Genomic DNA, 114,810 nt, shown 5'->3' with positions numbered 1-114,810 from the left:
AGACGGACGAGCGCCGCTACCAGAACAACCGCGCCATCGAAGCGACGGGCAATGCCCGCGGCGCCTACATGGAGCGCTTGCGCTACACCATCAAGACCTACAGCAAGAACATCAAGGAACTGGGCGAATTGGCCGGCATCGAAGTCCATGCCGATCCCGTGCGCCTGGAAAACGACGACGTGCAGCTGTCGCAGGCGGGCTTGCACGTGCGCTTCAAGTTCGACGGCAAGGGCGTCATCGGCATGAACGATGGCGAAGCGTCGGGCGGCCAGCAGGTGATGAAGTCCTTGGTGCTGCTGATCGGCTTGCTGAAATCGGAAGACGGTTCCGGCGGCTTCGTCTTCATCGACGAACCGTTTGCCCACCTCGATATCCGCAACATTCAGCTGGTCGGCGAATTCCTGAAAAACACGGAAGCGCAATACCTGATGACGACGCCGTTGACGCACAACACGGATGTCTACGATCCGTCGGAGCTCACTTTGATCACCAGCAAGAAGAAAAAGGATACCCAATGGGCGCAACCGATTTTCGTGCTGCAGCGCCGGGTCGAACCCGTGCCGGGCAAGGTGGCGTGATGGCCGTGCGCAAGCTCATTCTGGCCGCGGCCCTGTCGCTGGCATTGGCCGGCACGGCCGTGGCCAACGATGGCATCGGTTCCGTCAGCGCGGGCGGCATCCTGTTCGGCAAGACGGATGCCGTGGCCATGAAAAAGGAAGTGCTTAGCGTGAGCACGGACTTGATCAAGGTCGAGTACGAATTCCTCAATGAATCGGCCAAGGACGTGGAAGAGACGATCTTCTTCCCGCTGCCCGAATACTCGGCCGGCTACCATGGCTCGCCCACGTATTACGGCCAGCCGCAGCAGTTTACCGTCGATGTGGATGGCAAGCGCAAGGATTACAAAACCACCTTCGTCGCCAAGCTCGATAGCGCCGACGTGACGGCCCGCTTGCGCCAGCTGGGCTTGTCGGACGCACAGATCGCCTATTTCCCGTCGCACACCCCGTTCGACAAGAAGGTGGTGCCGCTGACGGCCGCGCAAAGCAAGATCATGATCCGCGAAGGCTTGCTGGCCCAGCTGTACGACGAGGAATGGGTCCCGGCCTGGACCGTGAAAGTCATCTACCTGTGGCAGCAGAAATTCCCCGCCGGCAAAGTCGTGCGCGTGCGCCATCAATATGCGCCGTTCGTCGCGGCCGGCCCGGGTGCGTCCTACCTGGGTGATGGCAATGAGTTTGAAAAGAAATACTGCGGCGACAAGGCCTTCTACAAGACGTGGAACCGCCTGGCGGCCAAGCAGGGCGAAAGCGGCTTCGTCAATGCCGTGTGGGTATCGTACATTTTGACGACGGGCAACACCTGGAAGAATGGCATCGAAGACTTTACCTTGAACCTGATCAAGGGCAAGCCGGACGAGCTGGTCAGCCTGTGCTTCCCCGGCACGTTCACCAAAATCAATCCCACCACCTTGCAAGTCAAGCTGCGCAACTTCCATCCGAAGCAGGACCTCGATGTGTACTTCGGCAATGTCGAAGGCGCGGGCGACCACGACGGCGTGGCGCCGCAGATCCGGCCATAGGAATGAGCACGCAGGAAGCGCTGGCCGCGCGCCTGCGCGCCATCGCCCGCGCCACGCCGTGGTGCATGCAGGCCCTGCACGCCGTGGCGCAGCTGGGCTTGCCCCACTGCTGCATCGGCGCCGGCGCCGTGCGCAACCTCGTGTGGGACGCCTTGCACGGCTACGCGCAACCGTCGGCATTGAGCGACGTCGACGTGGCGTATTTCGATGCGCACGATGTGCAAGCCCGGCGCGAGGTAGAACTGCGCCAGCGCCTGGAAACGGTGCTGCCCGGCGTGCCGTGGGAAGTGTGCAACCAGGCCAGGGTGCACCTGTGGTTTGAAGACGAGTTCGGCTACGCCGTGCCGCCCTTGCTGTCGCTCGATGACGCCATCGCTTCCTGGCCCGAGTTTGCCACTTCGGTCGGCATCCATCTGCAGCCTGATGGCGGGATCGGCATCATCGCGCCGCATGGCCTCGACGACCTGTTCAACATGGTGGTGCGGCGCAACCCGGCGCGCATCAGCGAAGACGGCTATGCACAGCGCCTGGCCAGCAAAAACTATGCGGCGCGCTGGCCGCGCGTGACCATCATCGCTTGAGAAATGCTGGCGTAAAAGCAATTAAATGCACTGTGGATACAGATTGCCTATAATTGCCAGTTATCCAATAGTGTTTTCCTGATCCCATGCCCCTGTCCATTTCCATGCCGCTGCGCCGCCTCGGCCGTTTGTTCTGCCTTTCTTCCGCCCTCGTGGCGCCCGCCGCCTTCGCCGACAGCTATACCGATTTCCAGCAAGCGAGCGGCCAGCTGGAAGCGCTGATGGCCAAGGCCACGCCGCAAAGCGGCTTGCCGCGCCTGGGCGACCCTGCCGTGGCGCAGCTGTTTGCCCATATCGCCGACGGCCCGCGCCTGTTCCAGGCGCCCGTCGCGGCGCTGCAGGACGTCAACCAGAGCGTGGCCGTATGCGAAAAGGCCATGCGTTTGGGGAAAACATATTATGCGTTTGGCCTCGAACGGCCCTTGCCGCTGTCCGGCGCCGAATTGCAGCAGGCGCGCAGGGAACAAATGACGCAGAACCTGGCCAGTTACGGCGATGAAATGAGCACCTTGTTTGCTTTCAGCATGCATTGCCATGGCCATTTGATTGGGCTGATGGAGCAGGAATTCAGCGCCCAGCCGGCCGATGCGGTGCGCGGGCCCGAGCGTCTGCGCGCACGGGCGTTCAGCAAGAATACGGCCATTGTTTACACTGGCGTATTGCAGTTCATGCAGGTGCCGTTGTGGAACGTGGCGCAAAAGAAAATGATGCTGGAAGCGGCCGCGCAGCACGCCACGGCGAATGCCAATCTGATGGCGCCGCCCTTGCGCGAGCGTTTGCTGACCAGCCTGGCCGATGCGGACAAGGATCTCGATCCCGCCCTGGCACCGGCCTTGGCGACGATACGCCAGGCGCTGTCGGTGACGACGTGTACGGGCCTGTGCCAGTACTACTGACCCGGCTTACTCGGCCGCTTGCAGCGGCTTGTTGCGCTGGCGCCAGCGCACGAGGCCCCACGCATACACGGCGTAGTAGCCGATGACGAGGCCGTAGGCGGCCATGGTCAGCGGGCTCTGGCCGAACGGCGGCGGCGGCACGGGCACGTCCAGGCGCGTGTTCAGGTAGATTTCCATGCCGCGGTACAGCAAGCGGGCGATGAACAGCATCGTGATGGCCAGGCCCAGGTAGCGGTGCTGGGTAAAGAAGAAATCCTTGCCGACCTGTTCGAAGCGCGTCAGTTTCAAGCCCAGCACGCCGAGCCAGCCGCCGGCCAGCGCGCCCGCGCCCAGGCTGGACAGGGGCAACAGCTCGAATTTCGTCGTCGTCGCCAGGAACAGCAGCAGCGCGGGAAAGACGATCGCCACGCTCCAATGGCGCCACAGCTGCGACTTCTGGCGCGCCACCAGTTTTTTCAGGCGCGAATAAATGCGCCAGACCAGCAGCGGGACCAGGAACAGCAGGGCGAGGGTAGTGGTTTCCATGTAGGCATTCGGGTGCGGGGAAAACAGCGATTGTAAGCCAGATGGGGACGGGCGGCGATGCTTGTCAAACGGCAAAAGTTGCTGATTGACATTTACATGGCATGAACGCACTATGCTTTGTCACAATGCGCCGCCATGAGCGGTGCGGTGCGCCCGCTTGTTGTCGCCACCTTCATACACTGGAGTTCCATGTCTACTCGTTTGCCTTTGCTTCCCATCACTGTCGGCCTGATGGCCTCGTCTTCCCTGGCCATGGCGCAAGATGGCGCTTATCAAGCCCCGCCAGCGCCCCTGCAAGCCATCGTCGATGCGCCGCGCGCGCCGACCCTGAGCCTGAGCCCGAAACGCAACCTGGCCGCCGTGCTGCCCACGCCATCCTTGCCCAGCATCAGCGAAGTGGCGCAGCCGGAACTGAAGCTGGCGGGCTTGCGTATCAATCCGCGCACGTATTCGGCCAGCCGTTTCAGTTTCCACACGGGACTGGGTTTGCTCGACATCGATACGCAGAAGGAAATCAAGGTCAGCGGCCTGCCCGCATCGCCCCGCATCGCCGACCTGGCCTGGTCGCCCGACCAGCGCTACCTGGCATTTACGCACATCGCCTTTGCCGATCCCGCCAAGGGCGTGAAGGAGTCGGGCGTGGAATTGTGGCTGCTCGACGTGCAGACGAAAGCGGCGCGCAAGCTGGGCAATCAATCCTTGTCGACCGTGTATGGCCGCGGCTTTTCCTGGATGCCAGACAGCAAGACCTTGCTGGTGCAACTGAAACCGGCCAAGCTGGGCGCGGCGCCCGTGGCGAGCGGCATCCCGACGGGACCGTCCATCCAGGACAGCGTACCAGGTGGCGGCGTCAAGCAATTGCGCACTTATCCCGACCTGCTGAAAAACGAACAGGATGCGCAGCTGTTCGAACACTACATCACCGTGCAGCTGGCCATGCTGGACGTGGCGGGCAAGCAGCGCCTCGTCGGCCAGCCCGGCCAGTTCTCGCGCGTGTCGGCTTCGCCCGATGGCAAGCACCTGCTGACGACGAGCATCGTGCGTCCGTATTCGTATATCGTGCCGGCGCATGACTTTGCCCACAAGATTGATGTGCGCGACCTGAATGGCAAGGTGGTGCATGCGGTGGCGGCCTTGCCGCTGGAGGAAGGCCTGCCGCCAGGCAATGATGCCGTGTCCGCCGGCGTGCGCTCCGTCAGCTGGCGGGTCGATGCGCCAGCGACCCTGGTGTGGGCCGAAGCGCAGGATGGCGGCGACCCGGCCAAGGCGGCGGAGATCCGCGACATCGTCTACACGCAGGCGGCGCCGTTTAGCAGCAAGCCGGCCGTGCTGGCCAAGCTGGGCTCGCGCTATGCGGGCGTGGCCTGGGGCCGCGGCGACCTGGCCCTGCTCAGCGAGGCGTGGTACAAGACGCGCGCCGTCAAGCAGTGGAAGATTGCGCCAGACCAACCTTCCGCGCCGGCCGACCTCGTGTATGCGGGATCGTTCGAAGACCGCTACAACGATCCGGGCCAGCCCGTCATGCGCGCGGACGCGGCCGGCTTGCCGCGTTTGCTCATCGCCTTTGATAATTCCATCCTGCTCGACGGCCAGGGTGCCTCGAAGGAAGGCGACCGTCCCTTCATCGACCGCCTGAACCTGGCGACGAAACAGAAGCAGCGGCTGTTCCAGAGCGCCGCGCCGTATTATGAAAACGTGGTGGCCGTGCTGGACGAGGATGGCAGTCGTTTGCTGTCGACGCGCGAATCGCCGACCGAGCAGCCGAATTATTATGTGCGCAACCTGAAGCAGCAGGGCGCGGCGCAATTGACGGCCCTCACGCATTTCCCCCATCCGCTGCCGCAATTGAAGGACGTGCAGAAAGAGCTGATCCGCTACAAGCGCGCCGATGGCGTGGACTTGACGGCGACATTGATGCTGCCGCCGAACTACGATGCCAAGCGCGACGGTCCGCTGCCGACCCTGATGTGGGCATACCCGCAGGAATTCAAGACGGCCAGCGCCGCCAGCCAGACCAAGGGTTCGCCGTACAAATTCAATGCCGTCAGCTACTGGGGCCCAGCCGCCTTTCTGTCCATGGGCTACGCCGTGCTCGACAATCCATCGTTCCCCATCGTCGGCAACGGCGAGCAGGAACCGAACGACACGTATTTGCCGCAGCTGGTGGCCGACGCCGAGGCGGCCGTCGACGAGGTGGTGCGCCGCGGCGTGTCCGACCGCAACCGCATCGCCATCGGCGGCCATTCGTATGGCGCTTTCATGACGGGCAATTTGCTGGCGCACACGCGGCTGTTCCGCGCCGGCATTGCCCGCAGCGGCGCCTACAACCGCACCCTGACGCCGTTCGGCTTCCAGGCGGAAGAGCGCCCGTTCTGGCAGGCGCCAGCCGTCTACCAGGCCATGTCGCCGTTTAATTACGCGGACAAGATCAAGGATGCGCTGCTGATGATCCATGGCGAGCAGGACAACAACTCGGGCACCTTCCCCATCCAGAGCGAACGCATGTTCCAGGCCGTCAAGGGACTGGGCGGCACGGCGCGCCTGGTGATGCTGCCGAACGAGAGCCACGGCTACCGCGCGCGCGAATCGATCATGCAGATGCTGTATGAAAGCAACAACTGGCTGGAGAAATATGTGAAGAACGCGGCACCGCCGGCCGCCGACGTCAAGCCGGCAGGCAAATAAGGGCAGCGGCGCGCATCTCGTGGTATGGTCTTCCTTTGTCTGCAGGGAGGCCAGCCATGTCAGTCATCCATACCCACCGCGCGCCCGACCCGGCGCCCGTCGATGAACCCATGCCGGCGCCGGAGCCGCAAGAAGCGCCCGGGCGCCAGCCGGGGCCCGTGCACCCGGTGCCGCAGGATGATCCCGTGCCGCACCCGCACCCCAGTTAATCTCGTCAAGAAAGGCTGTTTTAGATGGCAATTGTCAAGGAAGTCTACACACGCAAAGTCAGCGGAGAATCGTTCGACTATGAACTCGATTACACCCAGGGCGCGGACGTGGCCTGGATTGCGCGCGTGTACCACGACGGCGTGCTGAAAGGCTCGCCGCACGGCGCGCTGACGGCCAACGTGCTGTCCGGCCCCGCGCTGGAACAATACCTGCGCGCCTACGTCGAAGGCATGATCGAGCGGGGGCTCGACGTGGCCGAGTAAGCTGTTTGCGTCAGAGCAAAGAAAAGGGCGCCGAGGCGCCCTTTGTTGTTTCTGGTGGTGGTGTCGGATTACGCCCTGGCGGGCTAATCCGACCTACGCGCATGCACATGGAGCGTAGGTCGGATTAGCGGGGCAACGCCACGCGTAATCCGACAATATTGTTGGCTGCCAATCTAATCAAACGCCCACGTGTACAGCACGTCCAAGGCATTGTTCGTCCCCGTCTGGAACTGCAAGGTGATGCGGCGGTTCAGCTTATAACGCAGCTTGACCAGGCTCGTCGCCGTGCTCGTGCCTTGCTCGAACGTCAGGTAGGCGCGCGAGGACAGGCGCTTGCCGACGGTGACGACCGTGCTTTCCAGCCCTTGCGCCTGCGACAGGCCCACTTCGTCGAGGCCCAGCGAATTGGCCAGCTTGCCTTGCAAGCCGCCGCCGGAACCGCCGAAGAGGGCGCCTGCGGCCGTCGTCAACAAGGCCATTTCATCGCCGGCCGCCGTTTCCGCGCCGTGACCCAGGATCAGCCAGGCCAGCTTGTCGCTGTCCGACACGCTTGGCGTGGACACCAGCTTGGCCGTCGGCGCCTGCGCCGTGCCGCGCACTTCCACGCCTGCTTCCACGTTCGTTTCCGACAAGGCTTCGCCCTCGGGACGCTTGCGCACGGCCAGGATATTCAGCGACGGGTTGTCATAGGCGCCCGTAAAGGCGATCAAACCCCGTTCGATGGACAGCTTTTGTCCATAAGCCGCGTACTGGCCGCTGGTGACCTTGATGCTGCCCGTCACGCGCGGCGCGGCGCGGTTGATGACCCTGGCGCGCACATTGCCCGCCAGGTCCGCGTCGATGCCCATGCCGCGCAGGTGGAAGGCGTTGCCCAGGTCGAACTCGAGGTCGATATTCAGGGGCAGCGACGGCGCTTCCTTGCCGCCCTTGACTTCCTTGCCCAGCACCACCACGTCGCTGCTTTGCGTCGGCGTGTCTTGCGGCGCCAGTTCGATCAGCGCGCGGTTGGCCTTGAACTTGCCCTCGAAGCTGAAACGTTTGTCGTTGCGCACGAGGGTGCTGTTGCCCGACAGGATCAAGGTACGGTCGGGGCGCGACAGCGCCTGCAGGCGGTCGGCCATCAACTTCAGTTCCAGGCTTGCTTCGCCATTCGCAAAGCGTACCCAGCCATCTGCCTGCACCTTGCCATCGCCGCCGTCAAAGCTCAGGCGCTGCAATTGCAATTGATCGCCCGCCAGCTTGGCTTGCAGTACGCCATTACGCAATTTCAAGCCCTGGTCCGCCCAGTTCACCAGCAGTTTGCTGCCATTGATATCGCCATTCAATTGCGGCGCGCCGATGGTGCCGCTGCCGGACAGGGCCACCTTCAAGGCGCCGCCCAGTTCCAGGCCTGGCTGGCCCGTCAGCGGCGCCAGCCAGGCTAGTGTATCGATGCTGGTGGTGCCCGTCAGCGAGAGGGCGCTGTCGTTGCTGATGCGCCCGCCCAACATTTGCACGGTGGCGTTGATGTCGCTCTGGCCCGCGCGCGCGCCATCGAGTTTCACGGCCAGCCGCAGTTGCTGGTTGGCCACGTCGATGCGCGCATCGAGGGTGCGCAAGCCCAGCGCCAGCGGCTGTTCCACGCCCACCGTCACGTCGCCTTTTTCGCGGTAGATGTGCAGCATGCCGGCCAAAGATGGATCTTTCTGCTTGGCCGTCGGCACCTGCATGTCGAGCGACCATTGCGCGCCCAGGGTCAGGTCGCTGCGCGCATTGGCTTGCAGCGCTGGAATCACTTGCGCCAGATAGGTCAGCGCCACGCCGGCCGCCTGGCCGGAACTGGTCCAGCGGGGGCCGTTCTTGACGAGGTTTTGCATGGTGATGCTGCCTGCCGGCAATTTGATGACGGTGTTGCCCACGCTGATCAGTTCCGGCTGGCCCAGGCCCGCCACGCCGCTGTTGGCAGGACCGGCCACTTTCACGGGCACGGGCGCTTGCAGCACGAGCGCATAGCGGCCCTTGTTTTGCAGGCTGTCGATCGTGCCCGTCCAGCTGGCGCCGCTCTGGCTGCCGCGGATTTGCACGGTGGCGTCGAAGTCGTCGTTGCGCGCCGCAAGGCTCACCGTATGGCTGCCGCGCGTGCCCGTCGTGCCCAGGCGGGCGCTGGCCAGCTTGAAGGTGGGCGTGCTGTAGCCCGTGATGTCCAGGCTGCTGACCATGGGGTCGAGCGCGCCCTGACCGGCGCCCACGCTGGCGCTGCCTTTCACGGTTTTCAATTGCTGGTCGCCAAAGAAGGTCAGGTCATGGCCATCGAGCGTCAGCTGCGCGGCGGGTGCGTCCATCTTGCCCGAGACGGAGCCGGCCGCATGCAGCACGCCGGCAAAACGGGGGCCCAGGGTCGACAGTTGCGGCGCATCGAGTTTCCACGTCAGCTGGTCCGTGGCGCCGCCCAGCGCACCCTTGGCCAGCAGGCTGTTCGGACCCAGGCGCAATTCCGTATCCACGCTGTCGATGCGTTTCGCATTGGCCGACAGCTTGGCATAGCCGGCCAGCGGGGCGTTTTGCAGGGTCGATTCGCGCAGGGCCAGGTTGAGGGCCACTTGCCAGTCGCTCGTCAGGCGGCCGCTGCCGGTGAAGTCCGCGTTGACGTTGCCGTTGGGCAGAGCCGCGCCGAACGCGGCAGGATTGATCTTTTGCAGCGAACCCGCCACTTTCAGTTCCGCCTGCTGCTTGGCTCCCGTCAAGCCCACTTCGCCGCTGGCGTGGATGGCGCTGTCCGGTGCGGGGCGCTTGCCGCTGGTCAGACCCAGTCCTTTTGCATCGGCAACAAAGCTCGTGCGCGGCTGCTGCATCGTGCCGTGCACCACGCCGCTGGCCAGTACCGTGCCCAGCAAGTCGCTCTGCAGGGCTGAAAGCTGGCGCGCATCGACGTTCCAGTTCAGCTTTTCACCGGCGCCGCCGAAGTTGCCCTTGGCCGTCACGTTGTTCTTGCCCAGCGCCAATTGCACGTCGATGCCGCTGAAGTGGGCCGCGTCGGCCGTCAGCTTGCCCTTGCCGGACAACGGCTGGTCAAGCAGCTTGCTGGGGCGCACGGTGAAGTCCGCATTCGCCAGCCATTGCGGTGCCACGTGGCCATTCGCGCGCACGTCGAGGTTCAGGTCGGCCACGGGGAAGGCGCCGAAGTCGGCGGGATTGAGACGGCTGGTGCTGGCCACGGCCTTGAATGGCTGCTCGTCCTTCAGGCTGATCTGGCCCGTCGCGTTGACGCTGCTTTTGCCTGCTTGCAAGGTCGCCTTGCGCAATTGCACGAGCGAGTCGGCCAGGGTGGCTTCCACGTCCAGGCGCAGCTTGGCTTCACCGAGCTTGGCGCGCAGGGTTTGCGTCTTGCCGTCGCTGTCGAGCACGATATCGCCGACGATCTTGGTGCTGTTGATGCTGCTGTACATGTGCTGCAAGTCGATCTTGTCCGTGTGCAAGGTTAGCTGCGCATTGCCGATGGGCGCGTCGGCCGCGTCGCGGTTGAGCTTGCCGCTGCCCGTGAATTTGCCTGCGTTGCCGAAGTCGATGATGGCCGACTCCAAAGTCGTGGCCGTCAGAGTGCCGCCCAGGCGCGCCTCGAACTGGCGCAGCGGCAGCTTTTGCTGGTCGATGGGACCCGGTGTGGCGTGGTTGAGGATGGCCAGCTTGCCCGACACGGTTTGCGCGTTGGGCCGCGTGTCGATGGCGGCGTCGAGTTCCAGGCTCAGGTCCGCCTGCGGCAAGGTGGCGTCGAACTTGCCCGGATTGATGTTGCGCCCTTTGATGCTGGCCGAGCGCAGGATGATGACGGGATCGAATGGCGCCAGCGCCAGCTGGGCGTCGGCCGTGGCCGCGCCCGCGCTGCCCTTGGCCGTCACGTTCAGCACGTTCAAGTCGCCGCCCAGCTGCAGCGCCAGGGCGGCCGGTTTTTCGCCGGCGGCGGGGTTGAGCTGCGTCAAGCCGGCCTTGCCTGACAGTTTGAATGGCTGCGTGGCTGCAATTGTTGCGCTGGCCGTGGCCTGGCCGAACGGCGTCAGGGCCGAGGCGTCTTCCAGCTGCCATTGCGACTTGTCGCCTGACAGGGTGAAATGGATTTTTTCAAACACCGTGTTGCCGCCCGCGCTGACCAGGGTCACCTTGTCCAGGCGCGCGTCGGCAATGCCGATCTTGAACGGCGCAGCCAGGCTGGTGGGCATGGTCGACGGTTCTTCGGACGGCGCCGTGCTTTCCACGGACAGGCTGGCCACGTGCAGTTCGCTGATGGCAATGCCTTCCGAGAAGAACTGGAACGGCGACCAGTTGATGTCGATATTGTCGGCCGTGATGTGCTGCGTCTTGCTGCGGTAGCTGACGTGGCCCAGGTGCATGCGGTTGTACAGCGAGCCGGACACGCCCGACACTTCGATCTCGCCGCCGCTGGCGCTGGCCACTTTTTGCACCAGCATCTGCAAGGTCGATTCGCGGCCCAGGAACCAGAAGGCGCCGCCCAGCAGCACGGCCATGGTGGCGACGGCGATCAATACATAGCGCACCCAGCGGCGCGGTTTTTTTGCCGGCGGTGGCGGCGCGGCGTCGTGGGACTCGGTAGTAATATCGGACATTAGAAAGTGAATCCCAGAGAGAAGTGCAAACGGTACGCGTGGACGGCGTGGCCATACGCCACGTCGACATTGATGGGGCCGACGGGGCTCTTGTAGCGCCCGCCCAGGCCGTAGCCCGATTTCGGCGTCATGGCCGCCTTCACGGTATCGGCCGCATTGCCGGCGTCATAGAAGGCGGCAATCGCCCACTTCGGCTTGAACCAGTACTGGTATTCGGCGCTGCCGGTGAGCATGTAGCGCCCGCCGACGGTGGCGTCGCCTTCCTTCACGCCCAGTTCCTGGTAGGCATAGCCGCGCACCGACTGGTCGCCGCCCGCGCGGAACAGGTAAACGGCCGGCACGCCGCGTTTTTCCTTGGAACCTAGCGCGCCCATTTCGCCGCGCACGATCAGCTCGCCCTTTTCACCGAGCGGACGGTAATACACGGCCTTGCCGGCCACGCGCACGAAGCGCTCGTCCGTCAGCACGGGCAGCAGGGCGCCGCCCACCTGGGCGTTGATGACATAGCCCTTGGTGGGGAACAGCAGGCTGTCGAGGCTGCGCTTGGTGATGGCGTAGGTCAGGGGCAAGCTCTTGCTGCGCGTCTGTTCCAGGCCCACGACGGTCTTGTCTTCGCTGAGGAACTCGAACGTCAGGCTGCGCTCGAGGTTGGTGCCGCCCCAGTTACGCTTGGCCGAGATGGTGGTGACGGCCGTGATTTCGTTGGAAATGTCGCTGCGCTCGAACGAGGCGCCAGCGCTGTCGTTGTAGCCGCGCTCGGTCGTTGGAAAGTAAAAATTGGCGTGCGCCGCCTGTTTCTTTGTTTCCATGGTGATCGCGCTCTTGAAGCGCGTGCCCCACACGTTCAGGTTGTCATAGTTGAGCTGGGCGCGATTGCCCGTATTCGTACTGAAACCGAGACCGGCGCTGACGTTCTGCTGCTTGTTTTCCGTCACGCGCACGACCAGCGGCAGCAGCGGCGCGGGGCCGCGGTTGGCCGGCTTGGCGTCGGGCGCGGCGCCGGCGGCATCGGCTTGCTGGCTTTCCTGGCCCGCTTCGATCTGCTCGCTGAGGATGCTGCTCATGTCGGCGCTCACTTCCACGCTGGCAAAGTAACCGGTGTCCTGCAGGCGCGCCTGGAACGATTGCAGCGCCGATTCGCTGTAGTACTCGCCCGGGCGTATCTTGTCGAGGTTGCGGATGATGCTGGCGTCGTAGCGTTTCAAGCCTTCGATGCGCAGCTCGCCAAAGCGCAGCTCGGGGCCGCTGTCGAGCACGACCAGCAAGGAGACCATGTGCGTTTCCGGATCGACCACGGCTTGCGTGTCGACCAGCTGGGCGCGCGGGTAGCGCGTCTGCACCACTTCGCGCAGCAGCGCGCGCTTGGCCGCTTCCCAGTCGGACTGGCGAAACACGCTGCCCGTCTTCAGGGCCCAGCTGCGCTTCAGCGCTTCCGTATCGTAGGGCTCGCTGGCGGCCAGCGGCGGCGTGGGGTCGAAGCCGCGCAATTCCAGCTCGACCTTGTCGATGGTCGCGGGCTGGCCCGGGTCGACGTCGACGATGACGACGGGTTTGGCGCCCGTCGTATCGACGCGCACCGTGACGACGGGCGTGTAGTAGCCGGCCGTGGCGATGAGGTTTTTGGCTTCTTCGGGCGTAGCGCGCACGAGGCGCAGCAATTGCTCGCGGTCCATGCGCGGGTTGCCGCGGAAGCGTTCTAGGTCCAGGTTTTTTTCGAGCAACTCGTCGAGGTCGCCGGGCGCGTTCACCTTGACCTCGTACTGCAGCGGGGCCGGCGCCGCTTCCGTGGCGCTGGCGCTCTCTGGAGCAGCATCTTGCGTTGCCTCCTGCGCGCGGGCATGGGCGATGGGAAACAGCAATATGGCACCGCCGGCGGCCGCCAGTGTCAGTTGACCCATTACTTTTGCCACTACTTGTGCCAAAATTCGTGGTCGTATCGCCTTGCCGGCAGCCGTATGCCGTATGGGTCGTGCAGAAAACATGGTGCTCCAGATAAGTAAATGCTGACTGCATGTTACCGGAATAGGTAAACTGATGGCGGACGAATAAGTATTTTTTGCAATGGGAATTATGTTTCCCCGCGCACTATTGAATAGAATAAAACTGAAAAGAAAGAAATTATGCTAGCAACGGACTCCGCACTGGTGCTCTTTAGCGGTGGACAAGATTCCACCACCTGCCTGGCCTGGGCTCTCAAACACTATAGCCGAGTGGAAACCATCGGCTTTGATTACGGCCAGCGCCATGCGATCGAACTGACCGTGCGTCCCGGCGTACTGGAACAGATGCGCCAGCAGTCGCCCGAATGGGACAGCCGCCTGGGCCAGGACCACATGATCGACCTGTCATTGATTTCCGCCATTTCCGATACGGCCATGACGCAGAACGTCGAGATCGTCATGCAGGAAAACGGCTTGCCGAACACCTTTGTCCCTGGACGCAACTTGCTGTTCATGACTGTCGCCGCGACCGTGGCGTATCGCCGCGGCTTGACGGTGCTCGTGGGCGGCATGTGCGAGACGGATTTTTCCGGCTACCCGGATTGCCGCGACGATACGATGAAGGCGCTGCAAGTGGCCCTGAACCTGGGCATGGACACGCGTTTGAAACTGGAAACGCCGCTGATGTGGCTGGACAAGGCGCAAAGCTGGGACCTGGCCGAAGACCTGGGCGGCCAGCCGCTGGTCGACCTGATCCGCAGCGGCACGCATACCTGCTACCTGGGCGAGCGGGGCGAGCTGCACGACTGGGGCTATGGCTGCGGCACTTGCCCCGCCTGCGCCCTGCGCGCGAATGGCTACCAGCAATATGCTGCGAGAAAAGCCCTGAAGTAACAGGTTGCGCCGTTTCTTCAAGCGGCGCGGCAGGGGGAGCGGCCATGCTGTGGTTTTTGCCACAGGAGCGTCTTGCCATGAAATCCCTCTTTGCCGCGCTGTACGGCCCCGTGTTCTGGGCCGGCTTCATCGGCGCCGCCTGTTACCTGATTGCGGTTAGCCAACATTCCTTCTGGGTCTTGCCGCCCTTGCTGCTGCTGGCCCTGCTTACTTCCTTTCTTTCCGAGCGCTATGCGCCGTATGACGGCGCGTGGAACGACGGTCACGGCGACGGCTGGCGCGATACGCTGCACGCGCTCGTCAATGAAGCGCTCTACCTGCTGGGCCTGGCTGCCTTCCCCCTGCTGGCCGGGCACCTGGCGCTGGGCGCATTCTGGCCAGTCCAGCTGCCGTTCTGGGCGCAGCTGCTGCTGGCCATCCTGATTGCCGACTGCGGCATCACGCTCGTGCATTACCTGAGCCACCGCTATTATTTTCTGTGGAAACTGCATGCCGTGCACCACAGCGTGCAGCGCATGTACGGTTTCAATGGCTGGATGAAACATCCGCTGCACCTGCTGCTCGAAGCGGCGGGCGGCATGCTGCCCTTGCTGCTGCTGGGCATACCGGAGAAGGTCATGGCCGTGCTGGCGTTTGCCGTGGCGATCCAGCTGTTGCTGCAGCACGCGAATGTCGACATGCGCATGGGGCCGCTGCGCCACGTGTTCGCCTGGGCGCCCTTGCACCGTTTTCATCACATGAAGTACGGCACGGCCGGCGATGTGAATTTCGGCCTGTTCTTTACCTGCTGGGACCGCCTGCTGGGCACGGCCTTCGACGCGCCCGGCTACCGCATGCGGGGTGAGGACCTGGGCATCGGCAGCCGTCCCGATTATCCCGTCGCCTATGGACCGCAGCTGCTGGAGCCGTTCCGCGCGGAAGAGGGCGTGCGCGCGCCCGAGTTGCCGGCCGGCTTGAAGCAGGCGCTCAATCGTGCCGTTAATCGAGCAGCCTGACGTCGAGCTGGCGCAAGCTGCGGTCGGCGCGCACGCCGAACAGGCTGCGCATGGTGCGCGAAAAATGCGCGGCATCGGCAAAGCCCGCGCCGTGGGCCGCCTGCGTCAGGGTGCTGCCGAGCAAGATGAAACGGATGGCCAGGCGCAGGCGGCGCCACAGCACCAGGCGTCGCACGGGCAAGCCCAGCTGGGCGCTGAACAGGCGTTCCAGCTGGCTCAGCGACAAATGCGCCGCCTCTGCCACGGCGGCCGCGCTGACCTTGCCCGACAGCAGCGCATCGACCTTGTCCAGCGCCCGCCGCAAGCGGGGATCGGGCAAGTGCTCGCGTGGCTGCGCCTGCAGCGCGGCAGCCAGGCTGTCGAGGCTGGGCACGCCTGCGCTGGCGGCTGCCGCCAGCAGGGCCGCGCCGCCCAGACGTTGCGGTTCCGCGTAGATGGTCAGCATGGGTGCAGGCGCGCTCAGGATGGCGTGCGGGCGCAGGCTGTCGACCAGCAAGTGCCGCGCCGTGTGGACGATGCCGTCGAGCTCGGCCGTGAAGGGCGCTCCCGTGCTCAGCATCAGCTGGTGCGCATAATGGGCGTGGCTGTCCGTGGCGCCCGCCGCGCCATGCAGGATGGCGAAGTCCGGCGCCAGCCATAGTGTTCCCTGCCAGCTATCGTGCTGCAAACGCGGCTCCTTGATGATGGATTGCGGGGCGATCATACCAGTGTCGGGAGATGGTTTTCATGGCATCGAATTTTCCTGGAGTACACATCATTGCATTGACGAAATGTGTGGTCTTTTTAATACAATATTCAGCATTGCAAGGGCGCTCGCTGTAACGTACTATCATTCTCATCGACTACCGATGGTAGTCGTGCAGCCCGCTGCCAGCCATGTTGCTGGCCGTGAAATGGTTTGATGCCGTTCTGTCTGTCAGCCTGTCATGTCTACACGCGCGTCTTCGTCGTGGTTTGCCAAGCCAGTGTCGCACTGGGTGGGGCCGCGCGCATTGGCCGCGCTGGTGTTGGCCCTGTGCCTGGGACTGACGTATGGCGCCTGGCGCAACGCCCACGACGCCAGCGAACAGCAGGTGCAGGCCGATTTCGATTTCCGCGTGCGCGAACTGGTGGGCAACATCGCCGGCCGCATGCAGACCTATATCCAGGTGCTGCACGGGGTGCAGGGACTGTATGCCAGTTCGCAGGAAGTCACGCGCCGCGAATTCCATGCCTATCTGTCGGTGCAGCAGGTGGACCGCCACTTTCCCGGCATCCACGGCATCGGCTACCTGCCGCTGTTGCCCGGCGCCGCCCTGGCGCGGCACGAGGCCAGCGTGCGCGCCGAGGGCTATCCCGGCTATGCCGTGCGTCCGCCCGGCCAGCGCGCCTGGCACGCGCCCATCACCTATCTGGAACCCTTAAGCGACAGCAACCTGCTGGCCTTCGGCTATGACATCTGGTCCGAACCCGTGCGCCGCGCCGCGCTCGAGCAGGCGCGCGACACGGGGCAAGCCGCCATGACGGGCAAGATCCACCTGGTGCAAGATGGCGGCAGCGCCCAGGCGCATGGCTTCCTTGTCGTGCTGCCCGTGTATGACAACGGCTTGCTGCATGCCAGCGTGGAACAGCGGCGCGCCGCCCTGCGCGCCTGGGTGTTTGCGCCGTTCCGCATGGGCGACCTGATGGCGGGCGTGGGCGGCGAGAGCGCGCACCAGCTGGACCTGGAAATTTATGATGGCGCGCAAATGGCCGAGGCGGCCCTGATGTATGACAGCTTGCCGGGCGGCATGTCGTCTGCCGCGTCGGACAGCCTCGTGTCGCTGCAAGTGATCACCATCGCCGGCCGCCCCTGGACCTTGCGCGTGCGCGCCATGCCGGGCTTCGATGGCGAGCTGCTGGCGCGGCCGCGTCTGGTGGCCTGGACAGGCTTGCTGGCCAGCATCGTGCTGGCGCTGGCGGCCTGGCTGCTGGCGGTGGGCCGCGCCCGCGCCCAGGCGGCGCTGGCGCGCTCGAGCGAGCTGACCGGCCAGCTGGAGCAGGGGCAGGCCAGCGTGCTGGCGATGGCCGAAGCGGCGCAGCGCAGCCAGGCCATGCTGCGCAGCATCCTCGATTCGACCATCGACGGCATTCTGGTCGACAACGTCAACGGCCGCATCTTTACGTCGAACCGGCGCTTCCGCGACCTGTGGCAAGTGCCCGACGCGCTCGACTGGCAAGCCGATGGCACGGCGCTCGTGCGCCACGTGGAAAGCCAGCTCGAGCAGGCGGCGCCTTTCCTCGGGGCACGCGCCCACGCGCCGCACGGCCACCGCGAGCGGCGCGACGTGCTGCACCTGCGCGATGGACGGGTGGTCGAGCAATATGTGCGCAGCATGCAGCTGGGCAATGAACAGGCGCGCTTGTGGACTTTCCGCGATATCAGCGAGCGCAGCCAGATGGAACGGCGCGAACACACGCGGCGGCAAGTGCTGGAAATGCTGGCCACGGGCGCGCCGCTGGAACGGGTGCTGGAAAGCGTGGTGCTGAGCGTGCAAGCGGACCATCCCGCCATGCTGTGCAGTATTTTGCTGCTCGATGAAAACCGCCACCGCCTGGTGCTGGGCGCGGCGCCCAGCTTGCCCGCGTTTTTCAACTTGTCCAGTCATGGCCACGACCTCGACACCCTGCAGGGCGTGCACGGCATCGCCGCGCAAGCCGTGCGCGACGGCCAGCGCGTGATCGTGGGCGACCTGCATGCCGATGCGCAGGAAACGATGGAACTGGCGTACCGGGCCCAGCTGCAATCGTGCTGGGCCGAGCCCGTGCGTGGCGGCTCGGGCAAGATGCTCGGCGTGCTGATGGCGTATCACCGCCAGCCGACCTTGCCGGGCGCGGCGCATCTGGCGCGGCTGAGCGAGGCGGCGCACCTGGCCGGCATGGCCATCGAACAGGCGCAGGTGGCGCTGGCCCTGCGCGCGGGCGAAGCGCGTTTCCGCAGCTTGTACGACCATGCGCCCGTCGCCTTGTGGGAACAGGACTGGTCGGCCGTGCGCGCCGCGCTCGATGCTCTCGAGCAAGCGGGCGTGCGCGACCTGGGCGCCCACTTCCAGGCCAATCCCGATGCGCTGCGGCGGCTGGCGGGGCTGGTGCGCATCATCGATGCGAACGGCGCCGCGCTGGCGCAAGTGCGCGCCAACGAGGATGACCAGCGCCGTGGCGCGCTGAGCCTGGCGCAGAATTTCGACGACAGCGCCTTGCCCCGTTTCGGCGACGCGCTGCTGGCGCTGGCTGGCGGCGCTCACCTGTACGAGTGCGAGAGCAGTTTCGTGCGTCTCGATGGCGCGGCGCGGCAAAATGAATTGAGCTTGCTGGTGATGCCCGGCCATGCGGATAGCCTCGATTTCGTCATGGTGTCTTCGCTCGATATCACCGAACGCAAGCGCATGAACGCGGAATTGCTGCAGCTGGCCACCACGGATTTCCTGACCGGCTTGCCGAACCGGCGCCACTTCATGGCGTCGCTGGAAAACGAGCATGCCCGCTTGCAGCGCGAACTGGCCAGCTGCGCCAGCGTGCTGATGCTCGACATCGATCACTTCAAGCGCGTCAACGACGAGTATGGCCATGCCGTGGGTGATGCCGTGCTGCGCCACCTGGGCGCGCTGATGTGTCAGGCACTGCGCAAGGTCGACGTGCCGGGCCGCGTGGGCGGCGAGGAATTCGCCATCTTGTTGCCGGGCACGGATCTGAGCGCCGCCGCCGTGTTTGCCGAACGGCTGCGCCGGCGCGTGGCGGAAAGTTCGCTGACCATCGATGGCGGCACGGTGATCACCATCACGGTGAGCATCGGCATGGCCGCCATGGCCGCCATGGCCGGCACCGATGCCGATTGCGACGCCGTGCTGGCGCGCGCCGACGAGGCGCTGTACCGGGCCAAGCGGGGCGGGCGCAACCGCATCGAACAGAACGATGGCGGCAGCGACGGCGTGCTCAGCAAGTTCATGGCGCAGTGATTACAGGCTGTGCTGACGCGCTTGCGCCTGCTTGCGGTTGCGGCTGACGATCAGCCAGACGATGGCCACGGGTATCAGCAGCGGCAGCAGCACGGGCGTGCTCAGCGCGAGCGCCAGCACTACGCACAGGGCCACGGCGGCGATCAGCACCACGCCCACGCCGGCCAGCACCACGCCCGTCACGACGGCGGCGCACACCACGGCAATGGCGGCGATCAGCAAGCCGCCGCCGGCAAACACGAGGCCGAACAGCCACTCGAGCGGACCGTCGATATCGTCGCCGTTGAGCTGCATGTGCATGTCGCTGCCGCCGACCTTGTCGAGGAAGAGGCAGGCGAGCATGACGATGAGGACGAAGGTGAGCAGTTTTTTCATGATAGGCCTCGCAGTGTGGGTGATGGGGTGTTGCATGATCACACTGTAGGGGCGCGCCCGGCTTGCCGCCAGCGGCGTGCGACAGGCCGTCATTTTCACGGTATGGAAGGCGCTGGCGGCCAGAAAACGCTGATCTGGAACAAGATTTCTTTTCTTGTAATGTACGCAAGCCGTCCTATACTGAATACCTCACTCTCGCAAGGAGGGCAACATGCTTTTGTTTGCAGATACCGGGGATCAATCGCTATCCCCCCACGACCATCGAATCACGCGCCAGCGTAGCGCCACGCAGTCCTGCGCCGAGCCCGTCGGTGCGCCATCGGCGATACCGCCGATCATCATCAATCCCTTTAGTTACCATGCGCCACTGCCGGCCATCGACCCGCGCTGGGTGCCGCCCGGTCCGCCGCTGACCTGGCCCAACCGGCCTGCCATGTCCATGTGCTGACAGTCGCGTGGGAAGATGCCGGACGGAAGTGTTGAACGTTCACCCGTGCCGCCGGGAACGCGGCACGGGCGGGCGTTTTCGACTATCATGCTAGCCCCGACCTTCCATCACGAGCACCGCCATGAGTACCGATTTTCCCGAGTTTTCCGACGAAGCAGCCGAGCAGGACAATGACGCCCCGATCCAGGAGCCGCGCCTGTGGGTAGGCAATGGCTGGACGGCGAGAGTGATCAAGAACGAGGAAGACGAAGGCTGGGCCGTGGCCATGATCAAGGATGGCGAACCGGAGCCGGCGCTGGTGGGCCCGTGGACCATGGGCCGCGACAAGAAAAACCCGAAGCCGCTCGACGTCAACGCCTTCAATACCCTGGTCAAGACGGCCTCGGAAGTGCTGCGCCGCCACGAGCAGCAGCTGCATGCGCAGCTGCACAAGAACCTGTTCGTCGCCACCGACGAGGGGCAAGTCAAGGTGATGTTTGACATCGTCCCCGACGAAGACCACCCGTACGCGGAACTGAGTGCCTACGACGCCGACGGCGAACAGATCGCCAAGGTGCGCACCTCGGCTGCGTTCAAGTTCAACGCCACGTCAGCGGCGAACTGGATCGAGGGCGGCTACCGCCGGCCATGACCAGGTCGGATTAGCGGGGCTTTGCTCCGCGTAATCCGACACCACCACCAGCGCCAACAATGTGTCGGATTACGCGTGCCCTTCGGCCACGCTAATCCGACCTACCTCCTCTTCTTTCCTGCGATACGCGAGCCGGTACAACAGCGGCAGCACCAGCAAGGTCAAGGCCGTCGATGACAGGATGCCGCCGATCACCACGGTGGCCAGCGGACGCTGCACTTCGGCGCCCGTGCCCGTGGCAATGGCCATCGGCACGAAACCCAGCGACGCCACCAGCGCCGTCATCAAGACGGGCCGCAGCCGCGTGATCGCTCCTTCCCGGATGGCGTCCTGCAAGGGCATGCCCTGTTCGCGCAGCTGGCGGATGTAGGCGATCATCACGAGGCCATTCAGCACGGCCACGCCGGACAGGGCGATGAAGCCGACGGCCGCCGAGATCGACATGGGGATGTCGCGCAGCCACAGAGCGACGATGCCGCCCGTCAATGCGAACGGGATGCCGCTGAACACCAGCAAGCCATCCTTCACGTTGCCGAACATGGCGAACAGCAGCACGAAGACGAGCGCCAGCGCCACGGGCACCACCAGTTCCAGACGTTTCGTGGCCGATTGCAATTGCTCGAACTGGCCGCCCCAGCTGGTCCAGTAGCCAGCGGGAATGGCCACTTGCGCTTGCAGCTGCTGCGTGGCGTCGGCGACAAACGAGCCGATATCGCGCCCGCGCACGTTGGCGCTGATGACGATGCGGCGCTTGCCGTCTTCGCGGCTGATCTGGTTCGGCCCCGGCGCCACTTGCAGGCTGGCCACTTCACCGAGCGGAATGAAGCGCGCGCGGCCTTCCGCCGCTGCCCCCAAGGGCAGGGCGATGGGCAGGCGTTTCAGCTGCTCCAGGTCGCTGCGCAGGCTGTCGGGCAGGCGCACGACGATGTCGAAGCGGCGGTCGCCCTGGAACAGCGTACCGGCCTCTTGCCCGCCGATGGCCGTGGCAATCGCCGCCTGCACGTCGGCAATGTTGAGACCGTAGCGGGCCGTCTGCTCGCGGTCGATCTGCACCGTCAGCATGGGCAGACCCGTCGTCTGCTCGACCTTCACTTCCGTGGCTCCCGGGATCTTGCCCAGCACGCCGGCGATCTTCGCCGCTGTGCTGTCGAGGACAAGCATGTCGTCGCCGAACAGTTTCACGGCCACGTCGCTGCGCACGCCGGAAATCAGCTCATTGAAGCGCAGCTGGATCGGCTGCGAAAACTCGTAGTTGTTGCCCGGTAAACTGGTGGCCGTCGCTTCGATTTCCGCCAGCAAGCGCTCGCGCGACTTTCCCGGTTCCGGCCACTGGTCGCGGGGCTTGAGCATGATGTAGCCATCGGAAATATTCGGCGGCATGGGGTCGGACGCGATCTCGGCCGTCCCCGTGCGGGCGAACACGCGCGCGATTTCCTTGTGGTTTGCCATGAGCTTGCTTTCCAGCTGCTGCTGCATGGCCAGCGACTGAGTCAAGCTGGTGCCGGGAATACGTAAGGCCTGGATGGCGATGTCGCCCTCGTTCAGGCTGGGCACGAATTCGCTGCCCATGCGCGTGGCCAGCAAGCCCGACAGCACGACGGCCACGGCCGCACCCGTCAACACGACGGGCGTGTTGCGCATGACCTTGTCCAGCAGCGGCGCATACCCGCGCTTGGCCGCGCGCATGATGGCGTTTTCCTTTTCCGCCACCTTGTCGCCGATAAACAGCGCCACGGCGGCGGGAATGAAAGTAATCGACAGCAGCATGGCGCCCAGCAGGGCGATGACGACCGTCAGCGCCATCGGCGTAAACATGCGGCCTTCCACGCCCGTCAGCGCAAAGATGGGCAGGTATACGACCATGATGATCAACTGGCCGTACAGCAGGGGACGGCGCGCTTCTTGCGATGCGGCAAACACTTCCTGAAAGCGTTCCTGCAAGGTCAATGGCCGTCCCAGCTTTTGCTGGGCATGGGCCAGGCGGCGCACGCAGTTTTCCACGATCACCACGGCGCCATCGATGATGATGCCGAAGTCCAGCGCCCCCAAACTCATCAGGTTGGCGCTCACGTGGTATTGCACCATGCCCGTAAACGTGAACAGCATGGCCAGCGGAATCACCATGGCCGTGATGACGGCCGCGCGGATATTGCCGAGGAAGAGGAACAAAATGGCGATCACCAGCACCGCGCCTTCGAGCAGGTTTTTCTTCACCGTATTGATGGCCTTGTCGACGAGGACCGTGCGGTCATACACGGTGACGGCGTGCACGCCTTTCGGCAGGCTGCGGTTGATCTCCACCATTTTCTTGTCGACGGCTTGCGAGACGGCGCGGCTGTTCTGCCCGATCAGCATGAATACCGTGCCGAGCACCACTTCGCGGCCGTTTTCCGTGGCCGCGCCCGTGCGCAGCTCGCGCCCCAGCACCACGTCGGCCACGTCGCGGATGCGGATCGCCACGCCCTGCACGTTGGCAACGACGATGTTGCCGATGTCGCTTTTCGACGCCACCTGGCCTGGCGCACGTATCAGCAATTGCTCGCCCTGCTTTTCGATGTAGCCGGCACCCACATTGCTGTTGTTGCGCTCGAGCGCCGTCACCACGTCTTGCAGGCTGATGCCGTAGGCGGCCAGTTTTTCCGGATACGGCGCCACCTGGTATTGCTTGGCGTAGCCGCCGATGGCATTGATTTCCGTCACGCCCGTGACATTGCGCAACTGCGGCTTGATGATCCAGTCCTGGATTTCGCGCAAGTCCGTCGGCGTGTACGGCGTGCCGTCCGGCTTTTTCGCGCCGTCCTGCGTTTCCACCGTCCACAGGTAGATTTCACCGAGGCCTGTGGAGACGGGACCCATCTTCGGCGTGATGCCGGCTGGCAGGCTTTCCTTGGCTTCCTGCAAGCGCTCGTTGATCATCTGGCGGGCAAAATAGATGTCCGTGCCATCCTTGAAGATCACGGTCACTTGCGACAGGCCATAGCGCGACAGCGAGCGCGTCTGTTCCAGGTTCGGCAAGCCGGCCATGGCCGTCTCGATGGGGAACGTCACGCGCTGCTCGGTTTCCAGCGGCGAATAGCCGGCGGACTGGGTATTGATTTGCACCTGCACATTGGTGATGTCGGGCACGGCGTCGATGGGCAGCTTTTGATAGCTGTAGATGCCCAGGCCAGCCATGGCGGCGACGGCCAGCATCACCAGCCAGCGCTGGTTGATGGCGAAGCGGATCAAACGTTCAAACATGATGGTTTCCTTAGCTTTGACGTGATCAGTGTTCGTGGCCGGCGGAGTCCTTGCCCAGCTCGGACTTCAGGACAAAACTGCCTTGCGCCGCATACGGCGTGCCGGCGGCCAGACCCTGCTTGATGTGCGTCAATGTGCCATCGCTGCGGCCCGGCACCACGGGCGTGGCCTGGTAGCCATCTTTCACCTGCACGAAGACGACGGGCTTGTCTTCCACCGTCTGGATGGCCGTGCTGTGCACGGTGACGGGCGCGTCCGCTTCGCCGGACACCACTTCCACCGTGACGAACAGGCCCGGGCGCCAGGCCATGTCGGGGTTCTGCAAGCTGATGCGTGCCTTGGCCGTGCGCGTCTGCTCGCCGAGCAGCGCGCCCACGTAGGTGATCGTGCCTTGCGCGCTGGCGTCAAACGCGGACGCTTTCACTTCCGCCTTGCCTCCCATGCGCACGGTGGCCAGGTCCTTGGCCGGCACGGCGATTTCCGCCCACACCGTCGACAGGTCGGAAATGACGAAGATGTTCGCGTCTTCCTTGACGGCTTCGCCCAGGGTGATGTGTTTTTCCAGCACCATGCCGTCGAACGGCGCGCGGATCTCATAGCGGTTCAGCGGACCTTTGCTGGTACTCGTGGCGCCCAGCGCGCTGAGCTTTTGCTGCGCATTTTGCACGGCGATTTCCGCTTCGCGCCACGCCTGCTGCGCTTGCAGATAATCCTGTTCGGCCGAAATTTTCTCGCGCCACAGTTTTTCTTCGCGCTCATACGTGGAGCGGGCCAGCGACAGGCGCCGCTGCGCGGAAAGCAATGCGCTGCGCTGTTCCGACAATTCCGTGCTGGCGATGACGGCCAGCACTTGTCCCTTTTTCACCAGCTGGCCCAGGTCCGCCTGCACGGCTTCCACCACGCCAGCCAGGCGCGGCACGACGTGGGCCGTGCGGTCTTCATTGAAACGGATTTCGCCGGGCAGGGCGACCGTCGTCTTGATGCGGCCAGGCGCGGCCGTGGCGATGACGACGCCGGCGGCCTTGCTTTGCGCCGCCGTCAATTCCAGCTTGCCTTCCACTTCTTCGTGGCCGTGTTCGTCTTTCTTTTCCGCATGTGCTTCCGCCTTGGCGGCAGGGACCGAAGGGGCGCTGGACTTGCCCGTGCCGAGGATGAGGATGGCCAGCACGATGCCGGCGGCCGCGATGGTGCCGATGGCGATCGCCTGCTTTTTGTTGAGTGTGATGTTCATGGATGGTGTTCCTTACAGGGAGGCAGGGGCGCCCAGCAGGCGCTCGATGTCGGCGGCGGCGTGTTGCGCTTCCGTCAGCGCGCGCAGGTATTGGTTTTTAGCTTGCAGCAAGGTGCGCTGGGCGTCGAGCACGTCGAGGAAGGCGAACTTGCCGAACTCGAAGCCCTTGCTGGCCGCGTCATAGGCGCTTTGCGCGCCGGGCAAGATGTCGCGGCGCAAGCTTTCCACGTCGAGCCGGGCCGTGGCCAGGCGTTCGGTGGCGGCGGCCACGTCCGTTTGCACGGCGATGCGGGCGGCGGCCAGCTCGTCGCTGGCCTTGTCGCTGCGGCGCAGTGCGTCGAGTTTGTTGCCGGCGTTGCGGTCGAACAGGGGCAGCGGCAAGGCCAGGCCGATGATGGCCTGATTGCGGCCCAGTTCTTCCGAGCGCTTCATGCCGATGCTGACGGTGACGTCGGGCGTGGCGCGCCGCTGTTCCACGTCCAGCATGGCTTGCCGCTGGGCCAGCGCGCTTTGCGCCTGGCGCACGGCCGGGGCTTGCTCCAGGCGCGCCGCCAGTTCGCTGGCCGGGGGCAGCTCCGGCAAGGTTTCCAGGCGTCCTTCGGCGACGCTGAAGCGCGGCGTGGCGTTGCCCCACAGGGCGGCCAGGCGCTTGCGGGCGCTGGTCAGGGTGCTGCGGGCCAGGTTCAGCTCCAGCCGCACGCTCGCTTCGGCGACCTTGGCGCGCGTTTCCTCGACGGGCGAAGCCTTGCCGGCCGTCACTCTACGGGCCGTGATGTCGCTGGCGCGCGCGGCCAGGGCTTGCGCGCTGTCGGCCAGGCGCAAGCCTTCCTGCGCCGCCAGCACGTCGAGAAAGGCGGAAGTGACGGCGGCGCGCGTGTCGGCTTGCTGCATTGACAGGCCCGCTTGCGCCAAGTCCGCGCTGCGCTGGGCGACGGCGGCGCGCGCCCCCCGTTTGCCGCCCAGTTCGATAAGCTGGTTCAGTTGCACGGTGGTGCTGCGCGTGGCGCGCCGCGTGTCTTCCAGCACGGTTTGCAGTTCCGGATTGGGCAGGGCGCGCGCCTGCTGCAGGGCGCCGCCCTGTGCCGCCAGTTCGTGGCGGGCGGCGGACAGGGTGGCGTTGCCGCCCTCGGCCAGGGCCAGCGCGGCGGGCAGGGTCAACGGTGCGGCGGGTTCCACGCTGGATTGCGCGTGGACAAGGTTGCCGGCCAGCAGGCCAGCGGATAGCAAGAAAATGGATCGGTACATCGAATTCTCCAAGGTACGGAAAAAGAATTCGACGGGACGTGCAGGCCTGCGCCTGACTTACTGCGAAAAGTGATTGAAACGTCCCGTCGGCCTAGATGGCCGACGACCAGTCAGGGCGCTTGGGAGCGTCCGGGATGTGGGAAGCGTAAAAGAAGGGGGAGGTGTCCGCGTTCACGGACGCCATGTCGCCGACGGGCAGGCTGGAGCCGGCCGGCAGCCATGCATGGCCGATGCCGTGGCAGACGTTGCAATCGCTGTGCGGCTGGCCTTTTTTCTGCTGGTCCGCCACCTTTTTGTCACCGGCGGGCTGCTTGTCCGCATCCGCCTTGTGCTGGTGGCTGTGGTGGCCCAGGTGCTGCGCCGCCTTGCCTTCCTCGTGCAGGCAATACGCGCTCGCCGCGGCCCAGGACATCTGGAGCGGAAGCACGAACAGCAGCAAAATGAGGAAGAATCGGCGCATGGTGACGACTATTGTACAGAAAGACGGAAGGCAGTGCCGCGCTTAGCGCGGCTGGGCGCGCCACGCCTTCAGTTGCGCGGCGATGGCCTTGCCCTGAAACAGCTGCGGCTCGGAATGCTCTTCCGTCTCCATGCCGCCTTCGCGGAAATCGGCCGCCTCGCGCGCCTGCACCAGCACTTTGGCCTTGTCGAACGCTTCCGCAAAGCCGGCGCTCTTGGGCAGCGCTTCCTTGAAATACGCTTCGCTGAAATACGTAAAATCGTTCTGGTCGTCGCAGCCGAACGAGGTGCGGTCGCTGCGCGCGGCCGTGATGATGAGGGTGTTGTCATCTTTTAATGGCGCAATGAATCCGCCCGCATAGCAGGCCGAGATCACGATGACCTTCCAGCGGATGCCGCTGTGCTTGAGCATGGACGCCAGCTCCTGCGCGGGCAGGCTGTGCAAGTCCATGCCGTTTTGCGCCAGCGCCAGTTCGTGTTCGGGCGAGCCGTGGCTGGTGAGAAACAGGAACAGGATGTCGTTCTGCTTGTCCATCTTCGCGCCCAGGGCGTCGAGGCTGCTGCCGATGCTGGTGCGCGTGGCCATCGGCTGCTGCGCCACTGTGTTGCGGCTGTTGACGAGCATCAATGAGCGGCCCACGGTGCCGTAATCGCGGTCGAACTGGCGCTGCACGAAGGCCGTTTCGCGGTGAAACACTTCCTGCGCGCCATCGCCGGCCACGCCCAGCAAATACAGATTGATTTTTTTCGCTGGATCGCGCGGCGCGATGCGGGCCAGGGCGCCGTCTAGCAGGCTGCGCTGGTTGTACAGGGCCAGCTCGATATTGTCGCGCGTGAGCTTGTCCAGGGCCGGGTCGTCCAGCTGGCCTTCCGTCCAGTTGCCGCTGTCTTCGCGCCGGCCATCGGCCTGCGCCACGGCGTAGCGCAGCACGCCCTGGCCGTCGAACTGGCCATTCTTGAAGCCGCCCCGGTATTCGTCGCCCTCGGCCGTGCGCAGCACGCCGTCGCCTTCGAATTTCCAGTCTTTCAGTTCGCCTTCGTAATGGATGCCGTCGCTGGTGGTGACCTTGGCCTTGCCCTGCACCTGGCCCTGGACAAAGTCGCCTTCGAAGACGGTGCCGTCCGTGTCGGTCAGCTTGCCGGCGCCGTGCGGGCGCCAGTGCTTGAAATGGCCTTCGAAGGTGGCGCCGTCGGCGCCCTGGAAGCGGCCTTGTCCCTCGAAGCTGCCCTTGACGAAGCTGCCCGCATAGATTTCTCCCTTGGGCGAAGTGTAGCGGCCGATGCCATCGAAGGCGCCCTGGCGGAAGGCGCCCGTGTATTCAACGCCGGAGGCCTGGCGCAGCTTGCCCTGGCCGGAAAACACGCCGCGCGCGAAGCCCCCTTCGTAGAATGCGCCGCTCGCGTATTCGAGCCGGCCCTGGCCCTGCATCTTGCCGTCGACGAGGGGGCCGAAATAGCGTCCGCCATCGGCCGTTTCCGCCGCCGGCGCCTTGGCTGGCGCGGCGCACAGCGGCGGCATGCCCAGCGCGGCAAAGGCCAGCAGGCCGGCGAGGGTGTAGGGACGAAGCGAAGCGCGTAGCGTGGCGGTCATGAGGACGGTCTGGTCTGTAGGAAGGGGCCTAGTCTGCCACCGTATTGCCAGCGTGGCAAATGCGCGCGTGGCGTGTGTTGCTCTGCCTCAAGGCAAGATTCTCCGTTTTATGCCGTGCCAAGGCTGGGCTGAACTGATAATATTGATTTTCAGAACATATACTTGCACAAGGTACATAGTCACCCATGGAAAGCCGCCTCAGCCGTCTGGAAGCCGTTCAAACCGTGTTGCTGGAAATCGGGCAGCGCTCGAGCACCTGCAGCGATATCAGCGAATTCCTGCAGGCGGTGCATGCGGCGCTGGGGCGCATCATGTATGCGGCGAACTTTTACGTGGCGCTCAGCGACCACGACGACGGCCTCGTGCGCTTTCCGTATTTTGTCGATGAATTCGACGCCGCACCCGATCCGGACGAGGGCGTGCGCCTGGCCAGCGCCGCGCAGTCGCCCACGGCGTGGGTCATCGTCAACCGCAAGCAGCTGGTGATGACGGCCGAGGACGACGCCATGCGCGCCATCGGCGGCGGCGCCTGGGGCGGCGGCACGGAGGCCGAGCACTGGATCGGCTGTCCGCTGCTGGATCAGCAGCATCAGGTGCTGGGCGCCATCGTCATCCAGAGCTATGACGCCCAGCACCGTTTCAGCCTGGAAGACCAGGCCCTGTTCGCGCTGATCGCCACGCACGTGTCGAGCGCCCTGCAAGGCATGCAAAGCATGGACAGGCTGGAAAAGGCGGTGCAGGAGCGCACGGCCTTGCTGGCGCACGAGGTGGCCGAGCGGCGCCGCGCGGAAAACCTGCAGCATGCGCTGTATGAAATCGCCAACCTGTCGGCGCAGGCGGCCGACGCGACCACCCTGTATGCGCGCCTGCATGCCATCATCAGCGAGCTGGTGACGGCGAAGAATTTCCTCATCGCCCTGTACCACCCGGACAACAAGGACATCACGATCCCGTATTTTGTCGACGAGAAGGATGCGCAGGCGCCCGTAAAACGCTTTCACTATGGTATCGGCATGAGCTCGTACGTGCTGGCGCGGCGCCAGGCTTGCCTGCTGGATGCCAGCAGCTATGCGGCGCTGGTGGCCAGCGGCGAGATGGACGAGCCGTTGGGCAATGTCGGCATCGCCAGCTGGATGGGCGCGCCCATGCTGCTGGGCGAGCGCAAGTATGGCGTGATCATCGTGCAAAGCTACGATGAGTCCGTTGTGTATGGCCAGGCGGAACTGGACGTGCTGGCCTTCATGGCCAGCCACGTGGCCGTGGCGATGGCCCGCATCCAGGCCGACAGCGCCATGCGCCAGGCCAAGGAAGCGCTGGAAGAGCAGAACGCGGCCCTGAACAGCGCCTTGAGCGCCTTGCAGGAAGCGCAGTCGGAACTGGTGCGCCAGGAAAAACTGGCCTCGCTGGGTCGCCTGGTGGCGGGCGTGGCGCATGAAATCAATACGCCGCTGGGCATCTGCGTGACGGCCACCAGCCACCTGGTACAGGAATTGAAGCTCACGCGCGAAGACCTGGAAGGCGGCCAGCTCGATGAAGACGGCTTGCGGCAATTCTTCGACATCATCGACCAGACCCTGCGCATCATGACGACCAACACGCAGCGCGCCGCGGCGCTGGTGCGCAGCTTCAAGCAGGTGGCCGTGGACCAGTCGTCGGACGAATTGCGCAGCTTTAATCTGCGCAAATACCTCGATGAAATTCTGCTGTCCCTGCAACCCAAGCTCAAGGGCAAGCCGGTCAAGGTGGAGATCGACTGCGCGCCTGAAGTGCAGCTGCGCAGCTATCCGGGCGCCGTCTCGCAGATCGTCACGAACATGGTGGTCAATTCACTGGTGCATGGCTTTGCCGAAGGCGAACCGGGCAAGATCAAGCTGTCCGCAAGGACGGCCGGCGACATGCTGGAACTCGATTACAGCGACGACGGCATGGGCATGGACAGCGCCACCCTGGGCCAGCTGTTCGACCCCTTCTTCACGACCAAGCGGGGCTCGGGCGGCAGTGGCCTCGGTGCGCATATTCTGTACAACCTGGTGACGGGACCGCTGGGCGGGACGGTGAAGGTGGTTAGTGCGCCCGGCATGGGGTTGCATTACAAGATACGCTTCCCATTAGAACCACGTAGGTCGGATTAGGCCGCAGGCCGTAATCCGACAACATTGTTGACGTGGCCGGTGGTGATGTCGGATTACGCGGCTTCGCCGCTAATCCGACCTACGCCGTTCCCTAATCCGGGAAACGCTGATTCAGCGCCAGCGCTTCATCCAGATTCGCAATCAGCAACTCCACATACTGCGGATCGAGGTGGCTGCCGCTCACTTCGCGCAGGTAGCTGACGACGCGCTCCAGAGGCCAGGCATCCTTGTAGCAGCGCTTGTGCATGAGGGCGTCGAAGACGTCGGCGACGGCGGCGATGCGCGCGTATTTGTGGATGCTTTCGCCGACCAGGCCTTGCGGGTAGCCGCTGCCGTCGAATTTTTCATGGTGCTGGTGGGCGATCACGGCTGCCGCCTTCAACAGGGGACGCTGCGAGCCGTCGAGGATGGACATGCCCACCGTCGGATGCTGCTTCATGATTTCCCATTCGGCCGCATCGAGCTTGCCCGGTTTGAGCAGGACGGCGTCGGGCGTGGAAATCTTGCCGATGTCGTGCATGGGCGCCGCGTGGCGCAGCACCATGGTTTCCTCTTCCGACATGCCCGAGGCCTGCGCCAGCAACTGGCACACTTCGGCCATGCGGCGCACGTGGTTGCCGCCTTCATGCGAGCGCGATTCGACCACGTCGCCCAGGCGCAGGATCAGCTCGGCCTGGGTATCGGTGATTTCCTGCGTCAGCAGGATGTTGTCGAAGGCGATCGCCACGCCCGAGCAGAATACTTCCAGCAATTGCGCGTCGAGGTCGGAGATTTCTTCCACGCCTTTCAATACCAGTAAGGACGCCTTGCCGCTGCTGTTTGGAAAATAGCCGACATAGGTGTCGCCGTGCAGGCGCGAGATCTTGTTGCTCTTCGCGTCGTCCAGTTGCGACAGCAGGGACGGGCTGAGAATGCCGCCATCGGCTTCATGGTCGCCGATCTGCGCGAGGATTTCATAGTCCTGTTCGCCCGTGATGGCGCTGGCGCCGCGCAGGCGCAGCAGCATGCTCGTTTCCAGGCGCAGCAGGGCGACGACTTGCTGCAGCAGGCCGCTGGCGAAGTCGCGCAGGTTGCGCTGCTTGAAGATGTGCGCCGAGGCGGCGATGACTCTTTCCAGGCCTTCGCGGTAATGGAGCTGGGCCTGGCGCGCTTCTTCCACCTTCATGATGTCGCGGTAGGCGCGCAGGGCGGCAAAAGTGGTGGTGAACAGCTTGGTGCGGTCCAGTTCCGTCTTTTCCTTGTAGTCGTTGATGTCGTAGTTGACGATCACGCGTTCTTCCGGCGCCTGTCCCGGCTGTCCCGTGCGCAGCACGATGCGCGTAAACTGGTTGCCCAGGTCTTCGCGCATCCAGCGCGCCACTTCCAGGCCGCTGTCTTCGCGTTCCATGACCACGTCGAGGAAGACGAGCGCGATGCCTTCTTCGCGCGCCAGCACCTGCTTGGCTTCGGCGCCGCTGTACGCGTGCACGAAGCTCAGGGCGCGGCCCTCGAGGCGGAAACGGCTCAGCGTCAGTTTGGTGATGTCGTGGATGTCGGGTTCATCATCGACGAGCAGGACTTTCCAGGGAGGTAACTTGGGCGATGCTGAAGACAAAAATGACATAAGGGCGAGTTCCGCTAAAAGGCATAACTGACGCAATGCTGAGACGCCCGCGCCAGGAATTCCTGTGCGCATGATCGGCGTTGCGCGTTTTTCGGGCGCATTTTGTCGATTGTAGACTGACAGCTAAGTATTAACAATAAGCAAGAACAATTGACTAAAATCATGCAACACACGTGCTAAAAAAGCACTTTAAATGCATGCCGCCGAGACTATCTATACTTTATCGCTTAGGCAACTATATTTTCAAGACAATACTTTGTTTTAATTAATATTGCCAATGAATCCGCAAAAAAAAGCGGCGCTCCGCCTTTCCAACGGCAAGCCGAAAAAGTAACAAGGTATGAATTGCGCGTCAGAATGGGCTGGAGCGCGCTATATTGGACAGGCATAAGAAGTGGCACCATGCCACTCACATTTCCTGAAAGGGTACATCATGCAAAAGCAAACGACGCGCGCCCTGATCGCCGGACTGGCCTTGTTGGCCAGCAGCGCGGCCTGGGCAGGAACCGAAGTGCATTTCAGTAAGCCGGATCAATTCACGGACGTGCCGTTTGACCCGCATGAGCGGGAAGACGTACTGAAGGAGCTGACCCGGCATTTCGAGAAGCTGGGTACGGCGCTGCCACCCGGGCAGACCTTGAAAATCGACGTCACGGACGTAGATCTGGCGGGACGCGAGAATCCTTCCCTGCGTGCGGGCCAGGATATCCGCGTCATGAATGGCCGGGTCGACTGGCCGCGCCTGCGCCTGCACTATGTGCTGGAACAGGATGGCAAGGTCATCAGCAGCGGCAATGCGGCCCTGTCCGACATGTCGTACCTGAGCCGTATCAATCCTTATTTCAGCACTGAAAAGTTGCGCTATGAAAAGCTGATGATCGACGACTGGTATGCCGACACCTTTGGCGTCAAGCTCAAGCGCCACACGCGCAAATAAGCACCGCTGCGCCACTTTCAGCGCAGGTAAGCGCCTTCGATGCGCGCCAGCTCGCCGTTCTGCCGCATGGTGAGCAGGGCGGCATTCATCTTCTCGATGAAATCGGCCTTGTAGGAAGGCGTATTGTGCGCGCTGTAGGCGATGTAGGTGGCTTCGGACGACAGTTCCAGCACTTCGTGCAATTGAAAACCGTAGCGGGCCAGTTCGCCTTGCAGCTGGCGCGCCGTGTGGCGTGCCGCGCCGCGGTCGCTGGCGTAGCAATCGATGCGCCGCAGGGCCAGTTTCTTCAGGTTCGCTTCATTGCCCTTGGCCGCCTCCAGGCGCAGCAGTCCCTGGCGGGCCGGCGCCATCAGCTTTTCCGACAGCAGAAAACCCGTGTTGACGCCGATGGTCAGGCCGGCAAAGTCGGTCGGGAAGTGCGTGCGCGGCGTGCGCATGACGGCGTCATGGCAAAACAGCACCACCGATTCGCGGTGCAGCATGGCCGAATATGGTTGTACGTATGAGCGTTCCATCTTCTGTCCGGGAGGAAACAGGCCGAAAACCTGGCCCTTTTCCAGCGCGTCGAGCCCCCGTTTCCAGGGGCGCGGTTGCAGTTCCAGCCGGTAGCCGGGCATTGCGCCGGCCGCCTGGCGCAGGATGTCGATATACATGCCCTTGAAGGCGCCGTTTTCCACATAGCTGTACGGCGCATAGTCATCGTCGCCGTACAGGATGACGGTTTGCGGCGCGGCCAGGGCGGGCGGCAACGTGCCCAGCAGCGCCAGGGCCAAGGCCAGGCATAGTCTTGCCGTGATTGCTGATTGCATGCCGCTCCAGATTTAATGTCTTCCTGGCAAGCATACAGCATGGCGGCATGGGACCGCTTAATCGCTCCCTCAATCGATCCAGTTCACCTGTGGAAACTTGCTGCCGAACTCGTCCGGCATGGGCACGACCTGGCTGCTCTTGTAATTGAAGAAGACAAAGCCGGACTTGGCCATCGCGATCAGGGTATTGTCGCGCGGGCGCGTGATGCGGAAGGTAATGTCGCCACCATATTTATTGAAATCCATGACACCCACTTCGAACAGCAACTGGTCGCGCGCATGGGCTTCGGCGCGGTAGGTGGTAGCCAGGTCGGTGACGATGATGCCGTTGCCGTCCGCTTCGATGTCGCGTACGCCATATTCGAACAGGAAGCGGGCGCGCGCTTCGGAAATCATGGAAATCATGGAATCGTTGCCGAGATGGTTGCCGGCATTGATGTCCGTCGTGCGTACCGTCAGTTGCGAGGAATAGCAATACTGGTCTTCGGGAAATTCAAGTTTCAAACGGGCCATGGTGTTCTCTTGGGCTGGGGCGCAGGGCGCGGCGGGAAAATCCAATTCTAGCCGGTTCCCCGCGCGCCGTCGAAAAACGCTGCCTCAGGCGTGTGCCGCCATGACTGCTTGCGTACGCTTATTTGCGTACAATCCTGTACACCTTGCCCGTGCCGCTCAGCATGTACAGCTCGTTTTGCGCATCCTGGCCGAACGACAGGATATTGCCCACGTTCGTGATGCCCCAGTCTTTCACGGCTGATGCCGTGCCATTGCTGTAGCTGAAACTCTTCAGCCAGCCGCTGCAATAATCGGAATACAGGTATTGCCCCGCCAGTTCAGGCAAGGCCGTGCCCCGGTACACATAGCCACCCGTGATCGAGCAGCCGCCAGCCGTATCGTGGCCGTATTCGATGGCGGGCAAGACCAGTCCCGCCTGGCTGCAACTGGCGCTGTTGTAGCACTGCGTGCCTTCCATGATGTTCCAGCCATAGTTGTTGCCCGCCTGGCCTGCGGGGCGCACATCGACTTCCTCCAGGTTGGCCTGGCCCACGTCGGCGATATACAGCAGCTGTGCCGGCACATCGAAGGCGTAGCGCCACGGGTTGCGCAAGCCGTAGGCCCAGATTTCAGGGCGTCCGCCTGCCGTCGCAAATGGGTTACCGGGTGGAATGGCGTACGGCTGGGCGACACTGCTGGCGTTGACGTCCAGGCGCAGCAGCTTGCCCAGCAGGACATTCGTGTTTTGCGCATTGCGGGGCGGGTCGCCTCCGCTGCCGCCGTCGCCCGTGCCCGCATACAGATAGCCGTCCGGGCCAAAGCTGAGCAAGCCGCCATAGTGGTTGCTGAACGTGGGGTGGGGAATCGTGAGGATGGTCAGCGCGGCCAGGGGATCGGCCACGTTGGCGCTGCCGGCCGACACTTGCCGGCGCTCGATGACGATATCGCCGGCCAGGTTGGTGTAGTACAGGAAGAAATAGCCATTGCTGGCGTACTGCGGATGGAAGGCCATCGACAGCAAGCCCCGTTCGCCGCTGGTTGTGGTCAGGGCGCTGATGTCGAGGAAGGGCGTGGCCAGCAGATTGCCATTTTGCACCACGCGGATGCGGCCGGCCCGTTCGATGATGAACAAGCGGCTGTCGCCGGGCGGCGCCGTGAGGAAGATGGGCGTGTTCAAGCCGCTGGCCACTTCCTGCAAGCCCAGCGCCAGCGGCGTGGCCGCCGCATACAGGACGCTGGCGCTGGCCGTCGCCCCCGCATTGACTTGCACCTGCTGCGTGACGGGCGTGGGTGCCAGCGTCCCCGTGCCTTGCGCCACGCTGGCCGCGCTGAGCGTGTAGGCGCCGGGCGCCAGGTCCGTCAAGGTCGAGCTTGCCGTCAGCGTCTTGCTGTAGGACGCAGGTCCCGTAACCGTGACGGCGCCCGCCACGCCGGCCGGCAAGCCGCCGATGGTGACCGTCAGGCTGCCGGTGGTGGGGCCGGGCCCAGGGTCGTCGTCGCCGCCGCCACAGGCGGCCAGCAGGGCCAGGCAGCATGCCAGCAACAGGGCCAGCCAGGGCCTGGGAAAGCGGGAAAGTAGATGGCGCATGTCAGTCTCCTGCGGGAACGACGCAACGGCTGCTCCAGGGAGGAGCTTGTGCCAAGAATGCGCGTCTTTGTGTTGGGAAGTTTGCGCTGGCGCAAACGTGCGGCGCCATCGGACAAATGCGCCGCGTTTTCAGACAAGCGCGGCGTCAGCTGTCCCGTCACGCCCTCACGCGCCCGATAATGGCGCATCTGAAACCGATGCAGGAATGATACACATGAAAACCAAAGCCGCGATTGCCTGGAAGGCGGGCGCCCCGCTGACCATCGAAGAAGTCGACCTGGCCGGCCCGCGCGCCGGCGAAGTGCTGGTCGAGCTGAAAGCCACGGGCATTTGCCATACCGATTACTACACCCTGTCCGGCGCCGATCCGGAAGGCATCTTCCCGGCCATCCTCGGCCATGAAGGCGCCGGCGTCGTCGTCGACGTGGGTCCGGGCGTGACGACCCTGAAAAAGGATGACCATGTCATCCCCCTGTACACGCCGGAATGCCGCCAGTGCAAGTTCTGCCTGTCGCAAAAGACCAACCTGTGCCAGGCCATCCGTTCCACGCAAGGCCGCGGCCTGATGCCGGACGCGACCAGCCGCTTTTCGCTCAATGGCCAGCCGCTGTTCCATTACATGGGCACGTCCACGTTCTCGAACTACATTGTCGTGCCGGAAATCGCTCTCGCAAAAATCCGTTCCGACGCGCCGTTCGACAAGGTGTGCTACATCGGCTGCGGCGTGACGACGGGCGTGGGCGCCGTCCTGTTCTCGGCCAAGGTCGAGGCGGGCGCCAACGTGGCCGTGTTTGGCCTGGGCGGCATCGGCCTGAACGTGATCCAGGCAGCGAAAATGGTCGGCGCCGACAAGATCATCGGTATCGACATCAACCCGGCGCGCCAGGCCATCGCGCGCAAGTTCGGCATGACGCATTTCATCAACCCGAACGAAGTGGAAAACGTCGTCGACGCCATCGTGCAACTGACGGACGGCGGCGCCGATTACAGTTTTGAATGCGTGGGCAACACGACCCTGATGCGCCAGGCGCTCGAGTGCACGCACAAGGGTTGGGGAAAGTCCTTCATCATCGGCGTGGCGGCGGCTGGCCAGGAAATTTCCACCCGTCCATTCCAACTGGTGACGGGGCGCGAATGGCGCGGTTCGGCCTTCGGCGGCGCGCGGGGGCGTACGGACGTGCCGAAGATCGTCGACTGGTATATGGAAGGCAAGCTCAACATCGACGACCTGATCACGCACCGCTTGCCGCTCGAACGCATCAATGAAGGCTTCGACCTGATGAAGAGCGGCGAATCGATCCGTTCCGTGGTCTTGTATTAATCGTAGTGGATTAATCCTGTTGTATTAATCCTATCGGACTGTACTCATTGCGCAACACTTGACGGACGGGGCAGGGCGGCACGCTGTACTTCGCTGCCTGCCCCTGCTAGTGTGAAGACATCACCGCCTTGCTTTGGGAGCCGTTCATGTTTGCCACTGCCTATCTTGCGACTTTGCGCCGCATGCTGCCCGTCTTCCTCGGCGCGGCTCTGTCTTCCCTGCTGGCCTTGTGGTGGAGCAATGCCGCCATCCTTGCCACGCCCGCCATCTGGCTGGCGCTGCTGGCCACCTATCTGCTGTGCGCGCTGATGTTTACGCCGCTGGCCTGGCACCGCCAGCAGCTGGCCACGCGCCACGTGCGCACCAACAAGTCGCGCTGATTTCCCCTGCGCCTAGCGCGCCGTGCTGGAAAAACGCTCGCGATAGTCGCGCGGCGTGATGGCGAGCTTCTTTTGAAACAGGCGGCGCAGCCTGTCCTCGCTATGCAAGCCCGCCTGCACGGCCACCTGTTTTAAGGAAGACACATTGTCCTCCAGCAAACGGCGCGCCACTTCGAAGCGGGCCGTGTCGATGAATTCCGTGGGGCTGGTGCCGGTTTCGCGCTGGAACACGCGCGTAAAATTGCGCTCGCTCATGGCCAGCCTGGCCGCCAGCAGCGGCACGGTGAGCTCTTCGGCAAGATGCTCCATGATCCAGCCCTGCAACTGGCGCATGGTCGGATGCGTCGTCATTTGGCTCGACAGGTGCACGGAAAACTGCGACTGGCCGCCGGGCCGCTTCAAATACACGACCAGGTCGCGCGCCACTTCCAGCGCGATATCGCGGCTGAAATCGTCTTCCACCAGGGCCAGCGCCAAATCGATGCCGGCCGTCACGCCGGCCGACGTCCAGAATTTCCCTTCCCGTACGAAAATCGCATCGGCATTGACCTGTATCAATGGATAGCGCTGGCGCAGGCTGTCCACGGCGCTCCAGTGCGTGGCCGCGCTCTTGCCGTCGAGCACGCCCGCTTCTGCCAGGAAGAAGCAGCCCGTGCACAGGGCCGCCAAGGTATCGATGCGCGGCGCCGCCTCGGCCACCCAGGCGGCGAGGGCGGGGATGTCCTGCAAGACTTGCTCGACGTGGTGGCAGCCGACGATGACGGCCAGGTCGGGCAGGCGGCTGGCGTCGAGCGCCTTGCTGGCGTGCAGCGACATCAGCGTGTCCGATTCGACCGGGCCGATGGCCGTCGAGGCGATGCGCACGTCGTAGCCGCCGGGCAGCTTGCGCAGGCGCAGATGGGTGTTGGCGTAGTCAAACACTTTCATGGCGCCAATGGCTTCGAGCGCCTTGAAGCCGGGATAGACGATGATGTCGACGGTGCGCAGGGGGAATTCTTTGGGGCTTTGCTTGATCATGCGATATGCGCGAGGGGGATAAATACTGCCATAATGCAACAACAGCGATGGCGTAGGTTAGCATGAAATAATCGGCGCGCCCGCTGGTTCCCCACCCATCGGATTCCTGAATATCGTGCGCTTACTCCACTTTTTTGCCGCCCTGACATTATTGCTGGGCTCATCCCTTGCCCACGCGGTCACGCTCAACTTCAATGGCGGCGATGTGGACAACTGTTCCCGCGTGGGCAATCTGTACACTTGCGCTTCGCTCAACCTGGCCGACACGGACGTCATCATCATTGCCAGCGGGAACGGCGTGACGGTGAACAGTTCCTTGTCGATGAGCTATAACCAGGGCTTGACGATGAGCGGCAACGCCGCGCTGACGGTCAAGGGAAATCTCGACATCAAGGACATCAAACCGGCCAATCTGAAGGTGACGGGGGGAAGCTTGACAGCCGAAGGCGGCACTTTCCTCATGGGCGCGCAGGAACAGACGATCACGGCGAATATTTCCGCCACGACCATCAAGATGGGCTCGAACAACGTGACGGTGACGGGCAAGATCAGCGCCAAGGGCCAGGTGGACATTGCCTCGGGTTCGGTCATCAACGGGCCGATCAGCGGTAGCGTCGTCAATATCCTGGCCGCCAATACCCGCATCCAGGGCGATATCACGGCGACCACCTCGCTGACCATCGGTTCGGGCAGCCAGGTGACGGGCAACCTGAAATCGCCGACGATCGACCTGAAGGCGTCCGGCCTGCTCGTCACGGGCGACGTGGAGGCAAGCAATTCCTTGTCGATCGCCTCCGGCAATGGCATCAAGGGCAACGTGGATGCCGGCGAGGTGACGCTCGACTCGTCCAATGCCTATATCACGGGCAACGCCAAGGTCGACCACATCACTCTGGGCTGGCAGGGCCGGGTGCAGCAAACCATCACCTGCAAGGCCTATACGCCGTCCAATCCGTGCAGCTGCGTGACGAATAACAGCGGCTGGGCCTTCAATGAACCGATGGGGCCGAAGTGCGGCCCCGGTACGCCGAGCGGATTGCACCATTTCCAGATCGAGCATTCGCTGACGGCGCTTACTTGCCAGACGCCCACGGTGAAGGTGACTGCCTGCGCCGATGCCAGCTGCAGTGCGCTCTACAAGAGTGGCGCCAGCGTCACCGTCAGCCCGGGCGGCGTGCCGACGCAGATCGATACTAGCGGCGTCAATGCCAATGTCATGGTGCGCCAGACCACGGTGGGCATCGCCACCCTCGGCCTGGTCAGCACGCCCGCCACGACGGGGGCGCTGGTGTGCAAGAGCGGCGGCAGCACGAGCAATTGCCAGATCAGCTTCCTTGCCAGCGGCTTCCAGGTGAGCGGCATTCCGCGCTACGCTGAAGACGCGGCCGTACTGGAAATCAGCGCCTTGCAGACTTCGTCCGGCAACAAGGACGTTTGCGTGCCCATGTTCGCCGGCCAGAACAAGGAGTTGAACTTGACTTGTGCGTACAGCAACCCGGATAAGGGGACATTGCCTGCGCGCATTTTTGACAGCGGCAAAAATAGTTATGTTGCCCTGGCTGGCAGCGACCAGAGCAGTTGTGCTGCGCTGAGTAGCAAAGTGATTGTGACTTTCGGCGCCGATGGCGTGGCCAGGCCGAACATGCTGTATGCGGATGCGGGAGCGCTGCTCCTGACAGCCTCCTACAAGCCGGACAGCGGCAGCGACAAAGGTTTGGACATGAGCGGCAGCGGCACGGTCATCGTGGCGCCGAAGCAATTCCTGTTTACAAAGCTGGCGCCGACGCAGCGCGCGGGCCTGCCTGCTGCACCCTTGACGCCCGGTGCGACCATCACGTTATCGGCCGTCAATGCGGCTGGTGCCGTGACGAAGAACTTTGGCAACGAAAGCAATATCGCTGTGCAAAAAGTCGTGCTCGATCGTAGCCTGCTGGCGCCGGTCTACACAGGCGTAATCAACCCGGAAGTCGGCGGCGATCTCGACTTCGTGAAAAAAGGGGGCGCCATCGAGGCGCCGCCGCTGGTCTGGCCTGAAGTGGGCAAGATCAATTTCACGGCCGCGCTGCAAAAAGGTTACCTGGACAGTACCTTGACGTCGTCGGGCGCCAGCGATGCCGTGCTCTTTTACCCGCATCACTTCGTGACGGAACTGGTTATCAAGCAAGTGGATCTCCCGGGGGGGGCGAAGACGGAGCTCCCTTTCCCGTGCAGCACGCCGCTTGCCTGCGCCGGCAACCGTGCCGTGTATTCGCGCCAGCCTTTTGACCTGACCATCCGCGCCCGGAACGCTGCTGCCAAGGAGACGAAGAACTTCGACGCCAGGAATGGCGACATCAACAAAACGCAACTGTCGCTGGTTCCCTATGACGCGGCCACGGTAAAGAACAGCTATCCACCAACGGATCCGTCCGGCAGTACGCTGACGGATGGGGAAACAGTGCCTGCCGCCGTGACGGGCATACCTGTCACCAGGTTCAAGGAGGGCGTTGCAACGCGCACCATCGCCTACAGCTTTCCCGCCGCCTATGCCGTGCCCAAAGAGCTGAAAGCGCTGGCATCGCCGACGAATGTACTGCTGCGCGCGACGTATGGCTATCCGGCTGCCGGCAATGTGAGCTCGGCGTCGCCTGATGGCATTGACGCGCAGTTGACCGTGCTCACAGGCCGCCTGATGGTGCCGCATGACTATGGTTCCGAGCGCTATCCCGTGCGCCTGGCGGTGCAGGGGCAGTATTGGGATGGCAAGACCTGGGTGACGAGTCTGCTGGACAGCATCAGCGCGTTCAGCAACACCCAGGTAGTGTTTGCCAATTGCAAGAAAACACTGGTGTGCACGGATTTCAAGCTGGCCGACGGCACTTATACCGTCAACCATGGCATCTTGCCGCCGAATAGGCGGCTGACCCTGGCGGCGCCCGGCGTCGGCAAGTCCGGCAGCGTGGACGTTTCCGTGCCGGGCCTGTCGTACTTGCCCAGTACGACCGGCACCGTCGTCTTTGGCGTCTTCAAGTCGGGCCCCGTGATTTACCTGCGCGAGATGTATTAGCCTGGACCAAGGGCGGGGGCAGGCAGCGCGAAAAACCAGTAACATGCGTGGCTGTGGCATTCCCCCAACCTCAGACTGGAGTTTCTATGAGCACAACTTCGCAGTGGATCGATATCGCCGGCCCGGACGGCAGTTTCCAGGCTTACCTGGCCGTGCCGCACGTGGGCAAGGGCCCCGCCATCATCCTGTTGCAGGAAATTTTCGGCGTCAACGAGCACATCCGCGCCGTGGCCGACCAGTACGCGGCCGATGGCTACGTGGTGCTGGTGCCCGACCTGTTCTGGCGCGCCGGCGCGCACATCGAACTGGGCTATGACGAAGCGGGCTGGAAGCGCGCCGTCGAGCTGATGCAGGCGACCGACAATCCGCAGGCCGACGCCGATATCGCCGCCACCGTCGCCGCCCTGCGCGCGCGTCCGGAAGTGACGGGCAAGCTCGCTTCGGTCGGCTATTGCTTCGGCGGCCGGTTGTCGTACCAGGCAGCCGCGGCCGGCCTGGTTGATGCAGCCATCGCCTATTACGGCGGCGGCATCCAGAACAAGCTGGACCTGGCCGACCGGATCAAGGTGCCGCTGCTCATGCATTTTGGCGGTCAGGACAGCCACATTCCGCCGGAAGCCGTGCAAAAGATCGCCGAGCGCTTCGAAGACCGTCAAGACGTGGAAATCCATATCTACCCGGGCGCCGAGCACGGTTTCAATTGCACCCACCGCGACAGCTATCAGCAGCGCGCCGCCGCCCAGGCGCATGGCAATTCCTTGATTTTCTTGGCGGAAAATCTGTAAGACTGCCTCGCCGGGCTGGCCAGCCGTTATTTTCCGCCCGGCAGCAACGCTGCATGGGCGTTAAAATAGCGGCTGTGCCGGGCAACTCCGGCCGGCCGGGCACGGCGCCCGGCAAACCTGGATGAGGAACCGAATTAAAGATGGCCCAAGTAATTGTTTCTGTAACATTGGCGGCAAGCGCCGAACGCGTGTGGGATTTTATCGGCGGCTTCCAGTCGCTGGCTGAATGGTCGAGCTCGATCAAGACCAGCCTGTCCGAGCACGGCGGCCGCGTGCGCCGCCTGAAAACCACGGATGGCGCCATCATCGCCGAACGCCTGCAAAGCTACAGCGAAGCGGACAAGAGCTACAGCTACACCATCGTCTCGGGCCCGATCCCCGTCAAGAACTACCGTTCCACCCTGCGTGTCACGGGCGAGCCGGGCGCGAACGAGTGCGTGGCGCAATGGTCGAGCGAGTTCGATGCGGCCGAAGGCGTGGAAGAGGTCATGGTCGGCGCGTTCCAGCATCTGTATGAGACGGCGTTTGTCGACCTGAAACGCATCATGGCAATCTGAAGCTGCGCAATCCGGCATTCCCACCGGTGCCAACAATGTTGTCGGATTACGCGGGGCGATGCCCCACTAATCCGACCTACGCTTGACGTTACCGTTTCACCTTCCCAAACGCTTCGCCTTTGTTCCATACCGGCAAATTCCTGTCGTTGGCTACTTCATAGCCCAGGTTCAATGTAAATTGCGCCTGCTGCACCATGCCGGACAGATCCCACGAAGGGTTGTACTCATCGGTAACCTGATGGTAGTCCTTCTTGAACGCCACCAGGCGCTCGCCCGATGCTTTCGGCTCCTGGACGAAGTCGAACGAGCCATCGCCGGAAAACACGGCCGAGCCCACGTTGAAGGCGGGCACGCCGGCCTTGGCAAACGCAAAATGGTCGGCCCGGTAAAACGCGCCGGACAGGTCGGGAATGGTGGGCGCCAGGCGCAGGCCCATGCGCTTGGCCACCTTGGCGGCGCTCGCATACAGGCTGCTGCGCTCGGCGCCAGCCACGCCGATGTCGTGCGTCTTGCCAACAAAATTCATGCTGTCGAGGTTCAGGTCGGCGGCCGTCTTGGCCAACGGCCATAATGGCGCGCGCGTGTAGGCCGTGCTACCCAGCATGCCCGTTTCTTCGCCGGCCGGCCACAGGAAGATCTGCGTGCGGCGCGCCGGCTGTTTTACTGCCACTTGCGCCATGGCCAGCAGGGCAGCCGCGCCCGAGGCGTTGTCGATGGCGCCGTTGTAGATGTGGTCGCTCTGGCCCTGTTTGACACCTTGGACGCTGCCTTCTTCATCCTTGCCCAGGTGATCCCAGTGCGCCGAGTAGATCACGGCCTCGTCCTTGAGTTTCGGGTCCGTGCCCGGCACGATGCCGGCCACGTTGAATTGCTCGATGCTGCGCACCTGGCTATCCAGCGCCACCTTGACCGTGGCGTTCAAGGCGACGGGGCGGAACTCGCGCGTTTCCGCCTGCGCGCGCAAGGCGTCCAGGTCCTGTCCGCTCGCCTGGAACAGCGCGCGCGCCATGTCTTCCTGCAGCCAGCCTTCCATCGCATTGCCCGCGCCGGCCAGGTTGAAGCGTTCATGGCCGAAACCGTTGGCCGGCACCGACCACGGATACGAAGCCGATGCGGTCGTGTGTATCAGCAGCACGCCGGCGGCACCCTGGCGCAGCGCTTCCTCGTACTTGTAGACCCAGCGGCCGTAATAGGTCAGCGACTTGCCGGCAAAGCGGTTCGGCTCGGTGCTTGTGGGCTGCGGGTCGTTGACCATCATGATGACGAGTTTTCCTTTTAAATCAACGCCCTTGAAATCGTCCCAGTTTTCTTCTGGCGCGCGGATGCCATAGCCGGCGAACACGACGGGCGCATCGAACGCCACTGTCTGCTGGCCATTCGCCGCGCCAAAGACGATGTCCTTGCCGAAGGCGGGCGACAAGGTCTTGCCGCCCGCGCTGAACGTGACTTTGCTCGATGGCAAGGCCTTGCTGCCGACGATGGTCAGCGCCTGACGATAGCTGCCATCCTTCAACGGTTGCAGGCCGGCCACGGCCGCCTGCGTTTCCAGGTAGCGCACGGCCAGGTCGCCGCCGCGCTGGCCCGTGCCGCGTCCTTCCAGTAAGTCGTCGGCCAGGAAGGACAGGTGGGCGCGCAGGGGCGCTTCGGCAACAAGCGGTTGGGCGAGGGCGGCCGTGCTGAACAGGCTGGCGGCGAGGGCGATGGGAAAGCGCATGACAACTCCAAAAGTGAATACGGGAAAGCAAAGCAGCGACAATCTTACTCTACCGCAATGCCCTGGCGTAGCGCGCGGCGCGTGCAAGCCGATTGCGGCCACAATGGCTGCTGGTCCACCGACAAGGAGCGTTCCATGACTGCCACGAACTTGCAATCGAGTAATACCCTGCGTACCGCCGACGGCACATTGATCCACTACAAGGACTGGGGCAGCGGCCCGCCCGTCGTCTTCAGCCACGGCTGGCCATTGTCGTCCGACGCCTGGGAAGACCAGATGTTTTATCTGGCCTCGCGCGGCTACCGCGTCATCGCGCACGACCGGCGCGGCCATGGCCGCTCCAGCCAGCCGTTCGACGGCAACGACATGGATACCTATGCCGACGACCTGGCCGCCCTGATCGCCGCACTGGACTTGACGGGCGCGACGCTTGTCGGCCACTCGACGGGCGGCGGCGAAGTGGCGCGCTATATCGGCCGCCACGGCACGGAACGCCTGGCCGGCGCCGTGCTGGTGGGCGCCGTGCCGCCGCTGATGCTGCAAACCACGGAAAACCCGCTGGGCTTGCCGCTATCCACATTTGACGCCATCCGCGCCGGCGTGCAGGCCGACCGCAGCCAGTTTTTCCAGGATTTGAGCGAGGCCTTCTATGGCTACAACCGGCCCGATGCGAAGCCCTCGCAGGGCGTGCGCGACAGTTTCTGGCGGCAAGGCATGCAGGCGGGCATGCCGGCATCCTACCTGTGCATCAAGCAATTTTCCGAGACGGATTTTACGGCGGACCTGGCCAAGTTCGACGTGCCGACCCTGGTGATCCATGGCGACGACGACCAGATCGTGCCGATTGCCGCCTCGGCGCGGCGCACTGCCGAGCTCATCATCGGCAGCAAGCTGCTCGTGTACGCGGGCGCGCCGCACGGCCTGGCGACGACACACAAGGACAGACTGAACGAGGACTTGCTGGAATTTTTGCGCCACTCGGTCGATGCGGCCAGCAATATCGAAGCGCATCTGTAAAGTAGCCGAATCTATTGCAAAACAAATAATATTGCTTGGTTTTTGCACCAATTGCGTGCGGATCGCCGATTTTTCTGCGTTTTAGACTGCAAAAAATGGCGTTCTGCCGCCCCGTTCCACCCGGTAAGGTCCAGTAAAGAGTAAACTAGCGGATACACTCTTTCGCATTGGGCGATTCGAGCGAACTTGTGAGTGATTTCATGTCTGATACACCAATTTCCTTATTTTCCGACCTTAACCTGAGCGAGCCGCTGATTCGCGCGCTCAAGGATGTCGGTTACGAAACACCGTCGCCTATCCAGGCGGCCACGATTCCATTATTGCTCGCGAACCGCGACGTGCTGGGCCAGGCGCAAACGGGCACGGGTAAAACCGCCGCCTTCGCCTTGCCGATCCTGTCGCGCATCGATCTGAAACAAAGCTCACCCCAAGCCCTGGTCCTGGCACCGACGCGCGAACTGGCCATCCAGGTCGCCGAAGCGTTCCAGGTGTACGCCGCCCACATCCCCGGCTTCCACGTGCTGCCGATCTACGGCGGCCAAAGCTACGGCCCGCAGCTGTCGGCCCTGCGCCGCGGCGTGCACGTCATCGTCGGCACCCCAGGCCGCGTGATCGATCACCTGGACAAGGGTTCGCTCGACCTGTCCAAGCTGAAAACCCTGGTGCTTGACGAAGCCGATGAAATGCTGCGCATGGGCTTTATCGACGACGTCGAACGTATCTTGAAAGAAACCCCGGAAGGCCATCAAACGGCCCTGTTCTCGGCGACCATGCCTTCCGTCATCAAGCGCATCGCCACGACCTACCTGGTGAACCCGGCCGAAGTGACGGTTGCCGCCAAGACGGGCACGGCCGACAACATCCGCCAGCGCTACTGGCTGGTGTCGGGCATGCACAAGCTCGACGCGCTGACCCGCATCCTGGAAGCGGAAGCGTTTGACGGCATGATCATCTTCGCCCGCACCAAGCTGGGCACGGAAGAGCTGGCCGGCAAGCTGCAAGCCCGTGGCTTCTCGGCTGCCGCCATCAATGGCGACATCCAGCAAGCCCAGCGCGAGCGCACGATCCAGCAGTTGAAAGACGGCAAGATCGACATCCTCGTGGCAACCGACGTGGCCGCCCGCGGCCTGGACGTCGAGCGCATCAGCCACGTCGTCAACTACGACGTGCCGCACGATCCGGAAAGCTATACCCACCGCATCGGCCGCACGGGCCGCGCCGGCCGCAGCGGCGAAGCGATCCTGTTCATCACCCCGCGTGAAAAGAACTTATTGAAAGCCATCGAACGTTCGACCCGCCAGCCGATCGGCATGCTGGAACTGCCGACGATCCAGGCCGTCAACGACGTACGTATCGCCAAGTTCAAGGAACAGATCAGCGAAACCCTCGCCTTGGGCGAACTGGAACAGTTCCAGTCGCTGATCGAAGATTTCGAACGCGAACAAAACATTCCCGCCATCGAAATCGCCGCCGCCCTGGCGAAGATGGCGCGTGGCAATACGCCGCTGCTGCTGGACAAGAACAAGGCGCGCGAGCAAGCCACGTGGCAAGACGACCGTCCTGTGCGTCAAGACCGCTTCGAGCGCAACGACCGTCCGGAACGGGGCGACCGCTTCGACCGTAACGAGCGCAGCGACCGTGGCGAGCGCCCGGCCTTCCCGAAAAAAGAACGCATCCAACGTCCAGCCGATGCCGGCATGCAGACCTTCCGCATCGAAGTCGGTCATCAGCATGGCGTGAAACCAGGCAATATCGTCGGCGCCATCGCCAACGAAGCGGGCATCGATTCGAAAAACATCGGCCGCATCGAAATCTATGACGACTACAGCGTCCTGGACTTGCCGGACAGCATGCCGAAAGAATTGCTGGACCAGCTGAAAACCGTGTGGGTCGCGGGCCAGCAGCTGCGCATCAGCCGCGACGGCGACGCGCCGGACCTGGCGCCGCCAGCCGCGCCGCGCAAGCCGTTCGCCGCCAAGTCCGCGCCAGCGTTCAAGGATGCGCCAGCGGATGCGGGCGACGCAGCCCCTGCGCCGCGCGCGCCGAAGAAGGAACGTCCACGCCCAGGCGTGACGGCTTACCGCATCGAAGTGGGCCGCGAGCACGCCGTGACGCCAAGTAACATCGTCGGCGCTATCGCCAACGAAGCGAACCTGGAAGCCAAGCATATCGGCCGCATCGATATCTTTGACAACTACAGCGTGCTGGACCTGCCGGAAGGCATGCCGCCGGAAATCCTCGACCACCTGAAATCGGTCGTGGTCTCGGGCCAGAAACTGCGCATCAGCCTTGATGACGGCACGACGGAGCGCAAGCCTGCGCCACCGCGTCCGAAGTCGCCGCGCAAAACATTTAAGTAAGCAATCCCTGCACGGGCGCCTCCCCGGCGCCTGTGTCGCGGATTGGAGACACATCCCCCACTGGCGCATTCGCGCCAGTTTTTATTTTCCCTCAAGAAATGAATATTGTTGCCGCGTTATTGTTGGCGGCAGGCGTCGCCACGTGCCGGCCATTGCGCCAGTTCATCTGCGTCTTTTTATCGGCGCATACGCCGTATTTATTGGCTGCTGCGTCAATGCATAATTTTTTATTAATTATTGTATCTGCGCGCAATTTGAATTTTACATTCAATAAAATCAATCAAGTTGAATCAAAGTAAATTATAAAACATAAATGAATTGGCTTTTATTAAATTATTTGACCAGTATCACTGTCGCCCGGGCGATATATCATGGGTGCTTGATGTGGTATATTGTTTTTATGTTTTTGTTATGCTAGTTGAAAAAAATAGAGGAGCGAAGATGCGGGTCAATACGCCTATCACGCAAAATGAATACGTATTAAATGAAGGCATGACGATTGTTTCCACGACGGATTTACAAGGAAATATCAATTACGCCAATCAGTATTTCATTGAAGTCAGCGGTTTTTCAGAAATGGAACTGCTGGGTGCGCCACAGAATATCCTGCGTCATCCCGATATGCCGGCCGAAGCGTTTGCCGACCTGTGGGATACCATCAAGACCGGCATGCCATGGACCGGCATGGTCAAGAACCGCTGCAAGAATGGCGATTTTTATTGGGTCTTCGCCAATATCACGCCCGTCATCGAAAACGGCCGCCCGATCGGCTATATGTCCGTGCGCACCAAGCCTACGCGCGAGCAGATCAACGAAGCGGCAGCCCTGTATAAAAGTTTTAAAGACGGCAATAGCGCCAAGCTGGCGATCCGCAATGGCCGCGTCGTGCGCCAGGGCTGGGCCGCCAAGCTGGCCGAGTGGCGCAAGCTGACCCTGTCGCAAGACCTGGCCCTGCATTGCATCGTCTTTGGCGTCGTGCTGGCCATCCTCGGCTGCGCCGTGTGGAATATCGACGGCGACACGAGCACGGCCACGCGCAGCTGGCTCAGCGGCGCTGCCGCCGCCGCCGTGGCGCTGATGCTGTATTTCTGGGCCCACCTGCACAATTCCCTCGTCGCACCGCTGGGCGAGGCCATCACGGTGGCGCGCAAGATGGCTGGCGGCGACTTGACGGGCGTCATCGACAAGGTGCGCGACGATGACATGGGCCAATTGATGGCGGCCTTGCGCCAGACCAACATCAACCTGCACAGCATCATTGGCGACGTGCGCGCCAACTTCGAGGATATCCGCATCACCACGGCGGAAATCGCCACGGGGAATATGGACTTGTCCAGCCGCACGGAATCGCAGGCCTCCAGCCTCGAACAGACGGCGGCCAGCATGGAAGAGCTGACGTCGACCGTGCAAAACAGCGCCGACCACGTGGACACGGCCAATAAGCTGGCGGCGCAGGCGTCCACCGTCGCGGCCAAGGGCGGCACCATCGTCAGCGAAGTGGTCACCACGATGGACGAGATCAGCACCTCGTCGCGCAAGATTCTCGACATCATCGGCCTCATCGATGGCATCGCCTTCCAGACGAATATCCTCGCCTTGAACGCGGCCGTGGAAGCGGCGCGCGCGGGCGAACACGGCCGTGGTTTTGCCGTCGTGGCGGGCGAAGTGCGCAGCCTGGCGCAGCGCTCGGCGACGGCCGCGAAAGAGGTGAAAAACCTGATCGACCATTCGATCGCCACCGTGAATGCGGGCAGCGTGCTGACCAGCAATGCGGGCGCCACCATGACGGAAGTGATCGCCTCGGTAGCCCGCGTGACGGAAGTGATGGACGAGATTTCCTCGACCACGCGCGAACAGAATCAGGGCATCGGGCAAGTCAACCAGGCCGTCATCCACATGGATGGCATCACGCAGCAGAATGCGGCGCTGGTGGAGCAGGCGGCTGCCGCCGCCACCAGCCTGGCGCAGCGCACCGACAGCGTGGCCCAGTCGATCGGCATCTTCAAACTGAAGGCCTCGCCCAAGCGCAAGACGGCCGGCGTGGGCCGCAGCGTGGGGGCGGGCGTGGCGTCACGGGCCTTGCTGAAGGCACGCTAAGACAATTATCCCGCCAGCGCACCGTTGGCGGGATTTACTTCGGTACCCGGTACACCTCTCCGCTGCGCACCTTCTTCACCACCCCATCCCCGCCAAACAAGATGACATATTCCCCCTGCGCGCCCGAGGCGGCCGGGTAGGTGTACATCCACACTTCATTGCCGCTGTCGAAGCGGATGGACGTGCTCTCTCCCAGCGCGGCGCGTACCTGTTCGCGCGTGCTGCTGCCGACCTGCACCGTCTGCTCCAGGGTTGCGTAAGGCACGTTCTTGCTTGCCTGCAAGGCGCGCGTGCCGGAGCAGGCGGCCAGCAGCGCCAGCGCGAAGACAGCGAGCCACTTCATGGCGCCACCTCGTCCATATAGTTAAATTCCAGCAGGGTATCGTCGGGCCAGCTGCTATCCCACAGGGGCGCGTAATACGTGCGGTCGAGCAAGACCTGGCAATCACAATACGGCAGCGAGGCAGGGGTCTGCTCGCCGCCCGCATACAGCATCTTGAGCGGTAGCGAAACCCTGCGCTCGCCATGCACGAGAGTCACGCCGAACAGGGGGCGGTCCGTGAAGAACAGATAATTGCCGTCCGGTTCGGAACAGACCTTGTCGGTGCTGTAGAGCATGCTGGACAGCCAGGCGATGATTTGCGGGTCGTTCGAGATCAGGCCGGAATCCATGCCGGCGCGGCATTCCAGGCGCAAGTCGCCCAGGCGCCGCGTGCCGGGCGGCAAGCCGGGCGTGATCACTTGCGCGCGCCAGCTCATGGTGGTGGCCTTGCGGTTGGCGATCAGCACGGCGTCTTCGCGCGCCGCTTGCGCATTGCGCACGGGGGCAAAGCTGTTGTCCTCGGCCAATGGCAGGGGGATGCTGACGGTGTCGCCGGCGATGCGCAGCCGCACGCCCGTCATGTCCACGCCGGGCTGGCGCGGCAGCAAGCGAAAGCGCAGCACCGCCTGCGGCGCCAGCGCATGGTCGCGCTCGAAGCGGTCCACGCCCTGCAGCATCTTGCGGTAGGATTTATCGACGGGGTCGCGCGTGGCGTCCACTTTGACTTGCGGCACGGGCGCGGTTTGCGCCAGGGTCGCAGGGCCATGGAGCAGCAACGCCAGCAGGAGAGGGTGATAGGTACGCATGGCTTGATGCTACGCTTTTTTGCGCATCAGCCACGCACGGGTGGCTGTCTCAGTATTCGCTCAGTACTCGCTGTATTTGCGCGCATCGCCGCGCACCTGCTGCGCCGGGTATTTCTGCGCGTTCAGTTCCATCTTTTCCAGCACGGCCGCGTGCAGGTCGACGCCGCTCTTGTCGGCCAGGCGCACCAGATACATCAGCACGTCGGCCAGTTCATGGCGGATGCCCGTGCGCTTGGCTTCGTCCAGTTCGGCATCCGCGCCCGTGGGCAGCCACTGGTAGTGCTCGACCAGTTCCGCCACTTCCACGGACAGGGCCATGGCCAGGTTTTTCGGCGTGTGGAACTGGTCCCAGTCGCGTTCAGCGGCAAAGGCGCGCAGGCGAGTACGCATGTCGAGCAGGCTGTCGGCTGGCGCGTTCATGCCGCCACCTGCAGCGGTTTTTCCATGAAGACACTGAACGGATCGTCGGGATAGTCGCCGTACGGTCCGCGCCGCTGGTAGCCATGGCGCGCGTACAGGGCGATGGCTTCGGGCTGGTGGATGCCCGTCTCTAACGTCAGCAAGCGGCAGCCGCGCGCCAGCGCCTGTTCTTCCAGCAGGGCCAGCAGGCGCTTGGCCAGGCCCAGGCCGCGGCTGTCCGGGTGCACGTACATGCGCTTGACTTCGCCGAAATCGGGCGTGACGACGATGGCGCCGCAGGCCCGCGCCGCGCCTGCCGCATCGCGGGCGACGGCAAACAGCAGGGTATCGGACGGCACGGACGCCAGGTCCAGCGAATACACGCACTCGGCCGGATACAGGGTCTGTTGATAGGCATCAAGCTCGGCGATCAGGGTTTGCACGTCGGCTTGCTGCGGCGATTCCAGGCGGATGGTCATGGGGAAGTCAAGTGAATGAGATATTCCCCATGGTATCACTGCGGCCGCGCCAGGCGCATCGTCAGGCCGATGGGCGACATGACAAAACCCATCAGTTCCTGCGCCTCGCCGCCATCGGGCGTGGCGACGCCGGCGATGTCGAAGCTGCCCAGCAGCATGGCCATGGCGATCTTGATTTCCAACAAGGCCAGGTAGCGGCCCGGGCACGTGCGCAAGCCGGCGCCAAAGGGCATCGCAGCGCGCTTGTTGTTCGCTTCGCCGCCTTCCAGCCAGCGCTCGGGCTGAAAGGCCTGGGCGTCGGGAAAGTGCGCATCGGACACCGTGTCGTTGCGCATCACGCACCATACGAGGGTGCCGGCCGGCACGGCGATATCGCCGATGACCGTATCGCGCAGCGCCTCGACGGGCAGGAAGGGCGCCACCGGTTTCAAACGCATGGCTTCGCTGGCGCAGGCGCCCAGGTAGTCGAGGCTATCCATCTGCTCGATCGTGAAACCGGCCACGTCGGGCGCCAGGCGCCGCACTTCCTCGCGCGCCCGGGCCAGGGTGTGCGGATGGCGTTGCAGCAGATAGATCATCCAGGACACGGTATTGGCCGTCGTATCCTCGCCCGCCAGCAGCATGGTCAGCACGTTGCCGGCCACGTTGCGGTCCGTCACGCCGCTGCCCTCCAGGTCGGCGGCGGCGATCATCGCTTCGAGCAGGTTGGGCGGACGCTCGCGGCGCGCCGGGTCGTGCGCCATGCGCGTGCGCGCCTGCTGCACCAGGTCGGCCACGGCGGCGGACAGGGCCGCCACGTCGCGGTCCAGCCGGCGGTCGACGGGCAGCTTGACATAGCGCCAGTACGGAAACATGGACAGGCTGCGCCGCGCCACGGCGGGCAGGATGTCGTCCATGTGGCGCTGGATCACGTCTTCGCCCGATTCGAGCGTGTTGACTTCCGTGCCGAAGGCCAGGCCGGCGATGATGTCGACCGTGTAGCGTTTCAGGTCGCCGTCCAGGTCGATCACCTGGCCTTGCGTGGCGGCCAGATGCCAGCGCCGTTGCAGGCGCTGCGCCACCGTCACCAGCGCCGGAAAATACGCCTTGATGGCGCCGGGCGCCATGCCGGCCATGACCATGCGGCGCTGGTTGCGCCACTCCGTGCCCTCGGCCAGGAACAGGCCGGGCACGCCGCCCATTTCGTCGGAGACGATGGAGCTGCTCAAGGGCCGGCGAAAACCGTCGGGCCGGTCGCGCAGCACGGCGCCGACGGCCTCGCTGTCGGCCACCACCAGCACCAGGGTGCGGCCGAACCAGGCGCGCATGTAGGGGCCGTAGCGCCGTACCCACTGTTCCACGTCGCGGTGGATGCGCGTGAGCTTGATTTGCAGGCTGTTGCCGACGATGGGCAGGGCGAATGGCCCCGGCAAGTGGCGGATCTGGCGCAGCGGCGCGGTGGTGGCGGGCGCGGCGGCGTGGTCGAGTGGCGGCATGAACATCTCCTGTCGATACGGTGAAAGTACGCGGATTGCTTGCAATAATGGCCACACTCTACGCGATTGCGGCCCGCTTGTATTGAATGAATACGACATCGTGCGCGGCCAGAAATTGCCGGTACAATCGTCGCCATGCCTGCCGCCCCTACACCCTTGAGCCGCCTGATCGCGCCGCGCACCGCGCTGGCGTCCTGCGTGCGCGCTTTCCTCGTGCGCGACACCACGGGCTGCGCACCGTTGCCGCCGGCCCAGCGCCTGAACCGCTTTCCCGCCGCGCCCATGTGCAGCATCATCTGGACCGTCGCCGGCGACGTGGAAGCGGCCGCGCCGGGACTGTCGCTGCCGGACGTGCGCATGCCGCCCGCGCTGTTCGGCGGTCCCCGTTCGTATCCGCTGGTCAGCTACAACCCCGGCCCAGTGCATTCGTTTATCGTGATGTTTTATCCGGCCGCCCTGCATGCGTTGACGGGCGTATCGATGGATGCCCTGCTGGATCAGTTTCGCCCGCTCGACGCGCTGTTCGATGCCGATTGGCTGGTGCTGTCGGACGCCGTGCTGGCCGCGCCCGATGACGCGGCGCGCATCGCGCTGGTGGAAGATTTTCTCGCGCCGCGCTGGCAACTGGCGCGCAAGAACGGCGACCATCCTGCCGGCGCCATCCAAGACTGGGTACGCCGCCTGGGCGTGCAGGCGGCATCGACGGGCCTGGCCAGCGGCGCGCGCAATATCGAGCGCCGCATCAAGGCCTGGGCCGGCCAGCCCATGCGCACCTTGCGCCGCATGCGCCGCGCGGAACAGTCGTTTCTCGATGCGCGAGAATCCATGCTGCAAGGCAACGCTGCATGGAGCGATATCGCCGCCGAGGGCGGCTACGCCGACCAGGCCCACCTGTGCCGCGAAGTGCGCGCCATCACGGGCCTGAGTCCCACGGAACTCGCGCGCGCCAGCCGAGAGGATGAAAGTTATTGGATCTACAGGATATGGGCGTAATCCGGCCGGTGGTGATGTCGGATTACGCGGCGTACCGCCGCTAATCCGGCCTAGCCGTGGTGGCGAGTGGTGATGTCTACCAAATATGGGCGTAGGTCGGATTAGCGTGGCAACGCCACGCGTAATCCGACAACATCGTTGGCGTGGCCAGTGGTCATGCCGGATTACCGCTCGCTGTACACCTTGCCCTTGGACAGGGTCACTTCATGGTGCCCCGCGCCGGGCGCCATCATGGGAAAGCAGTTTTCCTCGCCATGCACGCGCACGTCGAGGAAGTAGGGACCGCTTGATGCCAGGCAGGCCGCCAGCGCCCCGTCGAGCTCGTCGCGCCGGCTGACCGTATGCGCCTGCCAGCCGAACGCGCGTGCCAGCGCGACGAAGTCGGGCAGCGCTTCCGTGTAGCTGTGGCTGTAGCGCCCGCCATGGATGAGTTCCTGCCACTGGCGCACCATGCCCATGTAGCCATTGTTCGACAGCACCACTTTCACGGGCAGGCGGTGCTGCACGGCCGTGGCCAGTTCCTGGATATTCATCAAAATCGACGCGTCGCCGCTGACGCACACGACGCATTTCCCCGGATGGGCGATCTGCGCGCCGATGGCGGCCGGCAAGCCGTATCCCATGGTGCCGGCGCCGCCCGAGGTGAGCCAGCGGCGCGGCTGCTCGAAGCGCAGGTGCTGCGCGGCCCACATCTGGTGCTGGCCCACGTCGGTGGACACGATGGCGTCCTGTCCATCCAGGGCCGCCTGCAGCCGGCGCATCAGCGCCTGCGGCGCGATCACGTCCGGCGTGTCGTCGGATGCCAGGCTGTCTTCGGCGCGCCAGCCGTCGATACGCTGCCACCACGGCTGGCGGTCCGCCAGCAGGCGTCCGCGCAGCTGCGCCAGCAGGGCCGCCAGCACGGGGGCGCAATCGCCGCGCAGGGCCACGTCGGCGCGCACCACCTTGCCGATCGACGCCGGATCGATATCGACATGGATGATTTTCGCGCCGGGACAGAAGGCGTCCAGCCTGCCAGTCACCCGGTCGTCAAAGCGGGCGCCCACGCAGACGATCAGGTCCGCATGGTGCATGGCCAGGTTCGCTTCCAGGGTGCCGTGCATGCCCAGCATGCCGAGGAAGGCCGGGTGCGAGGCGGGAAAGGCGCCCAGTCCCAGCAGGGTCAGGGTGCACGGCGCGGCCGCCAGTTTCACCAGTTGCTGGAACGCGGCGCAGGCATCGAGGCCAGAATTGATGAGGCCTCCGCCGCCATAGAACACGGGCTGGCGCGCGTTGGCGATCAGACAGGCGGCCCGTTCCAGCTCATTGCTGTCGGGCAGGGATGCAGCCACTGCGGCAGCGGAGGGCAGCGGCGTGTGGTCCGCGACGGGAGCCAATTGCATATCCTTGGGAAAATCGATCAGCACGGGGCCGGGCCGGCCTTGCGTGGCCTGGATAAATGCTTCGTACACGACGGCGGCCGTTTCGTCGGCCGTGCGGATTTGCCGGTTCCACTTGGTAACGGGGCGCGAAATGCCCAGCGCGTCGCATTCCTGGAAGGCGTTCGTGCCGATGCTGGTGGTGGCCACCTGGCCGCTGATGCAGATGACGGGAATCGAATCGCACAGGGCGTCGAGCAAGCCCGTGGTGGTGTTGCTCATGCCGGGGCCGGACGTGACGAAGACGACGCCGGGCCGGCCCGTGCTGCGCGCATACCCTTCGGCCGCATGCACGGCCGCCTGTTCGTGGCGCACCAGCACGTGGCGCAAGCGCGGCTGCGCGTGCAGCGCATCGTACAGGGGCAGCACGGCGCCGCCGGGATAGCCGAAGACGGTGTCGACGCCCAGGGCCAGCAGGGTGTCGATCAGGGTGCTGGCGCCGTTGCGCGGCGCAAGATCGTGGGCGGGAGCGAGGAGGGGAGCGGGATCGGGTTTCATGGCCTTATTTTCTGCCTGATGTGGCAGAAAAGGCTGCTGGTTTTCTCGTATAAAATGCATAATTCAGCAAAATTTGCTGCAAAATATGGAAAGAACAGAATGAAGCTCGACAAATTCGACCTCGCCATCCTGACGGCCCTGCAGCAGGATGCCCGTATCAGCCTGCACGAGCTGAGCGCCAAGGTGGGCCTGACCTCGTCGCCATGCTGGGCGCGCATCAAGCGCATGGAAGACGATGGCGTCATCGAAGGCTATACGGTGAACGTCAACGCGGCCAAGGTGGGGCTGGCCGACACCGTCATCGTGCAAGTCACCTTGGACGACCATTCCGACCAGGCCCTGTTCGAATTCGGCCACGCGCTGGCCATGATCCCGGAAGTGCTGGAAGCGTTTCTCGTCTCGGGCGACTACGATTACTATTTGCGCATTGCGGTCAGCGACACGCGCGACTACGAACGCCTGCTGCGCGAGCGTTTATACAAAATCCCCGGCATCCGCCACAGCAAATCGAGCTTTGTGCTGCGCCAATTGAAGCAGAGTTACTTGCCGCTGCAGCGATAGCGTGCTTGCCCGCCGCCCGCACGGCGGGAGTTTTTCCCTAGTTCATCGATGGTGGCTGTCCGATACTGGACAGACATAAAAACCATGATAAAACGGGGATAGCATGAAACTGACTTTATTGGCCGCCGCCGCCATGGCGCTGTGCCAGGCGCAGGCAGCCGAACCTGCTGATGCCAGCCTGGCCGCCTCGGGCGATCTGCCCACCGTCATCATCACGGGCAGCATGCCGCTGCCCACCGTGGAGCAGCCGCGCGACACATTCGCCGCGCCCGTGCAGACGGCCAGCGCGCAGCAGATCGCCGGCAGCGGCGCGCTCGATATTTCCGCCTTCCTGCGCCGCAACCTGGGCAGCGTCTACGTGAACGAAGTGCAGAACAATCCGTTCCAGCCCGACGTCAGCTACCGCGGCTATACGGCTTCGCCCCTGCTGGGCACGCCACAGGGGCTGTCCGTGTACCTGGACGGCATGCGCCTGAACCAGCCGTTTGGCGACGTCGTCAGCTGGGACTTGATCCCGCGCATGGCCATAGCTTCGCTGACCCTGATGCCCGGCTCGAATCCCCTGTTTGGCCTGAACACCCTGGGCGGTGCGCTGGGCCTGCAGACCAAGGATGGCAAGACCAGCCCAGGCACCGCCGTCGAGGCGCGCCTGGGTTCCGATCAACGTCGCGGCGTGGAAGTTGAACATGGCGGCAGCAATGCGCAGGGCTGGCACTGGTATGTGACGGGCAACCGCTTCAAGGAAGATGGCTGGCGCGACGATTCGCCATCCGACGTGCGCCAGGTGTTTGGCAAGCTGGGCTGGAGCGATGCGCGCACCGATATCGCCGTCACGCTCGCCCACGCGGACAATGCGCTGACGGGCAACGGCTTGCAGGAACAGCGCATGCTGGCGCGCGACTACCGCAGCGTCTACACCAAGCCTGACCTGACGCAAAACAGGTCGACTCTGCTGAACCTGACGGGCAAGCACCAGGCCGGCGCTGCCTTGCTCTTGTCCGGCAATGTGTATTACCGCAAGATCGACACGCACACCTACAACGGCGATCTGAACGACGAGTCGCTCGATCAGTCCGTCTACCAGCCCGGCGCGGCCGAACGGGCTGCCCTGGCGGCGGCCGGTTACACGGGCTTTCCCGCCAGCGGGGCGAATGCCGGCAATACGCCTTTCCCGAAGTGGCGCTGCATCGGCAATGTGCTGCTGAACGATGAGCCAGCCGAAAAATGCAATGGCATGATCAACCGCAGTCATACGCAGCAGGAAAACTACGGTTTTTCCGGCCAGTTCACTGCGCTGGCCGACGTGGCCAGCATGCGCCATGCCGTCACGGCCGGCGCCGCCTACGACACGAGTCACGCCACCTTCCGCCAGACGAGCCAGTTCGGCTACCTGAACCCGGATCGCGGCATCACGCCCGTCGACTTCTTTGCCGATGGGACGGAAATCGACGATGACGGCACGCCCGTCGACAACCGGGTCGACTTGAGCGGGCGCATGCGCACGTGGAGCGTGTATGCGAGCGACAGCATCGCGTTCAATCAAGACCTGACATTGACCGTCTCGGGCCGCTACAACCGCAGCACGGTGCGCAACCGCGACGCCATCACGCCCGGCGGCGGCAGCGGCTCGCTCGATGGCGACCACCGTTTCAGCCGCTTCAATCCAGCCATCGGCCTGGCCTACGCGCCGGCCTCGGGCGTGAGCGCCTATCTCGGCTACAACGAAGGCAGCCGCACGCCAACGGCCATCGAGCTTGGTTGCGCCGACCCGGAAAACCCATGCCGCCTGCCCAACGCCATGGCCGGCGACCCGCCCTTGAAACAGGTGGTGACGAAGACGTGGGAAGCGGGCGTGCGGGGCCAGTGGGGCGAGGTGGCGCGCTGGAGCGCGGGCGTGTTCCGCGCGGAAAACCATGACGATATCCTGTTCGTGGCCGACAACCAGGCCGGTTTCGGCTACTTCAAGAATTTCGGCAAGACGCGCCACCAGGGCGTGGAGCTGGCGCTGGACGGCAAGGCGGGCGCGCTCGACTTCGGCGTCAACTACACGTGGCTGCAGGCGACGTATCAAAGCCGGGAAACCGTCAACGGCAGCGCCAACAGCAGCAGCGACGCGGAAGCGCCCGGCCTGGAAGGCAATATCGTCATCACGCCGGGCAAGCGCATTCCGCTCACGCCCAGCCATATCCTGAAGGCGCACGTGGAGGTTCAGGGCGGACGCGACTGGACGGTGGGCCTGGCCATGACGGCCGTGTCGAGTGCCTATGCGCGCGGCAATGAAAACAACGCGCATCAGGCGGGCGGGCCGGCGTACCTGGGCGCGGGCAAGAGCGGCGGCTACGCCGTGGTGGAACTGAACGGCAAATACCAGCTGACACGGCAACTGAGCGTGTTCGCCCAGGTCAACAATCTGCTCGACCGACACTATGCGACGGCGGCCCAGCTGGGCGCGACGGGTTTCGACGCCAATGGCAGTTTTAATGCCCGGCCGCTGCCGGCCGTGAACGGCGAGTATCCGATGGTCAACGCGACCTTCTATGCGGCCGGCGCGCCGCGCAGCGTGAATGTGGGCTTGCGCTACGTGTTTTAAGGGTGGACGTGCTCGATGACCCCGTTGCGTAATGCAAGATGGACCAAGGCGGCTGGGCCGGGCACGTCGAGCTTTTCCCTGATGCAGGTCTGGTGGTTGGCCACCGTCTTGCTGCTTACGTGTAGCAGGCGGGCGCAGTCGGCGGCGCTGCGGCCTTCGGCCAACAGGCGGAAGATTTCGAATTCGCGCTGGCTCAGGCTGCTCAAGCGCTGCGCTTCCATGCTGGCCGCGCCCTGCAGCATGCCGGGGGTGCTGTGCGGATCGAGGTAGCGCCGGCCCGCGTGGGCGGCGCGCACGGCGTCGACCAGGTGTTCCGGATCGGCCTGCTTGCTGACGAAGCCGCAGGCGCCGCCGTCAAACGCGCGCGCGATCAGCTGCGGCGTATCGTGCATGCTGAACACAAGCACGCGGGCGCCGGCATCGCGGGCGATCAGCTTGCGCAGCAATTCCAGGCCGCCGATGCCGGGCATGGACAAATCCGTCACGCAGACGTCGGGCGCGTGTTCCTGGTACAAGGCATACGCCATTTCGCCATTGCCCGCTTCGGCCACGACAGCGATGTCGCCGCCTTGTTCCAGCAGGCGCCGGTAACCGGTGCGCACCACCGGGTGGTCGTCGACCAGCATCACGCGGATCGGGGTCATGGCCGCGTTCATGCCGCACCAGCCGCCAGCGGCATCGCCACTTCGATGCGCAAGCCGTTGCCCAGCGCGCTGATCCAGCAGATATGGCCGCGCAGGCCGGCCACGCGCTCGCGCATGCCCAACATGCCGAAGCCATCTGCCGGCGTTTTGTCTGGATGCAAACCCTGGCCATTGTCTTCGATGGCCAGGTGCAGCAAGCCGTGCGCATCGGCGCGCAATTCCACCGTGGCCCGGTCGGCGCCCGCGTGGCGTGCCACGTTCGTCAAGCCTTCCTGCACCAGGCGGTATATGGCGGTGGCGGTGCCGTCGTCGAGCTTGGCGGGGATGGCGTGCGGTGCGAAATGGCAGGCGATGCCGTGCTGCTGGGACCAGCTGTCGCACAGCCCCTGCAGGGCCGGCGCCAATCCCAGGCTGTCGAGCACGGGCGGGCGCAGCCGGCGCAGCATGGTGCGCACCATCGCATGCAGCGCTTCCGACGAACGGGCGATGCTGGCCGCGCAGGCTTGCACGTTCGCCTGGTCGCCATCGCGCGCGCGCAGGATGTAGCTGGCGGCCGCGCGGATGGCCGTGCAGTCTTGTCCCACTTCATCGTGCAGCTCGCGCGCCAGCGCGCAGCGCTCCTCTTCCTGCGCGCGCAGCAGGCGCTGCGTGAGGGCGCGGTTTTGCGCCAGCAGCAGCGCCACCTGGCGGCCGCGCAGTACGGCAAAGCCGGCCAGCGCCAGCGCCAGCAGCAACAGGCTCAGGGCCAGTTCATCGAGTTGCCAGTGTTCGTGGCGCCCGAGCGCGTAGGTAACCCGTTCGGCCAGGTCCAGCCTGGCGGCCAGCAGGAAAAAAGCCAGTGCCAGCGCGCAGCACACGAGAAGGCGCTGGGCCGGCCGCGTGTCTGAGCGGCCGTTGCCGGCAAATTGATGGTGTTCCATGATGCTGCTCCCTGAGCACGGTCGATTCCCTTGTTGTGCAAGCTTCATGCCATCGGCGCAGGGGCAATGGCCGGGCGCGTGGCGGGGGGAGACAAGTGTTCCAGGATGGAACAGGTGTACCGCGATGTCACGGTGGCTGACGGCGCGGCAGGCACGGTTTTCGAGCTTATCTGAAGTCGGGCGGGCACGCTGGCGCGCACGTCTGCAGTGCGATGCATTGTTGTTCCGATGTAACGTTGAGATTGCTCAAGCTTTCATAGATAAAACAAAACAAAGTTTCGCAGAGTTAGATAAAAAATAAATAAATGATATTAAAAATATGATATTTGTTTTGTGTGGTTTGCTATATTTGTTGACACTTTTGTGAAAAAGCTGAAAGCGGGCGCCAGACCTGCCGACCTATCTATCCACAACAACCAAGGGAATAGAATGAATCGTCTATCACATGCGCGGGTATCGCCCGCCACCGCTACTGCGCCCGCTATCCGCGGCCGCGCCACCGTCCTGGCCGCGCTGGCCACCTTGTCCGTGCTGGCCTCGGCGCCGGCCATGGCCGATGTCCTGACCTTCGACTCGCTGCGTCCCGACGTGTATGCCAGCGGCCAGACGCTCAATACGTCGAGCTACAACCTGCTGTTCCTGGCCGACCCGACCACGGCGGCAGGCGGCGGCGTCAGCGGCGTGGGCGCCATCCTCGATGGCCGCGTGGGCTCGTCGTGCGATATCGCCGCCTGCCCGCAGGGCGCCACCGGCAACTACCTGGCCATCCTCAACGATGGCGGCGTGAATTTCGCGCGTGCCGACCACCAGGCGTTCAGCCTGGCCGGTTTCGACTATTCCTTCATCGCGCCCGTCTCGGGCTTGCCAAACATGAATTGGGGCCAGCTGCAGCTGAGCGGCACCCTGAGCAACGGCCAGGTGGTCAGCACCTCGCTGGCGTTTCCCGGCCAGGGCAGCGATGGCAATTACCATTTCCAGGGCGCTTCCCTGCTGGGCGGCTTCAGCAACTATGCGTTGACGGGCCTGACCTTCAACGCCTGCATTTTCAATGACACTGGCGCGTGCACCAATTCCATCGATTTCCCCGCCTTTAACCAGGGCCAGTTTGCGCTCGACAATATCAACATCAGCGCCGTGCCGGAACCGTCGACCTACATGCTGCTGCTGGCTGGTCTGGGCGCGATCGGCATGCTGTCGCGCCGCCGCAGCGGCAAGTTCGCAGCATTCACCGTGCAAGGAGCATGAGATGAAATTACGTCCCGTTTCACTCGGTATCCTCCTGCTGGCCGCCAGCCTGGCGCAAGCGGCGCAGGCGCAGGAACGCCGTTCCTACATCGTGCAACTGGTCGACAAGCCGGCCGCCACCTATACGGGCCAGGTCGACGGCCTGGCCGCCACCAAGCCGGCTCCGGGCGCGCGCATCAACGTGGGCGCCGCCGATGTGCAGGCCTATTTGAACTACCTCGACACCAAACAGGCCGCCGTGGCCGGCACCGTCAGCGCGGCGGAAATCACGCACCAGTACAGCGTCGTCTTCAACGGCTTTTCCGCCTTGCTGACGGACGATGAAGTGCGGGCCCTGAAGAAAAACAGCGGCGTGGCCAGCGTCAGCGCCGACTCCATCCTGCAGCTCGACACCAGCTACACGCCCACCTTTCTGGGCCTGGACAAGCCGGGCGGCCTGTGGGAACAACTGGGCGGCAAGACACACGCGGGCGAAGACATCATCATCGGCATCGTCGACAGCGGCATCTGGCCCGAGAACACGGCCTTTGCCGACCGCCTCGACGAGAACGGCGTGCCCAGCCACAGCGGCAGCAACGTCGTGTACGGCGCGGCACCGGCCAGCTGGCAAGGCACTTGCCAGACCGGCGAAGGTTTTAGCGCCGAGAATTGCAACAACAAGCTGATCGGCGCGCGCTACTACCGCGCCTCCACGTCGGCGCTGCACTGGACGGAATTCCTGTCGCCGCGCGATTCCGTCGCCGGCCTGACGGGGCACGGCGGCCATGGCACGCACACGGCGTCCACGGCCGGCGGCAACAATGGCGCCCTAGCCACTTCGAACGGGGTGTCGCTGGGCAAGGCCTCCGGCATGGCGCCGCGCGCCCGCATCGCCGCCTATAAAGTGTGCTGGACGGCCGCATCGACGGGCCGCAACGGTTGCGCCACGGCCGACAGCGTGGCCGCCATCGACCAGGCCGTCAAGGATGGCGTCAACGTCATCAACTTCTCCATCGGCCCGAACGCGGGCGGCGGCGCTTTCGACGAGCCGACGGAAGTCGCCTTCCTCGGCGCGGCGGCGGCCGGCGTGTTTGTCGCCACGTCCGGCGGCAATTCCGGTCCATCCACGCCGGCGCCCGACGTGCCGGCACCCGTCTCGCACATCAGCCCTTGGCTGGCGACGGTGGCCAATTCCACCCACAACCGTTTGTACGCGGGCAATGTCATCCTCAGCAACGGCACCAAGCTGGAAGGCGCATCGAGCAATGCGAAGACGCCGGCGCTGCCGCTGATCCGCTCGCGCGACGCGGGCCTGGCCGGCGTGTCGCCGACGGACCTCAATTTGCTGCGCTGCTTCGGCGCGGCCGACGCCACCTCGGCTTATCTGGACCCGGCGAAAGTGGCGGGCAAGATACTCGTGTGCGACCGTGGCGGCAACGTGCTGGTCAACAAGAGCGCGAATGCCAAGACGGCGGGCGCGGCGGGCGTGGTCATCGCCAACGTGGTCGGCGGCGCCAATACCATCATCAACCAGGCGCACGTGCTGTCGACGGTCCACCTGGCGCAGGCGCAGGGCGACGCGCTGAAGGCTTTCATGGCGTCCAATCCGGACGGCACGGCGGCATTGGGCGAAATCCATACGATCGCCGACACGACGGTGCAGGCGCCGATCGTCAGCGACCGTTCCTCGCGCGGGCCGAACGTGGCCAACGCGAATATCCTGAAACCGGACATGTCGGCGCCCGGCACCAACATCCTTGCCGGCGTGACGGCCGACCTGACCCCGGCGCAGCGCGATGCCGTGGCGGCCGGCGGCGTGGCGCCAGTGGCGGAGTGGGATTTCTATTCCGGCACCTCGATGGCCAGTCCGCACGTGGCCGGCGTGGCGGCGTTGCTCAAGCAGCAGCATCCGAGCTGGTCGCCCGCGGCCATCAAGTCGGCGCTGATGACGACGGCCTTCAGCACGTATCCTGACGGCTTGAACGGTTCCGTGTCGTGGGATGCCACGGCGAAGAACTCGGGCCAGCTGCCGTGGGGCCAGGGCGCCGGCCACATCGCGCCGAACAGCGCGGCCGATCCGGGCCTCGTGTACGACGTGTCGGAAATCGACTATGCGCGCTTCCTGTGCGGCCTAAACCTGAAGGTCTACAGTCCCGCCACCTGCCAGGCCGTCGGCACCATTCCTGCCTACAACCTGAACCTGGCGTCGCTGACGGCGGCCAACGTGCTGGGCACGCAAGTGCTGACGCGCACGGTGACCAACGTGGGCGCCAGCAGCGCCGTCTATAACGTCTCGGCCAGCCTGCCCGGCTACACGGTGGCGGTGACGCCTACGAGCCTGAGCCTGGCGCCGGGCGCCAAGGGCCAGTACCAGGTCAAGCTGACGCGCACCACGGCGCCGGCCAATACCTGGACCTACGGCGCCCTGAGCTGGACGGATGGCACGCACACGGTGCGCAGCCCGCTGACGGCGCGCGGCACCTCGCTGGCCGCCATTCCGCTGGTCAGCAGCGAAGCGGCCACCGGCAGCAAGGTGCTGACCCTGGGCACGGGCTTCACGGGCGCGCTGGTGGGCGTCAAGTCGGGTCTCGTCGAAGCCGTGCGCGAAACGCGCACGATCGGCCAGGCGGCGACGGGCGCTGCCGCATCGGCTGCCTGCAAGGCCGGTGGCGCGACGGGCGTGAACGTGCACAACGTGGTGGTCCCGGCCGGCACCCTGGCGGCGCGCTTTGCCACCTACGACTCGGAAACGACGGGCGGCGCGAATACCGACATGGACATGGAGGTCTACAATGCCGCCAATGTGCTGGTCGGCAGCAGCGGCAATGAAAGTTCCAATGAGCAGGTGGAACTGCGCCTGCCCGCCGCCGGTACCTACAAGGTGTGCGTGATCGGTTTTGCGCCGCAAAACGGCCAGGCCGACTACACCTTGTCGTCGTGGGTACTGGCGCCGGGCTTGAACAACGGCAGCTTCAAGGCGCTGATGCCGGGCACGGCCTTCATGGGCGGCACTGCGTCTGTCTCGCTGAGCTGGTCCAACCTGGCCGAAGGCAAGCGCCACCTGGGCGCCGTCGGCTACCAGGTCGCTGGCGTGGTGCAGGGCGTGACGGTGGTCGAGGTCAATACCAATGATCCCGTGCCGCTGTTCCAGAATGCGCGCGGCGCCAAGCCGGTGCTGGCCGAGTAAACCGTTGCCGGTGTAAGCGCAGGGCGTGCCTCCGGGCACGCCTTTTTTTTAATGGATGCCCCCCGTTCGGGAGGAATAGCACTTGCATGGCGGTAATGCCCCCGGTATCTTGTCGGATAGCCATGGCTTTGTGGCCTGGCATTCTTGGGGAGTCGCGCGTGACCAGTTTCCGCACCAATACCGACCGCCTGCTGGAAGTGCGCCTGCAGGATGAAAAAGTGCTGGCGATTGCCGGCGCGATGGTCGCCTATACGGGCGCCATCAAATTTGAAAAATCCCTGCTCGGCGGCGAGGGCATCTTCGGCGCGCTCAAGCGCAAGGTGACGAACGAAGGCATGCAGGTGATGCAGGCCGCCGGCACGGGCACCGTGTTTTTCGCGCAGAATGCGGCCGAGATCACCGTCATGGCGCTGGCCGGCGAAAAGCTGACCATCGAAAGCAGCAGCCTGCTGGCCTACGACACGAGCCTGAAGACGGGCACCAGTTTTGCGGGCCTGCGCGGCGCCAGCTCGGGCCAGGGCCTGTTTTCCACCACCGTCGAAGGCCATGGCAACCTGGCCGTCATTTCGCGCGGCAACCTGATCATGCTGGAAGTGACGCCGGCGCATCCGCTGCGCGTGGACCCGGACGCCTTCGTCGGCTTCAAGGGCGACATCCGCCAGGAATTCGTTTTTGACGTCAACTGGCGCACGATGATCGGCCAGAGCTCGGGCGAATCGTACCAGCACAAATTCACAGGCCAGGGCGTGGTGTTCATCCAGCCCGCCGAACGTTAAGTTACGCTAGGAGCAGCCATGCCTGTCTATCAGCAGATCAATGAAAAGATGCTCGAGGTCAAACTCGGCACTGAAGAAGTGTTCGCGCGCAAGGGCGCCATGGTGTCGTACCAGGGCGACGTGGCGTTCAGCCGCTCCTTCCTGGCCGGCCAGGGCGTGCAAAGCCTAGCCATGCGCGCTGTCACGAATGAAGGCTACGCCATGATGTCGGCGCGTGGCACGGGCAGCGTGTTTTACGCGCAGGGCGGCCTGTTCGTCACCATCGTGCCCGTGCGTGGCGAAACGTTTTACGTGGAAAGCGATTCCCTGCTGGCCTTCGATGCGCGCCTGACGGCCGGCACCATGTTCCTCGGCAACCAGGGCGGCGTGCAGGGCGTGGTGCGCGGCATGGCTTCGGGCCAAGGCTTGTTTACCACTACCTTGCAAGGCACGGGCGACGTGGCGATTTTGTCCGACGGCAATGCCATCGGCTTGCCCGTCACGCCGGACGTGCCCGTCTTTGTCGACCCGCAAGCGTATATCGGCCACACGGGGCAATTGAGCTCGACCATCGTCACGGACTTGAACTGGAAAACTTTCGTTGGCCAGGCGTCCGGCGAATCGTACCAGGTGAAGTTTACGGGCCAGGGCACGGTCTACATCCAAGCGAGCGAAAGGTAAGCCATGACGATTTACAATCCCGATACCTTGCCGAAGAACGATAACCTGAACCGTTTTTCGTATGTCATCGACGTCAAGGAACAAATCTTCATTCGCAAGGGTAAGATGATCGCCTTCTATGGCGAGCTGCGCTTCGAGGCCATGGGCAGCAGCGTGCTCGACCTGATCGTGCGCAATGCCTTCAATGCGCCGAAATACATCCACCACTTTGTCGTCGCACAAGGCCAGGGTCAATTGATTTTGGGCGACAACGGCAACGACCTGGCGTGCTACGACCTGGACAACGCCAACATGACCATCCGCGCGAAAAACCTGCTGGGTTTCACGAAGGATGTGATCTGCCAGGAATCGACCTTGCCCGGTTACCTGACGATGATAGGCACGGGTAAAGTGATCGCCTCGTCGAACGGTCCCGTGCATTTCCTCGAGTTGCCATGCCGCGTGGACGAGCAGGCCGTGCTGGGCTGGGCCGATTGCCCCAGCCCTTCGTATCACTACGATTACGCCCACGTGCAGGGCTGGGCCTCGGCCGCCGGCGCGCTCACGGGCTTTACCTTGTCGGGCGAGGAAAAGCAGATCGACTTCACGGGCGCCGGCACGGTGCTGGTGCAGTCGTCCGAGCTGGACGTGACGGGCAGCTCGGCCCTGGCCAACCTGCTGGCGCAATTGCCGATGCTGGGCAAGGAAGACCTGGGGACCTTGAGCTTGTCCGTGCAGCAGCAGATGAAAGAACAGCGTTAAGCTACTTGACGGCCATCCAGCTGGGCGGCCGTTTCTCTAAAAAGGCGCTCACGCCTTCGTCCGCATCCTCTTCCATCATGTTGCGCGCCATCACGTCGCCGGCGTAGGCGTAAGCCTCGTCCAGCGGCAGCTGGCGCTGCCGGTAGAACATCTGCTTGCCGTAGCGGATGGCCGTCGGGCTTTTCGCCATGATCTGCTGCGCCAGGCGCGCCACCGCCTCGTCGAGCGCCGCGTCGGCCACCGTTTCATTGATCAAGCCCCAGTCGGCGGCCGTGTCGGCGTCGATGAAGCGGCCCGTCACCAGCATGTCGAAGGCCCGCTTGGGCGACACATTGCGCGACAGGGCGACCGATGGCGTGGCGCAGAACAGGCCCACGTTGATGCCGGACACGGCAAAGCGGGCGGACGCGCCCGCCACGGCCAGGTCGCAGCTGGCGACCAATTGGCAGCCGGCCGCCGTGGCGATGCCGTGCACGCGGGCAATCACGGGCACGGGCAAGGTTTGAATGGCTTGCATCACGCGCGAGCATTGCGCGAACAGGGTTTGATAATACGCAAGCTGGCGCGTGGCCTGCATCTGGCGCAAATCGTGGCCAGCGCAAAAGGCCTTGCCTTCGGCGGCCAGCACCACGCAGCGCACGTGCGGCTGCCCGGCGATGAGGTCGAGTTCAACCTGCAGCGCCGCCAGCATGGCTTCGGACAGGGCATTGAATTGCAGGGGGCGGTTCAGGCGCAGGGTGACGAGGCCACCTTCGTCCTCGCGCAGCACCAGCGGCGCTTGCGTGTCATGTGTTGCGGTCATGCGGTCTCCAGTGGCCTGATGGCCTTGTTGTTCTAGGAAATCTTATTTGGCGGCATTCACGCTGCCGATGCCGGCGATCGACTTGTGCACGATCTTCGGCTTGCCGTAATAGGTCAGTTCGCCCATGCCGCGCACCACGGCGTTCAGTTCGCCCGAGGAATACACCTTGACGGAGCCGATGCCTTCGAAATTGACGTCGACGTTTTTCGCCAGCAAGGCTTTCGTATCGACTTCGCCCACGCCTTGCGCCTTCAGGCGCAGCCAGTCGACCTGGCCATCGGCAGACAGGCGGCCCGCGCCCTTGTAGCTGATGTCGACCCGGGGACCATTGAGCTTGGTGAGGATTTTTTCGCCCGCGCCTTCCGCGATCAGCTTGCGCAAGGTGGGCATGGTGATGATGATGCGCGGGTCGCCCTCGGTCTTCTTGATGTCCTTGTCCTTCATGGAAATTTTCAGCTCGCCATCGACCACTTCCGTAATGACGCCACTGAGAAATTTCTGGTCGCCGCGCAGCAGCAGACTTTGCTCCTTGCCCGATTCCACTTCGATGCTGATGGGGCCGCGGATGTCGATGGCGTTGAAGGCGCCCACCGTGCGGGTTTGCTCGTCGGCATGCGCGAGGGGCGAGAGGCAGGCGAGGGACAGGACTGACAACAGGAACAGAGGACGCATGGCGATTTCCTTGAGTAGTTGATCAGTGTATTCTATGTTGCAACATCTCCAAGAGGGATAAATTTGCGATGAACGGCACAAATCGCGGTGCGGATGACACGCCTCCGCAGGCCAGCCGCGCGCCTGGCAAGGCGCCGTTGGTCTATGCTATGGCGTACCGCGTCCTGGAGACCAGATGAAAAATTACCACAAAGAAGATTATCCCGTCGCCGATATCCGGCGCTTCCTCGAACCGGGGCCGGTGGTGCTCGTCAGTTCAACGTGGAAGGGCGAAAGCGACGTCATGACCATGGCCTGGCACATGCTGATGGAATTTACCCCATCCTTGCTGGGCTGCTTCATTTCCGATGCGAACCACAGCTACGAAATGATCAAGCGCAGCATGGAGTGCGTGATCAACCTGCCCACGGCCGACATGGTCGACCAGGTGGTCGCCATCGGCAATTGCAGCGGCGAAGACACGGACAAGTTCACGGCCTTCGGCCTGACGCCGCAGCCGGCCGAACAGGTGGGCGCCCCCCTGATCGCCGAATGCTACGCCAACTTCGAATGCAAGCTGGCCCAGGTGTCGGGCAACCCGAAGGGCGGCTTCTTCATCTTCGAGTGCGTGAAAGCCCACGTGGCCACCTCGCCCAAGCTGCCCGAAACCCTGCATTACCGTGGCAACGGCGAGTTCATGGTGTCGGGCCGCACGATCAGCCGCAAGAGCTTGATGAAACCGGAAATGTCGTAGGTCGGATTAGGTTCGAAGAACCGTAATCCGACACCACCGTTGGCAGAGGATTAAATCACCCCCTGCGCCAGCATCGCATCGGCCACTTTCACGAAACCGGCGATATTCGCGCCATCCACATAGCTGACGGAACCATCGGCGCGCGTGCCGTACTGTTTGCACGCGGCGTGGATGCCTTGCATGATCTGCAGCAAACGCGCATCGACTTCTTCGCGCGGCCAGGAAATCCGGGCAGCGTTCTGGCTCATTTCCAGGCCGGAAGTGGCCACGCCTCCCGCATTGCTGGCCTTGCCCGGCGCGTACAGCACACCGGCCGCTTCGAAGGCCTTGGCGGCCTCGATGGTGGTGGGCATGTTGGCGCCTTCGGCCACGCATTGCACGCCATTGGCGATCAAGGTGCGCGCATCGTCGATGTGCAGTTCATTTTGCGTGGCGCAGGGCAGGGCGATGTCGACCGGCACATGCCATGGCGATACGCCAGCCTCGAAGCGCACGCCCGTGCGCGCGGCGTAATCGCTGACCCGGCCATACAAATGGTTCTTGACCTCCATCAGGATGGCCAGCTTTTCCGGCGTAAAGCCTGCCTCGTCGATGACGGTGCCGCTCGAATCGGAGACGGTGATGACTTTCGCCCCCATGGCCATGGCTTTTTCCACCGCGTACTGCGCCACGTTGCCCGAACCGGACACGGACACGCGCATGCCTTCGAATGAGCGGCCCCGCGTTTTCAGCATTTCCTGCGCAAAATACACGGTGCCGTAGCCCGTCGCTTCCGGACGCATCAGCGAGCCGCCGAAGCTGGCGCCCTTGCCCGTAAACACGCAGTCGGCGCGGTTGCTGAGCTTTTTCATCATGCCGGCCATGTAGCCCACTTCGCGCCCGCCCACGCCGATGTCGCCGGCCGGCACGTCCGTGTCCGACCCCACGTGGCGGAACAGTTCGCTCACGAAGGCCTGGCAGAAGCGCATCACTTCGCCCGGGCTCTTGCCCTTCGGATCAAAGTCGGAACCGCCCTTGCCGCCGCCCATCGGCAAGGTCGTCAGCGCATTCTTGAACGTTTGCTCGAAGGCGAGGAATTTCAGTACGGACAAGGTGACGGAAGGGTGGAAGCGGATACCGCCCTTGTACGGTCCGATGGCCATGCTGTGCTGGATGCGGTAGCCGCGGTTGACTTGTACTTGCCCATGGTCATCGACCCATGACACGCGGAACATCACCACGCGCTCCGGCTCGATCAAGCGTTCCAGCAAGCCTTGTTCCGCGTATTTCGGGTGCTGTTCCAGGAACGGCCACAAGCTCTCCATGACTTCGGTGACGGCTTGCAGAAACTCGGGTTGACCTGGATTGCGTGCGGCGACATGCTGGACATACTCGTGAGCAGATGCGTATTTCATCAGAATTCCATGGAGGTAATCGGTTATTTGGGCAACTATCATCGCAGATTTCGCACAAAAATGGTGCGGAAATTTGGTTTTGAGGGGTTTCTGCTACATTTTGGGGATTTTTTAAGACGCTGCGGCAGAGGCGAGCCGTAAACGACAACGCCAGCCCGAAGGCTGGCGTTGGCGTCATTCTTGCGTGCCTGGCTGGACAAGCCAGAACAGGGATCACCCCGCCATGCCGCGCAAGATCAAGCCCGTGATGTAGGCGCCGTAGGTGCCCAGCGCGTAGCCGAGCACGGCCAGCAGGACGCCAACGGGGGCCAGGGATGGGTGGAAGGCGCTGGCGATGACGGGGGCCGAGGCGGCGCCGCCGATGTTCGCTTGCGATCCCACGGCCATGAAAAACAGGGGCGCGCGGATCAGCTTGGCGACGATCAGCATCAGGCCGCCATGCACGGCGATCCAGATCAGGCCCAGCAGGAACAAAAACGGTTTGTCGAACAGGGCTTTCAAGTCCATGTGCATGCCGATGGTTGCCACCAGCACGTACAGCATGGCCGAGCCGATGGTCGAGGCGCCCGCGCCTTCCAGGCTGCGCGCCCGGGTAAAACTGAGCAGCAGGCCGAAGGTGGTGGCGAGCACGACGATCCAGAAGAAGTTCGACGTCAGGCTGTAATCCTGCAAGCGCCATGCGGCGGGCAGGGTGCTGATCCAGCCGATGATGGGGCCGGCCAGGAAGTGCGACAGACCCGTCACGCCCAGGCCCACGCCGAGGATGATCATGATGTCGGTCAGGTTGGCGACGCGCGCGTGCTGGGCACGGTAGCTTTCGATGCTGTCCTTGAGCGCATTGATGGCGGATAAGTCCGCGCCGGTCCAGCGGTCGAAGGCGCCCGCGCGGCCGGCCAGGAACAGCAGCACGGCCGTCCAGACGTTGGCCACCAGCACGTCGACGGCGACGAACTGGCCGAACAGCGTGGCGTCCACTTCAAACACTTCCTTCATGGCCGCCTGGTTGGCGCCGCCGCCTATCCACGAACCGGCGACAGTCGTCATGCCGCGCCAGGTGTCGCCCGCCACCGTTTCCGGGTGGATCAGCCGCAAGGCTTCGAACGAGACGAGGGCGCCCAGCATCACGCCGAGCGTTCCTGTGAGAAACATGATGATGGCCTTGGGGCCGAGGCGGAGGATGCCGCCGAAATCGATGGCCACGCACAGCAGGACCAGCGCGCTGGGCAGCAGATAGTCGCGCGCCACGGCGTACAGGCCGGAGGCGTTGCCGTCGATGATGCCGAAGGTGTTGAGCAGCGCCGGGATCAGGTAGCACATCAGCAGCGACGGGATATAGGTATAAAACTTTTTCCAGAAGCCGTTGGCGTGCGAGGCGGTCCAGAAGACGCCCCCCAGGGTCATGGCGAGCAGGCCGAGGACGACGGCGTCATTGGTGATCAGGGCAGAGGTGGCAGGTGGCATCGGGGATTCCGGTGAACGTGTCAGGGACGCACCGGGTGCCGATCAGGCCCCCGGGCGCAGGGTGGCCGTATCGTATAGCAATGTTGAAGCCTAAACAAATTATTCAGGCGGCGCCAGTTGGAATTTTTCTTGTCAAATCAAACACTTGCGGACTGGTTTGTCGCCCCGCGCGCCAGACTGGCGGTTACAAATAGCGCGCCAGCAAGGCTTTGTTCAGCGCGCCGTCAAGTTCGATGCGCACGAAGTGGCCGCTGCCCGGCGCCACCTGGATCTCGCTGCCATCGTCGGCCAGCATGCGGGTAATGGTGAAGTCGCGGTTGCCGTCCGGGTGCAGGGCTTCGATACGGTCGCCCACGGCGAAGCGGTTTTTCACTTCCACCCTGGCCCAGCCGTTCGTCACGCCCAGCACGTCGCCCACGTACTGGCTGCGGTCCGCCTCGGACGCGCCGCGCATGTAGTTCTGGTGCGTCTGCGTGTGGTGGCGTTGATAGAAACCGTCCGTGTAGCCGCGGTTGGCCAGGCCTTGCAGCTGGCCCAGGAGACCCATGTCGAAGGGGCGGCCCGCCACCGCGTCGTCGATGGCCTGGCGGTACACTTGCGCCGTGCGCGCCGCGTAGTACAGCGACTTGGTGCGGCCTTCGACCTTCAGCGAATCGACGCCGATCTTGACCAGACGCTCGATATGCTCGACGGCGCGCAAGTCCTTCGAATTCATGATGTAGGTGCCGTGCTCGTCTTCGAGGATCGGCATCAGCTGGCCCGGCCGCTGCGCTTCTTCGATGAAGTAGGGCTGGTCGGCCAGCGGGTGGCGCGGCTGCTGGTGCAGGGCGGAAAACGCATTGTTGTCGGCTTCGGCCAGCGCCTGGTGAAATTCCAGCGGCACCACCTGCATGCCGCCCAGGTCGCCGCTGGCGTCTTCCGCAGCATTCTTGACCTTGTAATCCCAGCGGCAGGAATTCGTGCACGTGCCCTGGTTCGGGTCGCGGTGGTTGAAATAGCCGGACAGCAGGCAGCGGCCCGAATAGGCGATGCACAGGGCGCCATGGACGAACACCTCGAGTTCCATTTCCGGGCAGCGCTGGCGGATTTCCTCGATCTCGTCGAGCGACAGTTCGCGCGACAGAATCACGCGCGTCAGCCCCATGCGGTGCCAGAATTTCACGTCGGCCCAGTTGACGGCATTCGCCTGCACCGATAAGTGCACGGGAATCTCCGGCCACTTGTCGCGCACCATCATGATCAGCCCCGGGTCGGCCATGATCAGGGCGTCGGGGCGCATGGCGATCACCGGTTCCATGTCGCGCAAATACGTTTTCAGCTTGGCGTTGTGGGCGAAGATATTGCTGGCGACAAAGAATTGCTTGCCGCGCGCATGGGCGCCATCAATTCCCTCCTGCAAGGCTTGCAAGGTCGAAAAATCGTTATTGCGCACGCGCAAGCTGTAGCGCGGCTGGCCCGCGTAGACGGCGTCGGCGCCATAGTCGAAGGCGGCATGCATCTTGGCCAGGGAACCGGCAGGCAGGAGGAGTTCGGGAGCGTGGCGCATGGGATGGGCAAAGCCGGCGATTGTAGGCGGGCTGGCGCCAGATTGCCTTGCCTTGGGTCAAGGGATTGACATCCGATGCCCGGCAACGTCAGACGTAAGGCGTGCCCGCCAACGCCGCCTTCAGACCGACATGCCCCTGGTCCACGAGGGCCAGGAAGCGGGCCTTGGCCAGCTGCGCGTCGCCATGCCGTGCGAAGGCGCGGTGCGCTTCGATCAGGGCCGTGCTCCAGGTGGCCAGCAGCAGGCTGGCCGCCAGCCGGGCCTGGGGATCGTGCGCGTCGCGCCCCGTGCTGTCGGTCAGCGCCGTTGCCACCACTTGCGCCAGCTCGTCGCGGATGGCCCGCGCCCGCGATTTCAGGGTCTCGCTGGCTTCGATGGTGGCAATAAAACCCTGGCCGGCGGCGGAAAACGTGACGTAGGGACTGTCTTCGGCCACCAGCCGGTGCGCCAGCAGGCGCAGGGTTACGATCGGGGGCACCATGGGGTCGCGCTGGCGCAAGGCGGTGCGCAGCAGTTCGCGTCCCTCTTCCTCGCGGTCGAAGAACATGTCTTCCTTGCGGGGGAAGTGGTTGAACACCGTCATACGTCCCACGCTGGCAGCCGCCGCGATCTCGTCCACCGTCACCTGCTCGAAGCCGCGCACGAAAAACAAGCGCGTGGCGGCATTCGAGATGGCTTGCCGGGTGGCAAGGCGTTTGCGGGAGCGGAGGTCGGAAGGAATCGTCATGTTGCTGCGATCATACACGAAGTGTACTGAGTACAGATAAGGCTTGGTGGTGCAGCCAGGCTGAGCGTACTATTTATGTACTGAGTACATATTTAGATTGAGTATATGAAAATAGCCATTCCGGCGACAGCGCTGCCTGTCATCTTTGCCACGGTCGCCCTCGACGCCGTCGGCATCGGCCTGATCTTCCCCATCCTGCCCGCGCTGCTGCGCGAGGTCACGCATGCCGATAACGTGGCGCCGTACATCGGCATCATGACGGCCCTGTATGCGTTGATGCAGTTCGTTTTTGCGCCCGTGCTGGGCGCGCTGAGCGACCGCCTGGGGCGGCGCCCCGTGCTGCTGCTTTCGCTGGCGGGCGCGGCCGTCAATTACCTGTTCCTGGCCTTCGCCCCCAGCCTGTGGATGCTGCTGCTGGGGCGCGCCATTGCCGGCTTGACCAGCGCCAATGTGTCCGTGGCCACGGCCTACATCACCGATATTTCTCCCGAGGAAACGCGGGCGCGCCGTTTCGGCTTGCTCAACGCCATGTTCGGCGCCGGCTTCATCATCGGCCCCGTGCTCGGTGGCGCACTGGGCGATTACGGGCTGCGCCTGCCGTTCATGGCGGCGGCCATCTTGAATGCTGGCAACCTGCTGCTGGCGTTGTTGACGTTGCCGGAATCACGTCGGCCCACGGGCGAAAAAATCGACCTGCTGGCATTGAATCCATTGCGCCCGCTGCGCTGGGTGTTATCGCAGAAAAGCTTGCTGCCGATCACCGCCATTTTCTTTACCTTCAGCGCGGCCGGCGAGGTGTATGGCGTGTGCTGGGCCTTGTGGGGCCACGATGCGTTCGAGTGGAACGGGCTGTGGATCGGCTTGTCGCTGGGCGCCTTCGGCGTGTGCCAGGCGCTGGCCCAGGCCTTCCTGCCCGGTCCGGCCGTGAAGCTGCTGGGCGAGCGCGCCACCATCCTGGGGGGCGTGGCCTGCGCCTGCATGGCCCTGGTCGTCATGGCCTTTGCCACCCGCAGTTGGATGATCTTCGCCATCATGCCCGTGTTCGCCCTGGGCGGCATCGGCGCGCCGGCCCTGCAGTCGCTGGCCACGCGGCAAGTTGCCGAGGACCGCCAAGGCCAGTTCCAGGGCGTGCTGGCCTCGTCCGTGAGCCTGGCGTCCGTGCTGTGCCCGTTGGTATTTTCCAGTATTTATTTTGGCGTCAGGGCGTACTGGCCCGGCGCCGTCTGGCTGTCCGTGATTGTCGTGTACGCGGCGCTGGTGCCGCTCGTGCTGGGCTTGTCGCTGGCGTCGACCACGCCGGCATCGTCGCGCGGATAGGAGGCCGGCGTTTCCTGCTTGGCGGCGGGCGCAAAATCGTCGACCTGTATCAAGCCGTCGACCAGGCGCGCATAATCGAGCAAGCTATTGTGCTCCTGGCAGCTGACCGAGCCCGCCGCCTTGGCTGCGGCCAGCCACTGCTGCATGGCGGACAGGCTTTGCGGCAGGTGCCGCAGTGCCGCGCCTTCGGGCGTGTCTTTCAGGCGTTTTTCGATGTGCAGGACGTCGGGCAGCAGTACTAGTGCCCGCTCGGCGCAGGCCACGGGATCGCTGCTGTCGGTGGCCACATAGCCGTCGGCCAGCAGGCGCTCGCGGTCGGCGCCAGGCGTTTGCAGGGCCAGCGCCACTTCACTGCCGAGTTCGTCGGACGGCGGGCGATGGGGCAAGCCAAACGGGAACAGCAAGGTGCGCAGCAGCACCGCCAGCATGCGCGCAGGGAAATTGTCGAGCACGCCCGTCAAGCCTTGCTGGGCCTTGACCAGCGCATCCTGCAGCGACCAGTGCACATAGGGCAGGTCGGCGGCGAAACGGCCATCGTCTTCGTAGCGCTTCAGCACGGCTGACGCCAGGTATAGCTGCGCCAGCACGTCGCCCAGGCGGGCGGACAGCCGTTCGCGGCGTTTGAGTTCGCCGCCGAGCACGAACATCGACATATCCGTCATGACGGCAAACGCCGTCGACAGCCGCGTCAGGGCACGGTAGTAGGGCGTTAGTACAGGTGCGCCGGCATCGGGCACGGCCGCCAGGCGCGCGCCGCCCAGTCCGTACCACAAGCCCCTGGCCAGGTTGCCCAGTACAAAGCCGACATGGCCAAAGAAGGCGGAGTCAAAATCCCGTATGGCTTTGCGGCCGTCGCTTTCGCTGACGGCGGCCATTTCCCTGAGTACATACGGATGTGCGCGGATGGCGCCTTGCCCGAAGATGATCAGGCTGCGTGTGAGGATATTGGCGCCTTCGACGGTAATGGCGATGGGGATTTGCTGGTAGGCGCTGGCGAGGAAATTGTTGGGGCCGATGCAGATGCCCTTGCCGCCGAGGATATCCATGCCGTCATTGACGAGCGCGCGGCCCCGTTCCGTGACGTGGTATTTGACGATGGCGGAAATGACGGCGGGCTTTTCGCCCAGGTCGACGGCGTGCGCGGCCAGGGTGCGCGCCGCGTCCATCAGATACAGGTTGGCACCCATGCGGGCCAGCGCTTCCTGCACCCCTTCGAATTTGCCGATCGGCATGTTGAACTGGCGCCGCACGGCCGCATACGCGCCGGTGCCGCGCACGGCCATCTTGCCCATGCCCACGCTGGACGAGGGCAGCGAAATGGCGCGCCCGGCCGCCAGGCACTCCATCAGCATGCGCCAGCCTTTGCCCACTTGCGCCTGGCCGCCGATGACCCAGTCGATGGGGATGAACACATCGTTGCCCGACGTGGGGCCGTTCTGGAAAGCGGCGTTCAAGGGATGGTGGCGGCGCCCGATCACCACGCCGTCGTGGCTGGCAGGGATCAGCGCGCAAGTGATGCCGGGCGCATCGTTGTCGGATAGCAGATGCTCGGGGTCGCTGGTCTGGAACGCCAGCCCCAGCAAGGTCGCCACGGGCGCCAGGGTGATGTAGCGCTTGTTCCACGTGAGGCGGAAACCCAGGGTAGGGCGTCCTTCATGCATGCCCATGCAAACCACGCCCAGGTCGGGAATGGCGGCCGCGTCGGAACCGGCATACGGACTGGTCAGCGCAAAGCAGGGAATCTCGGTGCCGGCGGCCAGGCGCGGCAAATAATGGTTTTTCTGTTCTTCGGTGCCGTAGTGCAGCAGCAGTTCGGCCGGCCCCAGCGAATTGGGCACCATCACGGTCACGGCCAGCGCCGAGCAGCGGCTCGACAGCTTCATGACAACTTGCGAATGCATGTAGGCGGAGAATTGCTTGCCGCCGTATTGCTTGGGAATGATCATGCCGAGGAAACCTTGCGCCTTCATGTAGTCCCAGGCTTGCGGCGGCAAGTCGAGTTGCTGCTGCGTTTCCCAGTCATCGACCAGTTCGCACAGCCGTTCGACGTCGTGCTCAAGAAAGTGGCGCTCTTCGGCAGTGAGCGAAGCCCGTCCATAGCCCAGCAGTTTTGGCCAGTCGGGCCGGCCGGAAAACAGGTCCGCATCCCACCACGTGGTGCCGGCTTCGAGCGCGTCGCGCTCCGTGTCCGACATCGTCGGCAAAATACGCTTGAACAGGGCCAGCAGGTGTGGGGTAATCAGGGCGCGGCGCACGGGGCCGGGCGCGAACAGTACAACTAGGCCCAGCAGGGCCACCACCAGTATGATCGTCAGCATGCGATACCTCCCTGTTATATGACGACAGGATAGGCCGAGATGGCGAATGTTACTGTGCGGTACAGCGCATACGCACAACGCCAACCGGATGGGTTGGCGTTGTGGTGTCAGGCGTGAAGCGTATTAACGTTGCGGAACGACAATCACCGTGTCGCCCTGCTTGCCCTTGGCGCCCGTGTCGCCTTTGGCACCTTCGTCGCCGGCAGCACCAGCGTCGCCCTTGGCGCCATCGTTGCCTTGCATGCCACTGTCGCCGGTCTGGCCCGTGGCGCCAGTGGCACCGGTCGCGCCGGCAGGGGCTTCAGCGCCCTTGGCGCCCGTCGCGCCGGCAGGACCAGGCGCGCCTGCAGGGCCGGGAACGACTTGTACGACGGTGGGCGCGGGTGGTGCTTCGCGCTGGCAAGCGGTCAAGGCAAGGGTAGAGGCGAGCGCGAGCAATATCAGGGTAGTTTTCATGATGCATCCTTTGGCAGTGTGCCGTAATGTACGGAACGGCTCGACGGCGTCGGGCGCGAGTTTCGCATGGCGGTGTGGCGGGGAGAACTGGCCAGGTGGCCGTTGCGCCGTGTCGCGCAAGGCGCTGGCGGCGGGAAGGGTGTGTGGTCTGCCTGCAGCATGGGCTCTTGGACAGCCGCAGTCCGTACGTTTGCGTACACAGCGGCGACTGGAGGAGGTTTTGTGCAAAGGAAAACAAAAAAGCCAACCCGAAGGTTGGCTTTTTGCTATGTACTGCTGAATTCTTGGTGGCCCGGGGCGGAATCGAACCACCGACACAAGGATTTTCAATCCTCTGCTCTACCGACTGAGCTACCAGGCCAAGGCGGCGAATTATAGCAGAAAGACTTTCTACCTGACCAGAGCTAGCTGTGTTCAAATGCAACAGATGGCCAAAACATGGTGTTTTGGCATCCTTGTATGAACTGAAGGGATGTGGCGATGCAGCGACGTAATGGCGTGCAATGGCTGGTGCTGGGCGGCTTGTTCAGCGTGGTGTGCGGTGTGGCGCGGGCCGATGGGTTGGCCGACCTGAATGCGGCGCTGGCGCGGCTGCAAGGGCAGACGCCGATCAAGGCGCAGGTGGAATCGAAAAGCTGGCGCCGGGAAGGCGAGGGCAAGGAGGCGGAAGAAGATAGCGGCCAGGCCACGGTCTCCGTCGACGGCGGGCCGGCGGGATTGCAAGTGCTCTACGGCAAGGACCTGCTGGCGAAAGTGGAGGCCGAGCAGCGCGCCAAGGTGAAAGATCCGAAGGTCAAGACGCCGATCGGCTTTGCGCTGGGGGAAATGAAGGCGACGGAGCTGCGCTCCATGGTGTCGGCGGCGGATTCTCTGTCGCGCGAGATCGAGGAAGCCGTGTTCAGCAGTGAAAAAGTGGATAGCTACAAGGGCAAGCCGGCGCGCCTGCTCAGCTTTACCTTGTCGCTCGACAAGGTGCCTGAGAAAGACCGCAAGTATGTGAAGAAGTTCGAAGGCGGTATCGAGGTGTGGATCGCCGCGGATGGCACGCCGCTGGCCAGCCGTTTTCACTTCGACGTGAGCGGGCGCGCCTTTGTCGTCGTCAGCTTTACGCAAAAGACGGACGAGACGCGCCAGTATGGCGTCAGCGGCGACCATTTATTGTTGCTGCGCAAGGAGAGCAAGAACACCACCTCAGGCGCGGGCGAGAGGGTGGAGAGCAAGATCGTCAAGACCCTGCAATTGCAGTCCTGACGTGTTGCCGAATCACTCCATTACATGGCGGCACTGCCGCCCATGGCGCTCTTTTGCAGCACGCAGCGTCCCGCTTCGCAGGTGGCGCCCGGGTCCGTGACGATGGAGCAGGTCGACATCATGCCGTCCGCCTGCTGCTGTTTGCGGCTGGCGTCGGCTTGTGCCTGGGCTAATGCCTTGAGTTTCTTGCCGTCATTGCCCTTGCTGGACCAGGCCAGGTAGCGCTCGGGGCCGCCGCAAGCCTTGGCGCCGATGGCGATCGTCTGACATTGCTGGGTGGAATCGCAGGCGGCGGGGCCCACTTCCGCCTGGATTTGCGCCAGCAAGCCGGCATTGCCGGGGGCGGGCGGCGCATCGTCTTGCGTGGGGGCGCTGCCGCAGGCGCTGGCGGCCAGCAGCAGAAAGCTGGCGCACGTGGCGCGCAACAGGGAGGAGTAGTTAGGCGTTTTCATGCCTTCATCATGTGCCACGCTTGCGTAAATGGCAAGCACGATTCGTATGCTGCTCGATCCTTGACCCCGGCCATTTTCATTGTCAACCCGTCAAAGTTAATATAAATCAACATCCAATCAGCGATGTACGGGTGGCGACCGGGCCGGCGCGCTGCATTCCCGCGCCGGTGCGCGCCGCCGATTCGGGAATGTTTCCAGGAGTTAGACTATGCGCCGCACCATGTCCCCCTTATTCTTTATTGCCAGCCTTGCTTTCAGTGGCGCACTGCACGCCGCCAGCAAGGAGCCGATCCAGCCGATTACCGCCGCCAAGGTGGCCAATCCAGCGATGGTCGAGCTGGGCAAAAAACTGTTTTTCGACCCGCGCCTGTCGCGCTCGGGCTTTATTTCCTGCAACAGCTGCCATAACCTGAGTATGGGCGGCACGGACAATATCAAGACCTCGATTGGCCACAACTGGCAGCGCGGGCCCATCAATTCGCCCACCGTGCTCAATGCCGGCATGAACGTGGCGCAATTCTGGGATGGCCGCGCCAAGGATTTGCAGGAGCAGGCGGGTGGCCCCATCGCCAATCCCGGCGAGATGGCTTTTACGCACGAGCTGGCCATCGACGTGCTGGCCTCGATTCCCGCCTACCGCGCGGAGTTCAGCCAAGTGTTTGGCCAGGACAAGCTGACCATCGAGCAAGTCACGCGCGCCATCGCCGCCTTCGAGGAAGTGCTGGTGACGCCCGGTTCGCGCTTCGATCAATGGCTGTCGGGCAAGAAAAGCGCGCTGACGAAAGACGAGCTGGCCGGCTACCAGCTGTTCAAGTCGAGCGGCTGCATCGCCTGCCATAACGGTCCCGCCGTGGGCGGCAACACTTTCCAGAAGATGGGCGTGGTGGAACCATATAAAACGGCGATGACGGCAGAAGGGCGCTCGGCCGTGACGGGCAAGGATGCGGACCGTTTCAACTTCAAGGTGCCGACCCTGCGCAACGTGGAGCTGACGTATCCGTACTTCCACGATGGCGAAGCGGCGACCCTGACGCAGGCCGTCGACGTGATGGGCCGCTTGCAGCTGGGCCGCACGTTTACGCCCGACGAAAACGCGAAACTGGTGGCCTTCCTGAAGACCCTGACGGGCAAGCAGCCGCACATCGTGCTGCCAATCCTGCCGCCGTCGTCGGACACGACGCCGCGGCCGGTGCCGTTTGATTGACTGGGTGTGGTGTCGGATTACGGTCCTGCGGACCTAATCCGACCTACGCCGGAGCGGGTAGGTCGGATTAGCGGCGTAGCCGCGTAATCCGACATTCTGATATCGCTTACTTCAGCGTCCGCTGGAACAACTGATAGATGCGGCGGTACTCGTCATACCACGCTTCCGGCTGCACGAAGCCGTGGCGCTCCATCGGGTAGCTGGCCATTTCCCAGTTATCCTTTTTCAGCTCGATCAGGCGCTGCGACAGGCGCACGGAGTCCTGGTAAAACACGTTGTCGTCGATCATGCCGTGGGCGATCAGCAGGTTGCCCGTCAGCTTGTCTGCGTATTCGATCGGCGACGAGATTTTATACGCTTGCGGATCGATGTCCGGCGTGTTCAGGATATTCGCCGTGTACTCGTGGTTGTAGGTGGTCCAGTCCGTCACGGGGCGCAGGGCGGCGCCCGACTTGAAGATGTCAGGTGCGCGCATCAGGGCCATCAGGCTCATGAAGCCGCCATAGCTGCCGCCATAGATGCCCACGTTCTTGATGTCGCCTTGGTGCTGCTGCGCCAGCCAGTTGGCGCCATCGACAAAATCTTCCAGTTCCGGGTGGCCCATCTGGCGGTAGATGGCCGTGCGCCAAGCGCTGCCGTAACCGAGCGAGGCGCGGTAGTCGACGTCGAGCACGATGTAGCCTTGCTCGACCAGCAGGTTATGGAACATCTGTTCGCGGAAATACACGGGATAGCGCTCGGTCACATTCTGCAGGTAGCCGGCGCCGTGCGCGAACATGACGATCGGGTAGCGCTTGCCCGCTTCCAGCTGCTTAGGCCGGTACAGCTTGGCCCAGATGGGTGCCGCGCCATGCGTGGACGGTACTTGCACCAGTTCCGGCATGACCCAGTTGCGCGCCTTGAAGGCGTCGCTGCGTGTATCGGTGAGGATATTCGCCTTGTCGCCGGCAACGGGAACCGTCGCCAGCTGGGCCGGCATATAGCTGGTCGAATAGCGCAGCAGCAGCTTGCCGTTGTCAGGCGACAGGCCGAAGTTTTCCACGCCTTTCAAACTGGTCACTTCGCGCGCGCCGCCATCCCTGGCCGTGCTGGCGCACACTTCATACGTGCCTGGCGCCTGCCGGTTGCACATGAAATACGCATTCTTGCCGTCGCGGCTCCATTCGACGGCGCTCACTTCCCACTGGCCGCTGGTCAGTGCGCGCGCCGGGGCAGCGCCTGTTTTCGTGTACAGGTGGGCGTAGCCGCTTTCCTCGGACAGATACCACAAGGTGGCGTTGTCGGGCAGCCAGCCGAATTCCTCGGCGCGGCGGTTGACCCAGGCCGTATCGCTGATGCGGTGCACAGGCACGAGGGCGCCGTTGGCCAGGTCGACGCTGGCGAGCCAGCCATCCTTGTTGTCGATGGCGCGGATGCGCACGGCGGCCTTGCTGCCGTCATCGGTCCAGGCGATGCCGTCGCGCTGGGCGTCGATGCGTACGGCACGGTTGCCTTTCAGGGGCGGCAGCTTCTGTTCGGCGCGCAAGGCTGCCAGCGGGTCGGTGGCGATGCCGGGCAGGCTGTCGAAGGCAATCTCGCGCACCTGGCCCGTGCGCAGGTCGGCCAGTTTCAGGCTTTGCGCAATCGGCATGTTGCGGCCCACGCGCGTGCGCTCGTCGTCCGCTTCCGGATAGCCCGTTTCCGTCACGTAGCGGGCCAGTTTGCCCAGCTTGCCCTTTTCGGCGGCCTTGTCTTGCGTGACGAACAGCAGCCAGCGGCCGTCCGGCGACAGGGCGCTGCCGGAAATCGTGACTTTCTCGCCCAGGTAGATCGGCTCCGGCGCGCGCGTGGCGTCCAGGCGGCGCTCTTCGTGGCGGCGTTCGCGGCTTGCGTCGCGGTCTTCCTTCTGGCGCGCCAGGTTGACGATCAGGCGCAGCTGCAGTTCGCGCAGGGCGTCCGCTTCCGGCTTGGCGTCCGGGTCCTTGGCCGCGCGCAGCAGGGCCACGGGAGCGCTCAGGCGGTCAAGACGGTTCCAGCTGAACCAGTCTGTGCCGCTGCGGTATTGCACGGCGCCGCCGTCGGCGGAATATTGCGGGTCGCTGATGGCCGAGACGCCGCGCGTGATTTGCGTCAGGGCGCCGTTTTTCAGGTCGCGCTCGAACAGGTCGCCATTGCGCAGCAGGATGGCGCGCGTGCCGGCCCGGTTGACGACCATATGCTGGCCATCGAGGTTGGCCAGTTGCGCATCGTCGACCTGCTTGCCGCTATTGAGTTTCGCATTCGCCCCGGAGACTTGAAACGTGTCGCGCAGAGGCGAGCCGAGGCGTTTTTGCTTGTAGTAAAGCTGGCCATTCCAGCCCCACCACGCCGCTTCGACGGGGGTGCCGATCCAGTCGGGATCGGCCATGGCCTGGTCCAGGGTGATCGGCGTGGGCGTGGGCGCGGTGGCGGTGGAGGAGGGGGCCGCATGCGCGGCGGGTAGCAGAGAGAGCAGCGGCAGCAGGAGCGGCAGCAGGGGAAGAACCAGACGCATCGGGGATCGCTTTAATCAAAGGGGATGGTGAAGGTACAGGCTATGAGGCCGGTATTCTAGCGGAGGAGTTGCGTGCAGGAAATGCCGTAAAGCTAACGCCGTTCGGCCAGCCACGTCATGAAATCAGGCAAGGGCATCGGCCGCGCATACAGGAAGCCCTGCAAGCCGTCGCAATCGTGGGCGATGAGGAAGTCGGCCTGCTCCTGCGTTTCCACGCCTTCGGCCACGACGCGCAAGCCCAGGTGGCGCGCCATGGCCAGGATCGCTTGCACGATGGCCGTGTCGCGCGCATCGTGCGGCGTGTCGTCGATGAAACGCTTGTCGATTTTGAGTTCGTACAGCGGCATCGAGGTCAGGTAGGCGAGGCTGGAATAGCCGGTGCCGAAATCGTCGATGGAAAAGCGGATGCCCAGCTCCGCCAGTTCGCGCATGCGCGCCAGCGAGGCGTCGCGCTGGTCGATCAGCAAACCTTCCGTCAATTCCAGGATCAGGGTGCCGGCCGGCGTGCCGTGTTCGGCCAGCGCCGCCTGCACGCGGGACGCGAAATCGGGCTGGCGAAACTGGGCCGGGCTGACGTTCACGGACAGGGGCACGGGCGATCCCGCCTGCGCCAGCACCGTGGCGGCGCGGCACGCTTCGCGCAAGGCCCAGTGCCCGAGTTTGACGATCAGCCCCGATTCCTCGGCGATGGGAATGAAGATGCCGGGCGCGATATGGCTGCCGTCCGCCTGCGGCCAGCGCATCAGCAATTCGGCGCCCGTTACCCGGCCATGGCGGTCGACCTGCGGCTGCACGTGCAGGCATAATTCACGGTTATCGAGGGCGCGCGCCAGCGCCCGTTCCAGGGTCAGGCGACGCTCCACGCCCGCCTGCATGGCCGCTTCAAAGAAGGCGATGCCGTTGCGCCCTTCGGCCTTGGCGCGGTACATGGCGATGTCCGCTTCGCGCAGCAGGTCGTGCGCCTGCTGCTCCATTTTCGGCAGCAGGGTCACGCCGATGCTGGCGCTGCAATGATAGGACTGCGCGCCGATCTCGAAGTCGCGCGCGATGGCGGCGCGGATTTTCTCGGCCACCTGGGCTGCGGCGCGGGCGGCGCTGTCCAGGTCATTGGCCAGGTGCGCCAGCAGCACGACGAATTCATCGCCGCCGATGCGCGCCACCGTGTCGGCCTTGCGCATCAGCTGCGCCAGCCGTTCTCCCGCCAGGCGCAGCAGCGCGTCGCCCGTGGCGTGGCCGCGCGCGTCGTTGATGTGCTTGAAGTGGTCGAGGTCGATGAACATCAGCGCGCTGATGGACTGGTCGCGCGGCGCGGCGGCCAGCAGGTGACCGATGCGGTCCATCAGCAGGCGCCGGTTGGGCAAGCCTGTCAGCACGTCGTAGAAGGCCAGGCGGTGGATGTCCGCTTCCGATTTCTTGCGCTCGTCGATCTCGCGCTCGACGGCCACCCAGTGCGTCTGCTTGCCGTCCGTATCCGTGAACGGCACCAGTTCCGCTTCGACCCAGTACGCTTTGCCGCCCTTGTTGTAATTCAGTAATTCCGCCCTGGCCGGCTGGGCGCGGGACATGGCGGCGGCGACGCGTGCCAGTTCGCCCGCATCGGTGGCGGGGCCTTGCTGGAACAGCAGGCTGCGGCCCATCACCTCGGCGCGCGCATAGCCGCTGCTGCGCTCGAAGGCGTCGTTGACGAAGATGATGCGCGTGGCAGGCGTTGCCTCGGCGGTGGCATCGGCCACTTCGGCGATCATCACCATGTCGTTCAGGCGGGCCAGCGCCGTGGCCGTCAGGCGCAGATCGGCGTTCAGCTGCGACAGGGCCTGGCTGCTGCGTTCCAGGTAGCGCAGCAGGAAGGCGCAGGACAGGGTCAGCACGGCGGCGATGAACAGGAAGTTCAGGGCCACGATCAGCGCGCGCAGCACGGGAGAATCGGGCACGCCCTGCACGTGCAGGGCCACGTCGGGATGCAGGCCGAGGAAAAAGATGGTCAGCGACGTCAGAGCCAGGGTCGACAAGGCAGGCCGCATGCCCAGCAGCAGGGCCGCCAGCACGGGCATGAGCATCATGTAGATCTGGCTGACGGGGCCGATTTTCAGCAGCAGGCCGACGCCCACCAGGTAGGCGACGATGAGGAATTGCCACACGCGCCAGCGGTAGGGCATGGCGCGCCAATGCCAGATGGCGCCGATCCAGCCGATGGCCAGCAAGTCGAGGGCGACTATGGACCAGATAGCTTCGCGCGCGGCCAGCAGGGCGCTGGGGATGGCCGTCGCCACGCCCAGCAGCAGTACCGCCTGCAGCAGGCGCGTAAAAATCTGTCCGCGCCAGTGCGCGAGATCGTTCGACGCGGCCACGCTGCCGTCCTTTCCCCAGGGAGCTGTGCTGCCGAGCTGAGCAGTATGGTAAAAATATTACGCGGTATCTTTCAGCATGTCATCTTGATCATTCGGCATGATTGACTCTGCGACCACAAGGCGCATCGGCCCGCCTAGTCCGTTTGCGCCGTGGGCCAGTAGTGGCTATCCGGCGTGTCGCGCGCGCCGAAGATGGCCTGGCCGACGCGCACGACGGTGGCGCCTTCCTCAATGGCGATTTCATAATCGCCGGACATGCCCATCGACAGCTCGTCCAGACTGACGCCATCGGGGGCATCCTGGCGCAGCCGGTCGCGCAATTCGCGCAGCAGCACGAAGCAGCGGCGCACGCGCACGGCTTCCGCCGACAACAGCGCCAATGTCATGAGTCCGCGCACCCGCAGCGCCGGAAAGGCGGACAACTGGCGCAGGAAAGCGGCCACCTCGTCTGGCGGCAAACCGTATTTGCTGGCTTCGCCCGACGTGTTTACTTGCACGAACACGTCGAGCCTGCGTCCTTCCGCTTGCAGGCGCCGTTCCAGCGCCTCGGCGACGCGCAGGCTGTCGAGCGCCTGGAATTCGCTGGCAAAGCGCGCCACCAGCTTGGCCTTGTTGGTCTGCAAATGGCCGATCACCGACCATTGCAGGTCGGCCAGGTCCGCCATCGCTTCCCATTTGCGGCCTGCCTCCTGCGGCTTGTTTTCACCCAGCATGCGGCAACCGGCGGCGTAGGCCAGGCGCAGGCTCGCCTCGGGCTTGGTCTTGCTGACGGGCAGCAGGCGCACGCCGGCCGGATCGCGCTCGACCCGCTGGCAGGCGGCCGCCATGCGCGCATGCACTGCCGCCAGATTGCGGCGGAAGTCATTCACCGACACGGCTTGCGGCCAGCGCCCATGCCGCTCGTGCATGGTGGGAGTGAGCAGGGGAGTGTCTTTGTGCATGTGTCGGCCTTGTGTCAGTCTTTAGCGGCAGGAGTCGCGGGAGTGGTGTATTATTGTCCTATGCCAAAATATATCATGTCTGAGACTATAGTGAAGATCACAGGGAAAACCGCGGCGGAACTGTTCGACAGCATCCGCGCGCTGACGCAGGCGGGCGAGTTGCTGCCGGGCCAGGAGTTACCGACCGTGCGCGAGCTGGCCGCGACCCTGGGCGTCAACCGCAATACCGTGTCGCTGGCGTACCAGCGCCTGGTGACGGCCGGGATCGCGGTCACGCAAGGGCGTTTGGGCACGGCCATCCGCGCGCAGCGCGATCCCGGCGAGCAGGAAGGCTTGCTGCCCGGTTCGCCCTTGGCCGACCTGGGCGGCGGCAATCCGAACCTGGCCTGGCTGCCCGATGTCGGCGCGGCCCTGGCGCGCAAGCCATACCGCCCGCGCCTGTATGGCGAGGCCACCGTGGACCCGGAGCTGGAAGTGCTGGCGCGGCGCTGGATGGCCGGCGATTGTCCGGAACAGCACGAGATCACCCTGACGAATGGGGCCGTCGATGCGGTCGAGCGCCTCCTGGGGGCGTACCTGGCCGCGGGCGACAAGGTGGCCGTGGAAGACCCGTGCTTCGTCAGCAGCATCAACACCTTGCGCATCGCCGGCCTGCACGCCGTTGGCGTGGCGGTCGATGCCGAGGGCATGCAGGCGGCGGCGCTGGAACGGGCGCTGACGCAAGGCGCGCAAGCCGTCATCGTGACGCCGCGCGCGCACAATCCCACCGGCTGCAGCCTGAGCGCCGCGCGCGCGGAGCAGCTGCGCGCGGTGCTGGCCGCCTACCCGCACGTGCTGCTTATCGTCGACGACCATTTTTCGATGCTGTCCACGGCCCGCTACCAGGACGTGATTCCCCCTGCGGCCAAGCGCTGGGCGCTGATCCGTTCCGTGTCGAAGATCTTCGGCCCCGACCTGCGCCTGGCCATTGTCGCCAGCGACGGACAGACCGCCCGGCGCCTGCGCCTGCGCCTGGCGCCCGGCACGAACTGGGTCAGCCATCTCTTGCAGGACGCCGTCAGCGCCTGCCTGTCGTCGCCCGACGTGTCCGCGCAGGTGGCCCTTGCCTGCACCGACTATGCGCGCCGCCGCGACATGGTGGCGGCGGCGCTGGCGGCGCAAGGCCTGGTCTGCGCCAGTCCCGCCGATGGCCTGAACCTGTGGCTGCCAATGGCGGACAGCAGCCAGGCGGCCGTGCTGGCGCTGGCCCGGCATGGCTGGCTGGTGCGCGGCGGCGAAGCCTTCGGCGTGCAGGCGCCAGCGCAGGGATTGCGGATCACCGTGTCGAGCATCGATGAAGCGGACGCGCAGGCGTTTGCCCGCGTGCTGGCCCAGGTGCTGGATCGGCCATAGTTTTTTAATTACTCGCTACAGAAGGGAACATCATGAAAGTCCATTTCATCGTGCATGAAGCGTTCGAGGCGCCGGGCGCCTATGAGACCTGGGTGCGCGAGCGCGGCTACGCGGCCACGTATTCCCGCCTTTATGCCCATGAGCCGCTGCCCGTTTCCATCGCGGACATCGACCTGCTGGTCGTCATGGGCGGGCCGCAGTCGCCGTCGACGACGCGCGAGGAGTGTCCGCATTTCGACGCCGCAGCCGAACAGGCCCTGATTGCTGCCTGTGCCGCCGCGGGCAAGGCGGTGGTCGGCGTTTGCCTGGGTGCGCAACTGATCGGCGCGGCCTTGGGAGCGCCCCATGCGCACAGCCCTGAAAAGGAAATCGGCAAGTTCCCCATCATGCTGACGGCGGACGGAAAGGCGAGCGACAAGTTCGCGCATTTCGGCGCTGTTCTGGAAACGGGGCATTGGCACAGCGACATGCCGGGCCTGAGGGACAGCGCGAAGGTCATCGCCTATAGCGAAGGCTGCCCGCGCCAGATCGTCGAATACGGCAATCTGGTGTACGGTTTCCAGTGTCACATGGAGTTCACGCCGGAGGTGGTCGACCTGCTGATCGCCGCGTCGGAAGCAGAACTGGCCACGCTGGAATCGCACCGCTACGTGCAGCAGCCAGCGATCCTGCGCGCCCAAGACTGGCAAGGCATGAACGGCCAGCTGTTTGTTTTCCTCGACCGGCTGATGCAGGCTTACGCGGCGCAATAAAAAAACGCCAGCATGATGCTGGCGTTGTGGGGCAAGCGGGGAGGCGCTTATTTCTTCGGCGCGCTCAGGCATTCCTTCATGAAGGCTTTGCGGGCGTCGCCTTTCATGTCCTTGGCGTCGACATTGCACGCTTTCATCTTGTTTTGCTGCGTCATGGCCGGCGCCGGCTTGGCGCTCAGGCACTCTTTCATGAAGGTCTTGCGCTCATCACCTTTCTTGCCGGCGGCGTCCGCATTGCAGGTCGTCATTTTTGACTGTTGGGCCGTCTTGGCGACGGGCGCCGCTTCCGGTGCGGCGGCAAAGGCGGTGCTGGCAAACGCGGCGGCGATGCAGAGGGCGATTAATTGTTTCATGGTAAATCCTTGTAGACGCAGTCAGTGGAAGGGGACATGCAATCGGCAGGCAATGCCGATATGCAGAACGTAACTAACTATATGACATTTATCAACAAAATTTCCACTCGAGTGTGTCTTTTTGTTACTGACAGGCACAAGGCGCTCCTCGGCTGACCCGGGCAGCCATGTTGCGGCGGCAGCGCCCCTGTTTTTTGCTATGCTAGCGTCTTTCCACCGGCCGATGCCGCTGCCTTGGCCGGCGCACCCTCAATACGGAGTAGTTATGGTCTCGTTGCAAGAGCAGTTTTTAAAGGCCGGCCTGGTCGACAAGAAGAAGGTCAAGCTGGCCAACCAGGACAAGAGCAAGCAAAAAAAGGACGAGCGCAAGAGCGGCACGCAAAGCGTCGACGAAGTGCGCCTGGCCGCGCTCGAGACCCAGCGCAAGAACGCGGAACGCGCGCGCGAACTGAATGCCCAGCGCGACGCTGCCGCCAACCAGAAAGCCATCGTGGCGCAGATCGCGCAAATGGTGCAAAAGAACCGCCAGAGCAAGGGCAACAACGGCGACGTGCCGTATAACTTCACGTTCAACAACAAGATCGAGCGCATCTACGTGACGGCGGCCGTGCAAGCCCACCTGGTGGCGGGCCGTTTGGTGATCGTCTGCCTGGGCGGCGCCGTGGAACTGGTGCCGCGCATCATCGCCGACAAGATCGCTGAACGCGACCCCGCCATCGTCGTGCGCGTGAAACAGGCCAGCACGGAAGTGGATGAGGACGATCCGTACGCGGCGTTCCAGATTCCTGATGATTTGATGTGGTAAACGGGTGGCGCGCCCGGCGCGCCGCTTGCTCACATGCGGCGGCGCGACCAGCTGACGATGGGCGGCCAGCGGTGGCTTTGCCGTATCCCATGGCGCCGGTTCATGGCGATGTCCGCGCCGGCGACTTGGCCGCAGCCCCGATCATTTTCCATCCGTTGCCGGAGGGGTCGCGAAAGCCGGCATCCACCTGCCCGTAGCGGTCCACGGGCTCCTGCGTGAATTCGACGCCGCACTTGCTCAGGCGTTCGTATGCGGCGCGGCAGTCGTCCACCTGCAGCACCAGCGGCGGCATGGCTCCCTTCGCCACGATTTCATGCAGGGCTTGCGCGGTTGCCGCGTCATGCATCGGCGGTCCGGGACGGAACAAGCCGAGCTGGAAGGATGGCTGGTCCGCAGGCTGCACCGTCAGCCAGCGATAGTCGCCGTTTCGGACGTCCGTGTGGACGCGAAATCCCAATTTTTCGACGTAGAACGCAAGCGCTTCGTCCTGGTCGCGCACATACAGGCCGACCACATTCACACTTTGAGTCATATCAGCTCCTTGAAATGAAGCTACAGTTTGCCAGTTGCTTTCCTGCGCCGCTTCTCCAAAACTGCGATATTCAGATTGGGCCGTTCGGCGTCGCGCATGACGCATTCGGGAATATGCTCCCCCATGTGCTGGATGGAGCGCTCGCGCATTCGCAGCTCGCCCGGGCTTGCGCCCGTGATGTCGCGGAAGATACGGCCAAAGGTGCCAAGACTGGTCCAGCCGGTTTGCAGTGCGATCTGCGTAATGGGCAGGTCGGTGCCGCGCAGCAGTGCCGTGGCCCGCTCGATACGGCGGGTAAGCAAGTAGCGGTGTGGGGGCAGGCCGAAGGCCTTTTTGAATTCGCGCGCGAAGTAGGCCATCGAGACGGCGCTCACTTGCGCCAAGCGGTGGACGGGCCAATCCTCATCGGGGGAGCCGTCCATTCTATCTTTCGCACGCAACAATCGCCGCAATAGCAGGGGACTCTGACCCATCCTATCCTCGCGCCAAACTGTTAGTTATCGGGACCGCCCACAGGAGCGGGGGAGACCGACGGACTTCTCGGCCACAAACGAAAACGCCAACCGGCGAGGGTTGGCGTTCTGTAACAACTAATTCTTGGTGGCCCGGGGCGGAATCGAACCACCGACACAAGGATTTTCAATCCTCTGCTCTACCGACTGAGCTACCAGGCCAAGGTGGCGAATTATAGCAGACCAAAACGGGAATGCAAGAGCCGGCCGCGACTTTTCCTGTATTTCCCGGATTGGCATTGCGTTACTTGCGCGTGGATCAAATATGATTTGATATAAACGGTATTTTTCTCAACAAAGGATGGGCGCATAGTGTGGTCATCGACATGTATTTGAGAGGACTGCCGCATGAACACGACTACCCAACACACCGCCATCCCTGAAATCGGCCTGGGCACTTTCCGCCTGCAGGGCCAGGTCGTCATCGATTCCGTCAGCACGGGCCTGGACGTCGGCTACCGCCATATCGACACGGCGCAAATCTACGGCAATGAAGCGGAAGTGGGCCAGGCGATCGCCGCCAGCGCCGTCCCGCGCGACGCGCTGTTCGTCACCACCAAGATCTGGATCGACAATCTTCAGCGCGACAAGCTCATTCCCAGCCTGAAGGACAGCCTGCGCAAGCTGCGGCTGGAACAACTGGACCTGACCCTGATCCACTGGCCGTCGCCGCAGGACGCCATTCCCGTGGCCGAGTACATGGAAGCGCTGGCGCAGGCCAAGGCGCAGGGATTGACCAAGGCCATCGGCGTATCGAATTTCACGAACGCGCAACTGCGGCAAGCCATCGATACGGTGGGCGCATCGGAAATCGCCACGCAACAGGTCGAGATCCACCCGTTCCTGCAAAACCGCAAGGTCATCGATTTCGCGCGCAGCCAGGGCATCCACATCACGGCCTACATGCCGCTCGCGTATGGCACGGTGGTCGTTGATCCCGTGATCGCGGCCATCGCCGCCAAACATGGCGTGACGCCGGCGCAAGTGGCCCTGAGCTGGTCGCTGCAGCAGGGCTTTGCCGTGATCCCGTCGTCGACCAGGCGCGCCAATCTGGAAGCGAACCTGCATTTCCAGCGCATCACCCTGTCGCCGGACGAGATGGCGCAGATGGCGACCCTGGAACGCGGCGAGCGCCTGGCCAACCCGGACGGCCTGGCGCCGCAGTGGGATTGAGATGGGTGCCATGACGAAACTGGGGCAGGGCGGTTTCAGCATCGGCCTGGAACTGCCGCTCGATAATGACTGGTCGTCCGCGGGACGCCAGGCGAATGCGGCGACCGGCCGCGTGCCGGGCGAACCTGACCTGAAACAGCATGCTGCGCTGGCGAAGCTGGCCGACCGCCTCGGTTTCAATGCCTTGTGGCTGCGCGACGTGCCACTGTACGACCCGTCGTTCGGCGACGCGGCCCAGGTCTTCGAGGTGTTTACTTACCTGGGCTACCTGGCCGGCATCACGGAGAATATCTTGCTGGGCACGGCGGCCGTGGTGTTGCCGCTGCGCGAGCCGGTGCTGACGTTAAAAGCGGCGGCCAGCGTCGACCAGTTGAGCGGCGGGCGTTTGCTGCTGGGTGTGGCCAGCGGCGACCGGCCCGTCGAGTATCCCGTGTTTGGTCGCGACTTCGGCCAGCGCGGCGCCGCTTTCCGCGAACAGGTCGCCATGCTGCGCGACTGGGGCGAGACGCGCCTGCCGCCCGGCATCCGTCTGCTGCCGAAACCGGCCGCGCCTCTGCCGCTGCTGGTGGCGGGGCTGGCGCAGCAGTCGCCCGCGTGGATAGGCGCGCAGATGGATGGCTGGCTCGCCTATCCGGGCACGCCGGACGACCATGCGCGGCGCTCGGCGCAATGGCGCGCCGTGGCCGGAGACGACAAGCCGTATGTCAGCTTCATCCACCTGGACCTGGACGAAGATCCGAACCTGCCGCTGCAGCGCTTCCGCTTCGGCGGGCGCACGGGACGCGATGGCCTGATCGCCGAGCTGCACGCCATGCGCGCGGCCGGCGTGCGGCACATCGGCCTGCAGCTGCGGCAGAACCGCCGCCCGCTGGTCGAGACGATGCAGGAGATCGCGGAATACGTGTTGCCCGTCTTTCATGGCGCCGCTTGATCTGAGGCACGCGTTCTGTACTTCCGGACTATCTGAAACAGGTGGGGCAAACGCTATAATGGCCGCATGAACAGTCCCACTTCCCCTACCATGCGGCGCTTCATGCACAGCCACAGCGACGTTTGCATCGTCGGCAACGGCGCCATCGCGAAAACCACGGCGCTGGCGTTTGCCCAGGCAGGACAAAGCGTCACCCTGCTATCTCCGGCGAGCCCGCCAGCATCCACGTCCGCTTCCGCCTTCAAGCCGGTCGAAGCCAGCTGGGATGTGCGCGTGTATGCGCTCAATCACACAGCGCACCAGTTGCTGTCGTCGCTGAAAGTGTGGGGCGCCCTGGAGGCCGACAGGGTGGCGCCCGTCGACGCCATGCTGGTCAACGGTGACGGCGCGCAGGCGGGCGGACTCGGTTTCGACGCCTACGGCGCCCATGTGGGCAGCCTGGCGTGGATCATTGAAGACCGCAATCTGGGCCAGGCGCTGGACGCCGCCTTGAAATTCGCGCCGAACGTCGGCGTGCTGCAAGGCCGCGCCAGCCGCCTGGAATGGACGAATGACTCGGCCATCGTGCACCTCGATGGCGGCGATACCATCACCTGCGCGCTGGTGGTGGGCGCGGACGGCGCCCAGTCGTGGGTGCGGGGCCAGTGCGACATCGGCCTCGATTATCGCTCGTACGGCCAGCGCGGCGTGGTCAGCAACTTCGCCTGCGAAAAGCCGCACCATGGCGCGGCCCACCAGTGGTTTACGGGCAGCGAAGGCATCGTCGCGCTGCTGCCGCTGCCGGGCGAGCGCGTCTCTCTCGTCTGGTCGGCGCCCGATGCGCTGGCCGATACCTTGATGGCCGAACCGGCCGACGCCCTGGCCGCGCGCCTGGCTGCATACTGCCAGGACAAACTGGGCAAGCTGACGCCTTTGCAGCCGGAGCTGGTGCGCGCGTTTCCGCTGACCCTGATGCGCCCGCACGCCATGGTGGCGCCGCGCGTGGCCCTGGTCGGCGACGCCGCCCACGTGGTCCATCCGATGGCTGGCCACGGCATGAACCTGGGCTTTGCCGACGTGGCGCAGCTGGTCAAGACGATCGGCGAACGCGAAGCGCACCGCGGTATCGGCGACGAACGCGTGCTGGCCCGCTATGCGCGCGCGCGCAAGGAAGACGTGCTGCTGATGCAGTTGGCGACCGATGGCCTGGCGCGATTATTTGGCGCCGATCTGGAGCCGTTGCGCGTGGTTCGCAATTTGGGATTAAACTTGCTGGATAAATTACCTGCCCTGAAGCGGAAAATGATTTCGCACGCATTGGGACACCAGTAAATATCAGCGTATCTTAAGATATCGCCGGATAATGGCAGCAGTGAAAATTCAAGGTCGCCGCAGCTGGTCTGCGGCGATCGTTTTGTCAAAGAGGTAACGGCGCCGGGTCCCCTGCCAGTTTCGCCGGGCGTTACAAGTGGAGAAGTGATAGTGATAACAATGAACAGAAGCATGAGCAAAATCGCCTTGCTGATGGCCTCGGGCCTGATGATGTCGTGCGCCGGCGCGGAAACGCCGACGGAAGCGAGCATCAAAAAGCTGATCGAGCCGCGCCTGGGCGAAGGCGCCAAGGTCGATTCGGTCAAGGAAACACCGTACGGCGGCCTGTACGAAGTGCGCACGGGCGGCGACATCCTGTACACGGACAAGTCCGCCCAATACCTGTTCGTCGGCCACGTCTTCGACGCCAAGACGTCGCAGGATCTCACCAAGGTGCGCCTGGACGAAGTCAATCGCATCAAGTTCTCCGACCTGCCGCTCGATTCGGCCATGAAGACCGTCAAGGGCAATGGCAAGCGCGTGATCGCCGTGTTCGAAGATCCGAACTGCGGCTATTGCAAGCGCTTCCGCCAGAACGCGCTGAAGGAAATCGACAACGTCACCGTCTACACCTTCATGTACAACATCCTGTCGCCCGATTCGATCGCCAAGTCGCGCAATATCTGGTGCTCGCCGGACCGCAACAAGGCCTGGGATGACTGGATGCTGAACGGTAAAGTGCCTGCCGCATCGCCAGCCAACTGCGCCAACCCGCATGAAAAAATCCTGGCCCTGGGCCAGCAGCTGCGCGTTTCGGGCACGCCAGCCATCTTCTTTGCCGACGGCAGCCGCATTCCTGGCGCGGTCGATGCGAAAACGCTGGAACAGAAATTCTCGACCATTAAGTAATCCGGGCTGTCGCCAGGAAGGCTGGACGGCGCGCCCTCGCAAGGCGCGCTTTTTTTTGCATTTTTTTTCCGCTGTCGTATCATCAAGTGTTGTTCGTAGACGCCATAACAATCCAAAGAGGGGAAGCAGCAGATGATTACCTTGAATATCAACGGACGCGACACGCAGGTCGACGCCGATCCTTCCACGCCCATTCTGTGGGCGCTGCGCGACAACCTGAACATGACGGGCACCAAGTTCGGTTGCGGCGCGGCCCTGTGCGGCGCCTGCACGGTGCACCTTGACGGCCAGCCGATCCGCTCGTGCATCACGCCGATTTCCTCGGTGGGCGCGCAAAAGATCACCACCATCGAAGCGATGGAAAACGACCAGGTAGGCAAGGCCGTGCAGGCGGCATGGGTGCGCCACGACGTGCCGCAATGCGGCTACTGTCAAAGCGGCCAGGTGATGAGCGCCACGGCGCTGCTGCGCACCAACAAGGCGCCCAGCGATGCCGACATCGACGGCGCCATGAGCGGCAATATCTGCCGCTGCGGCACCTATCAACGGATCCGCGCAGCCATCAAGGACGCGGCCAAGACCCTGGCCTGAGGAGAACGGCATGCGTATCGAATGGTTGAATCAGGAAGCATTGCAGCATGGCGGGGTGACCCTGGGTGCGGCGCTGGCATCGACGCCGGTGGCTGTGGTTGGCGCGGCCGATGGCGTGTCGCGGCGCGGTTTCATGAAGGCCGGCGCGGTGGCTGGCGGCGGCTTGATGCTGGGCTTTTTCCTGCCCGGTGCCGGCAAGCTGGCGCAGGCGGCCGATGCCGCTCCGGCCAAGCCCGTGTATGCGCCGAACGCGTTTTTGCACATCGCGCCCGATAACACGGTGACGGTGCAGGTGAACCGGCTGGAATTCGGCCAGGGCGTGCAAACGAGCTTGCCCATGCTGATCGCCGAGGAACTCGATGCCGACTGGAGCCTCGTGCATGGCGCCCTGGCGCCGGCCGGCGAGCAGTACAAGGATGCCGCCTACGGCATGCAGATGACGGGCGGCTCGGGCAGCATCGCCCATTCGTTTACGCAGTACCGCGAAATCGGCGCCAAGGCGCGCGCCATGCTGGTAGGCGCCGCCGCCGCGCAGTGGAAAGTCAATCCCGACCAGGTGCGCGCCGCCAAGGGCGTGCTGTATGGCCCCGGCGGACAAAAGGCGACGTATGGCGAACTTGCCGACGCGGCCATGCGCCAGCCCGTGCCCGCCACCGTGAAGCTGAAAGACCCGCGCGAATTTTCCATTATCGGCAAACCCGTGAAACGTTTGGACGCGGCCGCCAAGTCGACGGGAAAACAGCAGTTCGGCATCGACTTCAAGCCGCCCGGCGCGAAAGTGGCCATGGTGGCCCGCCCGCCCGTGTTTGGCGCCAAGGTGGCGAAATTCGACGCCAGCAAGGCGAAAGCCATCAAGGGCGTGCTCGATGTGCTGGAAGTGAAGACGGACCGCGGCGGCAGCGGCGTGGCCGTCATCGCCGATGGCTACTGGCCCGCCAAGCAGGGGCGCGATGCGCTGGCGATCGAGTGGGATACGAGCGCCGTGGAAAAGGTCAGCAGCGACAGGCAACTGGCCGCCTTCAAGGCGCTGGCGAAAACCCCGGGCACCGTTGCCAGACCTGCCGACATGGGCAAGCTGGCGTCGGCGCCGAAAAAGATCGAAGCCGTGTACGAATTCCCCTACCTGGCGCACGCGCCGATGGAGCCGCTCAACTGCGTCGTCGACCTGCAGGCCGACAAATGCACGATGTGGGTCGGTTCGCAATTCCAGACGGGCGACCAGGCGGCGATTGCCGCCACTTCCGGCCTGAAACCGGAGCAGGTGACCTTGCACACGATGATGGCCGGTGGCGGCTTTGGCCGGCGCGCCGTGCCGAGTTCCGATTACGTGGTCGAAGCCGTCAACGTCGCCAAGGCGTACCGCGCGGCGGGCAAGAGCGGCCCGCTAAAGCTGATGTGGAGCCGCGAGGATGACATCAAGGGCGGCTACTACCGGCCGTCGCATGTGCACCGCGCGCAGATCGGCCTCGACGCCAAAGGGAAAATCCTCGCCTGGGACCACACCATCGTGGGCCAGTCCATCATGGCCGGCACGCCGTTCGAAGCCTTCATGGTGAAAAATGGCGTCGACGGCACCATGGTCGAAGGCATGGGCGAGCCGTATACCCTGCCGATGAAGCTGTCCGTGCACACGGCCAAGGCGAACGTGCCCGTGCTGTGGTGGCGCTCCGTCGGTTCGACGCATACGGCCTTCGTCATGGAAACCCTGATCGACGAGGCGGCGCACGTGGCGAAGATGGACCCCGTCGCCTACCGCAAGCAGCTGATCGATGCCAAGCATACGCGCCACATCGCCGCGCTGGACCTGGCCGTGGCGAAGTCCGGCTATGGCAAGAAGAAGCTGCCGAAGGGACAAGCCTGGGGCGTGGCCATGCACGAGTCGTTCAATTCCGTCGTCGCCTACGTGGTGACGGCCTCGGTGGTGGAAGGCGCACCCAAGCTGCACCAGGTATGGGCGGGCGTGCATTGCAACCTGGCCGTCAACCCCTTGACGATCGAGGCGCAAGTGCAGGGCGCCGCGCTGATGGCGCTGGGCATGACCATCCCCGGCGCGGCCATCACGCTCAAGGATGGCGTGGTGGAGCAGCAGAACTTCGGCGACTACCCGGTGCCGCGCATGCCCGACATGCCCGTGATCGAGGTGCACCTGGTGCCATCGGGCGACGCGCCGACGGGCATGGGTGAGCCGGGTGTGCCGCCATTGGCGCCTGCCTTTGCCAATGCGCTGTTCGCCCTGACGGGCAAGCGCCTGCGCAAGCTGCCGTTCGACCTGGCGGCCGCATGACGGCAGCGGTTTTTTGAGTACGGTCGGCATCTTGCTGGCAGCCGGAAGGGGACGCAGGTTCGACCCTTCCGGCATACAGAATAAATTATTGCAGCCGCTGGCCGAAGGCCCGCATGCGGGCTTGCAGGTGGTGGCGGCGGCCGCAAAAGCCATGCTGGCGGCCTTGCCGCGCGTGCTGGCCGTGGTGCGTGCCGACGACACGCAGGTGGCGCGCGTGCTCGGCGCGATGGGCTGCGAAGTGCGCGTCTGCCATGACGCCGACACGGGCATGGCCGCCTCGCTGACCTGCGCCATCGATTATGTGCGCGGCGCGCCGGGCTGGCTGATCGCCCTGGGCGACATGCCTTTCGTGGAAGCGGCTACAATCGCCGCCTTGTCGCAAGCCATCGGCGATGGGGCGCGCATCGCCGTGCCCGTCTTCCAGGGACGGCGCGGCAATCCTGTCGCGTTCAGCGCCTTCCACTTGCCGCTGCTGCTGGCGCTCGATGGCGACCAGGGCGCGCGCAGCATCGTCAACAGCCATGTCGTATGCGAAGTGACAGTGGACGATGGCGGCATCTTGCGCGATATTGATACACCTGACGATTTGTCGCCGGTGCATGGCGCGCCCGGGCGATTGTAGAACATCCATGCCAGACACGAGGAAAACATGAAGAAAGCACCGATTAAAAAAATCACCGCAAAAGCCTCCGGCAATGCCATAAGCAAAGCCGCAGCGAAAACCAAGGCGAAAGCCGCACCGGCCGCGGGCATCATCTACAGCATCGCCGCAGCGGACCTGGCAGGCCACATGTTCAAGGTGACGTTGACGGTCAAGTCGCCGGCCGCCATCGGCCAGGTATTGTCCTTGCCGGCCTGGATCCCGGGCAGCTACATGATCCGCGAATTTTCGCGCAACATCGTCAGCATCCGCGCCGAATCCGAAGGCAAGGCTGTGGCGCTGACCAAGCTGGACAAGCATTCGTGGCAAGCCGCGCCGTGCAAGGGCCCTTTGATGGTCGAATACGACGTGTATGCATGGGATTTGTCCGTGCGCGCCGCCCACCTGGACCAGAATCACGGCTTCTTCAACGGCACCAGCGTGCTCCTGCGCGTGCTGGGCCAGGAATCCGACGCCCATGAAGTGCACATCGTGCAGCCGAAGGATGCGACCTGCAAGACCTGGCGAGTGGCCACCACCCTGCCGGAACTCAAGGCGAAGCGCTACAGCTTCGGCAGCTACCAGGCGGCCAACTACGATGAGCTGATCGACCACCCGGTGGAGATGGGTGACTTCGCGCTGGCCACCTTCACCGCGCATGGTGTGCCGCACGATATCGTCGTCACGGGCAAGGTGCCGAACCTGGACCTGGACCGTCTGTGCCGCGACCTGAAAGCCATCTGCGAAACGCAGATCGCCTTCTTCGAGCCGAAGACAAAGAAAGCGCCGATGGACCGCTATGTGTTCATGACCATGGCCGTCGGCGACGGTTACGGCGGCCTCGAACATCGCGCCTCGACGGCGCTGATCTGCGCGCGCGCCGACCTGCCGACGACGGCGTCCACCAGCACCGAGATCGGCGACGGCTACCTGAAATTCCTGGGCTTGTGCAGCCACGAGTACTTCCACACCTGGAACGTCAAGCGCATCAAGCCGGCCGCCTTTGCGCCGTACAACCTGCAGGCGGAAAGCTATTCGCCGCTGCTGTGGCTGTTCGAGGGCTTCACCAGCTATTACGACGACCTGATGCTGGTGCACGCGGGCCTGATCGACGAGGCGGCCTATTTCAAGCTGCTCGGAAAAACCGTCAACAGCGTCTTGCGCGGCAGCGGCCGCACCAAGCAAAGCGTGGCCGACTCCAGCTTCGACGCCTGGGGCAAGTACTACCGCCAGGATGAAAACGCGCCGAACGCCATCGTCAGCTACTACACCAAGGGTTCGCTGATCGCGCTGGCCTTCGACCTGACGATCCGCACGAAGACGAATGGCGAGAAATCGCTGGACGACGTGATGCAGGCGCTGTGGCAGCGCTATGGCCGCGATTTCTACAAGGGCAAAGCGCGCGGCGTGACGCCGGCCGAAGTCGAAGCCCTGTTCGATGAAGTTTCCGGCACGCGCATGAAACCGTTCTTCGAGCGCTACATCCGCGGCACGGACGACGTGCCGCTGGCGCGCCTGCTGGCGCCGTTCGGCGTGAAATACAGCGACGCGCGCAAGGCCGAAAAAGCCAGCCTGGACGTCAACCTGGGCCGCGACGGCAACGACGCCAAACTGGCGCAGGTGCACCAGGGCGGCGCCGCCCACGTGGCCGGCTTGTCGGCGGGCGACGTGCTGGTGGCCGTCGATGGCTTGCGCGTGACGGGCAGCAATCTGGACACCTTGCTGGGCCGTTACGCCGTCGGCGCCAAGGTGGCGGTCCACGCCTTCCGCCGCGACGAGCTGATGACATTCGCCGCCGTGCTGCAGGGCGACCGCGTGCCCGGCGTCAGCTTGAGCCTGCTGCCGGCGCCAAAGAAAGCCACGGGGCCGAAGCGTCCTAGCGCTGTATAAGCTGTTCGTCATGCGGTAAGACAAAACCGGCCGTCACTGGCCGGTTTTGTATTTCAGGCCGCCATTTCAATGGCAACTGATCCGCCGGCACTCGCGGCTTGCCATCATATTTACTGCAAATGAACTAATTTTTCTTTAACTAAACTAAAATTGCCGAACTGATTCTTTTAGGCCGCGCCCAACGTGGAAACCCTCGATCCCCGAACCATCATGCTGATGACGACCCTGATGTGCGGGGCCATGAGCATCGTCATGTTCTCGGTGTATCGCAGTTTCCGGCGCGAGGTGCATGGACTGGGGCATTGGGCGGCCGGTTTGCTGTTGCTGGTGTGCGCGTCCCTGCTGTTCGGCACCCGCGAAGTGCTGCCGCCGGCATTGTCCATGCTCGCGGCCAATGCGGCGCTGGTGGCCGGCATCGGCCTGTCGATGCTGGGCACGGAGAAATTCTTCGGCCTGGCGCCCAGCCGCCGCGCCTATCTGCTGATACTCGGCCTGGCCATCGCCGGCAATAGCTGGTGGCTGCTGGCGCGCCCCGATTTCTCGGCGCGCGTGGCGGTCTTTTCCCTGCTGGTCTTCCTGTTTTATGCGCGCCAGGTGCAACTGGTGTGGCGCCATGGCGAACGCCATTTCTCGAGTTTTTTCTTTGGCGCGCTGATGCTGATGCAAGCTGTCGTGGTGCTGGTGCGCGGCGTATCGGCCCTGCTGCATGGCGGCGCCAGCGTGAATTTGACGGTGGCCGGCACGCCGGCCGGTATCTATCTGGCGGTCGCCAATTTCATGGCGCTGTTGCTGACGGTGGGCTTCATGACGGTGGCGACGCGGCGCCTGCAGCAGATACTGGAGCGCCGTTCGACCCACGATCCGCTGACGCAAGTGCTGAACCGGCGCGGCTTTGGCGACGCCTATGCGCGAGAACTAGGCAATCTGCGGCGCCGCCGTTTGCCGCTGACACTGCTCAGCATCGACCTCGATTACTTCAAATTGATCAATGACCGCTACGGTCATGCGGTGGGCGACCAGGTGCTGGCGCACGTGGCCACCGTTATCAAAGGCGCCTTGCGCGAATCGGATTGCGTGGCGCGTTTCGGCGGCGAGGAGTTCGTCGTGCTGATGCCGGACATGCCAGCGCATAACGCGCTGGGCGTGGCCGAACGCATCCGCGCCTTGCTGCACGAGCCCAGTCGGCTGCCACCGTGTACGGTCAGCATCGGCCTCGCTTGCCAGGCATCGGTGGTGGAAGGGCTGGAACAGCTGCTGTCGCGCGCCGATGCGGCCCTGTACCTGGCCAAGGAACGGGGACGCGACCGCATCGAATTCGATGCTTGCGTGTTTACTGAGGACCGGACAATGTCCGCAGCTGGAAGCGGTACTGGTCGTTGAACAGGAAGGTTTCGGAAAAATCGAAGGTCCGGGCGTGGCGGCGCATCAGGTGTGCCGCTGGCGGAAAGAACACTGGCACGCGTCGCACGGCGGCCAGCGCCGCGGCCGAGGCTTCGCTGTCGCGCGAACGGTGCACGTGCACGCTTTTCAGTTCGCCGTCGGGTCCCACGCTCAGGTCGAGCACGACGATGGCCGGCAACATGGGCGGCAGGCGCCCGCTGAATATGTATTCTGCGTTGGCCGCCATGATCTGCTGCGCCACCAGCGACTTATAGGCGTCGATGCTGGCGGCCAGCTGTATCGCGGCCGGCGTGCGAGGGGGCGCGGACGTGGGTGTGTTCAGCGCTGGCGGGGGCGTACTTTGACAGGCTGCCAGCAGGCTGGCGGCGGCAAGGACGGTGATCGCGTGTCTCATGGCTGCCAGCCTACCATGGTTTAACTGAACAGGCGTTCCAGCTCCACGCCGGGGTCTGGCGCGCGCATGAACGCTTCGCCTACGAGGAAGCTGTGGATGTGCGCGTCGCGCATGCGTTGCACGTCGGTCGTGGTATGGATGCCCGATTCCGTGATGATCAACTTGTCTTGCGGAATGCGCGGCAGCAGGCCGAGTGTCGTTTCCAGCGACGTTTCGAACGTGCGCAAGTTGCGGTTGTTGATGCCGATCAGCGCGCTCTTGAGCTTGAGCGCCGCCGTCAGTTCTTCGCCGTCATGGCTTTCGATCAGCACGCCCATGCCCAGTTCGTGGGCGCACGCTTCCATCTCGGCCATCAGGCCATGGTCGAGCGCCGCGACGATCAGCAGGATGCAGTCGGCGCCCATGGCGCGCGCTTCATAGATCTGGTACATGTCGACCATGAAATCCTTGCGCAGCACGGGGATGGCGCAGGCGGCGCGCGCCTGCTGCAAATACGCCACGCTGCCCTGGAAGAACTGCTCGTCCGTCAGCACGGACAGGCAGGCCGCGCCATGCGCCGCGTAGCTGGCGGCGATATCAGACGGGCGGAAGTCGGCGCGGATGACGCCTTTCGACGGCGACGCCTTTTTGACTTCGGCGATGATGCCGGGCTTGCCGGCGGCGATGTGCTGGCGCAGGCTCGCTTCAAAGCCGCGCAGGCCGGTGCGCAGGTCGCTGTCGCTTTCCACGTCGCCGCGCAGGCTGGCCAGGCTGCGGCGTGCTTTGGCCTTGGCCACTTCATCGGCTTTTACAGCCAGGATTTTATCGAGTATGTCGGACATGATGGTCGCTATTCTATAAAGGAGGGCGGAGGACTTACGCTTGCGCCGGGGTGCCCAGCTGCTGCGTCACCTGCACGAATTGGTCGAGTTTCGCCAGCGCGGCGCCCGAGCTGACGGCGGTGCGCGCGCGCGCCAGGCCGTCTTCGATCGAGCTGGCCACGCCGGCCGCGTACAGGGCCGTGCCTGCGTTCAGGGCAACGATGTCGGCGGCGGCTCCAGGCTCGCCGCGCAGCGCTTCCATCATCTTGGCTTTCGATTCGACGGAATCGGCCACCTTCAGGTTGCGGCTGGCGATCATCGACATGCCGAAGTCTTCCGGATGGATTTCATATTCGCGGATTTCGCCGTTGACCAGTTCGCCGACCATGGTGGCCGCGCCGAGCGACACTTCATCCATATTGTCGCGGCCATACACGACGATCGCATGCTGCGCGCCCAGGCGTTGCAGCACGCGCACCTGGATGCCGACCAGGTCGGCGTGGAACACGCCCATCAGAATGTTCGGCGCGCCGGCGGGATTCGTCAGCGGCCCCAGGATATTGAAAATCGTGCGCACGCCCAGTTCGCGGCGCACGGGCGCTGCATGCTTCATGGCCGCATGGTGGTTCGGTGCGTACATGAAGCCGATGCCCGTTTGCGCGATCGACTGGGCGATCTGCTCGGGCTGCAGGTTGATGTTGACTCCCAAAGAGTCCAGCACGTCGGCGCTGCCGGACGAGGACGAGACGCTGCGCCCGCCATGCTTGGCCACGCGCGCGCCGGCGGCCGCCGCCACGAACATCGAGGCGGTGGAAATGTTAAACGTGTGCGCGCCGTCGCCGCCCGTGCCGACGATGTCGAGCAGGTTGGTGGTGTCGGCCATGGGCACCTTGGTGGAAAACTCGCGCATCACTTGCGCGGCGGCGGCGATTTCGCCGATGGTTTCCTTTTTCACGCGCAAGCCCATGGTGAGGGCTGCGATCATGGTTGGGGACATTTCGCCGGACATGATCTGGCGGAACAGGTACAGCATTTCGTCGTGAAAGATCTCGCGGTGTTCGATGCAGCGCAGCAGGGCTTCTTGTGGGGTGATCGGCATGATGCTTCCTTCTTCAATGATGGCGCAGGAGGACACTGATGGCACGCCGGGGCGTGCGCATGGGATCAGCGCTCGAGAAAATTCTTCAGCAGGGCGTGGCCGTGTTCCGAGAGGATCGATTCGGGGTGGAACTGCACCCCCTCGATATCGTATTCCCGGTGGCGCACGCCCATGATTTCGCCGTCGTCCGTCCACGCTGTCACTTCCAGGCAGGAAGGCAGCGAGGCGCGTTCGATCGCCAAAGAGTGGTAGCGGATCACTGTGAAGGGGCTGGGCAAGCCTTTGAAAACGCCCACGCCCGTATGTGCGATGAGGGAAGTCTTGCCATGCATGACTTGCTTGGCGCGGATGACTTTACCGCCAAACGCTTCGCCGATGGCCTGGTGGCCCAGGCACACGCCCAATATCGGCTTCTTGCCGGCGAAGTGCTTGAGCACTGCCACCGAAATGCCCGCCTGCGCCGGCGCTTTCGGGCCGGGCGAGATGCAGATGCGGTCCGGGTTCAGCGCCTCGATCTGTTCGATCGTGATTTCATCGTTGCGGTAGACCCGCACGTCTTCGCCCAGTTCACCGAAATACTGCACGATGTTGTAGGTGAAGGAGTCGTAGTTGTCGATCATCAGCAGCATCTTAAAACTCCCCATCCAGGCCATCTTGCACTTGTTCGGCGGCGCGCAGCACTGCCCGCGCCTTGTTTTCGGTTTCCTGCCATTCCATTTCGAGGACCGAGTCGGCCACGATGCCGGCCGCGGCCTGCACGTACAGCATGCCGTCCTTGATCACGCCCGTGCGAATCGCAATCGCCACGTCCATTTCGCCGCCAAACGACAGGTAGCCGCAGGCGCCGCCATAGATGCCGCGCTTGGTGATTTCCAATTCATCGATCACTTCCATGGCGCGCACTTTCGGCGCGCCCGTCAGGGTGCCGGCCGGGAACGTCGCGCGCAGCACGTCCAGGTTCGACAAGCCTTTCTTCAAGGTGCCTTCCACGTTCGAGACGATGTGCTGCACGTGCGAGTATTTTTCGATGACCATGCGGTCGGTGACGTGGACGCTGCCTGTTTCGGCGATACGGCCGATGTCGTTGCGCGCCAGGTCGATCAGCATCACGTGCTCGGCGATCTCTTTCGGATCGGCCAGCAGCTCGGCGGACAGCTCGGCGTCGCGTTCCGGCGTGGCGCCGCGCGGGCGCGTGCCGGCGATGGGGCGCAGGGTGACCTTCTTGCCGCCGTCGGCCGTGTTCTCGTTGCGCACCAAAATCTCGGGCGAGGCGCCGATGATCTGCATGTCGCCGAAATTATAGAAGTACATATACGGCGACGGGTTCAGCGAACGCAGGGCGCGGTACAGGGTCAGCGGCGAATCGACATACGGTTTGCGGATGCGCTGGCCGATCTGCACCTGCATCAAGTCGCCGGCCATCACGTATTCGTGCGCCTTGGCGACGGCCTTCAGGTAGTCTTCCTTGGCAAAATCGCGGATGGTTTCCGTGCGCACGGAAGCGCTGGTGACGGGCGCATCGACGCCGCGGCGCAGCATCATGCGCAAGTCTTTCAGGCGCTGGCGCGCTTTGCTGAACGACTCGGGCTGCGCCGTGTCGGCGTAGACGATCAGGTAGAGTTTGCCGGACAGGTTGTCGATGACGGCCAGTTCCTCCGTCACCATCAGCTGGATGTCGGGCAGGTTCAGGTCATCCTTCGGCGCGCCGCCGGCCAGTTTTTTCTCGATGTGGCGCACAGTGTCGTAGCCGAAGTAGCCGGCCAGGCCGCCGCAGAAGCGCGGCATGCCGGGACGCAGGGCCACCTTGAAGCGCGACTGGTACTGTTCGATGAAGTCGAGCGGATTGCCTTCGTGCTCTTCGATCACGACGCCGTTCTTGACGATTTCCGTGTGGCTGCCGTAGCTGCGCAACACGGTCGTGGCGGGCAAGCCGATGAAGGAATAGCGGCCGAAGCGTTCGCCGCCGACGACGGATTCGAGCAAGAAGGTATTCTTGCCGCCTTGCTGGGTCTGCGCCAGTTTCAGGTACAGCGTGAGCGGGGTTTCCAGGTCGGCAAAGGCTTCCGCGATCAGGGGGATGCGGTTGTAGCCTTGCTGGCCCAGCGATTTGAATTCGAGTTCGGTCATGTGTCTCTCCATGCCGCCAGGGTACGCATGTGCACGATGCACTAGCCCTGCGGTGGGTTATCAAAAAACCTGCCGCTGCATACGGTACGCAAATGCGCGCGTGCAGCCGACAGCAATCTTACACGGCTCGGCCCTTAGGCCTGCCAGGATTGCCAGCGTCGCCAAAGCCAGGCCTCAATCGAGCCGGTTTGGGTGACATTGTGTTTTTTGATGAGAAACGTGTTCACGATATGGTGTTGGGTTTGGTCAGTATGCTGGTCTGTTGTGCATGCTAATAAAATCTGCCGCTTCGAGCAGCGTATTTACTATACCATCGGAATCGGTATCGTGTATAGAGTGTCCGTGGTTGTAGCCATACGGTACCGTCAATACGGGGCAAGCCGCAGCCCGGGCCGCTTGCGCGTCGTTCGATGAGTCGCCGATGGCCACCACTTTGGCGGGCGCCAGGTCGAAGTCCGCGCACACTTGCAGCAGCGGCATCGGGTCCGGTTTTTTCCTGGGCAGCGAATCGCCGCCGTAGACGATCTCGAAATACCCATCGAGTTTCTTCTGCTTCAGCAGCGGCAGGGCGAAGGCGATCGGCTTGTTGGTGACGCAGGCGAGGCGCAAGCCCGCTGCCTTCATTGCCGCCAGCCCCGCTTCCACGTCCGGATACAGGGTGCTGAACTGGCCATTGATGGCCAGGTAGTGGCGCTGGTAGCCGTCCATCGCCTGCTCGAAACGCTGTTCCACGCCGGCCGCATCGAAGTCGAGCGCCAGCACGGTGCGGATCAGGTTTTCCGAGCCCTTGCCGACCATCAGCTTGATGGCGTCGGCGCTGATGGGCGCCAGGTCCAGCTCGGCGCGCATGCCGTTGATGGCGACATGGAAATCGGGCACGGTGTCGAGCATCGTGCCATCGAGGTCGATGATGGCGGCGCGCACGCCGGCCAGTACGTGGTCTTTCACCGTGCCCGCTTGCATCAGGCGCCCTTGACGGCTGCCAGTTCGGCGCGCATGGCGTCGATGACGGCCTTGTAGTCGGGCTTGCCGAAGATGGCCGAACCGGCGACAAAGGTGTCGGCGCCGGCGGCAGCGGCAGCGGCGATGTTGTCGATCTTGATGCCGCCGTCGACTTCCAGCATGATGTCACGGCCCGATTCGTCGATCATGCGGCGCGCTTCGGCGATTTTCTTCAGCGCGTGCGGAATGAAGGACTGGCCGCCGAAGCCTGGATTGACGGACATGATCAGGATAATGTCGATCTTGTCCATCACGTGTTCCAGGTAGTGCAGCGGCGTGCCCGGGTTGAATACCAGGCCCGATTTGCAGCCATTGTCGCGGATCAGCTGCAAGGAACGGTCGACGTGATCCGACGCTTCCGGATGAAAGGTGATGATGTTCGCGCCAGCCTTGGCGAAATCCGGGATAATGCGATCGACAGGCTTGACCATCAGGTGCACGTCGATGGGCACTTGCACGTGCGGGCGGATCGCTTCGCACACCAGCGGGCCGATGGTCAGGTTCGGCACATAATGGTTATCCATCACGTCGAAGTGGATGATGTCGGCGCCGGCGGTAACGACGTTGCGCACTTCCTCGCCCAGGCGGGCAAAGTCGGCGGACAGGATGCTGGGAGCGATACGGAATGTAGTCATGGTGGAGTAGCCAAAGGATAGAAAATGCGAAGATGCGCTATTTTACGCTTGACGCCGCTACCATGCCTTATTGAAGCACGATGAAACACAGAATACGCATCGCGCGATGGTCTATGCGTCGCGCGCGACACACAATACGACTGGCAATGTCTGAATAGGAATGATGATGGCGACTTATGAATTTACGGTAACGGTCAAGACGCAATACCTGCCCGAGCAATCGGCACCGGACCAGGGGCGGCACGTGTTCAGCTACACGATCCGCGTCGTCAACACGGGCACGGCTGGCGCGCAGCTGATTTCGCGCCACTGGGTCATCACGGATGCGAACAACAAGGTGGAAGAGGTGCGCGGCCTGGGCGCCGTCGGCCACCAGCCGCTGCTGCAGCCGGGCGAGCAGTTCGAATACACGAGCGGCACCATGCTGGGCACGCCGCAAGGCTCGATGCACGGCGAGTATTTCTGCGTGGCCGAAGATGGCCATCAGTTCGAAGCGCCGATTCCCGAGTTCGTGCTGTCCGTGCCGCGCACCCTGCATTGATGCAACGCGGGGGCTTGCGCCCCCTTACTTCAGTTTTTCGGTGCTGTCCTGTTCTTCGCCGAGCTGCTTGCGTGCAGGCGGTGCGGGTTTTTTACCCGAATACATGGTCCACCAGACTATAAATGCCAGCAAGAAGAACGCTACCAGCGCCTCTATCATCAAGATCCACATACGCACCCCTATGTTATTTACCCGCAGCTTAGTATTTACCCGCCGTCTGTTGACACGCGGTAGTCTACCCGTTTCAATCGGCGCCGTCGCGCTTGTCCTGTCCGCCTGTACTACGCCGCCGGCAGAGCCAGTCGCCGCGACTGGGAAGGCGCCGGCGATTGCCCCGACTGTCGTCAAGCCGGTTCCGGCCAAGCCGGCCGACGCCAAGGATGTCACGGATGCGGCAGCCCCCACCTTCGTGCCCGCCAAGTTTGCCGCCTTGCCTGGCTGGGCCCGCGACGACATGCGCGCCGCCTGGCCAGCGTTCATGGCGTCATGCGGCGTGCTGGTCAAACGGCCGGACTGGAAGGAGTCGTGCACGATCGCGCGCCAGGTGAATGCCGACAGCGACAAGGCCATCCGCCTGTTTTTCGAGACTTTCTTTGTGCCCAATCAAGTCATCACGGCCGATGGCGCCAGCACCGGCCTCGTGACGGGCTATTACGAACCGCTGCTGCACGGCGCGCGCAAGCGGGGCGGTCCATACCAGACGCCGCTGTACAAGGTGCCCGACGACCTGGTCACCGTCGACCTGGCCGGCGTGTATCCGGAATTGAAGAACATGCGCTTGCGGGGCAAGCTGGTCGGCAAGAAGGTGGTGCCGTACGCGACGCGCGCCGACATCGAGCGCGCCACGTCCGTCACGGGCAAGGAATTGTTATGGGTGGATGACGAAGTCGAAGCCTTCTTCCTGCAAGTGCAGGGATCCGGGCGCGTGCAGCTGACCGATACGCAGGAAACCGTGCGCGTGGCATACGCGGATCAAAATGGCCATCCCTACAAATCGATCGGCCGCTACCTGGTCGACAAGGGCGAGCTGACCCTGAGTCAGGCGTCCGCGCAGGGCATCAAGGCGTGGATCGCCGGCCACCCCACGCGCAAGGATGAATTGTTCAACGCCAATCCCAGCTATGTGTTCTTCAAGGAAGAGCGCTTGCCTGATCCGAAAGTGGGGCCGAAGGGCGCGTTGGGCGTGCCGTTGACGCCGCAGCGTTCGGTGGCCATCGATTCGCGCTTTTTGCCGCTAGGTGCGCCCGTGTTTTTGGCCACCACGCAAGCCAATAGCGAGATTCCCATGCAGCGTCTGGTGATGGCGCAGGATACGGGCGGCGCCATTCGCGGGCCTATCCGTGTCGATTACTTCTTTGGTTTTGGCGCCGAAGCGGCCGAGAATGCGGGCCGCATGAAGCAGAGCGGCGCCGTGTGGGTGCTGCTGCCGAAGCAGGCGCCGGCGCGCTAGGGAAAGCGTCGCCGGGCAGTTCGTGGTGTAACTTAGCGCAGGACCATGACTGGTAAATGGGTATGCGCCAGCACTTTTTGCGTTTCGCTGCCCACGAACAGCTTGTTCAAGCCCTTGCGGCCATGCGAAGCCATCAGGATGATGTCGCAATGGTAGGTTTGCGCCGCATTGACGATTTCGTCGTGCGGGCTTGGCGACACGGCGACCACGCCTTCAAACGGCACGCCGGCGGCGCTTGCCGCCGCGCCGATCTTGTCGATGGCGCGCTGCGACGCTTCCTGCATCTGCTGTTCATACAGGCTGGCGTCGAGCACGATGCCGCCGTCCGCCATCGGCGAGAACGGGAACGGCTGCACCACGCTGATGGCGACCAGCTTGGCCTTGTTCAATTGGGCGAAGGCGAGGGCGGTCTCGGCGGCTTTGTCGGACAACGGCGAGCCGTCGGTGGGAAATAAGATGGTGTTAAACATAGCGTGCTCCTCAAGTGATGTAAGACAGCTTATGGATTTGCATCAATTAAAACCTTGATGTAAATCAAACCTCACAGGCTTTGGCGTGAATAGTGTCGCCAAGGCAATCTTTTGCCAGTGTATTCCCGTTCATCGCTTCAGGTGCGCACGCTACGCAGCGGTGTGCTCCACACCATGGCCACCGTCAACACAATACTGCCGGCCGCGATGCAGGTCAGGCCATTGCGTACGCCAAAATGTTCCGCCACCCAGCCGGCCGCCAGCGCGCCCAGCGGCGCCGTCGCCACCGTCAGGAAGCGCATGGTCGACGTCATGCGGCCCAGCATGGGGTCGGGCGTGACTTTCTGGCGCAAGCCCAGGTAGGGAATAAAGAACAGCATCACGCCGCAATCGAAAAAGAACATCAAGATGGCATACGCCACGGCGCTGGCCGCTGCGCTGCCGAACAGCGCGGCGGGAATCGTTGGCGTCAGGGCAAAGCAGAGCGAAGTCGATGCCAGGCCGATCAGGATGGTGCGGCCGGCGCCATAGCGCTTCGTCAACGGTTTGACGATGAAGGCGCTGAGCAAGACGCCGGCGCCACCCAGCATCTGCGTCATGCCCAGCACGCCCGGGCTCATGCCCAGGTCGCGCGTGGCGAACAGCACCGTCAAGGCCATGCTGGCGTAGAACAGGAAGTGCCAGATGCCGGCGCCCCAGGCCAGGGCGCGCAGCAGCGGTTCGCGCCAGACAAACAGCAAGCCGTCGGCGATGTCGCGCAAGGCGTGCTTGCTTGACGGTGCGGGACGCGGGTCGCGCACGCTCATGGCGCGCAAATTGCAGACGGAAATCAGATAACCGCAGGCCGTGCACAGGATGGCGACGGGCGCCGACAGCACTTGCACGAGTACGCCGGCCAGGCCGGGACCGATCAGGCGCGAAGCCGATTCGGTGGCGGCAAATTTCGACTGCGCATCGATCAAGCCATCGCGGCCCACGAGGAAAGTCAGAAACACCTGTTCGGCGCCGCCACCGACGACGAAGCCCGTGCCGATGATGAAGCCCACTATATATAACCATGGCATCGACAGCACGCCGCACCAGTAGGCCACGGCCACGCTGGCCAGGGCCAGGCCGGACATGCTTTCGCTGAACAGCATGATCGGATGCTTGCTGCGCCGGTCCAGCAGCACGCCGACAGGCAAGCCGAAGAGGGCGAACGGCAGCGCCTGCAGGGCAACCAGCGCGCCCATCTGTTCCGGCGTCGCGTGCAGCAAGAGCACCGCGCACAGGGGCAAGGCCAGCGAGGTGATCTGGGCGCCGAAGCAATTGAGGCCGTTGCTGAACCACAGGCGGCGGAAATTGACGCTGGCGGCGCTGCCGTCGCCGCGCAGGTAGTGGGCGCAATACTGGAAGAGGTAGGAGAAAATATGCCGCTCGATAAAAAAGATCGGGCTCACAATAATAGCAGCGCACCTGCCGCGCCGCTGCCGTTAGCCGCTACAATCGTTGCACCGTTCATCGAGAGGAGACACTATGCAATACGAAGACCTGATCATCGATATCCAGGACAAAGTGGCGGTCATCCGCCTGAACCGCCCCAAGGCGCTCAATGCCTTGAATGAGAACATGATGAATGAGCTGGGCGACGCCTTGCTGAAGTTCGACGCCGACGACAATATCGGATGCATCGTCCTCACGGGCAGCGAAAAAGCGTTTGCCGCCGGCGCCGACATCGCCGCCATGGCCGACTACACCTACCCGGATACCTATACCCAGGGCTACATCAGCCGCAACTGGGAGCATATCTTGCGCGTGCGCAAACCGGTGGTGGGCGCTGTGGCCGGCTATGCGCTCGGTGGCGGCTGTGAACTGGCCATGATGTGCGATTTCCTGATTGCTGCCGACAGCGCCAAGTTCGGCCAGCCGGAAATCAAGGTTGGCGTCACGCCAGGCGCGGGTGGCACGCAGCGTCTGCCGCGCGCCATCGGCAAGGCCAAGGCCATGGACCTGCTGCTGACGGCGCGCACCATCGATGCCGCCGAGGCGGAACGCATCGGCCTCGTGTCGCGCGTGGTGCCGGCCGATAAATTGCTGGAAGAAACCCTCGCCGCCGCCAAGAGCATCGCCGCCATGCCGACCTCGGTTGCCATGATGATCAAGGATTGCGTCAACCGCGCCTTTGAAACCACCTTGACCGATGGCGTCGCCTACGAGCGCCGTTTGTTCCAGGCCGCCTTCGGTACGCCGGCGCAAAAAGAAGGCATGCACGCTTTCCTGGAAAAACGCTTGCCAAACTTCGACGGTCTTTGATATGATTCGCCTCCTCGCAAAACGACGCACACAAAACATGGTGTTGCAGAGTAAAAACGGGGAGCAAAAGAAGGTTGACGAAATGCTGCAAACGCTTCATACTCTTCCTTCTTCGCAGCTGACAAACACAACGCTTTGTCGATAGCGCGAAAGCAGTACCGAATACAGTTCTTTAACAATTAACAGTCGATAAGTGTGGGCATTTGATGTCAGTGCAGCGCCAATCTTCGGATTGGCGTCTAACTTAAAATATCAAATGTTCACAAGAAATAATGAAATAGGATACTTCTTCGGAAGTAGCCTGTCAGTTTTTTGAGTGAGCGACCCGTCGCAAGACGGTGCCGGTAAAACGGCAAAGTAACAGAGATTAAACTGAAGAGTTTGATCCTGGCTCAGATTGAACGCTGGCGGCATGCCTTACACATGCAAGTCGAACGGCAGCACGGAGCTTGCTCTGGTGGCGAGTGGCGAACGGGTGAGTAATATATCGGAACGTACCC

Annotated in this window: 97 protein-coding genes, 2 tRNA genes, 1 rRNA gene and 1 pseudogene (1 of these 101 only partly in view); 50 read left to right on the top strand and 51 right to left on the bottom strand. The window is 63.8% G+C overall.

The window, feature by feature from the left end:
- The 4 genes from ASN89_RS08220 to ASN89_RS08205 form a co-directional block, all read left to right on the top strand.
- Positions 1-578, top strand: partial view of an ATP-binding protein gene (locus ASN89_RS08220; RefSeq protein WP_058048933.1) — the end only. 2,254 nt of this gene lie to the left of the window's left edge; the window shows 578 of its 2,832 coding nt (coding positions 2,255-2,832); the start codon falls outside the window, past its left edge; the stop codon is at positions 576-578.
- A gap of 5 nt (positions 579-583) precedes the next feature.
- Positions 584-1,582: a DUF4424 family protein gene (locus ASN89_RS08215; protein WP_161911760.1), complete on the top strand. Its 999-nt coding sequence runs from the start codon at positions 584-586 to the stop codon at positions 1,580-1,582.
- Positions 1,583-1,584: 2 nt separating this feature from the next.
- Positions 1,585-2,163, top strand: a complete 579-nt coding sequence (locus tag ASN89_RS08210) for a nucleotidyltransferase family protein (protein ID WP_046682170.1) — start codon at positions 1,585-1,587, stop codon at positions 2,161-2,163.
- A gap of 86 nt (positions 2,164-2,249) precedes the next feature.
- Entirely contained in the window at positions 2,250-3,059 is an 810-nt protein-coding gene (locus ASN89_RS08205) for a hypothetical protein (protein WP_058048931.1), read from the top strand.
- Between the two features lie 6 nt (positions 3,060-3,065).
- Here the strand turns inward: ASN89_RS08205 and ASN89_RS08200 are convergent, their stop codons facing one another.
- A complete protein-coding gene (locus ASN89_RS08200; protein ID WP_058048930.1) occupies positions 3,066-3,584 on the bottom strand; it encodes a hypothetical protein in 519 nt (172 codons plus the stop codon).
- A gap of 189 nt (positions 3,585-3,773) precedes the next feature.
- Here ASN89_RS08200 and ASN89_RS08195 point away from each other — a divergent pair, with 189 nt between their 5' ends.
- The 3 genes from ASN89_RS08195 to ASN89_RS08190 are packed head-to-tail and all read left to right on the top strand — an operon-like array spanning position 3,774 to position 6,742.
- Entirely contained in the window at positions 3,774-6,269 is a 2,496-nt protein-coding gene (locus ASN89_RS08195) for an alpha/beta hydrolase family protein (RefSeq protein WP_058048929.1), read from the top strand.
- Positions 6,270-6,325: 56 nt separating this feature from the next.
- Positions 6,326-6,478, top strand: a complete 153-nt coding sequence (locus ASN89_RS29295) for a hypothetical protein (RefSeq protein WP_175444616.1) — start codon at positions 6,326-6,328, stop codon at positions 6,476-6,478.
- 24 nt (positions 6,479-6,502) lie between these two features.
- Positions 6,503-6,742 carry a hypothetical protein gene (locus tag ASN89_RS08190; RefSeq protein ID WP_034753464.1) on the top strand — a complete coding sequence of 80 codons (240 nt, stop codon included), beginning with the start codon at positions 6,503-6,505 and terminating at the stop codon, positions 6,740-6,742.
- A 173-nt stretch (positions 6,743-6,915) separates the two neighbouring features.
- Here the strand turns inward: ASN89_RS08190 and ASN89_RS08185 are convergent, their stop codons facing one another.
- Both ASN89_RS08185 and ASN89_RS08180 read right to left on the bottom strand, forming a co-directional pair.
- Complete coding sequence (locus ASN89_RS08185) at positions 6,916-11,340, bottom strand: translocation/assembly module TamB domain-containing protein (RefSeq protein ID WP_058048928.1); 4,425 nt, start codon at positions 11,338-11,340, stop codon at positions 6,916-6,918.
- On the bottom strand, positions 11,340-13,238 hold the full coding sequence (locus tag ASN89_RS08180; RefSeq protein ID WP_058048927.1) for an autotransporter assembly complex protein TamA: 1,899 nt from the start codon (positions 13,236-13,238) through the stop codon (positions 11,340-11,342). The genes ASN89_RS08185 and ASN89_RS08180 overlap by 1 nt, the downstream gene beginning before the upstream one ends.
- Positions 13,239-13,460: 222 nt before the next feature.
- On the opposite strand from ASN89_RS08180, the gene queC reads away from it, so the two are divergent.
- Entirely contained in the window at positions 13,461-14,174 is a 714-nt protein-coding gene (gene queC, locus ASN89_RS08175; protein WP_046682176.1) for a 7-cyano-7-deazaguanine synthase QueC, read from the top strand.
- A gap of 77 nt (positions 14,175-14,251) precedes the next feature.
- Positions 14,252-15,169, top strand: a complete 918-nt coding sequence (locus tag ASN89_RS08170) for a sterol desaturase family protein (RefSeq protein ID WP_058048926.1) — start codon at positions 14,252-14,254, stop codon at positions 15,167-15,169.
- Here ASN89_RS08170 and ASN89_RS08165 read toward each other — a convergent pair.
- Complete coding sequence (locus ASN89_RS08165; RefSeq protein WP_058048925.1) at positions 15,153-15,872, bottom strand: helix-turn-helix domain-containing protein; 720 nt, start codon at positions 15,870-15,872, stop codon at positions 15,153-15,155. The two genes, ASN89_RS08170 and ASN89_RS08165, sit on opposite strands and share 17 nt — an antisense overlap.
- Positions 15,873-16,095: 223 nt before the next feature.
- On the opposite strand from ASN89_RS08165, the gene ASN89_RS08160 reads away from it, so the two are divergent.
- A complete protein-coding gene (locus ASN89_RS08160) occupies positions 16,096-19,143 on the top strand; it encodes a CHASE domain-containing protein (RefSeq protein ID WP_058048924.1) in 3,048 nt (1,015 codons plus the stop codon).
- On the opposite strand, the gene ASN89_RS08155 is transcribed toward ASN89_RS08160, so the two are convergent.
- Entirely contained in the window at positions 19,144-19,518 is a 375-nt protein-coding gene (locus ASN89_RS08155; protein ID WP_046682179.1) for a hypothetical protein, read from the bottom strand.
- A 211-nt stretch (positions 19,519-19,729) separates the two neighbouring features.
- On the opposite strand from ASN89_RS08155, the gene ASN89_RS28645 reads away from it, so the two are divergent.
- Positions 19,730-19,966, top strand: coding sequence for a hypothetical protein (locus tag ASN89_RS28645; protein ID WP_144417539.1), 237 nt, complete (start codon positions 19,730-19,732; stop codon positions 19,964-19,966).
- Between the two features lie 121 nt (positions 19,967-20,087).
- On the top strand, positions 20,088-20,597 hold the full coding sequence (locus ASN89_RS08150; RefSeq protein WP_046682180.1) for a hypothetical protein: 510 nt from the start codon (positions 20,088-20,090) through the stop codon (positions 20,595-20,597).
- Positions 20,598-20,666: 69 nt separating this feature from the next.
- On the opposite strand, the gene ASN89_RS08145 is transcribed toward ASN89_RS08150, so the two are convergent.
- The 5 genes from ASN89_RS08145 to ASN89_RS08125 form a co-directional block, all read right to left on the bottom strand.
- Positions 20,667-23,837: an efflux RND transporter permease subunit gene (locus ASN89_RS08145; RefSeq protein ID WP_058048923.1), complete on the bottom strand. Its 3,171-nt coding sequence runs from the start codon at positions 23,835-23,837 to the stop codon at positions 20,667-20,669.
- 25 nt (positions 23,838-23,862) lie between these two features.
- Positions 23,863-25,068, bottom strand: a complete 1,206-nt coding sequence (locus ASN89_RS08140) for an efflux RND transporter periplasmic adaptor subunit (protein ID WP_058048922.1) — start codon at positions 25,066-25,068, stop codon at positions 23,863-23,865.
- 12 nt (positions 25,069-25,080) lie between these two features.
- Positions 25,081-26,313 carry a TolC family protein gene (locus ASN89_RS08135; RefSeq protein ID WP_152988510.1) on the bottom strand — a complete coding sequence of 411 codons (1,233 nt, stop codon included), beginning with the start codon at positions 26,311-26,313 and terminating at the stop codon, positions 25,081-25,083.
- Between the two features lie 91 nt (positions 26,314-26,404).
- On the bottom strand, positions 26,405-26,773 hold the full coding sequence (gene czcI / locus ASN89_RS08130; RefSeq protein ID WP_058048921.1) for a cation efflux protein, CzcI family: 369 nt from the start codon (positions 26,771-26,773) through the stop codon (positions 26,405-26,407).
- Between the two features lie 42 nt (positions 26,774-26,815).
- Complete coding sequence (locus ASN89_RS08125) at positions 26,816-28,363, bottom strand: C13 family peptidase (protein WP_058048920.1); 1,548 nt, start codon at positions 28,361-28,363, stop codon at positions 26,816-26,818.
- 185 nt (positions 28,364-28,548) lie between these two features.
- Here ASN89_RS08125 and ASN89_RS08120 point away from each other — a divergent pair, with 185 nt between their 5' ends.
- The gene (locus ASN89_RS08120; protein ID WP_058048919.1) at positions 28,549-30,495 is read left to right on the top strand and encodes a GAF domain-containing sensor histidine kinase; all 1,947 of its coding nucleotides are present in this window, start codon (positions 28,549-28,551) and stop codon (positions 30,493-30,495) included.
- A 91-nt stretch (positions 30,496-30,586) separates the two neighbouring features.
- On the opposite strand, the gene ASN89_RS08115 is transcribed toward ASN89_RS08120, so the two are convergent.
- The gene (locus ASN89_RS08115) at positions 30,587-32,098 is read right to left on the bottom strand and encodes a DUF3369 domain-containing protein (RefSeq protein WP_046682185.1); all 1,512 of its coding nucleotides are present in this window, start codon (positions 32,096-32,098) and stop codon (positions 30,587-30,589) included.
- Between the two features lie 433 nt (positions 32,099-32,531).
- Between ASN89_RS08115 and ASN89_RS08110 the strand changes: the two genes are divergently transcribed.
- The gene (locus ASN89_RS08110; RefSeq protein WP_046682186.1) at positions 32,532-33,035 is read left to right on the top strand and encodes a DUF3016 domain-containing protein; all 504 of its coding nucleotides are present in this window, start codon (positions 32,532-32,534) and stop codon (positions 33,033-33,035) included.
- A 17-nt stretch (positions 33,036-33,052) separates the two neighbouring features.
- On the opposite strand, the gene ASN89_RS08105 is transcribed toward ASN89_RS08110, so the two are convergent.
- The 3 genes from ASN89_RS08105 to ASN89_RS08095 all read right to left on the bottom strand — a co-directional run bounded on the left by ASN89_RS08105 (position 33,053) and on the right by ASN89_RS08095 (position 35,924).
- Positions 33,053-33,844 carry a substrate-binding periplasmic protein gene (locus ASN89_RS08105; RefSeq protein ID WP_082654476.1) on the bottom strand — a complete coding sequence of 264 codons (792 nt, stop codon included), beginning with the start codon at positions 33,842-33,844 and terminating at the stop codon, positions 33,053-33,055.
- A gap of 69 nt (positions 33,845-33,913) precedes the next feature.
- Positions 33,914-34,357: a thioesterase family protein gene (locus ASN89_RS08100; protein ID WP_046682188.1), complete on the bottom strand. Its 444-nt coding sequence runs from the start codon at positions 34,355-34,357 to the stop codon at positions 33,914-33,916.
- Between the two features lie 118 nt (positions 34,358-34,475).
- Positions 34,476-35,924, bottom strand: a complete 1,449-nt coding sequence (locus ASN89_RS08095; RefSeq protein WP_058048917.1) for a PQQ-dependent sugar dehydrogenase — start codon at positions 35,922-35,924, stop codon at positions 34,476-34,478.
- 214 nt (positions 35,925-36,138) lie between these two features.
- Between ASN89_RS08095 and ASN89_RS08090 the strand changes: the two genes are divergently transcribed.
- Both ASN89_RS08090 and ASN89_RS08085 read left to right on the top strand, forming a co-directional pair.
- Positions 36,139-37,245 carry an S-(hydroxymethyl)glutathione dehydrogenase/class III alcohol dehydrogenase gene (locus tag ASN89_RS08090; protein WP_034753481.1) on the top strand — a complete coding sequence of 369 codons (1,107 nt, stop codon included), beginning with the start codon at positions 36,139-36,141 and terminating at the stop codon, positions 37,243-37,245.
- Positions 37,246-37,391: 146 nt separating this feature from the next.
- Entirely contained in the window at positions 37,392-37,625 is a 234-nt protein-coding gene (locus ASN89_RS08085) for a hypothetical protein (protein WP_046682190.1), read from the top strand.
- 12 nt (positions 37,626-37,637) lie between these two features.
- Here the strand turns inward: ASN89_RS08085 and ASN89_RS08080 are convergent, their stop codons facing one another.
- The gene (locus tag ASN89_RS08080) at positions 37,638-38,642 is read right to left on the bottom strand and encodes a GlxA family transcriptional regulator (RefSeq protein ID WP_046682191.1); all 1,005 of its coding nucleotides are present in this window, start codon (positions 38,640-38,642) and stop codon (positions 37,638-37,640) included.
- A gap of 115 nt (positions 38,643-38,757) precedes the next feature.
- On the opposite strand from ASN89_RS08080, the gene ASN89_RS08075 reads away from it, so the two are divergent.
- The 3 genes from ASN89_RS08075 to ASN89_RS08065 all read left to right on the top strand — a co-directional run bounded on the left by ASN89_RS08075 (position 38,758) and on the right by ASN89_RS08065 (position 43,030).
- Positions 38,758-41,688 carry a polymer-forming cytoskeletal protein gene (locus ASN89_RS08075; RefSeq protein WP_058048915.1) on the top strand — a complete coding sequence of 977 codons (2,931 nt, stop codon included), beginning with the start codon at positions 38,758-38,760 and terminating at the stop codon, positions 41,686-41,688.
- An 86-nt stretch (positions 41,689-41,774) separates the two neighbouring features.
- A complete protein-coding gene (locus ASN89_RS08070) occupies positions 41,775-42,473 on the top strand; it encodes a dienelactone hydrolase family protein (RefSeq protein WP_046682193.1) in 699 nt (232 codons plus the stop codon).
- A gap of 140 nt (positions 42,474-42,613) precedes the next feature.
- On the top strand, positions 42,614-43,030 hold the full coding sequence (locus ASN89_RS08065) for an SRPBCC family protein (RefSeq protein WP_082654475.1): 417 nt from the start codon (positions 42,614-42,616) through the stop codon (positions 43,028-43,030).
- A gap of 88 nt (positions 43,031-43,118) precedes the next feature.
- Here ASN89_RS08065 and ASN89_RS08060 read toward each other — a convergent pair whose 3' ends face one another.
- The gene (locus ASN89_RS08060; protein ID WP_058048913.1) at positions 43,119-44,744 is read right to left on the bottom strand and encodes a M28 family peptidase; all 1,626 of its coding nucleotides are present in this window, start codon (positions 44,742-44,744) and stop codon (positions 43,119-43,121) included.
- A gap of 135 nt (positions 44,745-44,879) precedes the next feature.
- Here ASN89_RS08060 and ASN89_RS08055 point away from each other — a divergent pair, with 135 nt between their 5' ends.
- The 3 genes from ASN89_RS08055 (at position 44,880) to ASN89_RS08045 (ending at position 50,218) form a co-directional block, all read left to right on the top strand.
- The gene (locus ASN89_RS08055; RefSeq protein WP_046682255.1) at positions 44,880-45,761 is read left to right on the top strand and encodes an alpha/beta fold hydrolase; all 882 of its coding nucleotides are present in this window, start codon (positions 44,880-44,882) and stop codon (positions 45,759-45,761) included.
- Positions 45,762-45,961: 200 nt separating this feature from the next.
- Positions 45,962-48,121: a DEAD/DEAH box helicase gene (locus tag ASN89_RS08050; protein WP_082127541.1), complete on the top strand. Its 2,160-nt coding sequence runs from the start codon at positions 45,962-45,964 to the stop codon at positions 48,119-48,121.
- Positions 48,122-48,562: 441 nt separating this feature from the next.
- Entirely contained in the window at positions 48,563-50,218 is a 1,656-nt protein-coding gene (locus ASN89_RS08045; protein WP_046682196.1) for a PAS domain-containing methyl-accepting chemotaxis protein, read from the top strand.
- Between the two features lie 34 nt (positions 50,219-50,252).
- Here ASN89_RS08045 and bamE read toward each other — a convergent pair whose 3' ends face one another.
- The 5 genes from bamE to ASN89_RS08020 are packed head-to-tail and all read right to left on the bottom strand — an operon-like array spanning position 50,253 to position 53,699.
- A complete protein-coding gene (bamE, locus tag ASN89_RS08040; protein WP_058048912.1) occupies positions 50,253-50,561 on the bottom strand; it encodes an outer membrane protein assembly factor BamE domain-containing protein in 309 nt (102 codons plus the stop codon).
- On the bottom strand, positions 50,558-51,346 hold the full coding sequence (locus tag ASN89_RS08035) for a hypothetical protein (protein ID WP_058048911.1): 789 nt from the start codon (positions 51,344-51,346) through the stop codon (positions 50,558-50,560). The genes bamE and ASN89_RS08035 overlap by 4 nt, the downstream gene beginning before the upstream one ends.
- A gap of 60 nt (positions 51,347-51,406) precedes the next feature.
- Entirely contained in the window at positions 51,407-51,766 is a 360-nt protein-coding gene (locus ASN89_RS08030; RefSeq protein ID WP_046682199.1) for a nucleotide pyrophosphohydrolase, read from the bottom strand.
- Positions 51,763-52,224 carry a GNAT family N-acetyltransferase gene (locus ASN89_RS08025; protein ID WP_046682200.1) on the bottom strand — a complete coding sequence of 154 codons (462 nt, stop codon included), beginning with the start codon at positions 52,222-52,224 and terminating at the stop codon, positions 51,763-51,765. The genes ASN89_RS08030 and ASN89_RS08025 overlap by 4 nt, the downstream gene beginning before the upstream one ends.
- A 35-nt stretch (positions 52,225-52,259) precedes the next feature.
- Positions 52,260-53,699, bottom strand: coding sequence for a cytochrome P450 (locus ASN89_RS08020; RefSeq protein ID WP_058048946.1), 1,440 nt, complete (start codon positions 53,697-53,699; stop codon positions 52,260-52,262).
- A 135-nt stretch (positions 53,700-53,834) separates the two neighbouring features.
- Between ASN89_RS08020 and ASN89_RS08015 the strand changes: the two genes are divergently transcribed.
- Positions 53,835-54,692 (top strand): helix-turn-helix domain-containing protein, encoded by an 858-nt coding sequence (locus tag ASN89_RS08015; RefSeq protein WP_058048910.1) that lies wholly within the window; start codon positions 53,835-53,837, stop codon positions 54,690-54,692.
- Positions 54,693-54,856: 164 nt separating this feature from the next.
- On the opposite strand, the gene ilvB is transcribed toward ASN89_RS08015, so the two are convergent.
- Positions 54,857-56,608 (bottom strand): biosynthetic-type acetolactate synthase large subunit, encoded by a 1,752-nt coding sequence (gene ilvB / locus ASN89_RS08010; protein ID WP_058048909.1) that lies wholly within the window; start codon positions 56,606-56,608, stop codon positions 54,857-54,859.
- A gap of 99 nt (positions 56,609-56,707) precedes the next feature.
- Here ilvB and ASN89_RS08005 point away from each other — a divergent pair, with 99 nt between their 5' ends.
- Positions 56,708-57,169, top strand: a complete 462-nt coding sequence (locus ASN89_RS08005) for an Lrp/AsnC family transcriptional regulator (RefSeq protein ID WP_034784295.1) — start codon at positions 56,708-56,710, stop codon at positions 57,167-57,169.
- 103 nt (positions 57,170-57,272) lie between these two features.
- Positions 57,273-59,759, top strand: coding sequence for a TonB-dependent receptor (locus ASN89_RS08000; RefSeq protein WP_058048908.1), 2,487 nt, complete (start codon positions 57,273-57,275; stop codon positions 59,757-59,759).
- On the opposite strand, the gene ASN89_RS07995 is transcribed toward ASN89_RS08000, so the two are convergent.
- Positions 59,756-60,403 carry a response regulator transcription factor gene (locus ASN89_RS07995; protein WP_058048945.1) on the bottom strand — a complete coding sequence of 216 codons (648 nt, stop codon included), beginning with the start codon at positions 60,401-60,403 and terminating at the stop codon, positions 59,756-59,758. The two genes, ASN89_RS08000 and ASN89_RS07995, sit on opposite strands and share 4 nt — an antisense overlap.
- Before the next feature lie 8 nt (positions 60,404-60,411).
- Entirely contained in the window at positions 60,412-61,323 is a 912-nt protein-coding gene (locus ASN89_RS07990; RefSeq protein ID WP_058048907.1) for a histidine kinase, read from the bottom strand.
- 429 nt (positions 61,324-61,752) lie between these two features.
- On the opposite strand from ASN89_RS07990, the gene ASN89_RS29290 reads away from it, so the two are divergent.
- From ASN89_RS29290 to ASN89_RS07965, 5 genes are all read left to right on the top strand, one after another.
- Entirely contained in the window at positions 61,753-62,568 is an 816-nt protein-coding gene (locus ASN89_RS29290) for an NF038120 family PEP-CTERM protein (protein ID WP_046682203.1), read from the top strand.
- Between the two features lies 1 nt (position 62,569).
- Positions 62,570-65,734: a S8 family serine peptidase gene (locus ASN89_RS07980; protein WP_058048905.1), complete on the top strand. Its 3,165-nt coding sequence runs from the start codon at positions 62,570-62,572 to the stop codon at positions 65,732-65,734.
- Positions 65,735-65,856: 122 nt separating this feature from the next.
- On the top strand, positions 65,857-66,510 hold the full coding sequence (locus tag ASN89_RS07975; RefSeq protein WP_082654471.1) for an AIM24 family protein: 654 nt from the start codon (positions 65,857-65,859) through the stop codon (positions 66,508-66,510).
- Between the two features lie 18 nt (positions 66,511-66,528).
- A complete protein-coding gene (locus tag ASN89_RS07970) occupies positions 66,529-67,170 on the top strand; it encodes an AIM24 family protein (protein WP_058048904.1) in 642 nt (213 codons plus the stop codon).
- A gap of 3 nt (positions 67,171-67,173) precedes the next feature.
- Positions 67,174-67,911, top strand: a complete 738-nt coding sequence (locus ASN89_RS07965) for an AIM24 family protein (RefSeq protein WP_058048903.1) — start codon at positions 67,174-67,176, stop codon at positions 67,909-67,911.
- A 1-nt stretch (position 67,912) separates the two neighbouring features.
- Here ASN89_RS07965 and ASN89_RS07960 read toward each other — a convergent pair whose 3' ends face one another.
- Entirely contained in the window at positions 67,913-68,713 is an 801-nt protein-coding gene (locus ASN89_RS07960) for an enoyl-CoA hydratase (RefSeq protein ID WP_058048902.1), read from the bottom strand.
- Positions 68,714-68,755: 42 nt separating this feature from the next.
- Positions 68,756-69,385, bottom strand: coding sequence for a head GIN domain-containing protein (locus ASN89_RS07955; protein WP_046682207.1), 630 nt, complete (start codon positions 69,383-69,385; stop codon positions 68,756-68,758).
- A gap of 175 nt (positions 69,386-69,560) precedes the next feature.
- On the opposite strand from ASN89_RS07955, the gene ASN89_RS07950 reads away from it, so the two are divergent.
- A complete protein-coding gene (locus tag ASN89_RS07950) occupies positions 69,561-70,118 on the top strand; it encodes a flavin reductase family protein (protein WP_046682208.1) in 558 nt (185 codons plus the stop codon).
- A gap of 50 nt (positions 70,119-70,168) precedes the next feature.
- Here the strand turns inward: ASN89_RS07950 and gdhA are convergent, their stop codons facing one another.
- The 4 genes from gdhA to ASN89_RS07930 form a co-directional block, all read right to left on the bottom strand.
- Complete coding sequence (gene gdhA / locus ASN89_RS07945; RefSeq protein ID WP_058048901.1) at positions 70,169-71,512, bottom strand: NADP-specific glutamate dehydrogenase; 1,344 nt, start codon at positions 71,510-71,512, stop codon at positions 70,169-70,171.
- Positions 71,513-71,725: 213 nt separating this feature from the next.
- The gene (locus tag ASN89_RS07940) at positions 71,726-72,973 is read right to left on the bottom strand and encodes a DUF819 domain-containing protein (RefSeq protein WP_058048900.1); all 1,248 of its coding nucleotides are present in this window, start codon (positions 72,971-72,973) and stop codon (positions 71,726-71,728) included.
- Between the two features lie 184 nt (positions 72,974-73,157).
- Positions 73,158-74,519, bottom strand: coding sequence for a tRNA 5-hydroxyuridine modification protein YegQ (gene yegQ / locus ASN89_RS07935; RefSeq protein WP_058048899.1), 1,362 nt, complete (start codon positions 74,517-74,519; stop codon positions 73,158-73,160).
- Between the two features lie 88 nt (positions 74,520-74,607).
- The gene (locus ASN89_RS07930) at positions 74,608-75,246 is read right to left on the bottom strand and encodes a TetR/AcrR family transcriptional regulator (RefSeq protein WP_058048898.1); all 639 of its coding nucleotides are present in this window, start codon (positions 75,244-75,246) and stop codon (positions 74,608-74,610) included.
- A gap of 105 nt (positions 75,247-75,351) precedes the next feature.
- Between ASN89_RS07930 and ASN89_RS29455 the strand changes: the two genes are divergently transcribed.
- A complete protein-coding gene (locus tag ASN89_RS29455) occupies positions 75,352-76,563 on the top strand; it encodes a TCR/Tet family MFS transporter (RefSeq protein WP_082654470.1) in 1,212 nt (403 codons plus the stop codon).
- Positions 76,564-76,586: 23 nt separating this feature from the next.
- Here ASN89_RS29455 and ASN89_RS07915 read toward each other — a convergent pair.
- The 3 genes and pseudogenes from ASN89_RS07915 to ASN89_RS07905 all read right to left on the bottom strand — a co-directional run.
- A pseudogene (locus tag ASN89_RS07915) lies at positions 76,587-78,860 on the bottom strand (acyl-CoA dehydrogenase); the annotation flags it as partial.
- A gap of 144 nt (positions 78,861-79,004) precedes the next feature.
- The gene (locus ASN89_RS07910; protein WP_046682214.1) at positions 79,005-79,337 is read right to left on the bottom strand and encodes a hypothetical protein; all 333 of its coding nucleotides are present in this window, start codon (positions 79,335-79,337) and stop codon (positions 79,005-79,007) included.
- Positions 79,338-79,622: 285 nt separating this feature from the next.
- A tRNA-Phe gene (locus tag ASN89_RS07905) sits at positions 79,623-79,698 on the bottom strand.
- Between the two features lie 119 nt (positions 79,699-79,817).
- On the opposite strand from ASN89_RS07905, the gene ASN89_RS07900 reads away from it, so the two are divergent.
- Positions 79,818-80,588 carry a hypothetical protein gene (locus ASN89_RS07900; protein WP_046682215.1) on the top strand — a complete coding sequence of 257 codons (771 nt, stop codon included), beginning with the start codon at positions 79,818-79,820 and terminating at the stop codon, positions 80,586-80,588.
- Positions 80,589-80,608: 20 nt separating this feature from the next.
- Here ASN89_RS07900 and ASN89_RS07895 read toward each other — a convergent pair whose 3' ends face one another.
- Positions 80,609-81,040, bottom strand: a complete 432-nt coding sequence (locus ASN89_RS07895; RefSeq protein ID WP_046682216.1) for a hypothetical protein — start codon at positions 81,038-81,040, stop codon at positions 80,609-80,611.
- A 220-nt stretch (positions 81,041-81,260) separates the two neighbouring features.
- Between ASN89_RS07895 and ASN89_RS07890 the strand changes: the two genes are divergently transcribed.
- Positions 81,261-82,244 (top strand): cytochrome-c peroxidase, encoded by a 984-nt coding sequence (locus ASN89_RS07890; protein ID WP_235501906.1) that lies wholly within the window; start codon positions 81,261-81,263, stop codon positions 82,242-82,244.
- Positions 82,245-82,350: 106 nt separating this feature from the next.
- On the opposite strand, the gene ASN89_RS07885 is transcribed toward ASN89_RS07890, so the two are convergent.
- From ASN89_RS07885 to ASN89_RS07875, 3 genes are all read right to left on the bottom strand, one after another.
- A complete protein-coding gene (locus ASN89_RS07885) occupies positions 82,351-84,756 on the bottom strand; it encodes an alpha/beta hydrolase family protein (protein ID WP_200968992.1) in 2,406 nt (801 codons plus the stop codon).
- Between the two features lie 92 nt (positions 84,757-84,848).
- The gene (locus ASN89_RS29780) at positions 84,849-87,104 is read right to left on the bottom strand and encodes a putative bifunctional diguanylate cyclase/phosphodiesterase (protein WP_058048893.1); all 2,256 of its coding nucleotides are present in this window, start codon (positions 87,102-87,104) and stop codon (positions 84,849-84,851) included.
- A gap of 134 nt (positions 87,105-87,238) precedes the next feature.
- Positions 87,239-88,045 (bottom strand): YggS family pyridoxal phosphate-dependent enzyme, encoded by an 807-nt coding sequence (locus ASN89_RS07875; RefSeq protein ID WP_046682219.1) that lies wholly within the window; start codon positions 88,043-88,045, stop codon positions 87,239-87,241.
- A 90-nt stretch (positions 88,046-88,135) separates the two neighbouring features.
- Here ASN89_RS07875 and ptsJ point away from each other — a divergent pair, with 90 nt between their 5' ends.
- Entirely contained in the window at positions 88,136-89,437 is a 1,302-nt protein-coding gene (ptsJ, locus tag ASN89_RS07870; RefSeq protein ID WP_058048892.1) for a transcriptional regulator PtsJ, read from the top strand.
- A 32-nt stretch (positions 89,438-89,469) separates the two neighbouring features.
- Entirely contained in the window at positions 89,470-90,189 is a 720-nt protein-coding gene (locus ASN89_RS07865) for a glutamine amidotransferase-related protein (protein WP_058048891.1), read from the top strand.
- A gap of 47 nt (positions 90,190-90,236) precedes the next feature.
- On the opposite strand, the gene ASN89_RS07860 is transcribed toward ASN89_RS07865, so the two are convergent.
- The gene (locus tag ASN89_RS07860; protein ID WP_046682222.1) at positions 90,237-90,542 is read right to left on the bottom strand and encodes a PsiF family protein; all 306 of its coding nucleotides are present in this window, start codon (positions 90,540-90,542) and stop codon (positions 90,237-90,239) included.
- A gap of 265 nt (positions 90,543-90,807) precedes the next feature.
- Between ASN89_RS07860 and ASN89_RS07855 the strand changes: the two genes are divergently transcribed.
- Positions 90,808-91,347, top strand: coding sequence for a DUF2058 domain-containing protein (locus ASN89_RS07855; protein ID WP_034753528.1), 540 nt, complete (start codon positions 90,808-90,810; stop codon positions 91,345-91,347).
- A gap of 100 nt (positions 91,348-91,447) precedes the next feature.
- Here ASN89_RS07855 and ASN89_RS07850 read toward each other — a convergent pair whose 3' ends face one another.
- The 3 genes from ASN89_RS07850 to ASN89_RS07840 all read right to left on the bottom strand — a co-directional run bounded on the left by ASN89_RS07850 (position 91,448) and on the right by ASN89_RS07840 (position 92,553).
- Entirely contained in the window at positions 91,448-91,879 is a 432-nt protein-coding gene (locus ASN89_RS07850) for a VOC family protein (RefSeq protein WP_058048890.1), read from the bottom strand.
- Positions 91,880-91,899: 20 nt separating this feature from the next.
- Positions 91,900-92,352 (bottom strand): helix-turn-helix transcriptional regulator, encoded by a 453-nt coding sequence (locus ASN89_RS07845; protein ID WP_058048889.1) that lies wholly within the window; start codon positions 92,350-92,352, stop codon positions 91,900-91,902.
- 125 nt (positions 92,353-92,477) lie between these two features.
- Positions 92,478-92,553, bottom strand: a tRNA-Phe gene (locus ASN89_RS07840).
- Positions 92,554-92,739: 186 nt separating this feature from the next.
- On the opposite strand from ASN89_RS07840, the gene dkgB reads away from it, so the two are divergent.
- The 9 genes from dkgB to ASN89_RS07795 all read left to right on the top strand — a co-directional run bounded on the left by dkgB (position 92,740) and on the right by ASN89_RS07795 (position 103,479).
- Positions 92,740-93,564 carry a 2,5-didehydrogluconate reductase DkgB gene (gene dkgB, locus ASN89_RS07835; protein ID WP_058048888.1) on the top strand — a complete coding sequence of 275 codons (825 nt, stop codon included), beginning with the start codon at positions 92,740-92,742 and terminating at the stop codon, positions 93,562-93,564.
- Between the two features lie 10 nt (positions 93,565-93,574).
- Positions 93,575-94,495, top strand: coding sequence for a TIGR03571 family LLM class oxidoreductase (locus ASN89_RS07830; RefSeq protein WP_414842507.1), 921 nt, complete (start codon positions 93,575-93,577; stop codon positions 94,493-94,495).
- 66 nt (positions 94,496-94,561) lie between these two features.
- The gene (locus ASN89_RS07825; protein WP_058048886.1) at positions 94,562-95,806 is read left to right on the top strand and encodes an FAD-dependent monooxygenase; all 1,245 of its coding nucleotides are present in this window, start codon (positions 94,562-94,564) and stop codon (positions 95,804-95,806) included.
- A 171-nt stretch (positions 95,807-95,977) separates the two neighbouring features.
- The gene (locus ASN89_RS07820; protein WP_230492381.1) at positions 95,978-96,694 is read left to right on the top strand and encodes a DsbC family protein; all 717 of its coding nucleotides are present in this window, start codon (positions 95,978-95,980) and stop codon (positions 96,692-96,694) included.
- Positions 96,695-96,826: 132 nt separating this feature from the next.
- Positions 96,827-97,285: a (2Fe-2S)-binding protein gene (locus ASN89_RS07815; RefSeq protein WP_034753534.1), complete on the top strand. Its 459-nt coding sequence runs from the start codon at positions 96,827-96,829 to the stop codon at positions 97,283-97,285.
- A gap of 10 nt (positions 97,286-97,295) precedes the next feature.
- Positions 97,296-99,569, top strand: coding sequence for a xanthine dehydrogenase family protein molybdopterin-binding subunit (locus ASN89_RS07810; RefSeq protein ID WP_058048884.1), 2,274 nt, complete (start codon positions 97,296-97,298; stop codon positions 99,567-99,569).
- Between the two features lie 13 nt (positions 99,570-99,582).
- On the top strand, positions 99,583-100,191 hold the full coding sequence (locus ASN89_RS07805; protein WP_058048883.1) for an NTP transferase domain-containing protein: 609 nt from the start codon (positions 99,583-99,585) through the stop codon (positions 100,189-100,191).
- A 27-nt stretch (positions 100,192-100,218) separates the two neighbouring features.
- Positions 100,219-102,099, top strand: coding sequence for a M61 family metallopeptidase (locus tag ASN89_RS07800; RefSeq protein WP_268766385.1), 1,881 nt, complete (start codon positions 100,219-100,221; stop codon positions 102,097-102,099).
- A gap of 210 nt (positions 102,100-102,309) precedes the next feature.
- Positions 102,310-103,479: a GGDEF domain-containing protein gene (locus ASN89_RS07795; protein WP_058048882.1), complete on the top strand. Its 1,170-nt coding sequence runs from the start codon at positions 102,310-102,312 to the stop codon at positions 103,477-103,479.
- Here the strand turns inward: ASN89_RS07795 and ASN89_RS07790 are convergent.
- The 7 genes from ASN89_RS07790 to rpe form a co-directional block, all read right to left on the bottom strand.
- Positions 103,430-103,894 carry an energy transducer TonB gene (locus ASN89_RS07790; RefSeq protein WP_046682231.1) on the bottom strand — a complete coding sequence of 155 codons (465 nt, stop codon included), beginning with the start codon at positions 103,892-103,894 and terminating at the stop codon, positions 103,430-103,432. The two genes, ASN89_RS07795 and ASN89_RS07790, sit on opposite strands and share 50 nt — an antisense overlap.
- Before the next feature lie 20 nt (positions 103,895-103,914).
- Entirely contained in the window at positions 103,915-104,715 is an 801-nt protein-coding gene (gene trpC / locus ASN89_RS07785) for an indole-3-glycerol phosphate synthase TrpC (protein WP_058048881.1), read from the bottom strand.
- Positions 104,716-104,749: 34 nt separating this feature from the next.
- Positions 104,750-105,793, bottom strand: a complete 1,044-nt coding sequence (gene trpD / locus ASN89_RS07780; protein ID WP_046682233.1) for an anthranilate phosphoribosyltransferase — start codon at positions 105,791-105,793, stop codon at positions 104,750-104,752.
- Positions 105,794-105,858: 65 nt separating this feature from the next.
- Entirely contained in the window at positions 105,859-106,422 is a 564-nt protein-coding gene (locus ASN89_RS07775; protein ID WP_046682234.1) for an aminodeoxychorismate/anthranilate synthase component II, read from the bottom strand.
- Position 106,423: 1 nt separating this feature from the next.
- The gene (trpE, locus tag ASN89_RS07770; protein WP_058048880.1) at positions 106,424-107,920 is read right to left on the bottom strand and encodes an anthranilate synthase component I; all 1,497 of its coding nucleotides are present in this window, start codon (positions 107,918-107,920) and stop codon (positions 106,424-106,426) included.
- A 246-nt stretch (positions 107,921-108,166) separates the two neighbouring features.
- A complete protein-coding gene (locus tag ASN89_RS07765; RefSeq protein ID WP_046682235.1) occupies positions 108,167-108,883 on the bottom strand; it encodes a phosphoglycolate phosphatase in 717 nt (238 codons plus the stop codon).
- The gene (rpe, locus tag ASN89_RS07760; protein WP_046682236.1) at positions 108,883-109,557 is read right to left on the bottom strand and encodes a ribulose-phosphate 3-epimerase; all 675 of its coding nucleotides are present in this window, start codon (positions 109,555-109,557) and stop codon (positions 108,883-108,885) included. The genes ASN89_RS07765 and rpe overlap by 1 nt, the downstream gene beginning before the upstream one ends.
- 166 nt (positions 109,558-109,723) lie before the next feature.
- On the opposite strand from rpe, the gene apaG reads away from it, so the two are divergent.
- On the top strand, positions 109,724-110,098 hold the full coding sequence (gene apaG / locus ASN89_RS07755; RefSeq protein WP_034753698.1) for a Co2+/Mg2+ efflux protein ApaG: 375 nt from the start codon (positions 109,724-109,726) through the stop codon (positions 110,096-110,098).
- Between the two features lie 24 nt (positions 110,099-110,122).
- Here the strand turns inward: apaG and ASN89_RS29285 are convergent, their stop codons facing one another.
- Complete coding sequence (locus tag ASN89_RS29285) at positions 110,123-110,269, bottom strand: hypothetical protein (protein WP_165829277.1); 147 nt, start codon at positions 110,267-110,269, stop codon at positions 110,123-110,125.
- Between the two features lie 49 nt (positions 110,270-110,318).
- On the opposite strand from ASN89_RS29285, the gene ASN89_RS07750 reads away from it, so the two are divergent.
- The gene (locus tag ASN89_RS07750; RefSeq protein WP_321166317.1) at positions 110,319-111,548 is read left to right on the top strand and encodes a murein transglycosylase A; all 1,230 of its coding nucleotides are present in this window, start codon (positions 110,319-110,321) and stop codon (positions 111,546-111,548) included.
- Positions 111,549-111,580: 32 nt separating this feature from the next.
- On the opposite strand, the gene ASN89_RS07745 is transcribed toward ASN89_RS07750, so the two are convergent.
- Both ASN89_RS07745 and ASN89_RS07740 read right to left on the bottom strand, forming a co-directional pair.
- On the bottom strand, positions 111,581-112,018 hold the full coding sequence (locus ASN89_RS07745) for a universal stress protein (protein WP_034785626.1): 438 nt from the start codon (positions 112,016-112,018) through the stop codon (positions 111,581-111,583).
- Positions 112,019-112,155: 137 nt separating this feature from the next.
- Positions 112,156-113,457, bottom strand: coding sequence for an MFS transporter (locus ASN89_RS07740; RefSeq protein WP_235501905.1), 1,302 nt, complete (start codon positions 113,455-113,457; stop codon positions 112,156-112,158).
- A 76-nt stretch (positions 113,458-113,533) separates the two neighbouring features.
- On the opposite strand from ASN89_RS07740, the gene ASN89_RS07735 reads away from it, so the two are divergent.
- Both ASN89_RS07735 and ASN89_RS07730 read left to right on the top strand, forming a co-directional pair.
- Complete coding sequence (locus ASN89_RS07735) at positions 113,534-114,310, top strand: enoyl-CoA hydratase (RefSeq protein ID WP_046682238.1); 777 nt, start codon at positions 113,534-113,536, stop codon at positions 114,308-114,310.
- A 369-nt stretch (positions 114,311-114,679) separates the two neighbouring features.
- A 16S ribosomal RNA gene (locus tag ASN89_RS07730) occupies positions 114,680-114,810 on the top strand; the annotation flags it as partial.

Origin of the sequence: Janthinobacterium sp. Ant5-2-1, assembly GCF_001445815.1 — a bacterium.
Taxonomy (GTDB): domain Bacteria; phylum Pseudomonadota; class Gammaproteobacteria; order Burkholderiales; family Burkholderiaceae_D; genus Janthinobacterium; species Janthinobacterium lividum_E.
This window is presented reverse-complemented; position numbering and strand designations above follow the sequence as displayed.

Bases quoted from the DNA above. Each gene is read 5' to 3' on its own strand.
- ASN89_RS08210 (WP_046682170.1), top strand. From the start codon at position 1,585: ATGAGCACGCAGGAAGCGCTGGCCGCGCGCCTGCGCGCCATCGCCCGC.
- ASN89_RS08205 (WP_058048931.1), top strand. From the start codon at position 2,250: ATGCCCCTGTCCATTTCCATGCCGCTGCGCCGCCTCGGCCGTTTGTTC.
- ASN89_RS08200 (WP_058048930.1), bottom strand. From the start codon at position 3,584: ATGGAAACCACTACCCTCGCCCTGCTGTTCCTGGTCCCGCTGCTGGTC.
- ASN89_RS08195 (WP_058048929.1), top strand. From the start codon at position 3,774: ATGTCTACTCGTTTGCCTTTGCTTCCCATCACTGTCGGCCTGATGGCC.
- ASN89_RS29295 (WP_175444616.1), top strand. From the start codon at position 6,326: ATGTCAGTCATCCATACCCACCGCGCGCCCGACCCGGCGCCCGTCGAT.
- ASN89_RS08190 (WP_034753464.1), top strand. From the start codon at position 6,503: ATGGCAATTGTCAAGGAAGTCTACACACGCAAAGTCAGCGGAGAATCG.
- ASN89_RS08185 (WP_058048928.1), bottom strand. From the start codon at position 11,340: ATGTCCGATATTACTACCGAGTCCCACGACGCCGCGCCGCCACCGCCG.
- ASN89_RS08180 (WP_058048927.1), bottom strand. From the start codon at position 13,238: ATGGGTCAACTGACACTGGCGGCCGCCGGCGGTGCCATATTGCTGTTT.
- queC (WP_046682176.1), top strand. From the start codon at position 13,461: ATGCTAGCAACGGACTCCGCACTGGTGCTCTTTAGCGGTGGACAAGAT.
- ASN89_RS08170 (WP_058048926.1), top strand. From the start codon at position 14,252: ATGAAATCCCTCTTTGCCGCGCTGTACGGCCCCGTGTTCTGGGCCGGC.
- ASN89_RS08165 (WP_058048925.1), bottom strand. From the start codon at position 15,872: ATGATCGCCCCGCAATCCATCATCAAGGAGCCGCGTTTGCAGCACGAT.
- ASN89_RS08160 (WP_058048924.1), top strand. From the start codon at position 16,096: ATGTCTACACGCGCGTCTTCGTCGTGGTTTGCCAAGCCAGTGTCGCAC.
- ASN89_RS08155 (WP_046682179.1), bottom strand. From the start codon at position 19,518: ATGAAAAAACTGCTCACCTTCGTCCTCATCGTCATGCTCGCCTGCCTC.
- ASN89_RS28645 (WP_144417539.1), top strand. From the start codon at position 19,730: ATGCTTTTGTTTGCAGATACCGGGGATCAATCGCTATCCCCCCACGAC.
- ASN89_RS08150 (WP_046682180.1), top strand. From the start codon at position 20,088: ATGAGTACCGATTTTCCCGAGTTTTCCGACGAAGCAGCCGAGCAGGAC.
- ASN89_RS08145 (WP_058048923.1), bottom strand. From the start codon at position 23,837: ATGTTTGAACGTTTGATCCGCTTCGCCATCAACCAGCGCTGGCTGGTG.
- ASN89_RS08140 (WP_058048922.1), bottom strand. From the start codon at position 25,068: ATGAACATCACACTCAACAAAAAGCAGGCGATCGCCATCGGCACCATC.
- ASN89_RS08135 (WP_152988510.1), bottom strand. From the start codon at position 26,313: ATGTACCGATCCATTTTCTTGCTATCCGCTGGCCTGCTGGCCGGCAAC.
- czcI (WP_058048921.1), bottom strand. From the start codon at position 26,773: ATGCGCCGATTCTTCCTCATTTTGCTGCTGTTCGTGCTTCCGCTCCAG.
- ASN89_RS08125 (WP_058048920.1), bottom strand. From the start codon at position 28,363: ATGACCGCCACGCTACGCGCTTCGCTTCGTCCCTACACCCTCGCCGGC.
- ASN89_RS08120 (WP_058048919.1), top strand. From the start codon at position 28,549: ATGGAAAGCCGCCTCAGCCGTCTGGAAGCCGTTCAAACCGTGTTGCTG.
- ASN89_RS08115 (WP_046682185.1), bottom strand. From the start codon at position 32,098: ATGTCATTTTTGTCTTCAGCATCGCCCAAGTTACCTCCCTGGAAAGTC.
- ASN89_RS08110 (WP_046682186.1), top strand. From the start codon at position 32,532: ATGCAAAAGCAAACGACGCGCGCCCTGATCGCCGGACTGGCCTTGTTG.
- ASN89_RS08105 (WP_082654476.1), bottom strand. From the start codon at position 33,844: ATGCAATCAGCAATCACGGCAAGACTATGCCTGGCCTTGGCCCTGGCG.
- ASN89_RS08100 (WP_046682188.1), bottom strand. From the start codon at position 34,357: ATGGCCCGTTTGAAACTTGAATTTCCCGAAGACCAGTATTGCTATTCC.
- ASN89_RS08095 (WP_058048917.1), bottom strand. From the start codon at position 35,924: ATGCGCCATCTACTTTCCCGCTTTCCCAGGCCCTGGCTGGCCCTGTTG.
- ASN89_RS08090 (WP_034753481.1), top strand. From the start codon at position 36,139: ATGAAAACCAAAGCCGCGATTGCCTGGAAGGCGGGCGCCCCGCTGACC.
- ASN89_RS08085 (WP_046682190.1), top strand. From the start codon at position 37,392: ATGTTTGCCACTGCCTATCTTGCGACTTTGCGCCGCATGCTGCCCGTC.
- ASN89_RS08080 (WP_046682191.1), bottom strand. From the start codon at position 38,642: ATGATCAAGCAAAGCCCCAAAGAATTCCCCCTGCGCACCGTCGACATC.
- ASN89_RS08070 (WP_046682193.1), top strand. From the start codon at position 41,775: ATGAGCACAACTTCGCAGTGGATCGATATCGCCGGCCCGGACGGCAGT.
- ASN89_RS08065 (WP_082654475.1), top strand. From the start codon at position 42,614: ATGGCCCAAGTAATTGTTTCTGTAACATTGGCGGCAAGCGCCGAACGC.
- ASN89_RS08060 (WP_058048913.1), bottom strand. From the start codon at position 44,744: ATGCGCTTTCCCATCGCCCTCGCCGCCAGCCTGTTCAGCACGGCCGCC.
- ASN89_RS08055 (WP_046682255.1), top strand. From the start codon at position 44,880: ATGACTGCCACGAACTTGCAATCGAGTAATACCCTGCGTACCGCCGAC.
- ASN89_RS08050 (WP_082127541.1), top strand. From the start codon at position 45,962: ATGTCTGATACACCAATTTCCTTATTTTCCGACCTTAACCTGAGCGAG.
- ASN89_RS08045 (WP_046682196.1), top strand. From the start codon at position 48,563: ATGCGGGTCAATACGCCTATCACGCAAAATGAATACGTATTAAATGAA.
- bamE (WP_058048912.1), bottom strand. From the start codon at position 50,561: ATGAAGTGGCTCGCTGTCTTCGCGCTGGCGCTGCTGGCCGCCTGCTCC.
- ASN89_RS08035 (WP_058048911.1), bottom strand. From the start codon at position 51,346: ATGCGTACCTATCACCCTCTCCTGCTGGCGTTGCTGCTCCATGGCCCT.
- ASN89_RS08030 (WP_046682199.1), bottom strand. From the start codon at position 51,766: ATGAACGCGCCAGCCGACAGCCTGCTCGACATGCGTACTCGCCTGCGC.
- ASN89_RS08025 (WP_046682200.1), bottom strand. From the start codon at position 52,224: ATGACCATCCGCCTGGAATCGCCGCAGCAAGCCGACGTGCAAACCCTG.
- ASN89_RS08020 (WP_058048946.1), bottom strand. From the start codon at position 53,699: ATGCCGCCACTCGACCACGCCGCCGCGCCCGCCACCACCGCGCCGCTG.
- ASN89_RS08015 (WP_058048910.1), top strand. From the start codon at position 53,835: ATGCCTGCCGCCCCTACACCCTTGAGCCGCCTGATCGCGCCGCGCACC.
- ilvB (WP_058048909.1), bottom strand. From the start codon at position 56,608: ATGAAACCCGATCCCGCTCCCCTCCTCGCTCCCGCCCACGATCTTGCG.
- ASN89_RS08005 (WP_034784295.1), top strand. From the start codon at position 56,708: ATGAAGCTCGACAAATTCGACCTCGCCATCCTGACGGCCCTGCAGCAG.
- ASN89_RS08000 (WP_058048908.1), top strand. From the start codon at position 57,273: ATGAAACTGACTTTATTGGCCGCCGCCGCCATGGCGCTGTGCCAGGCG.
- ASN89_RS07995 (WP_058048945.1), bottom strand. From the start codon at position 60,403: ATGACCCCGATCCGCGTGATGCTGGTCGACGACCACCCGGTGGTGCGC.
- ASN89_RS07990 (WP_058048907.1), bottom strand. From the start codon at position 61,323: ATGGAACACCATCAATTTGCCGGCAACGGCCGCTCAGACACGCGGCCG.
- ASN89_RS29290 (WP_046682203.1), top strand. From the start codon at position 61,753: ATGAATCGTCTATCACATGCGCGGGTATCGCCCGCCACCGCTACTGCG.
- ASN89_RS07980 (WP_058048905.1), top strand. From the start codon at position 62,570: ATGAAATTACGTCCCGTTTCACTCGGTATCCTCCTGCTGGCCGCCAGC.
- ASN89_RS07975 (WP_082654471.1), top strand. From the start codon at position 65,857: ATGGCTTTGTGGCCTGGCATTCTTGGGGAGTCGCGCGTGACCAGTTTC.
- ASN89_RS07970 (WP_058048904.1), top strand. From the start codon at position 66,529: ATGCCTGTCTATCAGCAGATCAATGAAAAGATGCTCGAGGTCAAACTC.
- ASN89_RS07965 (WP_058048903.1), top strand. From the start codon at position 67,174: ATGACGATTTACAATCCCGATACCTTGCCGAAGAACGATAACCTGAAC.
- ASN89_RS07960 (WP_058048902.1), bottom strand. From the start codon at position 68,713: ATGACCGCAACACATGACACGCAAGCGCCGCTGGTGCTGCGCGAGGAC.
- ASN89_RS07955 (WP_046682207.1), bottom strand. From the start codon at position 69,385: ATGCGTCCTCTGTTCCTGTTGTCAGTCCTGTCCCTCGCCTGCCTCTCG.
- ASN89_RS07950 (WP_046682208.1), top strand. From the start codon at position 69,561: ATGAAAAATTACCACAAAGAAGATTATCCCGTCGCCGATATCCGGCGC.
- gdhA (WP_058048901.1), bottom strand. From the start codon at position 71,512: ATGAAATACGCATCTGCTCACGAGTATGTCCAGCATGTCGCCGCACGC.
- ASN89_RS07940 (WP_058048900.1), bottom strand. From the start codon at position 72,973: ATGCCACCTGCCACCTCTGCCCTGATCACCAATGACGCCGTCGTCCTC.
- yegQ (WP_058048899.1), bottom strand. From the start codon at position 74,519: ATGCGCCACGCTCCCGAACTCCTCCTGCCTGCCGGTTCCCTGGCCAAG.
- ASN89_RS07930 (WP_058048898.1), bottom strand. From the start codon at position 75,246: ATGACGATTCCTTCCGACCTCCGCTCCCGCAAACGCCTTGCCACCCGG.
- ASN89_RS29455 (WP_082654470.1), top strand. From the start codon at position 75,352: ATGAAAATAGCCATTCCGGCGACAGCGCTGCCTGTCATCTTTGCCACG.
- ASN89_RS07910 (WP_046682214.1), bottom strand. From the start codon at position 79,337: ATGAAAACTACCCTGATATTGCTCGCGCTCGCCTCTACCCTTGCCTTG.
- ASN89_RS07900 (WP_046682215.1), top strand. From the start codon at position 79,818: ATGCAGCGACGTAATGGCGTGCAATGGCTGGTGCTGGGCGGCTTGTTC.
- ASN89_RS07895 (WP_046682216.1), bottom strand. From the start codon at position 81,040: ATGAAAACGCCTAACTACTCCTCCCTGTTGCGCGCCACGTGCGCCAGC.
- ASN89_RS07890 (WP_235501906.1), top strand. From the start codon at position 81,261: ATGTCCCCCTTATTCTTTATTGCCAGCCTTGCTTTCAGTGGCGCACTG.
- ASN89_RS07885 (WP_200968992.1), bottom strand. From the start codon at position 84,756: ATGCGTCTGGTTCTTCCCCTGCTGCCGCTCCTGCTGCCGCTGCTCTCT.
- ASN89_RS07875 (WP_046682219.1), bottom strand. From the start codon at position 88,045: ATGCACAAAGACACTCCCCTGCTCACTCCCACCATGCACGAGCGGCAT.
- ASN89_RS07865 (WP_058048891.1), top strand. From the start codon at position 89,470: ATGAAAGTCCATTTCATCGTGCATGAAGCGTTCGAGGCGCCGGGCGCC.
- ASN89_RS07860 (WP_046682222.1), bottom strand. From the start codon at position 90,542: ATGAAACAATTAATCGCCCTCTGCATCGCCGCCGCGTTTGCCAGCACC.
- ASN89_RS07855 (WP_034753528.1), top strand. From the start codon at position 90,808: ATGGTCTCGTTGCAAGAGCAGTTTTTAAAGGCCGGCCTGGTCGACAAG.
- ASN89_RS07850 (WP_058048890.1), bottom strand. From the start codon at position 91,879: ATGACTCAAAGTGTGAATGTGGTCGGCCTGTATGTGCGCGACCAGGAC.
- ASN89_RS07845 (WP_058048889.1), bottom strand. From the start codon at position 92,352: ATGGGTCAGAGTCCCCTGCTATTGCGGCGATTGTTGCGTGCGAAAGAT.
- dkgB (WP_058048888.1), top strand. From the start codon at position 92,740: ATGAACACGACTACCCAACACACCGCCATCCCTGAAATCGGCCTGGGC.
- ASN89_RS07830 (WP_414842507.1), top strand. From the start codon at position 93,575: ATGACGAAACTGGGGCAGGGCGGTTTCAGCATCGGCCTGGAACTGCCG.
- ASN89_RS07825 (WP_058048886.1), top strand. From the start codon at position 94,562: ATGAACAGTCCCACTTCCCCTACCATGCGGCGCTTCATGCACAGCCAC.
- ASN89_RS07820 (WP_230492381.1), top strand. From the start codon at position 95,978: ATGAGCAAAATCGCCTTGCTGATGGCCTCGGGCCTGATGATGTCGTGC.
- ASN89_RS07815 (WP_034753534.1), top strand. From the start codon at position 96,827: ATGATTACCTTGAATATCAACGGACGCGACACGCAGGTCGACGCCGAT.
- ASN89_RS07810 (WP_058048884.1), top strand. From the start codon at position 97,296: ATGCGTATCGAATGGTTGAATCAGGAAGCATTGCAGCATGGCGGGGTG.
- ASN89_RS07800 (WP_268766385.1), top strand. From the start codon at position 100,219: ATGAAGAAAGCACCGATTAAAAAAATCACCGCAAAAGCCTCCGGCAAT.
- ASN89_RS07795 (WP_058048882.1), top strand. From the start codon at position 102,310: ATGCTGATGACGACCCTGATGTGCGGGGCCATGAGCATCGTCATGTTC.
- ASN89_RS07790 (WP_046682231.1), bottom strand. From the start codon at position 103,894: ATGAGACACGCGATCACCGTCCTTGCCGCCGCCAGCCTGCTGGCAGCC.
- trpC (WP_058048881.1), bottom strand. From the start codon at position 104,715: ATGTCCGACATACTCGATAAAATCCTGGCTGTAAAAGCCGATGAAGTG.
- trpD (WP_046682233.1), bottom strand. From the start codon at position 105,793: ATGCCGATCACCCCACAAGAAGCCCTGCTGCGCTGCATCGAACACCGC.
- ASN89_RS07775 (WP_046682234.1), bottom strand. From the start codon at position 106,422: ATGCTGCTGATGATCGACAACTACGACTCCTTCACCTACAACATCGTG.
- trpE (WP_058048880.1), bottom strand. From the start codon at position 107,920: ATGACCGAACTCGAATTCAAATCGCTGGGCCAGCAAGGCTACAACCGC.
- ASN89_RS07765 (WP_046682235.1), bottom strand. From the start codon at position 108,883: ATGCAAGCGGGCACGGTGAAAGACCACGTACTGGCCGGCGTGCGCGCC.
- rpe (WP_046682236.1), bottom strand. From the start codon at position 109,557: ATGACTACATTCCGTATCGCTCCCAGCATCCTGTCCGCCGACTTTGCC.
- apaG (WP_034753698.1), top strand. From the start codon at position 109,724: ATGGCGACTTATGAATTTACGGTAACGGTCAAGACGCAATACCTGCCC.
- ASN89_RS29285 (WP_165829277.1), bottom strand. From the start codon at position 110,269: ATGTGGATCTTGATGATAGAGGCGCTGGTAGCGTTCTTCTTGCTGGCA.
- ASN89_RS07745 (WP_034785626.1), bottom strand. From the start codon at position 112,018: ATGTTTAACACCATCTTATTTCCCACCGACGGCTCGCCGTTGTCCGAC.
- ASN89_RS07735 (WP_046682238.1), top strand. From the start codon at position 113,534: ATGCAATACGAAGACCTGATCATCGATATCCAGGACAAAGTGGCGGTC.